149 protein-coding genes and 1 pseudogene are annotated in these 95,985 nt (G+C 57.6%); 132 read left to right on the forward strand and 18 right to left on the reverse strand.

The annotated features are described in order from the left end of the window. Positions 1-452 precede the first annotated feature (452 nt). The 3 genes from EKA13_RS03060 to EKA13_RS03070 are packed head-to-tail and all read left to right on the forward strand — an operon-like array spanning position 453 to position 2,029. Positions 453-1,379: an LAPAL motif-containing putative phage structural protein gene (locus tag EKA13_RS03060; RefSeq protein WP_065285140.1), complete on the forward strand. Its 927-nt coding sequence runs from the start codon at positions 453-455 to the stop codon at positions 1,377-1,379. Between the two features lie 10 nt (positions 1,380-1,389). Continuing rightward, on the forward strand, positions 1,390-1,644 hold the full coding sequence (locus EKA13_RS03065; RefSeq protein ID WP_065758073.1) for a hypothetical protein: 255 nt from the start codon (positions 1,390-1,392) through the stop codon (positions 1,642-1,644). Then, positions 1,610-2,029: a hypothetical protein gene (locus tag EKA13_RS03070; RefSeq protein WP_125862910.1), complete on the forward strand. Its 420-nt coding sequence runs from the start codon at positions 1,610-1,612 to the stop codon at positions 2,027-2,029. Before EKA13_RS03065 ends, EKA13_RS03070 begins: the two co-directional genes overlap by 35 nt. Before the next feature lie 98 nt (positions 2,030-2,127). Here EKA13_RS03070 and EKA13_RS03075 read toward each other — a convergent pair. Next, positions 2,128-2,346, reverse strand: a pseudogene (locus EKA13_RS03075) (IS3 family transposase); the annotation flags it as partial. 191 nt (positions 2,347-2,537) lie between these two features. Here EKA13_RS03075 and EKA13_RS03080 point away from each other — a divergent pair. From EKA13_RS03080 to EKA13_RS03090, 3 genes are read left to right on the forward strand one after another with little or no spacing between them, the layout of a single operon-like run. Continuing rightward, positions 2,538-3,476, forward strand: a complete 939-nt coding sequence (locus tag EKA13_RS03080; RefSeq protein WP_023111072.1) for a hypothetical protein — start codon at positions 2,538-2,540, stop codon at positions 3,474-3,476. Then, entirely contained in the window at positions 3,473-4,021 is a 549-nt protein-coding gene (locus EKA13_RS03085; protein WP_019486165.1) for a hypothetical protein, read from the forward strand. Before EKA13_RS03080 ends, EKA13_RS03085 begins: the two co-directional genes overlap by 4 nt. 57 nt (positions 4,022-4,078) lie before the next feature. Next, positions 4,079-4,516 (forward strand): hypothetical protein, encoded by a 438-nt coding sequence (locus EKA13_RS03090; protein WP_010794286.1) that lies wholly within the window; start codon positions 4,079-4,081, stop codon positions 4,514-4,516. Between the two features lie 57 nt (positions 4,517-4,573). Here EKA13_RS03090 and EKA13_RS03095 read toward each other — a convergent pair whose 3' ends face one another. From EKA13_RS03095 to EKA13_RS03115, 4 genes are all read right to left on the reverse strand, one after another. After that, positions 4,574-5,149 (reverse strand): hypothetical protein, encoded by a 576-nt coding sequence (locus tag EKA13_RS03095; protein WP_019486166.1) that lies wholly within the window; start codon positions 5,147-5,149, stop codon positions 4,574-4,576. A gap of 7 nt (positions 5,150-5,156) precedes the next feature. Continuing rightward, positions 5,157-6,209, reverse strand: coding sequence for a ParM/StbA family protein (locus tag EKA13_RS03100; protein ID WP_010794287.1), 1,053 nt, complete (start codon positions 6,207-6,209; stop codon positions 5,157-5,159). A gap of 15 nt (positions 6,210-6,224) precedes the next feature. Next, positions 6,225-7,238: a hypothetical protein gene (locus EKA13_RS03105; protein ID WP_010794288.1), complete on the reverse strand. Its 1,014-nt coding sequence runs from the start codon at positions 7,236-7,238 to the stop codon at positions 6,225-6,227. Positions 7,239-8,422: 1,184 nt separating this feature from the next. Beyond that, positions 8,423-8,749: a hypothetical protein gene (locus tag EKA13_RS03115; protein ID WP_065285128.1), complete on the reverse strand. Its 327-nt coding sequence runs from the start codon at positions 8,747-8,749 to the stop codon at positions 8,423-8,425. A gap of 448 nt (positions 8,750-9,197) precedes the next feature. On the opposite strand from EKA13_RS03115, the gene EKA13_RS03120 reads away from it, so the two are divergent. From EKA13_RS03120 to EKA13_RS03140, 5 genes are read left to right on the forward strand one after another with little or no spacing between them, the layout of a single operon-like run. Continuing rightward, on the forward strand, positions 9,198-9,929 hold the full coding sequence (locus tag EKA13_RS03120) for a helix-turn-helix domain-containing protein (protein WP_010792884.1): 732 nt from the start codon (positions 9,198-9,200) through the stop codon (positions 9,927-9,929). After that, entirely contained in the window at positions 9,911-11,281 is a 1,371-nt protein-coding gene (locus EKA13_RS03125) for a hypothetical protein (RefSeq protein WP_019486168.1), read from the forward strand. The genes EKA13_RS03120 and EKA13_RS03125 overlap by 19 nt, the downstream gene beginning before the upstream one ends. Then, a complete protein-coding gene (locus EKA13_RS03130) occupies positions 11,274-11,591 on the forward strand; it encodes a hypothetical protein (protein WP_019486169.1) in 318 nt (105 codons plus the stop codon). The genes EKA13_RS03125 and EKA13_RS03130 overlap by 8 nt, the downstream gene beginning before the upstream one ends. Continuing rightward, the gene (locus tag EKA13_RS03135; RefSeq protein ID WP_065758074.1) at positions 11,584-12,159 is read left to right on the forward strand and encodes a hypothetical protein; all 576 of its coding nucleotides are present in this window, start codon (positions 11,584-11,586) and stop codon (positions 12,157-12,159) included. The genes EKA13_RS03130 and EKA13_RS03135 overlap by 8 nt, the downstream gene beginning before the upstream one ends. Positions 12,160-12,172: 13 nt before the next feature. Beyond that, a complete protein-coding gene (locus EKA13_RS03140; RefSeq protein WP_019486171.1) occupies positions 12,173-13,405 on the forward strand; it encodes a hypothetical protein in 1,233 nt (410 codons plus the stop codon). Positions 13,406-13,458: 53 nt separating this feature from the next. Here the strand turns inward: EKA13_RS03140 and EKA13_RS03145 are convergent, their stop codons facing one another. From EKA13_RS03145 to EKA13_RS03155, 3 genes are all read right to left on the reverse strand, one after another. After that, positions 13,459-14,988, reverse strand: coding sequence for a GGDEF domain-containing protein (locus EKA13_RS03145; protein WP_065285126.1), 1,530 nt, complete (start codon positions 14,986-14,988; stop codon positions 13,459-13,461). A 624-nt stretch (positions 14,989-15,612) separates the two neighbouring features. Further along, positions 15,613-15,888, reverse strand: a complete 276-nt coding sequence (locus EKA13_RS27770; RefSeq protein ID WP_176717391.1) for a hypothetical protein — start codon at positions 15,886-15,888, stop codon at positions 15,613-15,615. 398 nt (positions 15,889-16,286) lie between these two features. After that, entirely contained in the window at positions 16,287-17,096 is an 810-nt protein-coding gene (locus EKA13_RS03155) for a hypothetical protein (protein WP_019486174.1), read from the reverse strand. 111 nt (positions 17,097-17,207) lie between these two features. Here EKA13_RS03155 and EKA13_RS03160 point away from each other — a divergent pair, with 111 nt between their 5' ends. The 14 genes from EKA13_RS03160 (at position 17,208) to EKA13_RS03225 (ending at position 24,808) form a co-directional block, all read left to right on the forward strand. Further along, on the forward strand, positions 17,208-17,720 hold the full coding sequence (locus EKA13_RS03160; protein WP_019486175.1) for a hypothetical protein: 513 nt from the start codon (positions 17,208-17,210) through the stop codon (positions 17,718-17,720). A 149-nt stretch (positions 17,721-17,869) separates the two neighbouring features. Then, entirely contained in the window at positions 17,870-18,595 is a 726-nt protein-coding gene (locus tag EKA13_RS03165) for a hypothetical protein (protein ID WP_172832413.1), read from the forward strand. 101 nt (positions 18,596-18,696) lie between these two features. Beyond that, entirely contained in the window at positions 18,697-18,999 is a 303-nt protein-coding gene (locus tag EKA13_RS03170; RefSeq protein WP_010792875.1) for a DUF7740 domain-containing protein, read from the forward strand. Positions 19,000-19,030: 31 nt separating this feature from the next. Continuing rightward, the gene (locus EKA13_RS03175) at positions 19,031-19,498 is read left to right on the forward strand and encodes a Lar family restriction alleviation protein (protein WP_065285124.1); all 468 of its coding nucleotides are present in this window, start codon (positions 19,031-19,033) and stop codon (positions 19,496-19,498) included. After that, positions 19,488-20,069, forward strand: a complete 582-nt coding sequence (locus tag EKA13_RS03180) for a hypothetical protein (protein ID WP_019486179.1) — start codon at positions 19,488-19,490, stop codon at positions 20,067-20,069. Before EKA13_RS03175 ends, EKA13_RS03180 begins: the two co-directional genes overlap by 11 nt. 225 nt (positions 20,070-20,294) lie before the next feature. Beyond that, on the forward strand, positions 20,295-20,543 hold the full coding sequence (locus EKA13_RS27775; protein ID WP_023111067.1) for a hypothetical protein: 249 nt from the start codon (positions 20,295-20,297) through the stop codon (positions 20,541-20,543). A 117-nt stretch (positions 20,544-20,660) separates the two neighbouring features. After that, positions 20,661-21,023, forward strand: a complete 363-nt coding sequence (locus tag EKA13_RS03190) for a hypothetical protein (RefSeq protein ID WP_065285123.1) — start codon at positions 20,661-20,663, stop codon at positions 21,021-21,023. A gap of 156 nt (positions 21,024-21,179) precedes the next feature. Then, complete coding sequence (locus EKA13_RS03195; protein ID WP_021018567.1) at positions 21,180-21,554, forward strand: hypothetical protein; 375 nt, start codon at positions 21,180-21,182, stop codon at positions 21,552-21,554. A gap of 290 nt (positions 21,555-21,844) precedes the next feature. Further along, a complete protein-coding gene (locus EKA13_RS03200) occupies positions 21,845-22,489 on the forward strand; it encodes a hypothetical protein (RefSeq protein ID WP_021018566.1) in 645 nt (214 codons plus the stop codon). Between the two features lie 50 nt (positions 22,490-22,539). Next, positions 22,540-22,932, forward strand: coding sequence for a hypothetical protein (locus EKA13_RS03205; protein ID WP_010792869.1), 393 nt, complete (start codon positions 22,540-22,542; stop codon positions 22,930-22,932). Between the two features lie 90 nt (positions 22,933-23,022). Further along, a complete protein-coding gene (locus tag EKA13_RS03210) occupies positions 23,023-23,472 on the forward strand; it encodes a hypothetical protein (protein ID WP_010792868.1) in 450 nt (149 codons plus the stop codon). 221 nt (positions 23,473-23,693) lie between these two features. Then, positions 23,694-24,158 (forward strand): hypothetical protein, encoded by a 465-nt coding sequence (locus EKA13_RS03215; RefSeq protein ID WP_065285180.1) that lies wholly within the window; start codon positions 23,694-23,696, stop codon positions 24,156-24,158. 27 nt (positions 24,159-24,185) lie between these two features. Then, complete coding sequence (locus EKA13_RS03220) at positions 24,186-24,545, forward strand: hypothetical protein (RefSeq protein ID WP_010792866.1); 360 nt, start codon at positions 24,186-24,188, stop codon at positions 24,543-24,545. Then, positions 24,542-24,808, forward strand: a complete 267-nt coding sequence (locus EKA13_RS03225; protein WP_065758075.1) for a hypothetical protein — start codon at positions 24,542-24,544, stop codon at positions 24,806-24,808. The genes EKA13_RS03220 and EKA13_RS03225 overlap by 4 nt, the downstream gene beginning before the upstream one ends. Here EKA13_RS03225 and EKA13_RS03230 read toward each other — a convergent pair. Next, positions 24,805-25,239, reverse strand: coding sequence for a hypothetical protein (locus tag EKA13_RS03230; RefSeq protein ID WP_021018564.1), 435 nt, complete (start codon positions 25,237-25,239; stop codon positions 24,805-24,807). The genes EKA13_RS03225 and EKA13_RS03230 overlap by 4 nt on opposite strands. 308 nt (positions 25,240-25,547) lie before the next feature. On the opposite strand from EKA13_RS03230, the gene EKA13_RS03235 reads away from it, so the two are divergent. From EKA13_RS03235 to EKA13_RS03310, 16 genes are all read left to right on the forward strand, one after another. After that, positions 25,548-25,952, forward strand: coding sequence for a hypothetical protein (locus tag EKA13_RS03235; protein WP_019438435.1), 405 nt, complete (start codon positions 25,548-25,550; stop codon positions 25,950-25,952). A gap of 80 nt (positions 25,953-26,032) precedes the next feature. Continuing rightward, the gene (orn, locus tag EKA13_RS03240) at positions 26,033-26,602 is read left to right on the forward strand and encodes an oligoribonuclease (RefSeq protein ID WP_010792863.1); all 570 of its coding nucleotides are present in this window, start codon (positions 26,033-26,035) and stop codon (positions 26,600-26,602) included. Between the two features lie 64 nt (positions 26,603-26,666). Further along, positions 26,667-27,113, forward strand: a complete 447-nt coding sequence (locus EKA13_RS03245; protein WP_021018563.1) for a hypothetical protein — start codon at positions 26,667-26,669, stop codon at positions 27,111-27,113. 111 nt (positions 27,114-27,224) lie between these two features. After that, complete coding sequence (locus EKA13_RS03250; protein WP_019438434.1) at positions 27,225-27,728, forward strand: hypothetical protein; 504 nt, start codon at positions 27,225-27,227, stop codon at positions 27,726-27,728. Positions 27,729-27,939: 211 nt separating this feature from the next. Next, the gene (locus EKA13_RS03255) at positions 27,940-28,362 is read left to right on the forward strand and encodes a hypothetical protein (protein WP_021018561.1); all 423 of its coding nucleotides are present in this window, start codon (positions 27,940-27,942) and stop codon (positions 28,360-28,362) included. Positions 28,363-28,398: 36 nt separating this feature from the next. Next, positions 28,399-28,836, forward strand: coding sequence for a hypothetical protein (locus tag EKA13_RS03260; protein ID WP_065285179.1), 438 nt, complete (start codon positions 28,399-28,401; stop codon positions 28,834-28,836). Positions 28,837-28,981: 145 nt separating this feature from the next. Further along, a complete protein-coding gene (locus EKA13_RS03265) occupies positions 28,982-29,362 on the forward strand; it encodes a hypothetical protein (RefSeq protein WP_010792858.1) in 381 nt (126 codons plus the stop codon). A 189-nt stretch (positions 29,363-29,551) separates the two neighbouring features. After that, the gene (locus tag EKA13_RS03270) at positions 29,552-30,547 is read left to right on the forward strand and encodes a ParB/RepB/Spo0J family partition protein (RefSeq protein WP_065285178.1); all 996 of its coding nucleotides are present in this window, start codon (positions 29,552-29,554) and stop codon (positions 30,545-30,547) included. Positions 30,548-30,623: 76 nt separating this feature from the next. Further along, positions 30,624-30,833: a hypothetical protein gene (locus tag EKA13_RS03275; RefSeq protein ID WP_019438430.1), complete on the forward strand. Its 210-nt coding sequence runs from the start codon at positions 30,624-30,626 to the stop codon at positions 30,831-30,833. 12 nt (positions 30,834-30,845) lie between these two features. Then, positions 30,846-31,103 carry a hypothetical protein gene (locus EKA13_RS03280; protein WP_010794346.1) on the forward strand — a complete coding sequence of 86 codons (258 nt, stop codon included), beginning with the start codon at positions 30,846-30,848 and terminating at the stop codon, positions 31,101-31,103. A 51-nt stretch (positions 31,104-31,154) separates the two neighbouring features. Then, a complete protein-coding gene (locus EKA13_RS03285) occupies positions 31,155-31,340 on the forward strand; it encodes a hypothetical protein (RefSeq protein WP_019438429.1) in 186 nt (61 codons plus the stop codon). A 40-nt stretch (positions 31,341-31,380) separates the two neighbouring features. After that, positions 31,381-31,737 carry a hypothetical protein gene (locus tag EKA13_RS03290; RefSeq protein ID WP_010792854.1) on the forward strand — a complete coding sequence of 119 codons (357 nt, stop codon included), beginning with the start codon at positions 31,381-31,383 and terminating at the stop codon, positions 31,735-31,737. A gap of 37 nt (positions 31,738-31,774) precedes the next feature. Continuing rightward, complete coding sequence (locus tag EKA13_RS03295) at positions 31,775-32,062, forward strand: hypothetical protein (protein WP_019438427.1); 288 nt, start codon at positions 31,775-31,777, stop codon at positions 32,060-32,062. A 143-nt stretch (positions 32,063-32,205) separates the two neighbouring features. Then, positions 32,206-32,682 carry a hypothetical protein gene (locus EKA13_RS03300; protein ID WP_019438426.1) on the forward strand — a complete coding sequence of 159 codons (477 nt, stop codon included), beginning with the start codon at positions 32,206-32,208 and terminating at the stop codon, positions 32,680-32,682. After that, positions 32,679-32,945, forward strand: coding sequence for a hypothetical protein (locus EKA13_RS03305; protein WP_010792853.1), 267 nt, complete (start codon positions 32,679-32,681; stop codon positions 32,943-32,945). Before EKA13_RS03300 ends, EKA13_RS03305 begins: the two co-directional genes overlap by 4 nt. Positions 32,946-32,958: 13 nt before the next feature. Then, the gene (locus tag EKA13_RS03310; protein ID WP_019438425.1) at positions 32,959-33,336 is read left to right on the forward strand and encodes a hypothetical protein; all 378 of its coding nucleotides are present in this window, start codon (positions 32,959-32,961) and stop codon (positions 33,334-33,336) included. A gap of 91 nt (positions 33,337-33,427) precedes the next feature. On the opposite strand, the gene EKA13_RS03315 is transcribed toward EKA13_RS03310, so the two are convergent. Then, positions 33,428-34,252 (reverse strand): hypothetical protein, encoded by an 825-nt coding sequence (locus tag EKA13_RS03315; protein ID WP_065285177.1) that lies wholly within the window; start codon positions 34,250-34,252, stop codon positions 33,428-33,430. Between the two features lie 116 nt (positions 34,253-34,368). Between EKA13_RS03315 and EKA13_RS03320 the strand changes: the two genes are divergently transcribed. The 31 genes from EKA13_RS03320 (at position 34,369) to EKA13_RS03450 (ending at position 50,842) form a co-directional block, all read left to right on the forward strand. After that, positions 34,369-35,226: a class I SAM-dependent methyltransferase gene (locus tag EKA13_RS03320; protein WP_223218635.1), complete on the forward strand. Its 858-nt coding sequence runs from the start codon at positions 34,369-34,371 to the stop codon at positions 35,224-35,226. Positions 35,227-35,253: 27 nt separating this feature from the next. Continuing rightward, positions 35,254-35,685 carry a hypothetical protein gene (locus tag EKA13_RS03325; protein WP_019438422.1) on the forward strand — a complete coding sequence of 144 codons (432 nt, stop codon included), beginning with the start codon at positions 35,254-35,256 and terminating at the stop codon, positions 35,683-35,685. 56 nt (positions 35,686-35,741) lie between these two features. After that, a complete protein-coding gene (locus EKA13_RS03330) occupies positions 35,742-36,218 on the forward strand; it encodes a hypothetical protein (protein ID WP_019438421.1) in 477 nt (158 codons plus the stop codon). 52 nt (positions 36,219-36,270) lie between these two features. Beyond that, positions 36,271-36,498 carry a hypothetical protein gene (locus tag EKA13_RS03335; protein ID WP_019438420.1) on the forward strand — a complete coding sequence of 76 codons (228 nt, stop codon included), beginning with the start codon at positions 36,271-36,273 and terminating at the stop codon, positions 36,496-36,498. Between the two features lie 84 nt (positions 36,499-36,582). After that, positions 36,583-36,999 (forward strand): hypothetical protein, encoded by a 417-nt coding sequence (locus tag EKA13_RS03340; RefSeq protein WP_065285176.1) that lies wholly within the window; start codon positions 36,583-36,585, stop codon positions 36,997-36,999. Further along, positions 36,996-37,250, forward strand: a complete 255-nt coding sequence (locus EKA13_RS03345; protein WP_172690208.1) for a hypothetical protein — start codon at positions 36,996-36,998, stop codon at positions 37,248-37,250. The genes EKA13_RS03340 and EKA13_RS03345 overlap by 4 nt, the downstream gene beginning before the upstream one ends. A gap of 245 nt (positions 37,251-37,495) precedes the next feature. Further along, a complete protein-coding gene (locus EKA13_RS03350; RefSeq protein ID WP_223218634.1) occupies positions 37,496-38,413 on the forward strand; it encodes a head GIN domain-containing protein in 918 nt (305 codons plus the stop codon). A gap of 23 nt (positions 38,414-38,436) precedes the next feature. After that, positions 38,437-39,534 (forward strand): hypothetical protein, encoded by a 1,098-nt coding sequence (locus EKA13_RS03355; RefSeq protein ID WP_019438416.1) that lies wholly within the window; start codon positions 38,437-38,439, stop codon positions 39,532-39,534. A gap of 88 nt (positions 39,535-39,622) precedes the next feature. Next, positions 39,623-40,333, forward strand: a complete 711-nt coding sequence (locus EKA13_RS03360; RefSeq protein ID WP_065285175.1) for a hypothetical protein — start codon at positions 39,623-39,625, stop codon at positions 40,331-40,333. After that, positions 40,326-40,931: a hypothetical protein gene (locus EKA13_RS03365; protein WP_010792845.1), complete on the forward strand. Its 606-nt coding sequence runs from the start codon at positions 40,326-40,328 to the stop codon at positions 40,929-40,931. Before EKA13_RS03360 ends, EKA13_RS03365 begins: the two co-directional genes overlap by 8 nt. A gap of 3 nt (positions 40,932-40,934) precedes the next feature. Then, positions 40,935-41,192 carry a hypothetical protein gene (locus EKA13_RS03370; RefSeq protein ID WP_010792844.1) on the forward strand — a complete coding sequence of 86 codons (258 nt, stop codon included), beginning with the start codon at positions 40,935-40,937 and terminating at the stop codon, positions 41,190-41,192. A 44-nt stretch (positions 41,193-41,236) separates the two neighbouring features. After that, positions 41,237-43,483 carry a hypothetical protein gene (locus EKA13_RS03375; protein ID WP_171902179.1) on the forward strand — a complete coding sequence of 749 codons (2,247 nt, stop codon included), beginning with the start codon at positions 41,237-41,239 and terminating at the stop codon, positions 43,481-43,483. Beyond that, a complete protein-coding gene (locus EKA13_RS03380) occupies positions 43,480-43,695 on the forward strand; it encodes a hypothetical protein (protein ID WP_010792842.1) in 216 nt (71 codons plus the stop codon). Before EKA13_RS03375 ends, EKA13_RS03380 begins: the two co-directional genes overlap by 4 nt. Then, complete coding sequence (locus tag EKA13_RS03385; protein ID WP_010792841.1) at positions 43,688-44,272, forward strand: hypothetical protein; 585 nt, start codon at positions 43,688-43,690, stop codon at positions 44,270-44,272. Before EKA13_RS03380 ends, EKA13_RS03385 begins: the two co-directional genes overlap by 8 nt. Then, positions 44,265-44,555 carry a hypothetical protein gene (locus tag EKA13_RS03390; RefSeq protein WP_019438414.1) on the forward strand — a complete coding sequence of 97 codons (291 nt, stop codon included), beginning with the start codon at positions 44,265-44,267 and terminating at the stop codon, positions 44,553-44,555. Before EKA13_RS03385 ends, EKA13_RS03390 begins: the two co-directional genes overlap by 8 nt. Before the next feature lie 84 nt (positions 44,556-44,639). Further along, positions 44,640-44,774, forward strand: coding sequence for a hypothetical protein (locus EKA13_RS28585; RefSeq protein WP_010792839.1), 135 nt, complete (start codon positions 44,640-44,642; stop codon positions 44,772-44,774). An 84-nt stretch (positions 44,775-44,858) separates the two neighbouring features. Next, on the forward strand, positions 44,859-45,083 hold the full coding sequence (locus tag EKA13_RS03395; protein WP_010792838.1) for a hypothetical protein: 225 nt from the start codon (positions 44,859-44,861) through the stop codon (positions 45,081-45,083). Between the two features lie 165 nt (positions 45,084-45,248). Then, positions 45,249-45,626, forward strand: coding sequence for a hypothetical protein (locus EKA13_RS03400; RefSeq protein ID WP_065285173.1), 378 nt, complete (start codon positions 45,249-45,251; stop codon positions 45,624-45,626). A 2-nt stretch (positions 45,627-45,628) separates the two neighbouring features. Beyond that, positions 45,629-45,892 carry a hypothetical protein gene (locus EKA13_RS27780; RefSeq protein ID WP_060476988.1) on the forward strand — a complete coding sequence of 88 codons (264 nt, stop codon included), beginning with the start codon at positions 45,629-45,631 and terminating at the stop codon, positions 45,890-45,892. Between the two features lie 207 nt (positions 45,893-46,099). After that, positions 46,100-46,390, forward strand: coding sequence for a hypothetical protein (locus EKA13_RS03405; RefSeq protein WP_065285172.1), 291 nt, complete (start codon positions 46,100-46,102; stop codon positions 46,388-46,390). Between the two features lie 10 nt (positions 46,391-46,400). Further along, a complete protein-coding gene (locus tag EKA13_RS03410; protein WP_010792835.1) occupies positions 46,401-46,586 on the forward strand; it encodes a hypothetical protein in 186 nt (61 codons plus the stop codon). Between the two features lie 287 nt (positions 46,587-46,873). Then, positions 46,874-47,086 carry a hypothetical protein gene (locus tag EKA13_RS03415; protein WP_065285171.1) on the forward strand — a complete coding sequence of 71 codons (213 nt, stop codon included), beginning with the start codon at positions 46,874-46,876 and terminating at the stop codon, positions 47,084-47,086. Positions 47,087-47,142: 56 nt separating this feature from the next. Then, positions 47,143-47,373: a hypothetical protein gene (locus tag EKA13_RS03420; RefSeq protein ID WP_010792832.1), complete on the forward strand. Its 231-nt coding sequence runs from the start codon at positions 47,143-47,145 to the stop codon at positions 47,371-47,373. 26 nt (positions 47,374-47,399) lie between these two features. Beyond that, positions 47,400-47,696 carry a hypothetical protein gene (locus EKA13_RS03425; RefSeq protein WP_010792831.1) on the forward strand — a complete coding sequence of 99 codons (297 nt, stop codon included), beginning with the start codon at positions 47,400-47,402 and terminating at the stop codon, positions 47,694-47,696. Between the two features lie 145 nt (positions 47,697-47,841). Then, positions 47,842-48,264, forward strand: coding sequence for a hypothetical protein (locus EKA13_RS03430; protein WP_010792830.1), 423 nt, complete (start codon positions 47,842-47,844; stop codon positions 48,262-48,264). A 37-nt stretch (positions 48,265-48,301) separates the two neighbouring features. Then, on the forward strand, positions 48,302-48,679 hold the full coding sequence (locus tag EKA13_RS03435) for a hypothetical protein (RefSeq protein WP_010792829.1): 378 nt from the start codon (positions 48,302-48,304) through the stop codon (positions 48,677-48,679). Between the two features lie 5 nt (positions 48,680-48,684). Further along, positions 48,685-49,077, forward strand: coding sequence for a hypothetical protein (locus EKA13_RS03440; protein ID WP_010792828.1), 393 nt, complete (start codon positions 48,685-48,687; stop codon positions 49,075-49,077). A gap of 245 nt (positions 49,078-49,322) precedes the next feature. Next, the gene (locus EKA13_RS03445; protein ID WP_010792827.1) at positions 49,323-49,502 is read left to right on the forward strand and encodes a hypothetical protein; all 180 of its coding nucleotides are present in this window, start codon (positions 49,323-49,325) and stop codon (positions 49,500-49,502) included. A gap of 81 nt (positions 49,503-49,583) precedes the next feature. Next, a complete protein-coding gene (locus EKA13_RS27785) occupies positions 49,584-49,730 on the forward strand; it encodes a hypothetical protein (protein ID WP_010792826.1) in 147 nt (48 codons plus the stop codon). Between the two features lie 3 nt (positions 49,731-49,733). Further along, a complete protein-coding gene (locus tag EKA13_RS27790; protein ID WP_010792825.1) occupies positions 49,734-49,910 on the forward strand; it encodes a hypothetical protein in 177 nt (58 codons plus the stop codon). 203 nt (positions 49,911-50,113) lie between these two features. Next, complete coding sequence (locus EKA13_RS03450) at positions 50,114-50,842, forward strand: hypothetical protein (protein WP_065285170.1); 729 nt, start codon at positions 50,114-50,116, stop codon at positions 50,840-50,842. Positions 50,843-50,921: 79 nt separating this feature from the next. On the opposite strand, the gene EKA13_RS03455 is transcribed toward EKA13_RS03450, so the two are convergent. After that, entirely contained in the window at positions 50,922-51,623 is a 702-nt protein-coding gene (locus EKA13_RS03455) for an ERCC4 domain-containing protein (protein ID WP_065285169.1), read from the reverse strand. A 209-nt stretch (positions 51,624-51,832) separates the two neighbouring features. Here EKA13_RS03455 and EKA13_RS03460 point away from each other — a divergent pair, with 209 nt between their 5' ends. From EKA13_RS03460 to EKA13_RS03500, 11 genes are all read left to right on the forward strand, one after another. After that, positions 51,833-52,171, forward strand: a complete 339-nt coding sequence (locus EKA13_RS03460; RefSeq protein ID WP_065285168.1) for a hypothetical protein — start codon at positions 51,833-51,835, stop codon at positions 52,169-52,171. Positions 52,172-52,218: 47 nt separating this feature from the next. Then, a complete protein-coding gene (locus tag EKA13_RS03465; protein WP_065285167.1) occupies positions 52,219-52,710 on the forward strand; it encodes a hypothetical protein in 492 nt (163 codons plus the stop codon). A 16-nt stretch (positions 52,711-52,726) separates the two neighbouring features. Then, positions 52,727-52,855, forward strand: a complete 129-nt coding sequence (locus EKA13_RS28590; protein ID WP_255752582.1) for a hypothetical protein — start codon at positions 52,727-52,729, stop codon at positions 52,853-52,855. A gap of 3 nt (positions 52,856-52,858) precedes the next feature. Then, the gene (locus EKA13_RS03470) at positions 52,859-53,353 is read left to right on the forward strand and encodes a hypothetical protein (RefSeq protein ID WP_065285166.1); all 495 of its coding nucleotides are present in this window, start codon (positions 52,859-52,861) and stop codon (positions 53,351-53,353) included. Positions 53,354-53,375: 22 nt separating this feature from the next. Beyond that, positions 53,376-53,744, forward strand: a complete 369-nt coding sequence (locus tag EKA13_RS03475) for a hypothetical protein (RefSeq protein WP_065285165.1) — start codon at positions 53,376-53,378, stop codon at positions 53,742-53,744. 89 nt (positions 53,745-53,833) lie between these two features. Further along, positions 53,834-53,995 (forward strand): hypothetical protein, encoded by a 162-nt coding sequence (locus tag EKA13_RS27795; RefSeq protein WP_166729443.1) that lies wholly within the window; start codon positions 53,834-53,836, stop codon positions 53,993-53,995. A 19-nt stretch (positions 53,996-54,014) separates the two neighbouring features. After that, positions 54,015-54,356: a hypothetical protein gene (locus EKA13_RS03480; RefSeq protein ID WP_010792816.1), complete on the forward strand. Its 342-nt coding sequence runs from the start codon at positions 54,015-54,017 to the stop codon at positions 54,354-54,356. A gap of 90 nt (positions 54,357-54,446) precedes the next feature. Then, positions 54,447-54,668 carry a hypothetical protein gene (locus EKA13_RS03485; RefSeq protein ID WP_043313031.1) on the forward strand — a complete coding sequence of 74 codons (222 nt, stop codon included), beginning with the start codon at positions 54,447-54,449 and terminating at the stop codon, positions 54,666-54,668. 26 nt (positions 54,669-54,694) lie between these two features. Continuing rightward, positions 54,695-54,943 (forward strand): hypothetical protein, encoded by a 249-nt coding sequence (locus EKA13_RS03490; RefSeq protein WP_043313032.1) that lies wholly within the window; start codon positions 54,695-54,697, stop codon positions 54,941-54,943. A gap of 89 nt (positions 54,944-55,032) precedes the next feature. After that, positions 55,033-55,980, forward strand: coding sequence for a hypothetical protein (locus tag EKA13_RS03495; RefSeq protein ID WP_044060659.1), 948 nt, complete (start codon positions 55,033-55,035; stop codon positions 55,978-55,980). Positions 55,981-56,019: 39 nt separating this feature from the next. After that, a complete protein-coding gene (locus EKA13_RS03500; RefSeq protein WP_044060658.1) occupies positions 56,020-56,568 on the forward strand; it encodes a hypothetical protein in 549 nt (182 codons plus the stop codon). 2 nt (positions 56,569-56,570) lie between these two features. Here EKA13_RS03500 and EKA13_RS03505 read toward each other — a convergent pair whose 3' ends face one another. Next, positions 56,571-58,076, reverse strand: coding sequence for a Fic family protein (locus tag EKA13_RS03505; protein WP_043313036.1), 1,506 nt, complete (start codon positions 58,074-58,076; stop codon positions 56,571-56,573). Positions 58,077-58,285: 209 nt separating this feature from the next. Here EKA13_RS03505 and EKA13_RS03510 point away from each other — a divergent pair, with 209 nt between their 5' ends. The 4 genes from EKA13_RS03510 to EKA13_RS03525 all read left to right on the forward strand — a co-directional run bounded on the left by EKA13_RS03510 (position 58,286) and on the right by EKA13_RS03525 (position 63,304). Then, on the forward strand, positions 58,286-58,915 hold the full coding sequence (locus tag EKA13_RS03510) for a hypothetical protein (protein ID WP_065285164.1): 630 nt from the start codon (positions 58,286-58,288) through the stop codon (positions 58,913-58,915). A gap of 85 nt (positions 58,916-59,000) precedes the next feature. Then, positions 59,001-59,450: a hypothetical protein gene (locus EKA13_RS03515; RefSeq protein WP_043313118.1), complete on the forward strand. Its 450-nt coding sequence runs from the start codon at positions 59,001-59,003 to the stop codon at positions 59,448-59,450. After that, complete coding sequence (locus EKA13_RS03520) at positions 59,447-60,484, forward strand: hypothetical protein (RefSeq protein ID WP_223218633.1); 1,038 nt, start codon at positions 59,447-59,449, stop codon at positions 60,482-60,484. The genes EKA13_RS03515 and EKA13_RS03520 overlap by 4 nt, the downstream gene beginning before the upstream one ends. A 162-nt stretch (positions 60,485-60,646) precedes the next feature. Then, a complete protein-coding gene (locus tag EKA13_RS03525; protein ID WP_065285163.1) occupies positions 60,647-63,304 on the forward strand; it encodes a DEAD/DEAH box helicase in 2,658 nt (885 codons plus the stop codon). Between the two features lies 1 nt (position 63,305). On the opposite strand, the gene EKA13_RS03530 is transcribed toward EKA13_RS03525, so the two are convergent. Next, on the reverse strand, positions 63,306-63,530 hold the full coding sequence (locus EKA13_RS03530) for a hypothetical protein (protein WP_052267637.1): 225 nt from the start codon (positions 63,528-63,530) through the stop codon (positions 63,306-63,308). Between the two features lie 421 nt (positions 63,531-63,951). Between EKA13_RS03530 and EKA13_RS03535 the strand changes: the two genes are divergently transcribed. The 8 genes from EKA13_RS03535 (at position 63,952) to EKA13_RS03575 (ending at position 68,170) form a co-directional block, all read left to right on the forward strand. Further along, entirely contained in the window at positions 63,952-64,176 is a 225-nt protein-coding gene (locus tag EKA13_RS03535; protein ID WP_019484798.1) for a hypothetical protein, read from the forward strand. Positions 64,177-64,490: 314 nt separating this feature from the next. Beyond that, entirely contained in the window at positions 64,491-64,907 is a 417-nt protein-coding gene (locus tag EKA13_RS03540; protein ID WP_023111049.1) for a hypothetical protein, read from the forward strand. Further along, positions 64,907-65,230: a hypothetical protein gene (locus tag EKA13_RS03545; RefSeq protein WP_010792803.1), complete on the forward strand. Its 324-nt coding sequence runs from the start codon at positions 64,907-64,909 to the stop codon at positions 65,228-65,230. The genes EKA13_RS03540 and EKA13_RS03545 overlap by 1 nt, the downstream gene beginning before the upstream one ends. 122 nt (positions 65,231-65,352) lie before the next feature. Next, on the forward strand, positions 65,353-65,565 hold the full coding sequence (locus tag EKA13_RS03550) for a hypothetical protein (protein WP_019484800.1): 213 nt from the start codon (positions 65,353-65,355) through the stop codon (positions 65,563-65,565). Positions 65,566-65,631: 66 nt separating this feature from the next. Then, positions 65,632-66,252, forward strand: a complete 621-nt coding sequence (locus tag EKA13_RS03555; protein ID WP_023111048.1) for a YkgJ family cysteine cluster protein — start codon at positions 65,632-65,634, stop codon at positions 66,250-66,252. An 8-nt stretch (positions 66,253-66,260) separates the two neighbouring features. Then, positions 66,261-66,584, forward strand: a complete 324-nt coding sequence (locus tag EKA13_RS03560; RefSeq protein WP_042853080.1) for a hypothetical protein — start codon at positions 66,261-66,263, stop codon at positions 66,582-66,584. 96 nt (positions 66,585-66,680) lie between these two features. Then, positions 66,681-67,385, forward strand: a complete 705-nt coding sequence (locus EKA13_RS03565) for a hypothetical protein (protein WP_023111046.1) — start codon at positions 66,681-66,683, stop codon at positions 67,383-67,385. A gap of 407 nt (positions 67,386-67,792) precedes the next feature. Continuing rightward, the gene (locus tag EKA13_RS03575; RefSeq protein ID WP_010792798.1) at positions 67,793-68,170 is read left to right on the forward strand and encodes a hypothetical protein; all 378 of its coding nucleotides are present in this window, start codon (positions 67,793-67,795) and stop codon (positions 68,168-68,170) included. A 255-nt stretch (positions 68,171-68,425) separates the two neighbouring features. Here EKA13_RS03575 and EKA13_RS03580 read toward each other — a convergent pair whose 3' ends face one another. Beyond that, the gene (locus tag EKA13_RS03580; RefSeq protein ID WP_010792797.1) at positions 68,426-68,977 is read right to left on the reverse strand and encodes a hypothetical protein; all 552 of its coding nucleotides are present in this window, start codon (positions 68,975-68,977) and stop codon (positions 68,426-68,428) included. A 174-nt stretch (positions 68,978-69,151) separates the two neighbouring features. Between EKA13_RS03580 and EKA13_RS03585 the strand changes: the two genes are divergently transcribed. From EKA13_RS03585 to EKA13_RS03660, 16 genes are all read left to right on the forward strand, one after another. Next, a complete protein-coding gene (locus EKA13_RS03585; RefSeq protein WP_010792796.1) occupies positions 69,152-69,811 on the forward strand; it encodes a hypothetical protein in 660 nt (219 codons plus the stop codon). Between the two features lie 48 nt (positions 69,812-69,859). After that, entirely contained in the window at positions 69,860-70,351 is a 492-nt protein-coding gene (locus tag EKA13_RS03590) for a hypothetical protein (RefSeq protein WP_010792795.1), read from the forward strand. A gap of 93 nt (positions 70,352-70,444) precedes the next feature. Beyond that, positions 70,445-70,678, forward strand: coding sequence for a hypothetical protein (locus EKA13_RS03595; RefSeq protein WP_010792794.1), 234 nt, complete (start codon positions 70,445-70,447; stop codon positions 70,676-70,678). Positions 70,679-70,720: 42 nt separating this feature from the next. Next, complete coding sequence (locus EKA13_RS03600; RefSeq protein WP_010792793.1) at positions 70,721-71,146, forward strand: phage protein NinX family protein; 426 nt, start codon at positions 70,721-70,723, stop codon at positions 71,144-71,146. Between the two features lie 232 nt (positions 71,147-71,378). Further along, positions 71,379-73,193 (forward strand): phosphoadenosine phosphosulfate reductase domain-containing protein, encoded by a 1,815-nt coding sequence (locus tag EKA13_RS03605; RefSeq protein ID WP_010792792.1) that lies wholly within the window; start codon positions 71,379-71,381, stop codon positions 73,191-73,193. Between the two features lie 23 nt (positions 73,194-73,216). Continuing rightward, entirely contained in the window at positions 73,217-73,606 is a 390-nt protein-coding gene (locus tag EKA13_RS03610) for a hypothetical protein (protein ID WP_010792791.1), read from the forward strand. Positions 73,607-73,764: 158 nt separating this feature from the next. Then, positions 73,765-74,097: an Arc family DNA-binding protein gene (locus tag EKA13_RS03615; protein WP_019437739.1), complete on the forward strand. Its 333-nt coding sequence runs from the start codon at positions 73,765-73,767 to the stop codon at positions 74,095-74,097. A 102-nt stretch (positions 74,098-74,199) separates the two neighbouring features. Next, positions 74,200-74,649 (forward strand): hypothetical protein, encoded by a 450-nt coding sequence (locus tag EKA13_RS03620; protein ID WP_021018526.1) that lies wholly within the window; start codon positions 74,200-74,202, stop codon positions 74,647-74,649. Positions 74,650-74,736: 87 nt separating this feature from the next. Then, on the forward strand, positions 74,737-74,994 hold the full coding sequence (locus EKA13_RS03625) for a hypothetical protein (RefSeq protein WP_010792789.1): 258 nt from the start codon (positions 74,737-74,739) through the stop codon (positions 74,992-74,994). Between the two features lie 95 nt (positions 74,995-75,089). Further along, the gene (locus tag EKA13_RS03630; protein ID WP_010792788.1) at positions 75,090-75,746 is read left to right on the forward strand and encodes a Bax inhibitor-1 family protein; all 657 of its coding nucleotides are present in this window, start codon (positions 75,090-75,092) and stop codon (positions 75,744-75,746) included. A 104-nt stretch (positions 75,747-75,850) separates the two neighbouring features. Continuing rightward, positions 75,851-76,180 (forward strand): hypothetical protein, encoded by a 330-nt coding sequence (locus tag EKA13_RS03635; RefSeq protein WP_010792787.1) that lies wholly within the window; start codon positions 75,851-75,853, stop codon positions 76,178-76,180. A 9-nt stretch (positions 76,181-76,189) separates the two neighbouring features. Then, the gene (locus EKA13_RS03640; RefSeq protein ID WP_010792786.1) at positions 76,190-76,417 is read left to right on the forward strand and encodes a hypothetical protein; all 228 of its coding nucleotides are present in this window, start codon (positions 76,190-76,192) and stop codon (positions 76,415-76,417) included. A 102-nt stretch (positions 76,418-76,519) separates the two neighbouring features. Continuing rightward, a complete protein-coding gene (locus EKA13_RS03645) occupies positions 76,520-77,062 on the forward strand; it encodes a hypothetical protein (protein WP_010792785.1) in 543 nt (180 codons plus the stop codon). A 161-nt stretch (positions 77,063-77,223) separates the two neighbouring features. Continuing rightward, positions 77,224-77,844: a hypothetical protein gene (locus EKA13_RS03650; protein ID WP_010792784.1), complete on the forward strand. Its 621-nt coding sequence runs from the start codon at positions 77,224-77,226 to the stop codon at positions 77,842-77,844. Between the two features lie 190 nt (positions 77,845-78,034). Beyond that, the gene (locus EKA13_RS03655) at positions 78,035-79,840 is read left to right on the forward strand and encodes an AAA family ATPase (RefSeq protein ID WP_245704299.1); all 1,806 of its coding nucleotides are present in this window, start codon (positions 78,035-78,037) and stop codon (positions 79,838-79,840) included. A 95-nt stretch (positions 79,841-79,935) separates the two neighbouring features. Further along, on the forward strand, positions 79,936-80,274 hold the full coding sequence (locus EKA13_RS03660) for a hypothetical protein (RefSeq protein ID WP_010792782.1): 339 nt from the start codon (positions 79,936-79,938) through the stop codon (positions 80,272-80,274). On the opposite strand, the gene EKA13_RS03665 is transcribed toward EKA13_RS03660, so the two are convergent. Further along, positions 80,271-81,119 carry an HNH endonuclease gene (locus tag EKA13_RS03665; RefSeq protein WP_010792781.1) on the reverse strand — a complete coding sequence of 283 codons (849 nt, stop codon included), beginning with the start codon at positions 81,117-81,119 and terminating at the stop codon, positions 80,271-80,273. The genes EKA13_RS03660 and EKA13_RS03665 overlap by 4 nt on opposite strands. A gap of 155 nt (positions 81,120-81,274) precedes the next feature. On the opposite strand from EKA13_RS03665, the gene EKA13_RS03670 reads away from it, so the two are divergent. From EKA13_RS03670 to EKA13_RS03685, 4 genes are all read left to right on the forward strand, one after another. After that, entirely contained in the window at positions 81,275-82,150 is an 876-nt protein-coding gene (locus tag EKA13_RS03670) for a hypothetical protein (RefSeq protein WP_010792780.1), read from the forward strand. A 3-nt stretch (positions 82,151-82,153) separates the two neighbouring features. Next, positions 82,154-82,414, forward strand: a complete 261-nt coding sequence (locus tag EKA13_RS03675) for a hypothetical protein (RefSeq protein WP_010792779.1) — start codon at positions 82,154-82,156, stop codon at positions 82,412-82,414. A gap of 92 nt (positions 82,415-82,506) precedes the next feature. Beyond that, complete coding sequence (locus tag EKA13_RS03680) at positions 82,507-83,139, forward strand: hypothetical protein (RefSeq protein WP_010792778.1); 633 nt, start codon at positions 82,507-82,509, stop codon at positions 83,137-83,139. Positions 83,140-83,282: 143 nt separating this feature from the next. After that, positions 83,283-83,873 carry a hypothetical protein gene (locus EKA13_RS03685; protein ID WP_010792777.1) on the forward strand — a complete coding sequence of 197 codons (591 nt, stop codon included), beginning with the start codon at positions 83,283-83,285 and terminating at the stop codon, positions 83,871-83,873. A gap of 53 nt (positions 83,874-83,926) precedes the next feature. On the opposite strand, the gene EKA13_RS03690 is transcribed toward EKA13_RS03685, so the two are convergent. Next, positions 83,927-84,229 carry a hypothetical protein gene (locus EKA13_RS03690; protein WP_010792776.1) on the reverse strand — a complete coding sequence of 101 codons (303 nt, stop codon included), beginning with the start codon at positions 84,227-84,229 and terminating at the stop codon, positions 83,927-83,929. A 168-nt stretch (positions 84,230-84,397) separates the two neighbouring features. On the opposite strand from EKA13_RS03690, the gene EKA13_RS03695 reads away from it, so the two are divergent. The 8 genes from EKA13_RS03695 (at position 84,398) to EKA13_RS03735 (ending at position 91,447) form a co-directional block, all read left to right on the forward strand. Further along, on the forward strand, positions 84,398-84,847 hold the full coding sequence (locus tag EKA13_RS03695; protein WP_010792775.1) for an ADP-ribosyltransferase-containing protein: 450 nt from the start codon (positions 84,398-84,400) through the stop codon (positions 84,845-84,847). 174 nt (positions 84,848-85,021) lie between these two features. Next, entirely contained in the window at positions 85,022-85,753 is a 732-nt protein-coding gene (locus EKA13_RS03700) for a hypothetical protein (protein ID WP_010792774.1), read from the forward strand. Positions 85,754-85,840: 87 nt separating this feature from the next. Continuing rightward, complete coding sequence (gene yejK / locus EKA13_RS03705) at positions 85,841-86,857, forward strand: nucleoid-associated protein YejK (protein WP_021018462.1); 1,017 nt, start codon at positions 85,841-85,843, stop codon at positions 86,855-86,857. Positions 86,858-86,907: 50 nt separating this feature from the next. After that, complete coding sequence (locus tag EKA13_RS03710; protein ID WP_010792757.1) at positions 86,908-87,336, forward strand: hypothetical protein; 429 nt, start codon at positions 86,908-86,910, stop codon at positions 87,334-87,336. Positions 87,337-87,610: 274 nt separating this feature from the next. Further along, the gene (locus tag EKA13_RS03720) at positions 87,611-88,051 is read left to right on the forward strand and encodes a DUF6283 family protein (protein WP_010792756.1); all 441 of its coding nucleotides are present in this window, start codon (positions 87,611-87,613) and stop codon (positions 88,049-88,051) included. Between the two features lie 67 nt (positions 88,052-88,118). Next, positions 88,119-88,832: a hypothetical protein gene (locus EKA13_RS03725; RefSeq protein WP_010792755.1), complete on the forward strand. Its 714-nt coding sequence runs from the start codon at positions 88,119-88,121 to the stop codon at positions 88,830-88,832. A gap of 160 nt (positions 88,833-88,992) precedes the next feature. Next, positions 88,993-89,961, forward strand: a complete 969-nt coding sequence (locus EKA13_RS03730) for a class I SAM-dependent methyltransferase (RefSeq protein ID WP_021018460.1) — start codon at positions 88,993-88,995, stop codon at positions 89,959-89,961. A 130-nt stretch (positions 89,962-90,091) separates the two neighbouring features. After that, on the forward strand, positions 90,092-91,447 hold the full coding sequence (locus EKA13_RS03735; RefSeq protein ID WP_019484834.1) for an ATP-dependent DNA ligase: 1,356 nt from the start codon (positions 90,092-90,094) through the stop codon (positions 91,445-91,447). 50 nt (positions 91,448-91,497) lie between these two features. Here EKA13_RS03735 and EKA13_RS03740 read toward each other — a convergent pair whose 3' ends face one another. Next, complete coding sequence (locus tag EKA13_RS03740) at positions 91,498-91,896, reverse strand: hypothetical protein (RefSeq protein ID WP_021018458.1); 399 nt, start codon at positions 91,894-91,896, stop codon at positions 91,498-91,500. A gap of 197 nt (positions 91,897-92,093) precedes the next feature. Here EKA13_RS03740 and EKA13_RS03745 point away from each other — a divergent pair, with 197 nt between their 5' ends. The 3 genes from EKA13_RS03745 to EKA13_RS03755 are packed head-to-tail and all read left to right on the forward strand — an operon-like array spanning position 92,094 to position 93,302. Further along, the gene (locus EKA13_RS03745; RefSeq protein ID WP_065285161.1) at positions 92,094-92,735 is read left to right on the forward strand and encodes an HD domain-containing protein; all 642 of its coding nucleotides are present in this window, start codon (positions 92,094-92,096) and stop codon (positions 92,733-92,735) included. A gap of 19 nt (positions 92,736-92,754) precedes the next feature. Next, positions 92,755-92,946: a hypothetical protein gene (locus tag EKA13_RS03750; protein WP_010792751.1), complete on the forward strand. Its 192-nt coding sequence runs from the start codon at positions 92,755-92,757 to the stop codon at positions 92,944-92,946. Between the two features lie 5 nt (positions 92,947-92,951). After that, the gene (locus EKA13_RS03755; protein ID WP_010794421.1) at positions 92,952-93,302 is read left to right on the forward strand and encodes a hypothetical protein; all 351 of its coding nucleotides are present in this window, start codon (positions 92,952-92,954) and stop codon (positions 93,300-93,302) included. 5 nt (positions 93,303-93,307) lie between these two features. Here the strand turns inward: EKA13_RS03755 and EKA13_RS03760 are convergent, their stop codons facing one another. Further along, positions 93,308-93,511: a hypothetical protein gene (locus EKA13_RS03760; protein WP_125862911.1), complete on the reverse strand. Its 204-nt coding sequence runs from the start codon at positions 93,509-93,511 to the stop codon at positions 93,308-93,310. On the opposite strand from EKA13_RS03760, the gene EKA13_RS03765 reads away from it, so the two are divergent. The 6 genes from EKA13_RS03765 (at position 93,510) to EKA13_RS03790 (ending at position 95,929) form a co-directional block, all read left to right on the forward strand. After that, positions 93,510-93,743, forward strand: coding sequence for a hypothetical protein (locus EKA13_RS03765; RefSeq protein WP_065285182.1), 234 nt, complete (start codon positions 93,510-93,512; stop codon positions 93,741-93,743). The genes EKA13_RS03760 and EKA13_RS03765 overlap by 2 nt on opposite strands. Before the next feature lie 78 nt (positions 93,744-93,821). After that, positions 93,822-94,418, forward strand: a complete 597-nt coding sequence (locus tag EKA13_RS03770) for a hypothetical protein (RefSeq protein WP_010794418.1) — start codon at positions 93,822-93,824, stop codon at positions 94,416-94,418. Beyond that, positions 94,415-94,654 carry a hypothetical protein gene (locus EKA13_RS03775; RefSeq protein ID WP_010792746.1) on the forward strand — a complete coding sequence of 80 codons (240 nt, stop codon included), beginning with the start codon at positions 94,415-94,417 and terminating at the stop codon, positions 94,652-94,654. The genes EKA13_RS03770 and EKA13_RS03775 overlap by 4 nt, the downstream gene beginning before the upstream one ends. Positions 94,655-94,719: 65 nt before the next feature. Beyond that, the gene (locus EKA13_RS03780; RefSeq protein WP_019484842.1) at positions 94,720-95,010 is read left to right on the forward strand and encodes a hypothetical protein; all 291 of its coding nucleotides are present in this window, start codon (positions 94,720-94,722) and stop codon (positions 95,008-95,010) included. A gap of 15 nt (positions 95,011-95,025) precedes the next feature. Continuing rightward, positions 95,026-95,427 (forward strand): hypothetical protein, encoded by a 402-nt coding sequence (locus EKA13_RS03785; RefSeq protein WP_010792744.1) that lies wholly within the window; start codon positions 95,026-95,028, stop codon positions 95,425-95,427. 94 nt (positions 95,428-95,521) lie between these two features. Beyond that, entirely contained in the window at positions 95,522-95,929 is a 408-nt protein-coding gene (locus EKA13_RS03790) for a hypothetical protein (RefSeq protein WP_223218649.1), read from the forward strand. The last annotated feature ends 56 nt before the right edge of the window (positions 95,930-95,985 follow it).

Here is a 95,985-nt window from a genome sequence, read left to right on the forward strand (position 1 = left end):
TATTGAACTGTCAGGAGCTGGCTGCACAACAGCCATTACGCCCAATCAACTGGTGCAGTCGTCTTCTGAAAATGACAGGTTTTGAGGTGGTGCCGAGAGCGTAAAGAAAACGGTCGTTTTCTTGCTTACAGGCCACGACTGCCCGTCCATCACAGACCTCATACCACCAGCAGTAGATATGGGCATCGCGATCCATCGCTGCTGGTGGGTTCTCTCGCCCCTTCCTCAGCAGGGCAATAGCTCACCTATCCCGTTCGTTCGTACCTTCGGTTCGCTTCAGCGTGTGAGGTATGGGGCGGGGGCGTTAGCCGTTAGCAACTGCTAGCCGAATTGTGGCTGTCAAACACGGAGAGTTGTGGGAAAATTCGCCAGACGTGGTAGGCGGATTCCGCCTACATTGAGATGGCCGGGGCCTTGACCCTGGCCATGATTTTTTCTGGCTCGGGCGTGCTATGGAAGAGAAAGTATACAAGGAAGCATTTTCCATTTCTTATGACGACAAAGAGGGCGATCTGAGCCGTCATGTGATGGACGCCAAGACCCTCGGCCAGGCGATTCTCGCCGTGCATGACCTGCTGAACGCTGCAAACAGCCAACTCGGCAAGGGCTCGAAGATCGAGGTTTCGGTAGCTGCAGCGCCGAAGGAAGGGTCGCTGGTCGTTGAGTTCATCCTGATGGCTGCCAGCCTGGAGCCACTGACGCTTCTGAAAACGCTCGGTTTCGTTGCGGGTGGCGCTACAGCCGGTGGCGGCCTGATGGAAGTAGTGCGTCAGATGAAGTCGCGGAAGGTGACTCAGGTTGACATCGATGAGACGACAGGAACCGCAAAGATCTCGGTACAGTCTGAGCAAGGGCAGCAGGTCGAAGTTATCGAGTGCTCCAAGGCTGTTGCTCGGCTGGCCACTGACAAGAAAGCCCGGGATGCACTGCATGCCGTCATTCAGGTGCCGATCAGCGGTGCTGAGGGTGGGGTGTTCAAGGTTCTGAAGACTGACCCAGTGGATGAGACGAAGGCCGAGGTTTTGGTTATGGTCAAGGAAGAGGATGCTCATCAGTACAGCACTGTACCTGTTGCAAGTCTGAAGGAAGTGGAGAGCAAGACCGAGAAAGCGACTGTGTGTTTCACCCAGGTGAACTTCGATAGCCACAAAGGGTGGCGCGCGGTCATTGGAGCTGGGGACGATGATTACGCTGTCGAGATGGCAGATGACGCCTTTCTCAAGAAGGTACAGGGTAAGCAGCAGGCGTTTTTGAAAGGTGACCTGTTTGAGGTGACGCTTGAAGAGATCAAGAGCTCCAGTGCGAGCCGCTCTGACTACAAGCGTGTAATCAAGTCCGTTGATCGCCACTTTGCCGGCAAGGATCGCCGCCTGACTTGAGGTGATGGTTATGCTGCAGACGGAACAGATTCTGAACCTGCTGATCATCGGGTCATTCCTGTTTCTGCTGCCTGGCTTCTGGAAGCTGGGTAGCCTAATCGTGCGCTGGCTGATGGCCCGCTACGTTCGCACAGGAACGATTGTCATCCGAGTCAAGGGTACTGATGGGCAGGTGCGTGAGACCACCGTCACGGCTACGGACTCACTCATTGAGAAGCTGATGGCGATTGATGATCGCCGTGCTGGAAAGGGAAGTCATGGCTGAGAAAGGGAAGTCGGCTGCTCAGATCGGTACGATGGCGTTTTGGTATGGTGGTTTGGGCACCTTCAGTAATGCCTGCATCGCGAAGCTGGTGGACGGTGAGTGGCAGAGCATTTGGTTCTCAGCAAGCAGCGTGGTTGTGGCACTGGTTGCAAGTGGGATCGTATGGCTGTTCTCCCGGTATGGCCACTCGCTGGAGTACGTCAAGTATGACGCCATGCTTGGGCGGGAGATCGCGCACATCACTAAGGCGATGAGCCATAATGGCATCTCCGATGAGGCCAGAAAGCGCTGGCAGAACCAACTGGAGGCGGCCCTTGAAAAGCGTGCGAGCGCCGAGCGGGACATTGCGAATGGAACGGTGGATCTGAATAAGTTGGGCGGTTGACCCAGAAAAGCTCGGCTATGAACTAGGTTTACCGGAAAGTGGGTCTTTGAGATCTTCGCTGCGGCGTTTTTCAAGATAGCTGTTGCGCAGACCGTGTTTCAGGCAGCCCCTTTCAGCGACTGTGGTTCCTGCACCCGCTCGGGATTGAGTGTCACTGCTCCAGCGAGCGTCCAGTTGCATGTGTTGCCTGACCAGCGCGTCGGTATCCGGTTACGGGCCTCCTGGTACAGCGCCTGGCGGCGAGCCAATACGCGCTGATCCTCGCCCCGATGGCGTTCTGCAGGGGGCACAAAACCGATGCGGCTGTGCCGGTGCTGGTCGGCCGCATGCAGGGCACGATAGAACGTCGACTCCAAAGCCAGGTCACGCCCGGCCTCAGCCACCATCGCATGCAAAAGCACTCGCAATAGTTCACCCTTCCCCAAGCGATAGTTCACCTATCCGGTTTTGCTTGAAATCCGAACACCGGGCGGTATAACGATCGCCATCCGAAGATGGAGAATGAACGATGAAGGGAAAAATGATGTTGCTGGCATGCCTTCTGGTAAGCGCATGCGGGAATGGGGAAGTCGAGAACAATGCGGCCGGGGTTGCCTCCACAGGCCAGGTGGATGGGCACCCAGACTGGAAAATGCCTAACTCAACCGTCTACGAGATAGTGAACAGTCCAAACAAAAAGGCTACGTATGGCTATGAATTCCGCGCCAAACGAACCAAGGACTGGGAATCGGAAGGGTGGACAGTTTGGGTTGCTTCCAACACCTACTCCGATGCAAAGGCACAGCTTAATAATGCCGGCCAAGCCGAGCAAAGCCATGTACGAGCTCGCCGTGAAGGACGGGCTATGTGGGATCTGAAGCTGCTCCTAAAAAATGCAGGGCTTCCGGTGTCCATCAATTATCTGTCGTATGGCCAGATGCCTATGTCCACTGTACGAACAGCTCAACGTGACCATGGCGTTGGGATGACATTCTTCGGAGACGAATGTGGTACTGGATTCCGGGAGTGTGTCGACCACTACTACTACTCGCCGGCCCTACGGCTGAAAGAGCGCGGTAAGGTATCGTTCAAAGAGTGGCTCGCTCCTTACAGCTACTTCCCTGACAACGAGTGGGGCCAGATGAATCAACGTACGATGCTGGCACAGGGATTTGGTGCAGACGAATCGTCGGCGTTCTACGACTGGTGGCCAACGATGGTCTTTCTGGTCAACCCCGACAATGAAGTCGTACGCGCTTGGCTTCCTCAAACCGGTAACGCCGCAACCCCACATACCATTCTTCGCGCTGTAGTGGAGGAAATGGACGTGGACCCGAAGACAGTCTCATTGACCGGGGCTCGCCCAGCCCAGTACACCACCTTCCCCAACCATGCATACTTTGGCACCAGCATGGAAGACAAGGCGATCCAGGATATCGCCAAGATCCTTGAGGACATTTCGGGATGATTGGATCGCTTCACTTTCAAATCAACGAAGAGTCGGTTCCCTGCTATGTCCTTGACATGGCTGGGAACCTGATTCGCCGCGCGGCCGTAGGTTCTCCACTTACGCTGATCCCCTACGCCGTTGAGTTGGTGACTCCGGCGGCTGAAGTGATTGCCCCACGCCCCTGGTCGATCACGCCTGAAACGGTAATGTCCCGTGTCACGAAGGTTGCTCCTCTGCTGCCAGAGGTCGGCCGTGCGTACCCACGAAATTCGATTGAACAGATCCTCATGCCGTTCGCACCTCAGGTAGAAACGGACGAGTCTGATGAATCGATAATTCAGGCTATCGACATGCTGCCTGGGTTGGATGAAGAGTCGGCCAAGGCGGTAAGAGAGACTCTTGCGATCCACGGTATCCACCCAATCCCTGTGAGTGGTAACTACAACGAGAATCTTCATCAGGCCCGCGCCGGCGAGATTTGCGTTGGGGAGGTCGTGAAGGTCGCAGATGGCTGGTTTTCAAACATGAAGGTGTACCGGAAAGCACTGGTTCGTTCTGCTTAGGTTACGGGTCCGAACGTGTGCCACCAGCCCAACACCTGAATTTTTTTGGTGAATCCAATGCGCAGCATTCAGATGAACAACGACTTCGATTTCGATACGGACACCAGCTACCTTCAGCAAGACGATGCATTTTCGGTGAACGAAATGCTCTCGGAATGGCCTACGACCAAGAATGCGTTTGTTAAACGCCTGGCCAACACTTTGGGCCAGGGTGCGTATTTCGAAGCTCTACGCCTGCAGGACTTCATGGACCTGGTTGGCTCTACGGCCGTCGCTCGACCGCGTGAGACTGTCACATACGAGGTTCACCTTCGCGATAGGGACACCCTGCTCGTCGACGTTGCCATCACCTCGATCGCCGGCACGAATCCCCCGATCTCCGCGGACAACGCTGGCTTCTTTAAGTACGCCCTTCGCTGGTTTGCAAAAGAGCGTCCGAAGATCAAGCTCTCTGCTCGAGCTGACGGCCTTTTCTGGGTTCACCTGCCCGAGTAATTTCAGATCAAAAAAAGGCTATCGGGAGCTCCAGATAGCCTTTTTTATTGCCCATTCTCAGAGGCCTATGTCCACTGATGCCATGGGGTCAGGGACGAATAAAGGAGCCGGAGGTTCAGGCGTCACGTCTTGTGGAGCAGCCGAGATCGCGCTGGCGACCGAGTTCGCATGCCCCACTGGCTCATCAGGCCTGGGATTTCCGGACGGCTCAGCCACCCCAGCGGCAGCATCTTGACTCAGCACCGTCCGTGTAGATTCGGGGCACGATCTGGCAAGAGCATAATCTGTCATTGCCTGCATCACCGCTTCTGGAGCACCAAAGCTCAACGACACGTGGCGGTTAAGCATGTTGAGGAAGACAGTTTGTCGATTGCCATGCCCCAAGCCTTTGTAGAGGCGGAAGAGTTCGGGGTAGTAATCCTCTCTCAGAGTCATCTTCACCTCGACTGCGCGCTCGTCAGAATGCGCCGGCGGGGTGAAGTCACTCAACGTGACAGGCCACTGTTTCTGGCAGGCCGCTGAAATGCTGAACACCATCTGATTTCCGGCTCTGGGCCCATGTTGGCCCAGGGCTTCGATCAACGCATCGTGGTGGCCTGGGATGAGCTCCGCTCGGATCACGACTTTGCTCATCTGTGCGTTACCCCTGGCGGATCAAAGCATGCTCTTTGAAATACTGACTGACCATGAAGCGGTAGTACCCGCGGACAATCGACTTGTCAGGGTCTTTTGCGCTGTAGATCGGGCAGGTGATGTGGCGCTTCAAGAGAGGGCGGCCAAGAACGGTAGTTCCACCGCCGGCGGCTACCATCCCTTTCAGGAAATCAGTTGAGCCCCACAACTGCTTGATGAAGCGAGGAATGGTCTGATCGGTGAAAGCCTGGCGCGCGGGAAAGCTGATCGGTTCCATATCGATCTTGGTTCCACGCCAGATGAAGTGGCCTTCCCTCAGCCAGACATCCATCGTGTACTCGTTGATCTGGTTGTCTAATGCGAAGTTTTTCGGAAGCTTCGCTCCCTTCTTCGTGATGAGCTCGTTCAACTGCTCAGGGTTACTCAGAGAGGTGTAGATCGCTTTGTGGATGTCAGAGACGCCACTGGATTCGCCGTATCGGATATCACTGACACGACCATTATTGAACTGCCCACCGTCGATCGTGCCGTAGCCGATATCGATGATGCCGTACTTACCTTTGACCATTTCGTTGGGATCAAGCGGGTTACCCTCTTCGTCCTCGAGCTCTGGATCGAACCATGGGCCAGCGAACTGGGGAAGGATCTTGACCAGCTCTGGATGGTAGCCGTCTTCTCGTGCCCACTTTTTCAGATCGGCCTCGAACTCAGCCGCGTGGGTGGCGAAGAATTCGGTCGGCAATCCTGTAGCGATGACCGGGTTCTTGATATTCGCATCCTTCAGCACCTTCAGAAAGAGCACTCGAATCTCGTCGGATTTGTAGAAGCTCGAGTCTGTGCTACGAGAGCGCGCACCCTCTTCCCTGCAATCATCACCCACCAGGTAGCGACGACCGTTCTTCGTGGTGAAGACTTCCCGACTGAGGGCTCCACCAAGACTGCTGCCGGCATAGGGTGCAACCAAGGATGGATATTCCCCGCTGGCACCGTTACCGGCCTTGTAGCTCGTCGAGCCGTTGCCCAGATCTATGGCAACCAATTGCTCAAGCTTCATAGACATTAAATCCCCTCATGGTCAAAGCAACGCTTGGAAAAGGCCGCGTAGTGCGAGCCATTCATCCATAGACGCTGCGATAGTTTTTTGTTGCCTAAGGATGCTGCCTGAATGCTTACCCAGGTAGCAGTGAGAGATGACATCACTCGTGATCCACTGCGTCGGCGGCCTCCTCTTCTGACGCCCTATTGCTTCAGCTACCTCACCAGGTGTCGGGTTTCGACCCAACTCTTTAGCCAAGCTCGCTTTCATCTCCGCGCGGAGCATGCTCCGCTTGAACTCTTCGATCGGCTCAGTTTTCCGGGCCCCAGTGACCCGATTAAAAATTCTGACCACCCTGAAGATCGGCTGCGATGGGCCCAGCGGATCACTTTGATCGACATCCTGGCGGCAGATGATCGACCTATATCGTACAGGCTGCCTAGCCTGGTTGAACTCGATTAAGGCCTCCTGAAGTTCTGAGTCGACCAACTCGAAACGGCCAATCAAGGTTTCAAGCTTCATTGGAGCGCTGCCCCCCAGCCGTTCAATCGCACCAACCCAAGCGCTGATCACCGAGCCAAAGCGAACGACGTCGATGTCTAGAGGCATTCCCAACGTATGCGCCCATCGACTCACACGTTCTGAAAAGTGGAGAAGGTCACCCAGGTCGTTGAGAAATTCAGTGGTAAGCCGTTTCCCCAGGAGCGAAGTTAGCAGATCGATTACGTCAGGCTCGGCATCAGGAAGGATGGCCTTTCGGTAGCTCTGCAGTCGCCCCTCAATCCGCTCGTTGCACTTAAGGTAGAGCCGGAGAGAGCCAGACGATTTTCGGGAGGCTCTCCATTTCCAGAATGTGGAGATGGTTCTCCCGTCTTGCTCAATTGGAAAACGTGAAAGAGCGATTTCAAGCTGCATGAGCTTTTCGGTAGCAGACCGGGCTGCGGTACGCAGGGAATTGAGGAGCGCCAGAAATGTCTCTGACCGGCGCCTTACCGAGTGCTCGTACTCATCAACATACCCTTTAGCCAGGGCATCACGGATTTCCTTCTTCAAAAGTCACCCTACTGAATGTTTTCTGTAATTTTCGGAAATTCTGGGCATTTTCTTCTCCCCTTATTCGCCTCTAATCGGCCTTAACCGGCGCAACCATCCTTTTCCCGCCCTAGAACTCCCCCATATCGCCCCGTAAGGCCCATTTCACGCCCTTTTACGCCCGGAATCCGATCTAAATTCCGTTGCCGCAATGAGTCTGAAAATCACCCATAAATGCCCTTAGCCGTCCTTTCTAGGCATCTCCAGGCAAACACCGGCCCTTAAATCCCTTATCCCGCCCCATTACGACATTTATTGCCCCACACGAACGCCTTCGAGAGCCAGAATTTCGCAAAATGACCTCTTCAGTAGGTTTTTTGGGTAAATTAGGCAAGCAATTCACCATTGAAACGGCAGGACGCGGGCCGACTGCGTTCCCCTATTTTTGGTTAAAACCCCGTCTAATGTAATAGTACGGATTTCTTAGGATTTTGCTTCTTCAAGGCACTTGCCCAATTTCCCCAATATGGAACGACTCTCCACCGTCCAGGCTGCTAACCACCTCCACATTTCTCGGCCCACCATGCGGAAACTGCGCAACACCGTTCTCCCTCCTGACGAGGTGTCAGGCAGTGGCAGGCCCTATTGGTACCGAAGCACGCTCGATAACTACCGAGCTGGCTTAGATACGCAGAAAGCCATTGCCCTATACATCACGTGCGTTGTTGACGGGATTGGACTTGGCGGTGACGTGACAACCATGCCGCTATTGAAAGACGTCCACTTAAGGGAGTACCGGCCAGCATCTGGAACCAGGACAGAGCAGTTGATCGAGGTCCTCAATGAGATCCAGAGGGTTAAACCAGCCGCGGTGGTCCTCCCATTTCAGCGGGTGCTGACTCCCGCCGCCGCGGTGGTCACTGATCTGTGTTACGACCTCGGGATTGCCGTCGTACTGCAAGGGAAGGCCTGATGCCGCTTACGGGCGCACGCAGTGGGCTACTTCGTGTAGCCCATTGAGGATGGCCAAGGTCTTGATGCCAAGGCGAGCGCTGGCACGATGGCTTGTTCGGTTAACCGGCGCAGAAGGATTGCTGCCTGCCCTGCTGAGCAGCCTGGTAAGGGGGACGTTCTTGTGGACTTGGCGCTGTCATCAGGGTAGCGCCCAAGCTCCCCTCTATATAGGAAGCAGACCAAGGGCTCACTCAGTGCTTAGTGCTGCCGTTAAAACCCAGTTTCGTACCAGCATCAATTGGCCGCGCACCGCAGTAGATGTTGCGAAGGGCACCAACCAGGTGCTCTCCCCCGCCAGCTCTTTCATTCAGATAAGCAACAATGAGGTCGAGATCTGCTGCATGGGAGTGGTCCATCCAGACCACCTCTGCGCACACGTCGCCATTGTCCTGATAGACCAGAGCGATTATTGACGGGACACCGTCCACGCTTTCCACCAACCAACCCCTCACTCTCTGCGCGCCGAAGGCGTGATGCCCCGCTACAGCCTTCATTGCATCGCTGTGTACACCGATCATCAGTTTTGTACTCCCATTTACACATTCCCGACCTTAACGACGATCGGTGCAATTTCCAGCCAGCAGCTAAAACCAACGTGTCACGCGCTGACGGTTTTCAGGCGCCAAAACCCTGATGAATACTGGCGTTGCGCCATACCATGGCTTTGACCCAGCCCACACAAACTAGGCGCGCATGTCACCAAATCGGCCTCGGACCCGCCTATTTCGCGGGATTTCAGCCACCTTTTTTGGGTTGCCTGTCCTTTTCTTGCCCCATAAAATCGCCGCGAACTACCAGCGGACAATCTGCGGATGGCCACTGGAGTTGGTGCAGTGACAGCTGAAAAAGCTGCACTCACTGTTTGAGGGGGGGGCCAATTGGCAATCAGCCGATTGGAGATTGTTGCGGTGTCGGCTTCCGACACCGCGACGCTTAGGACCGGCTGTTCTTGCCGGAGGAGGGGCCATGCGCTCACAGCGCAATAATTGGCTGACGGGATTGTCACGCGAGGAGTTCGCGCAGCTCGATCCGTGGGAAGTCGTCTGCCATCCCGAGTCAAGACCACAGTGGATCGCTGAGGTTCGTTCAAAGCTGCGCGTCAGCCTGACGGACGACGAGATCCTGTCCATCCTTCAGATCGGGCTCTACAAGGCCGTCGCTTCCGCGATCGAGCTTTATCAAGATGTCGAGCCTCATCAACGTGCTGCCCATATCATCGGCGCGGCTCTCAACTACATACGTTGGGACGGACGCGGGGATGTGCTTGCTGAAGTTCCTGGCAGCTCGGCTATCAATATGGGTGACCTGGTAACCGAACTTGGTCCTCGCTCCCATTCTCTTCAGTCCGACTACATGCTCGCGTCTGCACAGTTTTCTGAGGCGTTGGAATACGCACCTCAGTTCCTGGCTGATGGGGTCCTTCTACCGGACGAGACCGGCCAAACCTGCCACCAATACATCGAACAGATCCGCCACCTTCTTTCTGCCCGTGAGCACCACATCCTGAGGCTGGCTGTTATTGAGAATCAGGAGTCCGGCGCGATTGCTGAGATACTGAAGATCTCAAGAAAGCAGACATGGAAGGTACGTCGCGGCCTGAAGCGGAAGCTAGCTGAGATCGCCAGTGAGGCCGGCGCCTCGAAGGAATTCATCCGAGCGGTTTCGACAGGAGCAGCCGAATGCAGCGCCAGTCAATAACCGAATTCCTCCATGAAAAGGTGTATCCCGAAATAGATGCAGTCTCGTCAGGCTTGCTCGACCACCTGAAGCCGACGAAGCTTCAGACCTCAGGGACATACCGGATGCTCTGCCCGGCCTGCGGAATGCATGAGGCCTTCCATCATCCTGGAACCCACTTGATCCATTGTCCGCGCAAGAAGAACTGTGGCGAATCGACGTCGCTGTGGGACGTGATGGAGAAATCGGGCTACTCGAGGAAGGAGATCGTAGAGCGCCTATGCGAGCTTGCCCGAGTTGACCCCCCTTCGAACAAAAATCCTGAAGGTCGTATCAATGGCTCCCCTGCCCCCCTCTCCCCAGGGCGCGCCATTATCCAAGCGACCCAAATCCTGGCCCGCAAGTACCCGGACCTTCTTCAGCAGCTGCAGACGGATCGTGGTTACAACGATGAGCAGATGGCGACGATGCGACTTGGCGTCTATTCGTCCCCCGAAGAGGTTCTGGCTTTACTCGAGGAGCGCGGTATCTCCCGGGAAGTAGCCATCGCCAAGGGATACATCTTGGTCGAGGAGAACAACCCTTCGAAGTACCGGCGGACGATGAACAATCGTGTCATCGGTTACTGGCCGCATCCTGATGGGGACGTTCGTCTCTGGGGACGCCTGCCTTCCGGCAAAGGCGATCGATGGAACAAGAAGTATATGTTCGCCGACTCGCTCAAGAAGGACACCCCGTATCTGTTCAGCATGAGGAAGCCCGGCCCCCTAATTGCTGTTGAGGGTACTTTCGATGGCTGGTCGATCCAGTTCATGGGGTTCTGGGGTACCGCTATTGGGCAGGCTTCCATCAATGCTGGTCAGGCGGCCTTCCTCGCAGGTGAAGGTGTCACCGAGGTGGCACATATGGTGGACGGCGACATCGCGGGGTATGAAGGCGGGATCGTCTCGATCAGAAACTGCGAACCTGCAGGCATCGTCACGGCCATTGTCCCGCTGGGCCAAGGCATGGATGACCCTGATGCACTCCGAAAAGCTGGACGCACCGCCGAGTTCGAGAAGCTCATTGCGGCCAGGATGAACGCAGGCGAGTTCCTGGCTCGCATGTGCCACACCTATGCATCGGAATCTCCCCCGAACATTTCCGGCATTCGAAAGATCCACGCGATCGTTCCCATGCTTACCCCAGTTTCAACAAAGCACTGGAAGGACTGGAGCCAAACCTTAGGAGTCAGTGAACCTAAGGACGTCGCCTCGGTGCGCCTCCTCTCCTCACTGGTCGATGGTGGCTTTGATCTCGACGAGGCTCTTGCCTTGGTCCTCAAGCGCACAGGCTTCCGCATCACGCTCACACAGGAAACCGTCAATGGCTGAAGGAAAAGCAAGCAGCCCTGTTCGTCAGATCCTCACGTTGATCCTCTCGGTCACGCTGATCCTTTACATCGGCAAGATCTACCTCCGTACGCCGGAGTATCGACACATCGAGGTCTGCTACCTGCCCCACAAGGCTGCCCATCTCTTCTGGGTTGATGTGTGGGGCGCCTTGGTGCCTGACGACACCGCCTCATATCTCAAGCACTCACGCGACCTTGAGGAATTCTTCAACTCCTGCGTCCAGCGCACAGCGCACTGGACCTGGCTCCGGTCTTTTGGCCCAAGCAACCAAGGTGACAACAATGGCTGATGAACGCAGCAATGAAGCTCTACACCCGACTAAAGAGGTTCGGATCACTGGCGAACGATCTGCAACCCTGGTGGGTATGGCAATCCAAGCCTCCCGCGTTGATACCACGATCCTCCAGATGAAAATGGCCGGCTCACCTGAGACTCGGCGCCGTGCAAATGAGGCTGCCGACCGATTCGAGCGCGCCTTGAACGCATTCGATGCCGAAATGCGAGAGGTGAACAAGGACCTGAACCTCAACCGGAACGGCGGCGGGCAGTCCGCTCGATCCGCGCAACAGTCTGGCCAATCGAAGCAAGCCCCTAAACCTGTCCTGCAGAAAGCGAAAAAGGGCGGAGAGCAACAAACTCAAGCCCAGGGCAACGCTAAGGCAACTCAGACCGGTCAGCAGAGGCAAGGCAGCAACGCCAAACCTCAGGGCCAGCAACAGAAGAACGCCGCCGGCCAAAAAACCAATGGCAAAGCTCAACAGCCAGCGGGCGCGGCTTCCAAGCCACAGAAACCTACTGCGCCAGCGGTAAAGGAAGCTACTCCAGCTCCGGAAGCAGCCGCTGAAGCCCAGGCATAAGAAAGGAGGGATGATGAGCAGTCTCAGCAATTTAAAGGAGGCAACCCGGCTTCTGCCGGGTTGGGTACCTCCGTTCTTTTTGTCGTGCCTGGTAGTTGGTCTGTATGTACTGGCCGTGTTCACTTATAAGGACAGACCGAGTGATCTCGTAGAGACGGCAACGACGGCTGCCATCGTCCTCTCCATCGTGATTGCTTTCGCTTTCCTGGTGTCGGCGATTGTTAAAGCCGATCCCGGGAAGCTGGGGAAGTCTATGAGCGATGGTTTCGCTCGCGGCCTTCACTTCGTTTGGGCAACAGCATCCGCAGGACTGGCAACCTACGTAGGCGCAGCTGGCATTTACAGAGCGGTGACAGACAACCTGGGTTACAGCATCTCTGCCCTCCTGGTTGCTGCTCTGCTGGGTGGCGCCTATTGGGCTACGTCCTCCAAGAAGGAGGTCAAGCCTGAAACCACCGACCCGATTTCCGGGATGTCTAAAGCACTTGCTCTCCCTGAAACGTTCGCGCAGACGCCAGCCCAACGGCCGGCCTTTCAGGTGACAATGGCTGATACAACACGCTTGGCCATACACCAAGCCGCACGGATCATCGCTTACAAAGGCAGCAACTGCCTGATCGATGGCAGTTTCTACGCAGACCTGGATCTCAATGCCCGTACCGCCAAGATCTTTTCGGACATGAACCTGATTGCTACTGGCCAATTCATCAATTGGCGCATGCACATGCTTCTGATTGGTAGCGCAGCAGAGCAGGTCATCCGCGGCACCGCAAGCGAAGCAGCATTCGATGACCTGCAGTCGTTCGACGACCTTGCTTCGAAGTTCTTGATGTTGGGCGATGGCCGCCATGCGTTCTACAGGCCAGCAAATGATGCCGAAGCAACGCTGAAGGCTTCACGCCTGGCGATGATCCGCAAGAACGTATGGTCGCGGTGCATGGCTGCCGTTGAGATGAACAAAGAGGCGATTATCCAACTCGTACGCTTGATGCGTATTCAGCCTTGCCTTACCCATGGCGACATCAAACACCTGCTCGAGAAGGTCGAGATGCCGCTTGATTTCCCCATAGCGGAGTTCGATACCGACGAGATGATGGAGCGCGCGCTGCTCGGGCTCGTTCATGAGGCCGAACCTGTGGAAGAGGATGATCACTCCCAAACATCGTCCCTGGACGAACAACCGCCAAGCACCCGACCGGACAATGTGCGGGAGTTTCAGCCGCGCAACACCACACTCCAGGCCTGAAGACTGGAAACCAAAAGCCCCGCAGAGTGCGGGGCTTTCATTTTGCGGATAAGTTATCCAAGCAAGGCGATCTCAACACGATCTCGCCCACTCCGTTTCGCACTGTAGAGCGCTTCATCGGCGGCACGGTGCGCTTCCTTCACGCTTACATTCAGAATCGCAACACCGGCACTGAACGAGCAACTGAACGAGGTCCCATCTTCGGACTGGAACTGAATCGCGGTAAAGATGGACCGCAGCCGATCCACAACCATTTTCGCCTGGCTTGGATTGGCACCTACCATGACAATGCCGAATTCCTCTCCCCCAAGCCGCCCGACATAGTCATCAGTCCGCAGCGAATCGGTGAGCACCTCGGCCAGGCCAACCAGCACCCTATCCCCCACTGGATGGCCAAAGGTATCGTTGACCGACTTGAAATGATCGATGTCGATCAGAACCAACGAACTTGGCGGGCCTTCGGCAAGAACAGTCGCGGCGGACGCCATAAATTGGCCGTGATTCAGGAGGTTCGTCAGGGGGTCTCTTCTCATCCTGGACTCCAATCCCTTGGACCTGCTGATTATCGACTTCAACGCCTTGATGAAGGCTCCTCGCTTCAGAGGTTTCTGGACGAAGCCGTCCGCCCCTCGGGACAAGGCGAGCAGTTGCTTCTCGGCGTTGGACTCCCGGCTCAGGAAAATAATGGGAATGGTGGCGTCCCTGTCCTGCCTGATGATCGAGGCAACGACGTCCCCGTTTGCCTCCGGCATGTGGAAGTCAGTCACCAAAACATCAGGTCGGAATCGGGATAGAGCTTCCAGCACTTGGCTTGGATGCTGGATGTGCTCAACGATCAGGCCTTCCTCGGTGAGGAATTTCCGGGCGAGGTAGGCATCGGTCCTGGAGTCATCCAGAAGCAGCACCCGATACCCTTCGATCTCGATGTCACGATTTCGGCTCCGGAATAGGGAGCGCAAGTTGCGGATGTCATCATCGAGTCCCAGGATACGAACTTGTCCGAGCTCCGTGGCTGTCCGACGCTGCTCGAATGTCAGAGGGCAGGACTCCACGACAAGCACGACCAGGGCATCAGACTCAGAGGTCATCACGATCTTGGAGATGAAGGGGATGGCCTCTGGATCGTTGAGCACTCCGTCACCGACGATGAGCATACTGGAGCGGCGAATTCCGGCCTCATCTTCGGGGTTGAAAGGGATCTGGTGGCAGAGCGTGATGACCTTCGCCCCCATACCTTGGAGGCCACGAGCTAACTCTTGCGCCCTGACCCCAAAGCCAGGGACGAATAGCGCCACCGGCCCTGACGTTTCAGCGGCTGCGTCATTCACTCGCCGGCTTGCGGATTGAAGCTCTTCCATCATGCGATCGACCTCAGAAAATACGGCCTCAGTCAACGAGGGCGCCTTACGGATTGCGGTGAGGACGTCTTGTACTTCAGTGACATAGCTGCCATCGACGTCTCTCAGAATGTGGGTTGCGGAAGCTAGGAGTTGGATAAACGCATCGCGGTGACGAAGGCTTGGCCTCGGCCGCACTTGTAGCCACCAGGTTGTTTGCAAAGCGTGGTTTACAGAACTGATCATTGGGGAGGATCTCCTCACCCTAATAGTGTCCTTTGGGTGCCCCTTTTCCGCTGCCCGCGAATTCGCGTGGGAAGGAATTTCCTCTGCTGACGAATCCCTACACCATCCCGGCGGTGCAGGTCGGAATCCGTCCTGAGGGCTGTTCAAGGTCAGAGACAGGTTCTGGCACAGCGCCCGTCCCTGGAATATGGAGGCTACATAGGAGACAACAGCATGTACCCAATCAACCGTGATGCACTGGTCTGCCCGATGCACCTTCGTACCGCCCGGCTGCGCCTCAAAGGGATGTGGAAGGATTCTGACGAAGCAACCAATGACGTAGTACGTGCCCTAGAGGCTGGCTGGTTTCTGATCCCAGCTGGACGTGAGGGTAACTACACCAAACGGCAGTTTGAGGCCTTTGATAAGTGCTTCGCCGCGGCCCCCTGGGTGAAGCAGATCCAACATGAGGCTGGAGATTTTGACAAGAGGTTGCGGGCCCGCCTCGGTGCCAGATTTGAACGTCTGTTTTCAGGTGGACGGAAGCTGACTTCTCCCCTCACCCAGGCACTTGCCCTCCCCCATCGGGTCGCGCGACTACCGCTGAGCTTCGAGGCCGGCGCATTCGGCCCCGAGCTTCTGGTTTCATGCCTTGAGGATACCCAGAAGGTGTGCCTGCGGATTCAAGACGAAATGCAAGGTCTTGAGCCGGATTGGGTCCTGGCTGAATCCGTAGACGTGGGCGCCCTTGTTGAACACCTGAACCGGGCTAGGTGCGTCCACCTCCTGATACCGATTCTGGTGGCTACCAGCCCCAGCTACCTCCCCAGGGAGCAACAAGGATGGCTTTGGCAGGTCCAGGTCGGGAATCTTACCGTTACCGAATATCTGGACAGGATCGCGAGACGAGACCAGGAACATACCGACCACGTTTGTGAGTCGTGGAGGAGGCGATTCGCACAAATTCGCACCCTAGCTTCGGTTCTGGAGAGCCTTCCGTCTTACCACCAGGCGACTATTACCCGGCGTCTCCAGTCGGCTGATTGGAGATTCAGGGCGAAACGTTGGCAGGGAAGCTTGGTAATTGATCTCGGTGACCTTCATGAGGTCGGTGCGAGGCACCAGCTGCGCGATGGTTTCGAGTTGGTGAACTTCGTTTTGGCCCTGGACCAGGCCCTCGAACGGGCGGAACCGTGCTGGGACTCGTATCACCGAGGCGAACACAGCGCATTTGCCCAAGTCGAGCGAATGAGGGAGGAGATGGCCCAGGAAGGCCCGCCGCGGGGCCTAGGAGACGTTTTCAGGTCGAACCAACCGACTCAGCTGGATTCGCCGTTAAGGGCCCTATAGGCGGCCAACGCCGCCATCATGACAAGGACCGCCGGCCCTATGATGTGGAGATGCTTAGCGATTAAGGTGGCAACTCCCCACCGGATGGGACGTCGACGCGCATCATCAAGAGCGTTTTGAAGGCTACTGCAGCGATTCTCCAGCGTGCTGATCTCGTGGCACAGACCACGTACGTGGCTGTCTTGGTGCTTGAGATAGTCGCCCATTCCCAGTTCTTGAATGTTCCGTTTCCAGGTCTCAACAAGGATTAGGTCACCGGCGCGCACCGGTCGCGATCTACCGTTCTCATGCTTCCCATCGTAATAATCGAACTGGAGACCGATCTGCTCGTAGAACCGGTTTCTGCGCACGTGATTGGACTCGTATGCTTGGGCATCGCTCAACCTGATGGAGTTAACCTGTGCATCTGGAAATTGGCGCAGGAACTGCACCACCCGCCACATGAGATAGGTCCCCAAACGGTGCCCTTGGAGGGCATCAGGGGTTACCGTGATGAACCCACGGTTGAAGCCATCGCTGGCTCCGATCGACACCGTGTTCATGCTCCTGTTCACACCGGCAGCCAGGCTCCCCTTACCAGTCAAGGCATGGCTGCAGCCTGAGACTGTGTACTCGATTCTGAAACCTGCCTCGTGCGGGGTGATCACTTCGGTACAGGTCACGAAGACCTTTGCGACCTCACACTCCGGCGCATCTCTGCTGCCGATGACCAAGACAGTGGAACTGACACGCGGGTGACGGCTGACTGCCGGCCATGAGTTGATTGCTTGCTCCAGCACGGGTGCATGGTTCCCTAGGTTGTGGGGGGGACGGATCTACACAGAGGGTGATTCTGGCACGCAGAGACGCCATTGAGGATGGAGATGCCATAAACCACAAAGGCATCTCACATGGAAACGACCATCAACAACCTCAAGGCCATCTCTACCGCCCGCATACGGCTGAAGGACCTGCACACTCACGAAGACGGTGACGGCGAAAATCTGGCCTGGTCCTGCATCGTATTCCTCAAGGGTAAGCGGCTGGGGAGCGTTCAGGACCCGGGCGAAGAAAAGCCCCTGTCGATCGAGATCGACTCCATCCAGCAAGTAGCAATGGTAAAGGCGCTGAAGGAGCACGGGTATCAGCTCAACCTCGAGGCTGCTTCTCAGATCGACGCCAGCGATACCCACGAATACCTGGAGCAGGCTCTACCGCAAATGGCTGACGAGGTGGAGTGGTTCAACAAGGCGAAGCCGCTCTTGAAGTCCAACACCTTGTTCCGCATTCGAGGTGACGAGGAAGGTACGTTCCGTCTGATCCTCGCGTTGTACAACGAGAAGACGGAGCACGCCCTCCAATCGAGGTTTGGCGATCAGCTTGAGGCTGTCCTGAACAATCAGTTGAAGGGGATCACTCTGTAGTGAGGGCTGGGCGGGCCTCCAATACGATTGTTGGTCACCGAAGACCAGTATTGGCGACCCGCCTGGCCCAGATACTCGCAATGCCCGGCTTCTGGCACCCTCCGCCAGACATGAACATGGACTCCATCGACACAGACGCGGAGTACACCATGACGCAACAGCCCCACATCACGCATCCGATACCCGAACAGTGGTGCTTGGTGTTTGCAGACTATCCACTGGGTGAGCCCGCCATGGACGCAATCCAGGGGCCGCGCTTCTTCAGCAGCAAACGAGAAGCGCTGATCGAATACCTGAAGTACCTATCCCCACGACTGGAGCAGGAAGGTGGCCTAGGAGAGTTCCTGGATGCCTTGAGCGATCTGGGCATGGTGCCCAAAACCCTGGTCGCCGACACCAGCGGGGAGTTGCTCCGTCTTGCAGAGACGGCCGAACTGGAGATCCTGGAGGGAATTTGCGCCGGCTACGGCCAGGACAGGACGTCTGAAGGTCGAGAGGTAATTTTCCTGCTCGAGGCTGTTCCACCCGCAAGGCAACCCTCATTCCCACCGGTAACTGCTCCGCCCCCACAATACCTGGCCAACGATGACACCTCGGAAGATGGGCCCCGGGTTTACGCAACTTTTCATCCTCAAGCCTGGCAGAACGACAACGCGGTAGGCGTAGACCCTGGCCCTACGCAGATTGACGTGACGCCTGAGGTCCTTGCGATGGACCGGCCCTATGTGTTGGCGATCATGGACAACACCCACGAGTCTGACGGTTTCATTCACGCTCGGCTCGCACCTGAGTGGGTACGCGACTGGCAAGGCCCCTTCTACATCGAGTGCAAGGAATCTATCGAGAAGTTCTTTGCCGGCACCGTGACTGGCTAACCCCGCGCCAGCTGTGGATTACAGCCCACCACTTTGGCTCTGAATGACACCGGTCCCCCGGTAGTATCCGGGGCTCCGGCCTTCCTATCGTGAGGAACCCTATGCGCCCATTAGACGTAATTCTCTGCCTCGCGTTGGCAGCCACTTACCATCGGACCGACGCTGCCGTCGTGGCAACGGCGAAGCGTTTACTCAAGCGAGTAGAGCGCCGGGACAGGCAATCGCTCTTTGATGTGATCAACCACAAGACGCCGTGCCGTTACATCATCCACCACTTGGTGAACCTTCCCGATGAGGTCATCTGTATGGATCTGCCGGCTGAGCGCGTAGCACCACACATCAAGCTGTCGATGGCCAAGGCTCAAGCAGCCAGTGCCATCCAGAAACCTTCACCTGCCGCCTAACAGCGGAATCAACTCGCAAAAGGAGCGACGGATGAGCCAACAGAACGCTCGTTGCCCGTACTGCAAGACCATCAAATTGCTCGCCGAACAGAGTCTGGCGGGCCATTTCATCCAGTGCCAGTGCTGTGGAGCGCGCGGCCCAATCAAGGACTCCGAGGCAGAAGCCTTTGCCGCCTGGAATGGGGTAGACGAATCGCGCTCGAACTCAACCGGTGACCTGCAGGTGCTCGGCTTCCTCAGCACCGAGGCAGTAGAGGCACTCCTAACCGATGCCGATGTAGCTGTCACCTGTTTCAACAAAGCCAGGATGATCCCTACCGGCGCGATCGCCGTTGTCCGCTATGACCATGCTCAAGCGCAGGTTGAACTCGCAGAGGCTGGGCAGTCACTGCTGACGCTTCCACTTGAGGGAGAGCCTCAGTCTCCATCCAATTCCTGGGCCTCGCCCTTGAGATCGACTAGCGTTGAGCATGAGGAAGCCCCCGCTTATGAGCCATGATGTGATTGATTGTGAGGATATTGTGATGCCACCGCGCTTTGTGGATGCGTGGGGCAAGCCCAGAAGGAGCGGGAACAAAGACGATAAATTGATGGTGACGTTCCAGATGACGACTATCGAGGAGCGTCAGACGCTGTTCCCATCACCGCGCCTGGTCGACGAGCCCATGTCGATAAAAGACTTCTCGGACGTCCCCTGCTACGAGCTCCACGTAAACGGTGTTTTGAAGGGGTTAGCGACAATCGACCACTCGGTATCAATCGTGGAGCGCGAGTTGATCATCCAGGTCGAGTTAGTTGCTATTCATCTTGATCGCGAACTCCGAAAGCAAGGTTTTGGACGGGCTTTTCTGGAGTGCATAGGTCGCGAGGCCGGCATCGAGGCCATGACTCACATTTTGCGCGAAAGGTCCGCCGCCACAGCAGATAGGTTTACTGTGAATTTATCGTCTGACCCTATTACTGAGGAGGGAGCGATCGCCACCGAAATACTCTTGGGGATTGTGGAGGATTTAATTCTTAATATCTGCGCCAATTGGACGATCCGTCCCCAGGTCCGAGATGACAGCTAGCCGAACATAAGAGGCCATATGGAATTTTTCGACGGGAAAGGAGATGGCGATTTCATTACGCTTCGGCTGATCGTTGATGGCCGTCCTTTCCAAGACACCTGTGGTATTCGCATCCTCGGTCTTCCAGAGGTTGACGCAGCGATACGGGAGCTTTGCGCCCATCTTCGCGTGCACCCCGAAGCGGTGCAAACCCGGAGCCAGTTCATACTTGCAATGGAGCATTTCATGGCTTCGGATCTGCCAGAAGCCCAGAAGGTCGTCCTGGTGCAGCGTCTGACCCAAGCGATTTTCAAGCGCTCCGCCGAGCAACTGGCGGATTCAACCGACCTGGCTGGCATGGTTGGCCATCGCGTGATGGCAAGAGCTGCTGCCGGCGGGCGCGTCACCCTGGCTGAGTTCGAGCAGGTGGCGAGGTTGGAGAATCATCGCGATCAGGTAGCGGGCACTCCCTTGGCATCCCAGGCGCCAGCCTGACAACAGCTGGTGGCACAGGGCGGGGTTGGGAGAATGCGAGGCTCAAGAGCAAAAGCAGGCCTTTCAAGAACGAGGTGATTGGCTTGCTGCAACCCCCCAAACTCCGGAGCAGCCTTCATGTTCGATCTCAACACCGCCGGTGCACGTCAGGCTCTGCGCATGCAGCAACCTGATGAGGAAATGGAAGTTCGGGTGCGATATCAAGGCCGAATCTTCGACATCACGTTCCTCCCTGACGAGGATGGCACCCAACCCACCGACCCCAACGATCACCCGGTAACCGACGAGCAGGCGAAAGGATGGCTGCGCGGAGAGTGGTGGTATCACCACATCATGGTTCACATCCGCAACCATGACGGCTCGGAGATCGACGATGTGAAGGCCACCTGTGACAGCTACAGCCTCCTGCCCAGCTTCGCCGAACCCTACGACATCATCGTTCGCCTCTGTGATGAGCTCCTGAAAGAACACCCCTTCTGATCTACCACAGCCTCCACAATCGTCCCCGAGATTCGGGGGTGGACACTTCGCTGTAACCCCTCCTGCCCCCTGATACCCTGCAGCAATTGAACCTCCTTCCTCGGCGCTGAATGGCGCCGGGGCTCCTGCAATCTGACCAGAAGGAGATTCCGAACGATGCTGAACCTCTACGACCCGGCCGCCCGCCAGGCGCTGCGCATGCCGCGTCAGGACCAGGAACATACTGTCGAACTCCGACATCGCGGCGAAGGCTGGTGGGTGGACTTCAAAGTCACCTTCATCCCCGAAGACCCGAAGCAATGCGTTCAGCCCGAAACATCGGGAACCAATACGTTGGTACAGCCCGCCGCGGGGGAAAACGTAGAGTGGTGGTACCACCGCATGGTCGTAACCTTCCTGAACCTAACGGAGGAGCCGAACGAGAGAGATCCACTCTCGATTATTCGACATGAACGACTGATTTCTTCCAATGATCACTACGACCTGGTGCTCGAGGACTGCCGGCAGCTGATGAAGGAAAACCCGTTCTAGGTTCCGCCGGCGGCCGTAATGTGCGGAGGTGGTCCGCATACATTCGAAGGTGCTCCGAATATTTCGCCCGGTCCTGCGCATATTTGCGGTGCAGCTCCGCATATTGCTCCTCAGCCACGGCGCAAATCGCGCCTGCTTGGTATGCCGATTGGCTACCAATCTTCGGTTCTGACTGATTTCCGGGGTGATCGCCTTGCCCGGCATTGGCCGACTTACGTTGGAGGTTCTGGCACAGCCAGGCACGTCCGATGATGGCTCCATCAGACCTAACCCAGTCACGGAGCCGCCTCATGAACCCCGCATTCGAAAAAGCACTCGCCGCACGCTCCCTGTGGATCAACGTAGCTGTCTTCTCCAGCATCGAAGGGTGTGATTCCCAGGCCGAGGAGGCGTTGCAGGAGGCATATGACGCCGTCCACCAGCTGGCGAGCGATGACGTACTGATTCACCGCCACTACGGACCCCGGGCCCCGCTGCTCCTTCTGGACGTGCCTGAGTTGGCTGAGCAGTACAACCTGGCACACGAGCTGTACACGGAGCTGTACTACGAGAACTACCGCAACGGCTCGATTGGTCAGATCTCGGCTGGGTGGCTGAAACCGGCCTCGCCCCTAGATCAGCCGTACACGAAATGGCTGGTGGCGGTGGACAAGCAGGTAGCGGCCTTGATGGAAATTTCCTACTCGCAAGTAGCTGAGGCTACCCAGGGGCAAGCCAAGACCTTATTGCTGGCCTGGAGCCGGGGGATGGATGCAGACGAGGCTGCGGAGGCCGTAGTTCAGGCGCACATCGAACGTGAGTACGAGAGGGAGTTAGCGGAGGAGGAAGAGCGCCAGGCGCACTGGGAAGACATCCAGGATACATACGCCTCCATAGAGGCAGACCTCTGGGCTGGCTGGCGCGAAGAGTGCGTGGAATTGGGCCTGGTGGACTAGCGCCAACACTGCTACCGCAAAAGCAGGCTGTTCAATGAAAGGGGGTGACCATGATTCAGCTGACAACCGACGCCGCGGCCCGGGCGCTGCAAATGAAACGGCCAGACGAGCCGCATACCGTCCGAGTTGCCTACAAGGGGCACACCTTCGAAGTGACGCTGGCCACGGGGGCACCTTCCATTGCACCTCTCGACAGCACGCCCTGGTTGTTCGAGCACGATGACCCAGCCTTCTACATCGACGGCGAATGGTGGGAACACCACGTTGAAGTCCGATTATTGGTTCCCGATGCTGGCGCTTGCCAGACCCGAATGCCGGACTCCAAGGTCAGCGCCAGCATACCCAGCTTCATCAACCCCACCTTCGATGTAATTGTCCTGTGCGAGGACCTTATCGCGGAGTGGGTTCGCATGGGTTCTGGCACGCATGCTTCGCGCCGATGATTTGCTGGTCACATCGAAGCGAAAGATGTTCCGCCCGACGCACCGGCCGAACAACTGGGGCTTTTCAATTCCAACGTGTGGGGTTCTACAATGAAGTTCAAACCGTTTCCTCATCGCTTGCGCCGACTCGATTTCAACCAGCGCAAGGCTTCCTTGTTCGAGCGAAAGCAGCAACGTGAGGCGAACGCTTTGCCGCTCTTTGCTGAAATGATCCGAGCGGAACAGCACGACTGGGAAACCGAGAAGGAGATTCGCCAGCGAAGGGATGATGCAACCTTGATCAACTGGCGAGCTCGGGAAGCGCGAGTCTGGCGCAAAGCCAGGAGCATGTTTTTCGCCCTACCGAGCGACGACAGGGCTTCGGTCATCCGCGATTGGAACACCATTTGGCGCAACGCATGGACTCCCACCAACCTGATTTACCTGGTGGAGAAGTACAACGGCGTCGGGGCCCAGCGTGAAGCCGCAATGCGAGAGGAGCGCCAGCAGATGGATGTCCGGATCATGGCCAGGCTCTCACACCAACAAGGCCTCTTTTGATCAACAGGATGGCGGGAGCACCAGTTTGGAACCTTACTCTTGGTTCCCAAGGGGGCTTCCCGCCACGCCACAATACCGATTTCCAATACCTGTTCAGGCATGGCCCCGAATCATCGTTCAAACAATCGACGTGACCATCCTGTGCGCGAAGTGTGCGCTCAGCGGTTCTGGCACAGTGAGCCTGCCCTGAAGATAGCCTCATTACTTCAGGAGGCTATCCCATGCAACGCACCCACGCTCCCACTCAGTCCAGCTTGACCTTCTCGGCGCAAACGCCCCCAGCAAGCTCTGCTCTAGCCCTCTGCCCGGCGCACCTCCTACCGGACGCAGTAGTTGCCCTGGATGATCCCATGCTCCAGATCAGCGACATGGACATTCGCGAACACATGCGCGCTCGCTTCAGCTTCGACGAGATGCTCGCAGAGATGAGAGCTATGAGCCATCTGGCAGAGCAGCGCCAGCAATTCGGCTCCCGGGCTGAGATGGGCTTGGGCGGCCCGCGCAGCTACCAGGACGTGGGGACCGCGGAATCGGTTATGGACTGGATGCACGAACACGAACTGCGCAGGGTGAACCAGATCAAGCTGTCGCTCCCCAGCTCCGGCGAAGAAGCATTGGCCGCGCGCGAGCGCATCCAGAAGCGCATTGCGGCGCGCCGGGCAGCCCGCACCCCAGCAGCCGCCTAGTCGAAGTCCGAGAACAGGAACCAAACGATGACCATGAACACTCCCAGCGCCAGCAAAGTCCAGCCACATCTGAATCTCGGACCTCACTTCTTCAACGCCCTATCTTGGGTTCGGCAGACCACGTTCCCGGAGGATCTGGAGCGTGATCTGGTTGCCCTCGGCACCGCACCTGCCCTCGCCCAGGAGATTGCCGAGACCTATCGCCACTCGATGAGCAGGGATATCGTGCGCTTCTACGAGGAGTACGCTTACTCGGTTAGCAGTGCGGAGTGGCAGCAGCCGCTGGCGGCCTATATCTCGGCCCGCCTGGCCGACTACGACCGGTATGGCAAGCACGAATTACCGATGGCCAAGTACCTGCTGGCGCAACTGGACACCCCGCAATGAACGAACTGACGCAAGAACAAATCAAGGCCGTGTATCGGTCGGCAATCGATCCCAACGCCCGTGATTCCGAGGGCATGGACTGGTGGGAGGCTGTAGGCGCTGAAATTCGAGCCGTAATATCGGCGCCGACGGCGAAGGAAGCCAGCATGGTCATTGCCTGGTGGCATCATGACTGGAGCACTGTTGCAGATACCCCGCTCAAGGCAGCGCAACGCATCCGATCCTCGGCTCGAAAATCTGGGTTGTACGATGCAAAAACTTAGAAGTAAACGCCGGTTAGATGGCGGGGAATTGTGATTCGTTTGATGAATTCCGACCAAGGCAGCTTCACGTCAGGAGTTTCATCAAAGCACCAGGTACGATTTCGAAAGCCATTTTCGTCGACCTGCTCAAGGCACTCGGGGTAGTAGGTGTGGTCAGGAAAACTGGCATGCAGGATCGCCAGGGCCTGGGCAGCGGAACGGGCCGCAACCAGATCGCTTATCTCGTTGTCGTTGTACGTCCAACCGACAAGCGGTTGATCGGCCAACTCTACTTCCATCTGCAGGACATCCTCAGCGCCTTCAAGGGCTATCTCCAGGAGAACCGGATCGATATCAGGATTTGCGTTATTAACTGCCGATCGCAGCACAGCTGCGCGTTCAGCCCAATAGTTGGGGCTGAACGCAGAGGGTTCTCTTAAAGGATTCATCATGATGCTTCCTCAAAAAGGGCTGTAGTGATTATGCGGAACGCCCTGACGGCGTCACCAGATAAACGGTTGATGTGGGGCTCGGATGACTCTGCAGCGGTCCAACACCCACAATTAACGCCAACAAGCCCCCTGAGGATATCCAGCTGACGAATGGCCCTGCCACCAGATCGCTAGATGCCTTGGCTGGGAGCCTCATTCGCCGAAAGGCTGAATTTCAGGGCCTAAGTTTGGATGGCAATGCGCCAGCCTGTTGGATACCCTGCCTTCGCCTCGTATTTTAGGAGTTCAATCCTTTGTTCAGATTACTCATGGCCTTCGTCTGGCCAATGCTGGTCATCTGGGCCGCTCTGCAGGTCGGCCACTCTCTTCAGGTAATCGATCCTGCCAAGGTAATCGTGCGCGACAAGGCGGCCTGCGAAGCCTTGCAGATCCCCTACGACACCTCATGCCGTGTGGTTGGTCGGGTGGAGGCAAATCTCGACGGGACCTGGTGGCTTCAACCGAGGGATGCGGGTGACATATACATTCGCCTGCCGGAGGGCTCCTTCCCCTATCTCTACAGCCCCGATGATTACCACATCCGCGGCGGCAAGCCGGCCACCATAGCCTTGGTGGTGGTGACCGCTCTGCTCACGCTCCTCGGCCCGCTGATCAGCTGGCGCATTCAAGCACGCAGGGCAAAACGTGCACCGGGGCGCGGGGAGACGATCTGATAGGTCACCCTGGCCTGGCTGGTGGCACATCCCCTGGCATGGAGAATATCCATGTACTGCCACCACAGGAGCCCTCCCCCATGATGAATAATGATCGCCGGCTGGCCTGGCTTGATCTTGAGTCAACCGGATTCACTGAGCTGCATAAGCAGATGGTGTACCGGCACCGAATTTTGGAAGTCGGGGTTCTGGTAACCGACGGCCAGTTCAACGTCCTTGCCCAACACGTCGTGGTTGTTCATCACGACCCGGCTGACGTCCTTCCCTTGTGCGACGACATTGTACGGAGCATGCACACTCGCAATGGCCTCTTCGACGATGTGTCGGCTTCCTCAACCGACTTGGCCAGTGCTGAACAGCAAATCATCGAGTTCCTGGTAGAGCACGGCGTGCAAGCCAAGGCCTCACCGTTGTGCGGCAGTGGTATCCACTTCGACCGAATGTTCCTTGAGGCCCAAATGCCGGCGCTCAATGCGCACCTTCACTACCGCAATCTGGATATCAGCGCGGTGAAGGAATTCCTCAAGACGATCAGCCCAGCATTCGAACCAGCCAAACGCCAGAGCCACCGCGCGCTCGACGACATTCTGGAATCTGTCGAAGAGGCCCGCCTGTACCGGGATCTACTCGCGCCTATCCTCGCAGCCTGAGCTGGTGGCACACCCCGCCAGCGTAGACCATGTGCTCATCAAGACATTCACCAGAGGACGAGGCATGGTCATCCCAGAGCTGGAGGCGCTCAATGCAGCCGAACAGGAAGAAGAGTCAGCACTCCAGGCCTGCCTGGCTTTCGCCCGTGCCGTTCTGCCGGTAAGTCTCCTCGTACGTTTCCAGTGTCCGGAGGGTGAGAAGGCCCTCCAGCAGGTTGCGCGGTCCATTGATCTGCCAACTCTCCCCGCAGAACAAAGTCATCTTGCCCCTATGGCATCTGAGGCGCATGCGCTGCTGAGCAAAGAACCGGGTTTCACTGCGATTGCCGGCCGCTGGCAACGTGCGTACGACCTTTACGACCTCGCCTTGATTGACTTCATCGTGGCCGAGGAAGAGCGCGCCGCGAACGAGCGCCAGCACGCCCAGGAGCTTGCAGATACCTACGCTTTGATCGAGCAGGAGCTATGGCATGATGTTCAGGTTGAGAACCTGGAGTTGGGGTTGATGTAAGTTCATTGCATGGCAGTGGAACCAAATCCCAACACCATCCCTCATGACTATGTCGCCTTTTATCCACTTGGTGCTGAGTGGCAGGCCCAATTACCTCATCAAGGAACGCTTATGACTAAAAAATGGATTGAACTGGAACTTCTCGCAGACTCGGACGCCCGGCTGCCGGTTGTCGAAGGCGGCAGGATTACCGTCGCCGAGGCCAGCATTCGCACCATCACCGGCTACTCCGACCAGATGCTGGGGGACGGGTGCATCCTCGTCCTGGACACCATTGCGAAGAACGGTGGAAGCCGCCTGATTCGCGTCCGTGACGCCTATAGCGAAATCGAAACCCAACTGTCGGACCTGACCGAGTGGATTGAGGTGGACATCGTCAACGACTCTCTGGCGAAGCTCAGCAGTCTCCAAACCGTAGGACTGCTGCGACGGGAGGGGATCAAAGCTCTGAACGAGGTCAAGGACTCGTTCACCGGAGCGCGCAGCCAACTCACTCTGGATACCGTTGGTGATCACGGTGTTGCCCGTGCTCTCCTCCTCAAGCAGTCGTACGAGGATCTCAAACCGGCGCTGCCCGAGCGTAGCGCCGTGGTCAAACATCACCAGGACGCCTAGGAGATACCAGTGGCACGTGCCCGACTCCACCTGATCTGCGGCAATTGCGGGTGCGCCGATATGTGGACCCACTGCATTGAGCCGAAGGGTACTGACATCGACGGTGAGCTGTTCCCGGCGGTTTACCTCTCCTGCGGCAACTGCGCAACGCTACATGATCTTGCAGATAAGGCCCCCAACTCGAAACCAAACCAGCGTCTTGAAGAGATCCATGAGCCACGCTAGCCCAACCGAAAAGAGACCGCGCTACACGCCCGTGTTCGCAGTCCTCATCTACGCATTCATCCTCTGCACCACAGTGCTGGTGGCCGGGATGACCATCCCATGGGACATCGGCACCTACATCACGCACTGCCACGCTGTTGTCTGGTGCTTGCTGGCATTACCCGTCATCGCCAAAGGCAGGCAGTTCAAGGAAATCGGGCGGGGAGTTGGCGCATTGCTGGTCGCCAGCCTGGTGATCGGCTTCACCCTTCTCCGGAGTGTGTTCGGGGTGCAGCCGTTGCCCGAGGACGTCGACTTCCTCGATCTACGCCCTTTCGCCGCGGCGTTGATCGTCATCTCTCTCGGCATCTTGGCCGAGTTACTGGTGCGACGGAGCTTTTGGCCAGGTTTCAGGGCACTTGGGCGGTAAGCTAGGCCTTTCCCTGACAGACATAGGATTTGAAGGATGACCATTACTGAAGCTGGCAGCGCTCCGGCCCGATCTTTGGCCGTGATTGGCGTATTGACCTACTCCGCGATTCTGGTGGGGCTGTCTCTACTAGCCGCCTGGCTGATCTCGGGCCCGGTGGGTAGCACTATCTCGAATTGCTTCGCGCTGGTCCTGGTAATGCTGGTCGGTACTGGACGAAAAACCCTGAAAGCTGCATACGGCACCCCCTTGATGTCCTTCATGGCCATCGTCTCCGGCATTGTCTTTTCTGCGGTGTTTATCGTGGTCGCCGCTGGCCTCAAGGCGGATGTAGCGCTAGCGTTCGACGTTACCTCGCTCAGTGACTTCGATGTCAGCCTCATCGGCGCTGTGTTGGTCGTTTTCACCGCCCACTTTGTGGCGCATTTCCTGGTCAGGGCATTCTTCTGGCGGGAGTTGGCCAGCTGGGCTTGATCAGGAGGCAGCAGTTACACCAGAGCCCGCCACAGTGCGGGCTTCGTGCTTTCTGGCATCGACGAAATGCCCGGTTCTGGCACACATGAGCTCGGGGGAAGATAGCCACATCGAATCCAAGCCACCGAGCCAAGAGACTTCCGCCATGAAACACACTCCAGCACACATCGCCATCCAGGCCCCCGAGTACAAGGCAGTCAAGCAAGTAATCGCCGTCAACCTGGTGGCGCATGGCTGGACCGCCGCCAGCCAGCTCGATATGGACATCTGCTGCCTGGTGGCCTCCCAGGACTACGAGACCGCCGTTGGCATCAAGACCGCCACGCTCAGCCTCGAGCCGCGATCGGAAGGCTTCCAGCTGGTAGGCAACTACCAGAGTGAGGGCAACAACGTTCTGAGCACCACCTGGCTGAACATCCCCAGCGGCATGACCTCGGAACAGATCGCCGAGAAAGTGCCGGAATTCCTGGAGAAGGTCGACCGCGAGGTCAACCGCAGCTACGCCCGCCGCTTGTTCCTGCTCTGATAGCAGTAGTAGCCACTCCCCCAGGGCCCGCCTTAGAGCGGGCTCTGCGCATTTTTAGGGTCCGAATATCGGGAATTGATGTCAGGCGATAGGGGTTCGAAAAATACTTCGAAATTTTCTCGGCGCCGGTTCTGGCACACACGACCTCCCCTGAAGATGGCTCCATCGACCACACAGGAGCACTACCCCATGACCACCAAGACCATCGCCGCCAACCTGATCACCGAAACCGCCCAAGCTGCTCTGGCTGGCTGCAACTCCCTGCGCAGCATCCACGACACCGCCAAGAAGCTGATCACCGGCAAACAGTTGGGCTTAGACTTCGATCCGAAGCGCCAGAACGCCTTCGAAATGCCCACCGCCCTCCTCGTCTGCAATGTCGAAGAGGCAATCCGCAGCGAATTCGACCAGGATGCCATCCGCGGCTTCGCCGATTCCTACAAGGCCGGCGAGCCCGTCGAACCGCTGGGCGTTGCCGCCGAAAACGGCAAACTGCGCGTAGTGACCGGTTTCACCCGCCACGCCGGCCTGATGCTGGCCATCGCCGAAGGCGCCGACATCAAGCGCGTGTGGGTGAGCCAGGTGGAAGGTGGCCGCGCCGTTGAGATCGTGCGTCAGTGCGTGAGCAACCAGCAGGTGCCGGTTTCCCCTCTTGATCTGGCCGAGGCCTACCGCGAGCTGATCGACGACCACAAGTTCACTGTCGCCGGTGTCGCGGCCGCGGTGCACCGCAAGGTCAGCCACGTTCGCAAGATGCTGGCGCTGGTGAACGTGGCCCCTGAGGTCAAGGAGATGGTCGAGAAGGGCCAAGCTTCCGTCTCTACTGCCCTGGCCGCAGACAAGCAGTGCAAGGCCAACGGCGAAGACACTGTGGTGCATATGCAGGAGCAGCTCGCCAAGGCCCAGCGCAACGGCTCCGCGAAGATCACCGCGAAGTCCGTTGGTGCGCCGTCCGCCCTGTACGGTCGCAAGGACCTGGACGTAGCAGCCCCGGTGCTGGTCCAGCTGGCCGACCAGCTGGAGAAAGCTCTGCCCTTCATGGCCACCCCGGAGAGTGTGAAGGTCGAACTGACCCTCAGCGGTGCCGACCTGAACCTGCAGGACCTGGCCAAGGCGCTGGCCAACATCCGCGCGGCCGTAAAATCTGCCCAGAGCGGCACCGAGCCGGCGGCGAACGTCGGCTAATCCAAGCCCCCTGACAACTATCGCCCCCACCCACTGGGGGCTATGGGCGGCCGGGACTTACGGAGAGACAAACGGAATGGCCACATTTGCTTTCTGTGACTTCGATGACGCGCTAGATGTTTTGAGGTCAGCCATTACGGAAGCATCCATCACCACCCTGATCGACCAGATCGATCAGCAATTTAATGCTGGATATCTGGATGTGAGTCCAGCGCAGTGGGGGCATCTGGCCTCTGAGGTGATGGTCAGGCTAGACCATGTCCGGCAATCAGCTCCGTCAGTTTGAGAGAGATACACGATGAGCATTCGCCTGGAACTGCAGTGCATCAACCAGGAAGACCCGAGCACCGACGACTGCTACAGCATGAACGAGCAGGGTGTGTTCGAAACTGCTGACGATACTCAGGCCGATCTGATCCGGGCCTACAAGTACCTTCAGGACCTGGCCACCCGTAAGGGCTGGAAGGCAGCCAAGCTTGCCCAGGGCAAGAAAGGCATGCTGTGTCCGAACTGTGTGAAGCTGTATGAGGCACAGACTGGCCACATTCTGAGTTGAACGCTCCACGGAAGTCGCTGGGCAACCACAATGCCCGAGGAGGGCAAGACAATGGCTGTTGTCAATGTTCACGAAGACCTGATTCGCCGCATGCGCGAACGTAAGTATTACGACCTGAGCCAATGGTGCGCCGAAGAGCTCGAGGAGACCGAGCACGAAGCGGAGCAACAGGGTGAATGGCGGATTGCCAAGGAGATCCGCGAAGAAATTGAACGCCAGAAGGCGTACTACCCCTGAACAAGCTTCCGGCTCGCCGGCGCATGACCGAGGAATGGACATGGCAGACAAACTCTACAAATGCAGCCGCTGTGATGGCGCTGGGAAAATCTGGCTGTTCACTGCCGTTCTCGGTGGTGTCTGCTTTCAATGCGGCGGCAGCGGAAAGCAGAAAACTAAGCCCAAGCCCAGGGCTGTCAAATGGGCCGTCTTCGGGCACAGCCGCGAGACAGGAAAAATCGGGCGCCTCTACAACGTGAGCGCACGCACTCAGGCTGAAGCGATCAACAAGGCCCGTGACACCTACGATCGCGCAAGTAGTGCTTGGCGTGACGAGTGGAGCATGCAACAGGCTTTTGCTCAAACCTGGGCCGAGCTGCAAGAGGCCGGAACGCTGGAAACCGCAGGCATCAGCTGATCCACCTCTTCCACCCAGCACCACGAAGGAAAGTACGATGAAACGCTTTGACGATCGAGCAACCTGTTTTCACTCTGGCAAGAAGATCAGCCCGCCCATGAATGAGCGCCGCCTTTGCGCCTGCTGCGGCTTGCGAATCGTAAAAGGCTTCATCGTTGAGATTGGACATGTCGGCGAGGACTGCGCAGGAATCATCGAGCGTCGAAGTCGCGACAGGGACTTCCATGGTGCAACGGTCAAAGACTTCGCCGAGCGGTATAAGCGAGCGACGGGCTGGACAATCAAGCCAGCAGTTCTCAGAACTCTGGAAGATCACTACCCCTGAGAATCGAGGCAACTGCCTCGTTAAGCTAGACAGAGAACTGATGGTTGGGATTACACCCGTTAGTCATAGTAAAATGAACCAAGCCATAACGTACTATTTCATTGCGCTCACGCAATAAAGCGATATTAAATACAAGGTTAGCTATGCAACAAGACAAACAAAGTTCAAAAAACAAAAGCTTTGCATCCAACGCTTTAGCAGTTGCTCTATTAATTATATGTGCCGTAATTGGCATGTTGTTTTATGGCCAAAATATCATGGCCACTGCTACTCAAGGCATGGGTAAACTGGCTGCGAAGCATCTGACTTATGAAATTCCCAATGCCTTGATTTTGCTTGAGGCCCGTCGCGGCCCCTGTGCCACTATCCCAATCACTTCTGAAGAGCTAATGAAGAGGGGAGCGCCTAAGCAAACAGCGAACGGCTCCCCCTGGACTGCAAGCTTCACCGGAGAGTCTGTCGAGGTCATATACCCCTACAGTGACGAGGACGACTATCGAATGACGAAACATGATTTGTTGAAGGTCATTCAAGAGAGTTCAAATGTTCAAAAGGCTGAGATAGCTGTTGAAGGCGTCAAGGTCACTTACTCCTGCCAGCAGCCGGTAACTAAATCATGACCGATTCCCTAGGCCCTTTGAGCCCCGAAGAAGAAGAAATGATCCGTCGGCATCGCGACGAGAAGGCCCAGCGTGCCGCGGCATTGGCATTCCGTTTGAAAGCCCTCAAGGTGGCCGCTGAGTACGAAGCCTGGCTGCAACAGGATGAAGAGTGTGGGGATTCGTTCTCGACGTTCGTGAACCGATTCGGCTACCAGGACAGCGATTGCCAACCCATGCACGAATACGTCAAGCGAATCCATAAGGCAGCAACTCCTGACTGAAGGTAGGGTTTTGATGGAAGGAAGACAGTTCATCAAGAGCGTGACCGGGAATTACCCCGTTTACCCCGGCCATCCCCTGGTACTGGCAACTGCGATCATGGAGTTCTACTCCGACTTTCCGACGGCAAATGCGCCTACAGAACATGGCTGGTGCGCCGCCCTGAGCGATAGCCGCATCCCTGGAGCCGGGGACCACGTCGGTGCCGCAGTGCGCTGCTTGAATATTGGAGCTGAAGGCGGTTCAGTAGATGAGATGGTGGCCGCCGCGTGCAGTTACTGGGAGCGAGGGCAGGCCGGCGGGCACCATGGATATGTCTGTGCCGGCATCGAGCAGGCCAAGGCCGTTGAGCCGAAGTTCCGCGAGCTGGCCGAGCGTTGGTTCCCGAACTGACCCACCCTCCCCGATCAAGGCCCGCCGATTTGGCGGGCTTCTCGTTCCTGCAGGGAAGGTCGGGCCCTACGGTTGGGCCTGAAGCTACGCACTAGCCGTAGTGAGGCTCGGATTCATGCCCGAGGTTCCGAAATTTCCGGCCCGGGAGCAGTTGGAGCTTGAGGTTCGGTTTCGAGTCCCGAGATCGGTCTCGAAGCTTCCGAAAGTGGGGTATCCGAGTATTCAGGGTCATCCATTTTTCAAGCTCGGGCATGAAGCCTTCGCCAAGCACATCGCGTATGCACTTGTAGATTGCAGACCTGAATTGCAGATCAGAGAGTAACTTGATCTCCTTCCGCCGGCGGTCCCACTCGGTTTTCAGTTTCCAACTCCGGGCGCCTTTCCCGTTCTCCTCCAGCTCACGGTTCAGTTCGACCAGGGCGTCATAGGCCCTGAGTTTCGATACCTGGATGGCTTGCAGGAGTTGTGTATCGGTGAAACCGTTCTGCTGGGCCCAGAGCGGAAAATCTTGACCATATACACCCGCTTCCCAGAACTTTGCTCGGATCACTCCCACAGCGCCCACGATCTCCGGGTACAGCTTCGAGAACTCGGAGAGGTATCGCTCTCGTTGGTAGTCGTGCACGCGCGCCAGGGCGGCCTCGCCGGCGAGATGTAGAACGCCACGGGCAAGCGCCTGGTCGGTTCGGATTTCCAGCCGTACATGCATCTCGCTTCGCAACACTTCGATCTGCGTATAGAGGTAACGCTGACCGTCACGGTCTTTGCGAGCCACCGCGGCTTCCAACCTGCGGTTCAGGATTCCAATCGCGCCAGCGCACAGGGCCACGACGGTGCCGTGCCTATAGCTGCTCCTGATGAACTCCAGGAATCCGGCCTCGCTTTTCAGTGCTGATTTCAGATCAATCCACGGCATAGGAAATCTCCCCTATTGATTCCCCGAGGCTACTGCAATCCTGAGGAGGTACATGCTCAAAGGCTACCGCTGATTTCCGGATCGCAGATGGTGGCACGGGAGGACCAGCCCGATTCTTGCCTCAATTGATCAACGAACAGGCACTTGAGGCGATGAGCACACAAAACACACAGATCGAACTCGGCCAGTACCCAACCCCGGCCTGGGCTGCAGCCGCGATCGTACGAAAGAACTTCAGCCACCTCAGCGCCAAGGATTTCGTCCTTGAGCCAACGTGCGGCCCAGGGCGCTTTCTGCAAGCGGTTCCCCAATATGTGCCGGCGCTGGGGATAGAGATCGATCCGCATCTCGCTCAGCAAGCACGTGACCTGACCGGCAGGCCGGTCATTACCGGCGACTTCTTCCAGGTGGAGTTCGAAGAGCGTCCAACTCTGGTCCTCGGTAATCCGCCTTTCGAAACCAAATTCATCGAGCGATTGCTGGATCGTGTACACGGCCTGCTGGTCGACAATGGCCAGGTGGCATTCGTCCTACCCTGCTACTTCCTCCAGACAGCGGCGAGAGTGTGTCGGTACAACGAACGCTGGGCCATCCAGCAGGAGATGCTGCCCAGAAACCTCTACGCCGGGCTGAAGCATCCCCTGACTTTCGTGACGTTCACCAAAGACCAAGAGCGCCTGATGATCGGCCTCAGCCTATACCACGAACTGGCGTACCTGCAGGGCTTGCCGAAAGATGTGCAGGAGGCCATGAGTCAGGGCCCAGCCACCTGGCGCGAGGTCGTCGGGCAGGCCCTCGATCTGTTCGAGGGTGAGGCCCACCTGAGCCAAATCTACGAATACGTTGCTGATCGCCGGCCGACGGCAAACCCGAACTGGAAGGAGCAGGTCCGTAAGGTCTGCCAGCAGACTGCGCGCCGAGTGGGCCCCGGGCGATATGCGAAGCCGGAGCAGCTGGACATGCTGGCCGCATAGCTGATCGAACATCTGGAGAGACACCGCATGACCACAACCAATCAACAGCAGGCGGTTCAAGGGAAGCAACCTGAGAAGATCAGCCCCGAAGAACTGCAAGCCATGATCGCCCAGTACCAGGCCGGAGAAGTGATTGCGTCCCGGCTACCCTTCACATTCCCCTCGGGCTTTAAGCTCACTGAGGTGGTCCCGCAATGCAAACTGTGCGGGAGTGAAATCCGAAAGCAGGACTTTAGGGGGAGCTGGAACCAGGTACTGCCGGATGTCGTGGTGATCGATGGCCACGGAGTGTGCCGGTCCTGCCGTTGCATCACAGCATTTCTCTTCCGAGTCCGAGGGGAAAGCCCTGTGGTCCTGGAATCGATCAGCGATGAAGGCGTTTGGCAGCAATACACCCAGGACCAGACGATGTGGGCGCGGATCAAGCGCCAGCTCCGATTGCTGACCTCCCGCTTCTGACACACTCCGATTGACCTCAGACTGGTCTCATCGCTAACACGCCATGGAGCCCCATCATGAGCCTCAATCCAATGATCATGGACGAAGCCAAAACCGAAGTTCTCAGCTGCCTCGACAACGCGAGCCGGTCAATCCACGAGTTTCACGACGCACCAGCGTTCATGACCTGGTGGGAACAGTACGATTCTGGTGATCTCGGCCTGACTCACGACCAGAAAATCGACCTCTACTGCCAGCTTCGGGTTGAGGTCTACACCTTCCAGGGCTGCCTCGATGAGTACCGCCGCCTACTGGCGGGGAAATCCGGCATGGCACTGCAAATCGGCGACTCCCAGTATGCCTACCTCTGCGCCGGCGGGGAGCTGATCGGCTTGACTGTGCACCGGAATAGCACCATCGACGAGGCTGAGCCTTACGACTTCGACAGCAGCGCGTTCAATACCTGCATTGGGGGCTGGATGGATGAGGATTTCCGCCAGACGCGCAAATGGATTGCCGAGCCTTATTTCGTATCGGTGTCGACTCAATTCTGAGATAGCCAGGGCCTCTTATTGCGAGGCCCGCTTGACCTGCAGGAGGTGGGAAATGGGGCATTCTGAGCACTTCGAGTTCGTAGACTACCGGGTAGGAGCGTGCGGTGTTGCTTACGTTGCGGCGACCCAACCGGAAATCAGCGCGCTGGCCGTGAAGGTCGGCTACTCGGGAGGTTTTAAGCAGGTGGTAAAGGCCTACCCACCCTGCCCATCGACAGAGACGCTGAAGAATCGAGCGCTTCGGGAAGCCCTCGAGGATGACGACACTATCCCGTGGTGAGGGGTGCGACCGAAGACCCTTTAGCCCCCAAACGTTATCTTATATCATCCAAGGGCAATCACCCTTGCCCTGAGGTACCCGTCTATGATCCTGGTCGTTAAATCGCAGCTCCAGAATCCGGTGAGCCAGGTAGTTTGCGCAACCCTGTTGTTCTTAGCTGCATGGTTCCTCTGGCATACGGACTACATGACCGAGCGGAGCGTAATCGCGGTGGTAGACTCGAAATACTCCAAGGAGGACAGTGACCACGCCTCCATTCGATACAGGATTCAAGCCGAAAACCTGTTTGTCTCTCGCCCCGCCAGCGATGCTGTGATGCAACAGAGCAAGGTGGGCGACAAGCAGGTGCTGATAATGCGCCCATTCGACATGCGTCCCACACCCTGGGAGACAGGCTTGTTCTTCATCCTCCCGACTATCTGTTTGTCGGCCGGGATCAGCCTGCTGCTTTCCATTGCGTGCATTCGCTTTTTCCCACTGTGCCCTAATACCCCCCGATGACAGAACTTGGATTGGCGACGTTGGTCGCGTTTCTGATATGCGTGCCCTGGTGGTTCTTCGAGAACTACAAGCAGCGCCCTCTTAGTGAGTTTCCCGACCTGGAGAAACTGATGGGCACCGTATTCCCGGATGACCTTGCAGCCATCCGGGCGAAAGGTTCCCTTAGCCGTGCAGAACATCTCCGATACCTCAAGACCCAGCACAAGGCGCTCAAGGCCGAGATCAAGCGCAGGAGTGGCTTTATCGAGTGATTGCTGGCTAGATCGAAATGGCGCTTGCTACAGGTAACGCCAGGTAAGCAATACGTCGGCAGGTGCTACAGCCGCCCCATCCGCTATTCCCTCTTCATCTTCCGCTTCACCTCATCTCCAGCCGGTGGCACTTCCCGCCCCGGCTGCTCGCTCCGCTACCTGTCTGTGAATTTCAGCGGGTGGCTTTCGTTGGTACCCAAATTTCGGTCGCGGGACAATCCGGGGGCAATCCATGGAGAAAACCCGTGCTCAGACGACACCGAAAGCATCTCGGCGTGTTCGTGATCCTGGCAACGATGGCAGGAGTGATCAGCTTCTGCTGGGGTAGTGGCACACCTCAACCCAGCCGATCATCTCTCACACCAAACACCGCCACCGCGCAGAGCGAAACCGAGAAGGACCGAGCGATGACCACTTCCCTTACCGACTTCTTCCCTGAAAACTCGAAATGGAGCCCGCCCGAGAGCTTCATCAAGGAATCCCGACCCATCCACCAGGTGAAAAAACTCATCATCAAAGGTGCAGTTGATGTCGTGTTCTTTCGCGATCAAACCCCGCGCCTGGTAGTGGCTGGGGAAACAAAAGAAGCCGTCGAGCGCGTTCATACCACCCTGTCGGGCGACAAGCTGGTCATCGAGCAGGAAGGTAACGTGATCATCGCCGGAGGTGGAAGCATCAACGTTTCCGGCAACGGAAACATCGTGGTCGGCCGCGACATCCGTATCAACGGCGTGCAAATGCAGTTCAACGGCCCGGTGGGCTCCATCGACATCAAAGGTGCCTCGATTGGTACCGGCCGCGTTCTGGTTGCCATCAGCCTGCCGATCGCCCCTCGTGTCCGGGTAAAAGGCAGCGGAGACATCACTCTCTACGGCCTGCAGCAAGATGAGTTCGAAGCGAGTGTCCAGGGCTCGGGCGATGTGACTGTGCAAGGCACGGTACAGAGCCTTGAAGTCGAGGTTGCAGGTTCCGGCGACGTCGACGCCCGTGAACTTACTGCGGCAACGGTGGACCTGAGTGTTGCCGGATCGGGTGACATCAGCGCCTATGCCAGTCAGTCGGCCCGCGCCCGGGTGGCGGGCTCCGGCGACATCGTGGTGTACGGGAACCCTGCCCAACGCGATCACCGTGTCGCCGGCTCCGGCAAGATCAAGTTCAAGTAAACCCGGCCCAGAGGAACAGAACCATGAACAATACCCTGACTTTGGCCCGGGACCGAGCCAATGACTTCGCCCGACTCCACCTGCAGGAGTGTGCAGTTGAGTTGCTGCGCTGGAAAAAGACCTCACTCCTCCCCACCGATGGCCGCGTTCGGGAATTGGCGAAACTCTGCTCCGAGATCGCTGGCCCCGCTGCATCGCTGAGTCTTGCCGAAGCTACTGTTTACGACCTCGCCCTTCAGGCGCTTAGTACGCCAGATTTCCCAACCAACGCGCCCCCGATCTCGTCTCTAGATCTGCAGTCGAAGGAGTCCGTTACTTCGCCTCTCCTACCAAAGTCCGACCTACGCCAGATAGAACTTGAATCACTGGATGACCCAGGTCGTGTGCTTTTCTTGAACTTCGACATGCCAGGGCTCTCCGTTCGTTACGCCGGTCAAGGCGAGGTGAAGGTGAGCATGCTGGCAGGGAATGCGCTCCTCCCGATCAGCAAGCAGGACTTCTGGACCAATGTTTCCCACCATTCCTTGGCCGCAGCGCTCATCGTCCTCAAACTCCACCGGCCACAGTCAAGCAATGTCCAACTGAAGGACATCCTGACAATCCTTAGCGATCTGGAAAAGATGCTGGCGCTGGTCAACTCTGCTCCTCAGATGCACGCCGACGTTGCCAGATGGACAGACTGGCTCCACTCCTATCTTTGGTACTGGAAAGGGGAAGAGCAGGGAGAGTGGGCTACCCGCCGCTACAAAGCATTGCATCAAGGTCTGGTAACCAAGTTGACCGAGGTCCTCGATTCAATTGCTCAAGAACCAAATGTCTGTCGCTACGCGATCGATACCGATGGTGACGGGGCCGTCGTATCCCAGAGCCAAGTCGAAGTTCAGGCCTCACCTTCGGTCGTGAGCAGAGAGAACATCGACCGCGCGCCAGCGGATCAGTCTCAAAGACCGAGGTTGGAGTCAGTCGAGGAAGGTCCAATTCAGCGGGCGCTGGAGATCATCAACTGGATTTCTTGCCGGTCGGACATCGCGCCAAAAGACATGACTCGGCTTGAACGCTCAAGCGAAGAACTGACTGCATTGCTTGCCACGATTTCGCAGGCCGAAGCCCAGCCTACCTGAGCAGGGGCCTGGTTCTGGCACACCCCGAGGACGCCGATGATTGCTTCCGTGACATCCCATTCCTCCACCTCTTCAGGAACTGCAAGCGATGAGTAACGAAACGGAAAGCCCGATACCGGCGACCCTCCCCCAGCAGCCGGAGGTTCTCGCGTACCTCAACTACCACAAGCAGGACGTCGCCGGCCTTTCCTTCTCGCCACTTTCAGGGCGGTGCAAGCAGCTGATGGCCGTTGAGCAGTACCACCAGAGTGTGGATGCCCTGACGTCCCAGCTGGACATCGCTTTGCAGGACCTGGCTACGGCTCAAGCCGAGCTGCAGCGTAACAAGGTCACCATTGCTGGGATGAATGAGGCCCATGCCAAGCTCGCAGGGTTGTATGAGGGGGCTCTCTCGCAGATCAAGACGCTTACTGCCACGCCCACCTTCAACCTGTGCCGCTGCGGCGATCAACGTCTTCCGGCCGTGACCCTGGAACGCAACTCCCTGGGACCTTTCTGGAAAGCTGCATGCCCCGCCTGCAAGCATTCGGTATCGACCTTCACCGAGCCCGGCCTCGTCCAGCTGTGGAACGCACTGTCCAAGGTGCCCAGGCCCATACCTGCACCCACCGACGTAGAAGGGCATGTCGGTTTGGTCACCTACACCGCCTTCTGGAACACCTACGTGTCCGGCTACGAGGATGGGAAGCAGGACTCAAGGGCCAGCAACTGCGCGAAGTACAACCCAAGCGGGGCAGCTCACAAGTCCATGGCCCTGCTCGCCAGCCTGGCCCAAGCGGAGCAGAACGCCCATGAGTGAGACCCAGCACAACCTGAGCACATCGGCCGGCGGCCGCGGCTACCTGGTGGATTACTTCCAGACCAAACTCGGGCGCTACGACTTCACCCGATACATCCGCGATCGCCTGGCTGCTGATTTCGCCTGCATTTTGTCCCAGCACCTGACAAAAGAGCAGGCCGAAACCGACACCATGCGCGCGGAGCTGCAGGCGCTGCGCGCGGATCGGACGGCAGGTTGGCGTTGCTTCCATTGTGGCGAGCACTTCCTCGACGAGGCCGCTGCCGCCCTTCACTTCGGCACTCATGAGATGCAATCGCCGGCCTGCCTTATCGACGTGGCGGAGTACCGCGAGATGGAAGCACGTATGCGCAGCTACAACGACGAGGATGCCGAAATCCACCGAGCAATGGCGCGCCAGCGAACCCAACATCAGCTCGAACTTCGCCGGGCTGAAGAGCAGGGCTATTCCCGGGGCCTTAAGGACGCCGCGGATGCCATGGAGCGCCAGCAAAGCTTGCATCAACTTGAGCTAAGCCGCGCTGAAGGGCTGGGTTATTCCCGGGGCCTCAAGGAGGCTACGGAGCAGATCCTCGACAAGCAAATGCAGGAGGACTAGCAAATGAGCCGGAAACAAACCGCCGAAGACAAAATCGCCAAGGTACTGGACTCGTATCACGCCTACCTGAAGGAATGGAAGTACGACGAAAAAAAGTCCCTCTTTTCTTCTGGCGGGTGGGTTTTCAAGGGCAAGAACCACACCGCCCACGAAATGAACAGCAAGATCCTCGCCCGCCGAAATCAGGACGTGCAGAAGATCCTCAAGATCACTTCCGAATCGAACGCCGGCACGGGTGACACCTCGCTCTCTGCACAGTGACAGGCGCGCCAGCATCTCTTCATTCCCAATCTCGTGGAGCCAACATGTCTTTCATCCCATCCCCCTCGAAATCCGGTGGCCGAACCGAAGCCCACGCAACACCGCAAGCCATGGGCCTTGCCATGAACGGCTATGAGATCCGAAATGCTCTGGAGTTCCTGGCCCCTGAGCGCACCCCTGAGCAGATGAGCCACCGACTGGTTATCGAACTGCACTCCGAAGCTCAGGAGATCCGCTGTCCAGAGTCCGGCCTTTACGCGCGCCACGAGAGATTCCCAGAGGACATCGCCATCTACCTGGTTGACCATGAGCCCGCCCAGGTGCTGCCCACCCAGGGTATGGCGCCGTACGACAAGGACGATCCCGATGCTGACGATCAACCTCGAAATGTGCCCAGCCTCGTGCTGAACGGCTATCAGTTGCTGAACGCCATCGAGTTCCTGGCCCCGGACAACACTCCTGAGCAGTTCGAGCAGACGCTGGTGATCGAGCTGCATGAGCAGGACGAGGACTTCCCTATGGCAGGCTTGTACGCCTACCACGAGGAGTGCCCTGAGGAAGGGGCAATACTGCTGCTCGACCACCAGGAAGGAGTGCCGGCTGGAGGTGGTAAAGAGGACACCTACGAGACCAAGATTGCGAAAACCCTCGAGCTAGTGAAACAGGCTGCAGATGCCATCCAGGTTTTCACCGGGCACGACAGCGGCGCGAATCTGCGGCACCACTATGGCGAGAAATGGTGGGAGAAGTTGGACGACTTGCGCGACAAACTGCGCGCAATCGGGAAGAGCCTCCCGCTCGCCCACTCCGACCAGTTGCTGGCGCTCGACAAGCAGTGCCGGGATGATGTCGGTCGCGCCTTGGGGCTCATCCCTTCGGAAGATCGTGGTTTTGCTTGGTCCTATCTGCTTGCCGCAATCAAAAAAGTAGTGGGCTCACACGTCCTGTCCTCAATCAAAACGGCAGTTGAGCAAGCTGGCGCGCATGAGGCAGTTCAGGATCAACGCCCTTCTGATTGGTCGCGCTTCGATCCAACCTTCGTCATCGAGTATCTGCGCGAGAGCAGCACCTTCGATGCTGACCTCATCGGGAAAATGTTGGAGTACGCCACTCGCCCTGTCGAAGCCGGGCAAACCTCCCCTACCCCTGTGCTTGGGTGTGATTACCGAGGCAAACATTTCGGAGCCCCGTATCTGGATGCCCAGTGCCAGAACGGCTACCTCTGGGACGAGGATAGCTGCGATGAGCCTGGTGGTCCGCTGCTCAACGGCGGTGATATTCCGTGCCCCAAATGCAATGCCGCGGAGCACGCGGAATACCTGCGCCTGGACGAGGACGAAAATACCAGCCCGGTGCCTGTTGGCGATATCGAGCTGGCACGCAAGCTGTTCGAAGAAATGGCACTCATTGCGGATGACGAGAAATGCATCCACATGCTAGCCGGCGCACTTTCCAAAGCACAGCCCCTGGCACCTCGCGACGACATTCTCTCCCGAATGAGCGAACTGGAGTCCGTCGCCAAAGAAGGCAGGCCGAAGAAGATCGTTGTCCGACTGAAGCATCCCGACAGCGAACCCACCGGCTGCAGCAGCCTGCTCAACTACCACGAACCGACGCGCCAGCAGTTGATTACTGCCGGCATCCCGCTGAGTCGGCACACTCGGAATCCTATCGTTAGTTTCGGGATGATCGGGTGCAAGACGACGGTCGATGGTGCTATCGAATACACCTGGGGGGAATCCCAGGAGGTCCTGCTCGACAAATCCATCCCGGCTGTAGACATGACACGCCCGGCCTGGCTGATTCCGGAACTCAAACCTGACGTTGTGGGTGCTCTGCTGCTGGGAGGCATCAGCGGCTCGGAGTACGGCGACAACGACATTCAGGTTGACTCCAAGGTCGTCGAGCGGCTCCAGGCCGAACGTGTAACCACCGAAGACGATGTAGTGGTCGAGCTGGTAACTGCCGACCAGTACATTCGCGACGTCGCTGGTCTGCAAGCACGTGTGGATCTCTTCGACCGCCTGGCGGTCGCCAACAAGGCCCTGGCCGACTCGTTCCAAGCTGAACGGGACACTGCCCTGGCCAGCCAGGCGGCTCAAGACCGCGTGATCCCGGCGAACTGGAAGATCGAACGTACCGGCGAGCGCATCATCGTCCAGCACCAGCACAACGGTGCCGGCTATGCCGCTTCCCGTGAGGGTAAATCCGGTATTGCCGAGTCGGTACTGTTCCTCCTCGCTTCCGACCTGGTTGGTGATGGCGTTGTCGCCCAGGAGGACGAGGCATGAAGCGCCGTCCAACTGGGTTCGTTGCGACCTGCCAGTGCGGCGTTGTCGTTGGTGCGATGGACATCAATCGCACTGAGCGAGCGGATGCGGGCAGGCTGCTCGGCAAATGGCTGTACGACGGTTGCACCGTCGAACCGCGCTTCGCCGGCACCTGGTCCGCGGAAATCGGTCCGTGTAAGTGCCCCAAGGCAGAAGGAGAGCAGCATGAATAAGGTGCAACGCTACAGCGTGGATGCCAGGCATCTGCACCCAAAAGGCTTCCTGACCGGCCAGGGTATTGGTGAGGTCGTCTACGTCGAAGAGTTCGATAAGGTAGCCGGCGAATCCCAGGCAAACGCCAATGCGCTCGCAGCGGCACAGAAAGAGATTGCCACTCTCCGCGCCATGCTGGGGATGACACCGGAGTGGATGGCCCTCAATGGCCCGGGGCAGGTCAAACAAGGGGACACGCTTCGCTTTAAGGTCGGTGACAGCGAGATCGAAGCGCAAGCGCAACTGGTACTTCACGAGGGAACCGGCCGCGAGGAAATCGTCTACAACCGTGGGAAAAACCACTATTTCATCACCGGCATGGCCGTCGATGGCACCAGCTCTCACAAGAGCGTCATGGTGAAGTGCGGCCAGGCCCGAACGGGTAATGAACAGCTTCTGCGTCGACTTGGACAGGTCATCGCCTGGCAATGCTTCGGCGACTGCAGGATGTTCAGCGAAGAAGCAGTGCCGACCCCTGCGGAGGTCATTGCAGAGCTGGACGCTGTACTGAAGGGCGCGGAGTCCGGCCATGCCTGAGAAGCTGAAGCCGGTTTGTCATCGTGCGTTCTTCCAGAGCGCTCCCCAGCACTGGGGACCATGCAGCAAGGAGCACCATGACATGGTCAAGGCCAACCCGAAGGAATGGCCCGACTACGAGACTCAGGAGCTCTACGTCATCCCCGCCGACCAGATGCTGGTGCCTAGGGACCTGTTGGAGCGTGTGACGAAGGATTATTCGGGGAAACCGAACTGGGACGCCCTGGAGCCTGATCGCCTGGCAGCAGTGGAAGAGCTCAAGGCCTGGCTTAAGCCATCTTAACCACCCTTTCACCTCACCATCATGCGCCCTTCACTTCCCAATGTCGGGCGTTATTGTCTAACCCTATCCAACAGGAGAAGCACGATGGATCTTGACCAACTGCTTGATGCAATCCGCGCTTACTACGGCGATACCAGCCGCAGTCGCAAGGCCACCCGCGAAGGTCTTGAAGAAGCCCAGAGCGAAATCGAAACCCTGATCGACAGCTTGGCTGACTAGACAAAGGCCTACCGGCGGCTTCTGGCACGCACTGATCAAATTGAAGATGGGCTGAAGTCAAATCACTCCAGGAGAACCCCGACAGTGCATCACGCCCCTGAAACCGCCTCCCTCACGGCCATGACGGAGTCCCAAGTGCTGGCATGGATCGACGAGCAGACCTGCTATTCGGACCTGCACAAGCCAACCCCGTCGAACTTGCTGTATTTCGCACGCACCAGGGGGAATGCCAACCTGACGGACATCGATGAACGCCGGTGGGTGCTGTCCCATACCCCGGCCGGATACGAGTTGAAGTGCCTGGACTAACGGCTTCCCCGCCTGAGCCTGCCAGGTAAAACAGGCCCGATACCCTTGGCAGTTCGTCACGGCTCTGCCAGGGGGCATCGGAGAGAGAGTTGAATCGCGGTACCAGCTCGTTCTCCCATGCAGCCCGGAAAATTAGTTCGCCCTGCAGGGCGTAATGGAGCCCCTATGGCATTCGAATATGTGCGCCAGCACTACCAAGTCCCAGCATGCGTTGGCCGGCGCGTTACCGCTTACGGTGAACCAGGCACGATCATGGCGGACCGCGGCCATTACATCGGCGTGGTTTTGGATAGCGACCCGAAGAAGCGGATTCGGAATTACCACCCCACGGACGAGATGGTGTACGGGGAAGTTACGAATGACCTCCCCCTCCGCCAGTTTGAAGTCCTGATCTGGGGGAGCAATTGGTGGGATTCTGCACGGCAAACCATGCAAGTTTGGGCTGCCAACCATGCCCAGGCCAAATACAAGGCGTACCAGGAACTGGATGACTGTTTCGAGGACGCAACTGCGATGTTCGGCTTCAAAGCCCGGCTGGCCTGATCATGCAAGTCAACGCGCGCGAATGCGAGGCCGCAGGGCTTGATCCGAAGGAGGTCCGCAGGATAGCTGCCGGTCTGAGCCGTTATGCCCGCGAGGCTGCAGCTCTGGGGTTGGAGATCTTCGGCGGTTCAGGAACAGGTGACCTTCGTACCGAAGCAGACGCCCGACGCGCAGGACTGATTCTGGCACGCCTGGATGGATCGTTTAATGGTGGTGACGGTGCATCGGATTACGACGAGGACGGACTTCTCCGGGGCGAAAGCTGAGTACCGCGCGCCAATCAGAGGACATGTGCATGAGTGATGCAGCAAAGACCTTACTCCACCACGTGACTGGCTGGCGCTTTAGCGGATGCGCCGATGAGGCGACCCGAGGCTACGCATTCCACGCAGCACGTGCTTGGGCACAGGCGATCATCGCCGGAACCGAATAACGAACCGCTCTGTTCAGGAGCAACCAGAGAGAGAACCGATATGGAACAGCTGACTATCGATGGGAAGCCGGTCGAGAAGACCATCAGCCTTCGTTGCTTCCAGGTTGACGACCATGACTACTACGCCGCAGCTGATGAGGCCGAAGCCCGCAGCCTGCACTGCGACCTCAACGAGATCGAATCTTCGGATGTCGACAGCTGCGCCGAGGTTGTCGGCGAGCTGCTCGACAAACCCTGGCAGGAAGAAGACCAGCCGGGCGTCGTTGTAGGTACGCTACGTCAATGGCTTGCCGAGGCCAAGGAACCTGGCTGGCTGGCCGGTACCGAGTAAGGCGCCGGTCATGACCACCGAAACCCATCGGGACTATCCCCCACTGGAATGCCCTCTGTGCGAGCGACTGACGAAGCCGCGCAGCCTGAACAAGGATGGCAGCGTCACCTACAGCTGCCCGCCTGACCATGTGAACCACGGCCAGCGATACACCTGGCGAATCGCAGAAGGCGGTGAACTGGTCGAGAAGCGGTAACGCCCTCCTCTGCCGTGGGCAGAGGAGATTCACCCCGGATGTTTCGGAAAGCACATTGACCTCCATAGCGAGGCGCGGCGCAAGACCGCCAAACAGCGCGCTCCCCCATACACCCAGAACCTTGAGGCACAGAATGAAGATCGATGATTTCCATTGCAAAGGCTGCAACCAGTGGAAAGACGTATTCCAGAAAGGCTCCCAGAAGGGTTACTGCCTGGTTTGCAAGCCGCGCAAAGAAAACAAGGCAAACGGTCGGTAGGCCATCCTTTCAGTCAGGAGATAGAGACATGACGGCATGGCCCGATCCTGCGAGAGCAGTTACAGCCTGGAATCAGCACCATGAGGTCGGCGTTCAAGTGGAGTTCCGTTCCCGGAAAGACGCGGAGCCGGTGGGCACGGTAACCACCGCCCAGGCCGAGGTCCTCCAGGGCCACACTGCCGTGGTATGGCTGGAAGGTGTTTCCGGCTGCGTATCGATCGGCCACTGCACGCCGGTGTAACCCAACCCAGCCGCTGGATAGCTCTCCGCCGCGGCCACTGTCAGAGGTAAAGAGTCGTGGTCAATATCCCGAACGCCGAATACGCCAACCTCGTCGCTCAACGCGATGCTGCTACCAGCGCATTGGAAGCCCTGCAGAAGAGTTTCTGCCTGGAGGAGGTTGGTGATGACACCTCCGAGCAAGCTGCTGCGAAGCGGCAGGCCCGGGCGGTACTGAAAGAGTACAGCACCGCGCCGGAAGAGCCGCACCCGGCTGCCCTGGCTCTGGTCGAGCAAGCTCGCACCTGATCCCACGAACCCGAGGTTAGGAATCCATGAGCAAGCTGTTCAATGCCGAAAAGGTCTTGTGGCTCGCAGCCCAAGAGAAGCCCCTGCATGTATCCCCTAAGGAAGCCGCATGCTTCAGTGACCTGGACGGAATCGTCGAGGAGCGACTCGCCGCCGGCCATTTGGAAAAATGCGGCTCGGACGACTCGGGGGACTACTACCGCTGCACCAGGGCCGGCCTGATCGACCTCTACAAAATGAAGATCGCTTGGCGGAAGAAGAACGGCAAGTCGATCGAAAAGGAAATGGCCAAACTCAACGAACTGCTGGCCAGCGCCAGCTGATCCAACCTGTTCCATCGCCCGCGCCTGCCGGGTCCCCGCCGCAGGCCCGCTACCCCCTCGGGGGTATCGGAGAGTGCGATAACCAGCGTAAGCCGGCCACTCTCCAATACCCCTCACCTCAACCAGGCTGTTCAGGAGCAGATCCATGGCTGTGCCGATTGATTCTATTCAGGTTGGCCGCGTCTTCGAATTCCCAGGCGGCGCACGCCGTGTCGTGAAGCTTTCCCCGCCGCTCGGTACCGGGTTCAACGTGGAGTGGGAGTACGCCGATGGTCAGAAGCGCCAGGGCAAGCACGGCGGTACCCAGTGGGTGCATTACTTCCGGAGGTCTGCGAAACGGGAACTGGTGGTAGACGGCCCCGGCGGTCAAACCCGTGCACTGCGAACTTCCGAAGTTGTTCCTGTCCTGGACGCACCGATCGACGTCTCCATCCATACGACCTGCCCTAGAAAATGGGCCTTCGTGGACCTGGAGACGGGTGAGGTCTGGAAGCACGACGGACAGACGTTCATCCGCGCTTCCACTGATGAGGTAAAATCGGTGACCCGTGCGCTTGGAAGCTGCTGAAAGCTGCCACGTCAGTTCAAATAATTAGAGACGAATCATGCGCAGCATATTCTCAAACCCAATCTTCGAGCTTGTCATTGCCGGCATCGTCATTGCTGCGCTTGCCTCAGGCAGCATGTACATCTGCGCCAACCTGTTCGAAGAGTTCTATCTCCTCGCCCTCAAAAAGGGAGATACGGCATTGGTTGAACGAATCCAGCTCCAGATGGTGTTCGGTGCAGTTTTCAATCTGGTCGTTGTCTATTTTCTGCACAAACTCTACTCGGCCCTATTCCTTAGTGGGGCCAGGCTCAACGGGATGTCTGCCAACAGGGAGCCGATCATCCGATCAGCTCTCAACAAGGTGATGTTTGGCTCCTGCATCTTCGGCATGGCCTCTGTTCTGTCGGTCTTTACTCTGAAGTTCTGGAGGTAATCGCCTTGCGCTGGCAGCTGATTGAAGCAGTAGTTTTGGACAAGCCAGCAGAGGGCGATTCGTGCAACGGGTGCGGTCTCTGCTGTATCGCTCAGGTATGTGACCTCGGTGTCGCGCTTGGTGACGATCGGAACTGCCGTGCATTGATCCAGAATGCGGACAACACCTTTTCCTGCGGCCTGGTGCTCGACCCTTACCGCTACTTGGACGCTGATGCCGTTAAGCCCTGGCGGATCATCGATGAGATGAGCGGGAGCAATGCTGGCGAGGAGGCGCTGAAGAAGATGAACGCCGAGGGCCTCGGCGCGGGGCGAGGCTGCGATACCGATGATGAAGAGGCATCGAAGATCATCGAGGAGGCTCATGCAAACTGGCAGTTGAACCTTCCTTTGCATTGATGCCCTTGTGGCACCCGCCCTCCCCGGTATGGTTGGAATAGGGAGGATCGGAGAGCGGCCTGACCGGAACCCAGTAGCACCGTCCGCGGACACGGCCCCAGGGATGAGGCTGGGATAGCGCAAGATGCGCCCTCGCAGCGGCGGCAGAGAGCGCTGGCAGGTGTCAGCAGGCTGCTCTCCAATCCTCCCCCGATAGCCAGCCCCATACTGGTGACAGTTCATTTCATGCAATCAGGGCCCAATATATGGCACAGAGCCTCGACGAATTCATCGAAGAGATGAAGAAGGACCTGGAGTCCTTCGCCTCGGAATACCGCAAGTCCCACGCGGAAAACCCGGAGCACTTCCCGCTTGTTCTCGACGACAACAACGACGGGCTATGGCTGGAGTTTCTGGTGGACCATGCCACCAAGGATCGTGGTTAGACACATTCCGGCAGCTACTGGTGGCACGCGACAGCTCCAGTAGGATAGACCCATCAACTCAACCATTGGATGGAATAGAAAATGATCGTGAAGGTATCCCTCACCGCCGACGAACTCGCTGACATGGACATGACTGAGCAACAGTTTCATGACCACGTAGTGGCAGCCTTGGATGACGCGCAACCCGATCTGCCCGGGTTCAATGTCGAAGTAGAAATCCAGGACTGACCTATGGCCGCCAAGCAGGAGAAGTCGATCGCTTTCGAAGCAGGCCGCCAGGCCTACCACTGCGGAGTTCCGCTTGAGCAGAGCGCACTCCGCAAACTGCGCATCGGCAGTTCCCAGTACGAAGATTATGTTGACGGCTACGATAGCGCGAAGGCAGCGACCTCAAAGCGCCAGCAGTAATTCTCGGCGACCGCTTAGTAAAAGGCCCCTCAAAATTGAGGGGCCTTTGCGTTATGAAGCCATGCTCCCCTTCCAATTTCGCATGCGAAACTGCCAACAGGGCTCCGGGGCCTCATTTTCACCCAAAATATCCAAGCGGCGGGATAGTGGCACTCCCTCTGGGTCGGGACTATGGCAGCATCTTCTGCCATGGAACACACCACATGAAAACGCTGGATCTTCAAGGCAATCTGCTCAACCTGTACGTGGCCCTGGCAATGGGCGGCTTCGATGAGGCCTCCGGCAGCTGGGCACCATTCGACTATTGGGAAGGCACGATTCGATATCGAGATCAGGAGTTCAGTCCCCTCACTGACATCGCCACTATTTGGCCTGAGGTACTGCGTCTTCGACTTTCGACTCACTACGACGATGATGGGCTCTGGTCAATTTCGTTACCTGGGCAGTCCCCCTCTGCTATCAGGGCAGTTGATCAACCGGCAGGTGAATCCCAAGCTTTCCGCGTCGCAGACCCTATTCACGGTTACTGCCTGGCCATCGTTTGGAATCAGTTCGGTCCCGAGGTTCCAGACGTATTTGAGTCGTCATGGGCAGGCTGTGTCCCTCTGGAGCACTACAATGTTCCGCTCGACACCTCGGTGGACTTTGACGGAGTTGTGCAGCCTCTGCAGGTGCAGAAAGCAGCGGAGATGCTGCGCACATCGCCCCCAGAAGCCAGCCAGGCCGGCCCGCTGATGCAAGCCGCTCAAGTCCTGGGAGTCCAAGTTGTCCAGATCAAACCCCAGGAGCCAGGGCGTCGCTGGTCGATCCAGGTGGGGACCAGGGCTGATAGTCAGATCCTGGCTTCAGCTCTCACCGCTGCTGGTATTGCTGCAGAAGCTGCCTCTCACCACGCCTTCCATGCGGTGTACTTCGAGTACGGGCAGGCCTAGGACACCGGTCTCAACTGCAAAGACCTACTCCAGCAAAAAGCCCCTGCTATGCAGGGGCTTTCTTCGCCGAAACTAGGATTCAAACCAACGGATCTGATGCCGGCGGATCAGCAAACAGAGTGGGCTGCTCTTCTACAGACATGCCTTCCGAAACTTGGAAGTGAATCCCGTCGTAGATAGCCTGAGCCTTCTTCGGACCTATCCCCTTCACCGCACACAACTGCTCCACCGAGGCATTGATCACCGCATGTACGGAACGGAAGTGTTCGAGGAGTTTGCGCGCGGCAACTGGGCCACAGCCATTCAAACCCTCCAGGGTGAATAGAGACTGGCCAACGCCGGCGGGCACCTTACCTTTGCGAGTGGCAGGCACGTAGTCGAGTCCTTCCTGCTCGTGCTTGGCTAGCCGGTAGATTATTCCGGCCGCACGCCTGGGGGCCTTGTACCAGAGCACCGTCTGTTGGAGCACGACTGCCAGGTAACTCAGTGCTCCATCCAGTGCATCAGGATGAATCTGGGCCCTGGTGGAATAGACGTCGCCTTCAATCAGCCAGATTCGGCGCTTGAAGTTCATCATCATCTTGCTGGATTGGTTGATGAATCTGCCATCGGTAACGCTCATGCAGAAGTCGATGGCGGTTTTCCGCTCCAGCACTAGATCGGCGCTCAGGACGTAGTCCCCAACCTCCAGGTTCACGATTTCAACCTCTGCGCCCATCTCGCGCAGGGCATCGGGAATACGTGAAGGGACTTCCCGGGCGTCCACAAAAATCTTGACCATTGCCTTTCCTGACCGAATGTGGGGATCGACCTCAATATAACGGGTGACTCAGCTCTGACCACGTCGAAACGCTGCCCTGGAGAGCAGGCCATTCAAGGCGATAAGCAGTTGCCTGGCAGGCTCGATATTTCTCAGGATAAGGGGTGGCGGCACACTCTCATCACTGTGAAGATCGCTTCATCAACCAAATACGCGCTTAGGAGAGCCCCATGAACACCCTGCCTTCCCCTGTCGAACAACTGGCCAATCTCGGCTACGACCTGGTCAATGGTGCCATGCGCTTTGAGGCCGCGATGTCGATGGGCACCTCGATCATTGTCCGTGACGAAAATGGCAATGACCTGCAGATCAGCAGCAACGAAGGCAAGCTGGTTGTGAGCGCTGCCGCCGGAAAACAAGGGCTGACCGTACCCGCCATGATTGTACGCCGCAACGATCGGCAACCCTGCGACAGCGAAGGTGCGATGAGCGTGCCTCCGGCTCATGTCGCCAAGAAGTCGAATGTGCCGGCGGTCATGCTGCGCCTGCTGGCGCGCAGCCAAAAGTAAACCGGTCTAGAACCGGCCTGGGCCAAGCCAGCATTCGGAGACAAAGCATGCACATCAGCATTTTCCATTCGGTAAAGGCACCCCTGGATGGCCACCGATTCGCCTATGGAACCCTGGCAGAGGACTACCAGGGCGACGACGTGATCGCCAAGGTCGTGTTCTTCAACGGTACCGCCCAGATTGCTGGCCGGTGCAACGTGAACATCAACAAGGGCCAGATGCCCAGTTCCGAGGACATCGTCAAGGCATACGTTGGCCGGCAATTCACCTTGCTGGACAACCAAGCGATCGTCGACGAGTTGCAGACAGCCTTGAAAGCTGAGTCGAAGAAGCGCGCACAGGGTGTAGCGCACATCAATCTCGCAGTTCTCGCAGGCGAGGTGCTGCACTGGCGACAGCTTGGCTGCCTCCCTGAGAGCGGCAAGTTCAGAGATTTGGCCCGCATCTGCGCGGAATATACCAGTAGTGGCTCTGAGTACCAGGAAGCCGAGCGCCTCGTTGAAATCGAAGCGTTGAAGTTTGCCCGGTCGGCTCGGTAAATCGTAGAGGCCCTCAATGCACGTTGACGATGATCTGGCGCTTGACCGGATGGACGACAACCCTCTGGAAATCGACGCTGACGAAGAAGCACTTGATGCCCAGGATGATGAACTGGCATCCACATGGACGGACACCGAGGAGTAATTGATGGCTCGGAAGATAGAGAAAGCGCGCCGGATCGAGGTGTGTGCAGGCTCGGCAGAAATGGTTTGTGTTCCCGCCGACAATTTCGATTTCAACGTGAAGGCCTGCGCAGAAACCCTCGCGGCATTCAAGAGAATTGATCCCACCCTGGCATTCAAGGATTGGGAGGAAGGCACCACCGGATACAGCATTGAGCGGGCGCTCGCTGATGCTGCTCGACGCTGCCGTGTAGTCACGGAGCGTGAAGGAGAAACCAGCTCTCGGCGTGCTGCGCGTCTGAAAGTGTTCCGTCCTGGACAAGACGACCTGGAGTGTGTGAAAGCCTCGGACTACGACAAGGTGGTAAAGGCTTGTGCCGCGGCGGCAAAGATCCTGGCTCGTCTCGACCCAGACCTGAATTTCAGGGACTGGCAGGACGGTTCTGGCCGCATCATAGAGAAGGTCCTCGCCCCTGCCGCACGTAAGTGCAAAGCAGTGGCAGACGCAGAAGCCCTCTGATCTCATTTTGGAAACTGAACTCATGGATGCGAACCTCAATCTCAAAGCGGCCCTGGCGGTCGCCCTCAAGACGGCCGAGACCCAGCGCGCCACAGTACCCGCCTTGCCTGAAGGCTGGATTCAGGCTGCAAGCCAAGCGTTCGCGGCTGATGACAGCCAGGCAATCGAAGCTGCAGCCTTGACCATGATCGATGCGCATTCTGGATACGCTGCCAGCTGGGACAAGCGCCCCTGGCTTGCTGACCTGCGCACCGCGGCGACAGAGCCGCTCGCGCGGCGGCTTGCGAAACGACTGGTTGAAGAGGAAGGCCATGAGCGCGCGCTGCATGCCTACATGCGCCGCACAGGTGCTGATGAGCCTCGAGCTCGCAGCGTACTGGCGAGCTTCTGATCCTCGCACCTGGTGGCACAGTCTGGCCGGCAGTACAAATTCGACAACACTACCGCGGCATAGCTACCTTCCAGAACAGAGGTCTAACGATGATCAACGAAACCACCTATGCAGGGATCACCGTTCCCAAAAGCCTGATGGAACAGTGCAAGGCGCTTATTGCCAACGGAAAGGCGATTGACGCTATCAAGGCTTTCCGTGCTGAGACGGGGTGCAGCCTTCAGAATGCGCGCCGCGCCCTCGAGCTTTGACCAAAGGATCAGCTGCATCATGCGTCCTCAACAGAAAACTGTCCTGGGAAGCCACCCGACCAGCCTGCCGCCACCCAGTGATGACGAACTGGCCGACATGAAGGCCAGCGGCTACTTCCTGGACACCAAGAGATTCCCTTGCGGGCGCGTCGCCGGCGTCATCAAATTCATGTTCACCTACGCCATCGTGGCCGACGTCACCGTAACGAGCTATTCAAGGCGTTGGTGCTATTCCGACCTGATGGCTACCCTCTGCGCCCTAGAGGACTGGGATGACTACGAGACCAGGCCCGAAGGTTGGCATCGAGAGACTCATTCTGGAGAGCGCCGGAGCGCTGACGGGAAGGTCGAGTTCTACTAAGAACGATGGTTGTGGCACCGTTCGACCAGCAAGATCATGGGCGCAGCGTTCCAATCCGCTGTCAAAACAAAAAATCACAAGGAGACTCACATGGAAACCAGGCTCTGGACTGTTGCCCGCTTCCCTGTTGGTAGTTGGACCACAGGTGGAAGGCCAGAGGATTCTGACTACGAATTCAGCGAGGTGTACCAGATCCCGGCGGAGAGCCGGGAGAAGGCCACCAAGAAGGCTCAGGCAGTTCGCTCCCGGCTTAAGAAGAAGGGCCTTCCCTTCCCGACCCAAAAACAACCTTACCGCGAAGATTTCAAGTAGCGGCAGACTGCAGGAAGGAGTTGAGCATGATGGAAGAGTTCAACGGTCGGCCATTGACCGACGAGCTACGCCGGTTGGCCAGGAAAAGCATCGGCGACTGTCAGACCGTCATGGTCCTGGCCGCCGACGCAATCCAGAATCGCACGCCGGCAGACTTCAAAGGCAGACCTCTCCACCTGGCCCTCGGCAGCTTGGCCCATCGGAATATGGGGGATGCCAAGACGGCGATGTTGGTCGCGGCCGATGTACTTGAAGCCAGGCTTACCCAGCCATGACATCTTTCATTGCCGCCGGCGTACGTTAGCCACTCGCAGTTAGGTAGTGGTGGTCGTATCCTCGATGGCTCCATCCCTCAGGAGCCATCATGGAAAGGGAACACTTCCTCGCCCAGCCAGATGTCGAACAATTTGTCCGCTGGCTGACCAACCACCTACCCACTCTCCAAGTACACCTCAAGTGCCTTCCCAGTCAGTTCGTTCCCAGGGGGCTAGATGTGCAAGTTCAAGGCATCGAAGCCGTACAGGGCCAATACCAATGGAAGGGCAAATGGGCAACAGTCAAAGTCCGGCTGGATGCTCTTCGGGAAGACCTCAGATCGGCAGTACAGGCCGAAGACCAGGACGATACGTTCAGCGCCTGTGCCGCCATTCTCGATTGGGGGAATGTGCCGTCTTCGAAGGGCTTTCTCCTGGAACTCAGCCAGAATGGCCAATTGGTCAAGTACCTGACCGACCGGCAACCCCTTTTGAGCCCTGCAGGCACTCAGAAGCTTTCAGATCTCACCAAACAACGGTTCAGCAGATTCAACTCGGGCCTGACTAAAGTCCATGCGCTTTTGGATACGGATGGTTCCCCCATCTATGACGGAAGAGTCGGGGCGGCGATCGCTATGCTCTACCACCTGTATAGGGGTTCGTCAGAGGCTCGGGCCGCCGGCCAGGCTTCGCACCGGATGTTCGGCTGGGGACCGGGGCTCGACGATCCAGAATCTGACAGGATTCGACAGATCCGCAATCCCGCAATGCTCGGGCGCGGTTACAACGGGACTCCCCAGCTCCTCTACCAAAGCCCTCACATTTGGGCGCAGCGCCAGCTGATCCTGGGCTGGATCATGCGAGCCGTGCTCGAGCGGACTACCTTGTTCAAAGGTGAGGACAGTTCCCTGGCTCACCGGTGCCATGCCTTCGAAGCAGGGCTCTTCATGATGGGCTATGACCTTCGCGCGCTGATCCCTGGGGGGTGGTCGATACCTGACCCGAAAAAGAAGGTCTATCGTCGCCGCAGGGATGCTGGCACACCTCTGGTAGCCTGACGATATGACTTGTCCGAACTACTAGATCAGGATCATCAAATGGAATTCCACGAAGTTGTCCGTCTCGTCAGCACCGTTTCCACGCATGCAGCCAAGGTGCTGTCGGAGGCACTGGCCAAACCCCGTGCCGGCGATTGGCTGGCGCTGGTCGACGATGAGGCCCTGCAAGCGCACTCCGCGATGGAGCAAGCCTTGCGGGAGGTGCGCGAATTGAAGCGCAAAGTGAGTGAAGACGCTCCGGAAGAGGCTTACGACTTCCTGAGCCGCTGCGACAACACCTTCGAATACTCGCTGGCCACCATCACTCCTCGCCGTGGAGATGAACCGGCGGAGGCTCATGCTGGCCGTGCAGGATCAGCTAACCGGCAGTTGACCTACCTGGTGAAGCTGGCTGGCGTTTACATCACGGCATGGGATGAGAATGACGCACAGATGCGCGACTACTTCGAAAGTGGTTGCCTCTGCATCCTGAAGGACAAGACCCTGCAGAAAGCGCCAGCCGAAATGTCCAACGAAGACGCAGTGAAGCTCTACATGGACAATTGCAAATGCAGCCGGCACCCGGAGCATGGTCTCCGGAAGGGTTAACCCTACTCGCCTTCCCCAACGTTGCCCTCGTTGCGTTGGTCGCCCAGTACCTGCTGGGCGACCTGCTCGATGAACTCGAACACCTCCTCAGGCACCGTGTACTGGAACTGCTTTCGCCGGTTTTTCGAAACGATCCCCTGGTTGGTCAGGCACATCATTACCAGCTGTGCCAACTCACTGCCGCGAACATCAAATCGCTCGTCTACGGCCCTATAGACAGCGTCAAAGCACTCCAAGAACGCAGTTTCCTCCCTTAGCTCAACCTCCAATGCATGTCTGGCCATTACCATAGTGAAGGTCACGCAAGGCGTAGCATCCCAGAAGCGGTATACCGCCGGGTGCCCGCGGAACTGGAAGGCTAGTTGGCCATAGTCGATCCACTGCACATCCCAGAAGTCTCGTACCGGGCGCGAGAACGTCTGTAGCGCTTCCAGGTACATGCGCTCTTCTCGCTTCATGGCCACGGACACAGGCAGCAGTAGACCATTCTCCAGCGCGCCGGCACGGCAAAGCGCTTGGTGGATGAGGAAACGAGAAAGCCGGCCATTGCCGTCCATGAATGGATGCAGGAATACGAAACCGAAGGAGATGATTCCCGCGGCAACAAGTGGATCGATCTGCATGGGGGCCTCGTTGGCAAACCCCATCAGGCTCTCCATCAGTTCCCTGCAGAGCTCAGGTGGCGGCGGCACATATGTCACCCCTGCAGCACCTTGAAGAGCGCCAGCGAGGTGGTTCTGTTCATGCCGGAAGGCAGCGGCAAGATCGTAAGGATTTGCGACTGTCGCGTTTTGGAGCCCAACCAGGTATTCCTCAGTCAGCGGTTGGCGCTCATGGGCCTGGCGCAGCAGTTGGATAAAGCGCCGTGACTTGTCTTCCGTTGGAGCCTCACGCTCGATCGCGAAACTGTCCTTCGTCTCGCTCAGGTAGGCCCAGTTGATGGCGCGATCCATCATTCCCGGCGGAAGAGACTCCATGAAAGCTTTCGCGCGGCCAAGAATATCGTGCTCGAGCAGCTCGGTTATGGCAGGCGTCCGCTCCACGGTGGCGCAGTAGGTGAGATCGCCAAGGCCATTGAATTCAACTCGCCACTTCGAGTTCCGATTGCCCGGCCTTGTGATGTAGCGCTCCGGATCGAACAAGTGGACGAAGGGCCCGCGGACGGGGGAATGCTGGGCCAGTTGCTCGCCGGTGAAGGCTTCTCTCAAGAAGCTGGCCTTTCTGATATAGATCCCGTTGGGTGCGGCCTGTAGCGCCCGCTCAAACTCTTCAACCGGAATCCGCGGGAGCGTTTGTGCGAGAATCGAAAGGTTGATGCCCTCATGCTTTAGGGCAAACAGCACATTCCCCAGTATGTCCTCCGGGGCTGGTGCGATGGCAGGCGGTACGGCCAGGGTTTGGCCGATGCGCTCAAGACGAGTCACAGGCTGTACAATGGCTGGAAGACTTAGTGGTACAGCCGAGAGCGCCAGCCGCTCGTGAAGAAGTGCGTATCCTGCTGCCTGCATCCTGGAATTCCTTACATTTCCACCCTGGTTCCCAAGTTTTTCTTCACTCGGCCAAGAAAATCTTTAGTTCTGGGGAGTATGCCGATTTTTTCTTTACCTGCCAGCTTCAATCCGAAACAGGGGTAACGAAAATCTTACCCTCCGTCGCTTCTGCCACATCCCTCACCCGCTGACGATATGCCTCATCAACCACGAATGAGGTTTTCATCATGCAACTGCGCAACACCACCGACCAAGACATCCACCTGTCCGCCGATCAGCTCGAGCAGAAATACAGCCCCGCCGGCGGCGGCCAACACCCGACGTTCACCCGTGAAGACTGGCGCAACGCCGTCGTAGCAGACGACACCACCAGCGGCTACTGGTCCTGGGTAAATGGCCAGATCCAGTCGCTCCTTGATGACTCCCTTCTCGAGCCCAGCGCCAGCAAGGTGGTTGAACCCTCCATGGACCTGGTGGCTGACGAGAAAGGCGTCCGCCAACTGCACTTCGTAGCAACCATCCATGGCAGCGTGGACGTGAACGATGGCAAACCAGGTAGCCCGAGCGTCACCGAGAGCGAACTCGGTCGCCAGATCAGCGATTCCATCAACACCATGATCGGCAATGGTGGCCTGACCGGGGACACTCCGGCCGTCGTCGACAGCAAATCGGTCAGCATCTGCGTCGCCGAGGTGCTCCATACCTCCCAGCAGACCATCTCCATGCTTCGTGAACAGGGCTACGCCGTTGTGCTGTTCAACAAAGACGAACTGGGCAATGCCAGTGCATCTGGACTTCAAAACCGCCTCATCGAATTGGCCTCCGACGAGATCCAGTACCTGCAACCTGCAGAGTGATTTTCAGCGCCCTGACTTGGAGTGAGCCCTGGCAGCCCGGATGGTTTACTCGCTCGACCTTGTGAATTTGCGGAGTTGAATGGATATGACCGAACAAGCCCTCATGGCAACCGAAGCCCTTCCGACCCAGACCTACCGCGATCCCCGCGATGGGAAAGTCATCTGGAGCAACAATGGAGAGGCCTGGCACAACGAAACCCTGGCCGAAGTCCTCAAGCGCAACGACCACCTGCTGGTGGGTTCCACCGTCTTCCGCGGCGAAATGCAGTATCCCGATCCTGCAGACTACGTCCCCGACGTCGATGACGTCCTCATTCACATGCAAGAAGAGGCAGAGGGAAGTGACTGCGGCGAATGGGTGGAGGACTACCCGGAGCCTTCTGATGAAGCGAAAGCCGAGCTGAAGGCTCTGCTTGAACCGATCAAAGCTTGGGCGCGCCTGCATTGCCGTCCCGACTTCGGTCTTGTCGAGAACGTCCAGGAGCACGTTCTTACCCAGGAAGACATCGATCAGGCCATGGAGACCGAGGCGTGAACACCTACATTCCCTCCCAGACTACTCCCAACCGGCTTGGTGCTGATTCCCGCGCTTGGTCTGCTCGGGTTCGAGCAGAGATGCAGGAAATGCTCCAGGAATGGTTCAACTCTGCCACTCAGTGCGAGGAAGCCGACGTCGACCACGAGTTCAATCGTGCCCTGGAGCACCTGATGATTTTCGCGGAGCGCCCCCAGGACCTGGTTGCTGAAGACGCCTCCTACGATCTGGCCACACTCCCACGCTTCGACCAGTTTTGCGAAGAAAGTGAAACTGCTCGCTTGTCTGGTGAAGGCGCCTTCATCCGCTATGAACATGCGGCACAACTCGTTCGCGCATTGGAACTCAAGGTCTCCCAGGCTGACTTTAACTACGACAGCGATCGGGCTGCCTGGCAACGTCGGGAAGCCGAACTGCTGGCGCTCCTGGGCTCCCCGACCACTACCCCAATTCACCAGTGTCGAGAGATGCACAACCCGCTTTGGGAAGATTGCACTACTGAAGACGCTGAGAAGGCGCGCGCAGAGGGCCTGGAGGTTCGTACCATGTACTGCCTCCCTGAAGACGCTGTACGGGTGGGGTTGGAGCAGGAGAACCAAGATCTACGCTTGCAGTGTGGCGGCATGGAAATGACCATCGATGAGCTCCGCGGCTCGCTCCGTCAGCTCCAGCACCAGCTGGCCGAGATCTCGACGGACGCAGTTCAAGGCGTTGAACCGGTTGCGAAGTGCGGCCGCGGCCCGGTGGCCTCTTTCTGCCACCTGACGGACTATGGTCGCCAAGTGCTGCCCGAGGGGCGGCATTCTCTCTACCTGGCGGCCCAAGTAAAGAACGGTGTCCTGCTGATCCCCGACAATCTGCTCAGTCACCGACAAAGCTGGCGTGCAGCGTTCGAGCGCCTGATTGAGCTGGAACCAGAAAGCCATCAACCTGATTGTGATGAACGTGGATTCTGGAAGCATGAGTTGAGGGCATTCGACCATATGTACGCCGATCTGGACCGCCTTAAGGCAGCGCACCGCGACAAGGTGTGATGCCTTCTGCTGAATAGCATCGGGCAAGCCTGAACGCCTCACACCGCGCAAACCCAGTGGGGCGCTACCGGCCCCACTCCCCTTCAACCGGCTCAAAGCCCCCGAGTACCTCTCCGTTTCGTATAATCGGAAGTTTGTTGGCCACGTAACCGACACTCTCCCATGCATTTCGATCTCAATTCCCTTGCTGAGCATCAGCACGAAGGCCTCAACGGCACCTTGCAGGTATTCCAACGGGGGAACCGTGCCCAGGTTCACATGGCATGCGGCACGGGCAAGACCCGCTTGGGCCAAGCAGTGGCGTTCGCGACTGCTGCTGATTGTGTCCTGGTACTCCTGCCTTCGCTTTCGCTGATCAGCCAGACACTGGCCGCCTGGATCAGCCTTGGTCAACTCCCTTTGGATCGCATCCTATGCGTCTGCAGCGACCCATCCGTTGCGGAGAGTGAGGATGAGGATGTGGGCATCGTGGACCTGCCGGTAGAGGTCACGACAGATCCATTGGCTATTGGGACGTTTATCGAGCGGCGGTCGACCGGCCCGCTTTATGTCTTCTGCACCTATCACTCAGTTCCCACCCTCGCCGCAGGCCTACCGGTCGGGTTTCTCTTCGACCTGGGAATTTTCGATGAGGCGCATAGGACCGCCGGCTACGTCGACGCTGGCTTCACCTTCGCGCTCCATGACCATTCGACCCTGAAAATTGGAAAACGACTGTTCCTCACCGCGACGCCAAAGCATCTGCCGGAAACCGCGCGAGCAGGCTTCGAGGTCTACTCGATGTGCAACGAAGAGGTGTACGGCCCGGTGGCCTACCACCTTTCGATGCATGAAGCGATCGCCCGCGGGATCATTTGCGATTTCCAGGTGATCATCACCGTTGTGGGGGACTCAGGGCCCGAGCTACGCGATGCGTACGAAGTTGTGGAGGAAGACTGGGCAGGGGCCAACGCTACAATCCATGCCGTAGAACTGGTCAGGGCGATGCAGCAAGTCGGAGCCCGCAAGGCCTTCACGTTCCACAATTTCATTTCACAGTCGCGCCTGTTCAGTGACACCTTGAACAAGGTGGGAGATCGACTCGCCCCCGGTATTCAGGGTTGGCACGTCGACGGCAGGATGGCCGGTAGCGAACGTCACCTGATCTTGAGGCAGTTCATAGAATGCGACATGGGCGTCGTCTCGAATGCCCGTTGCCTTTCCGAAGGGACCGATGCACCGGTCGTTGATATGGTCGGCTTCCTCGATCCGAAGGAGTCTTCAACCGATATCGTCCAGGCCCTCGGCCGGGCCTTGCGTCGTGCCCCTGGAAAACTGAAAGGGTATGTTCTGCTCCCTGTCCGCTTGAAGCTTGGGCACGGAGAAACCGTCCAACAGGCCCTTGCGCGATCTTCGATGAAGCACATCTGGAGAGTGCTCTCGACGGTGGCCGAGCTGGATGACCGGATCAAGGACGAACTGGTGCAGATCCGCCGGCGGGTTGATCCCGATTCGTGGGGAATTACTCCAGTCAGCTCCCTGCTGGACAAGCTAGAGGTGCACGCCCCGGCTGAACTGCTCGAGGCGGTGAAGGAGTTCATCCAGCACCAACTGGTGGACCGCCTCACAGTGTCTTGGGAAACCTCATTCGGTCATCTGCAACGGTATCTGGAGGAGTTTGGTCATTGCGCCGTGCCTAAGCGGTACGTGACAGCCAACGGTTCCCGTCTTGGACTCTGGTGCGCCCAGCAACGCACCCTACACGCTCAAGGAGTTCTGGCCGATGACCGGCGCGTTCAACTCGAAGCGATCGGATTCGATTTCGATCCACACGCCACGTCTTGGGCCGAAGCATTCCAGGAACTGAGGCAGTACAAGAGGAATCAGGGCCATGCAAACGTCCCAGCCGGCCACGTCACTGGGACCGGGCGCAACCTCGGGACCTGGTGCAGCGAACAGCGAAAGGCCTACCGCGCTGGCAGGCTCTCCGATAGTCGCGAGGAGCAGCTCCGGTCTGAAGGATTCGCTTTTGATGTCAACGAAGACCTCTGGGAAGAGAACTTCAAGGCCCTGCAGGCCTTCATCGAGCAGAATGGACACAGCAACGTCCCGGAAACCGTAGAGGGATCTCGGGGCATCAAGCTAGCCGACTGGTTGAGGAACCAGAGAACGCGCCGAATCACTTTGGCAAGAAAGCGGCGGCTCGAAGGGGTGGGAGTCAGCCTGCAGGCTGTAGCTGAATCATCCTGGGAGGATGGTTTTGAAGCCCTCCTTGAATACTTTGAGGACACGTTGAGTCCCAGCCCGCCTCTGGAATACGAGAGCCCCGGTGGGTTTGCGCTAGGCACCTGGGTGAGTTACCAGCGCCAGCGCTATCAAGCCGGAAAGCTGGAGTTGAACCGCGTATCCAGGCTTGAGCGCCTCGGGTTCGTGTTCAACATGGAGTCAGCCGCGTTCGAAGACGGCCTGATGCAACTCCGTCTGTTCCAGTCCACTCATGGCCATTGCGACGTTCCGACCACTTATGTGACCGCGGCCGGCTACAAACTCGGCTCGTGGTGTTCGAACCAACGCACCAGGTTGAAATCCCGGCCCGAAGATCCGCGGGCAAAGGCATTGATTGATCTGGGCTTTAAGATGGACCCGATTGCAGCAGCCTGGGAAAAGCATTTCACCCTAGCCACGGCGTACCTGGCCGAACATGGCTCAATGCCCTCTACCTACCAAGCCTCTTCCGGTGAGAAGGTGGGAGCCTGGCTCTACCGGCAACAGCAAAAGCTGAAGAAGGGCACGTTGCCAGAGGAGCAGGCCAGGCTGCTTGCAGATTCAGGCTTGGCCTGACTCAGTCCTTCTTGGGAGCGGTGCGTCGCCACTTCTTAACCTGGCCCTCGCGGTACTTTCGCTCCGCGTTTCCGTTCCAGCGGGCCATGACATAGGAATGATCTTCAGCCACCTCGGTAACGAGAACCCTGTAGACCGCCTGCCGGCGGAGAGTGGTATTGCCGGCCTTCTGCGAGACGACATCGTAAAGGACATCGTCCTTCTTCAGCGCGGTGATGGCGACCATGTTCTGAACTCCTTGTTGGTGGCTTGATTGCCTAGAGTGGGCATCATTCCTCGGTGCAGATTGTGCCAGAAGCCTCGGCTGATTCGGAAAGGTGGCCGTGTAGTGGCCTTTTGCAAGCAAATCACGTTGATCTGTTCGCCGACCCTTGATAAATTCGCCTCGTTTACTGCCTGAAATTGCTTTTAGGCACCGCTCCTACGCCCTTGCATTCAAGGGGGTTTGAGCGGATCACTCGGTTGGCAGAATTCTGCAAATCTGGTGATAGATCCACCCAGGCACCACAACCACGCGCAGTCATGCAACCTGCTGACTGCCAGTCCCCTCGCGGCTGATTCTTTGGCCGCGCGCCAGGAATCTGCCTTAGATCCCTGGCAACCGAGCCCTGGGATTCATCGTCCTTTGCTCGGAATGGAGACTCCTCATGAAAAACCTTTTCCTGATCGCCCTCATCGGCCTCGTGATCTATGCAGTTCACTCCCAAAAAGTGGAGAAGGCTGCAGAAGAAGCTGCACTCGCTCAGGCTTGCAACGCTGAACGACTCGCTGCACTGAACCACAAGCCGGGTGATTCGATCCCTAAGCGGAACCTCGCCTGCATCTCTTTTGAATCCAATAAAGAGAAAACGGTGTTTGCTCCTCAGGGCTGACCTTAAGCTGCTCGCCCATGGCTGATGCGCTAGGTTTCCTGGATGCAGTTCCCTCGGGACCGGCACCATCAGGGTGAAGTTGTGATGCCTCTAAACCTACCCCGCCAGGGGTAGGTTTTCCTTTTTCTGCGGCCCTCTCTATCTTTCTCGCCTTTGTCGATCGCCTTCATCCCTGGTGATGAACTCCAGCCCTTCCACTTCACTTGAACCCGCTGGCAAGAGGCATAGCCTATCCGCCACTGGATGCTGTTGGCACACCAAGTCCTGCGAGAGGATGTCGGCTCCAGCTGCCCTATCCCCAAGGAGGAAACTAGGTGAGCAAGCAAGAACGTCTGGAGCACGCCAACCAGCTAATCCAAGTCATCGCCCGGCACGGCCGGCGCTTTTTCTTCGATGATACGACCAACACCACTGCCCGACTTGAACTCGACCAGCGCGGCAAGGTGTGGTTTCACGACCACTACTCCAAAGCCCGGGTTTACACCCACCCTGCAACATTTGGGAACGGCTGGCATGGTTTTACCCACGGCGGAACCATGCGGAGCCTGGTTGAAGCGATGCGTGACTACATCCAACACGGCCGCCAGATCCCCGTGTTCTGGCTCGGTTTTCAGCGACAGTCCGACAAGTCCAATATCTGGGGCTATGAGGACGAGGCGATGTCCGCCGTCAGGATGGAAGGCAGCGCCCTTCCCATCATCCACGGGAAACCTGAAGAGGTGTTCGACTGATGGAAGCGTTCACCTTCACCGCGCACCTCTACAAGAATTTCGGTATCGCACTCCAGGTCTGGGATGAGGAAAGCCTTCCCTACTGCACACTCTCTGTGAACATTCCGGATGCCCTGTTGAAAACGGATGAGTTCTGCGTCAACTGGGATGTCGACGAAGACTTGGCCCAGCAGCTTCTGGCCACCGGCCGATTCAAGGACACCGGACTAACCTGTACTGCCGGTCATGCCGTTGCATCGATCTGGCGTTTGGTCTGCCCGGAGTTGCTCGAGCACGTACGGCAGCAGCGAGATCTCGCGCGGCACCACGTTCAGCAATCCTGACTGGCATCCCCTCAATGGTCCATGCCACCGGGCCTCAAGTACGGAACGAACTTTTGGCCCGTTTCATGCCTACCTCATCTCCATCAAATGGAGTTTCCACCACGAAGGAACGCACTACCCTCATGCAAGACCCTGTTCAAATCGAAAAACTTCTTCGCGCCAGAGATCGCATCCTCGCTTTCATCGACCTCGACCAAAGAGCACTAGAGCGCACTCCCGGAATTCAAGCGCTGGAGCTATCCCTGACGAGCTGGCGTCGCCAACTCGTGAGCATCGACTCCAAATTCACCGCGCTGACAGGGCTCTCACCGCAGCAGTACCAAGCGGAAAGCTGATCAGCCCCTCGGATTGCGGGGCTTTGGCGTTATGATGTCGGCCATCTAACTCCCCGATCCGAACCTATGAATGAACTGATCTCGACCATCGACGTTTCCAGCTTGCCGAAGCGAGAGGCACTGGAGGCGGCAGCCCAGGAAAATGCCTTCCGCATCGCGCGGGACGCTCCCTGGATAGTAAATGCAGGCGAAATGGCGGCCGAAATCGGTGACCAGAAGGGTAGCCTCAAGGCGAAATACATGCGCCTTCGGAAGCTTGGCGATCGGATTGCAGAGGCCATCGGCCCTCATTCGGCCTGCCAGAAGACCTGCAGTCACTGCTGCCATATCGCGGTGGCCATCCATGAAGTTGAGGCCGACATCATCGCCGAGGCGACTGGCAGGAAGCGCACCCAGTCTCCCTCCGGGGAGCCGGTAGGCGAACTCGCCAACCGTTACTTCCGGCAACCCTGTCCCTTTCTGAAGCAGAATGCCTGCTCTATCTACAACTCCAGGCCCATGGCGTGCAGGCTTCACTTCTCCATTTCGGGCACCAATGCCATGTGCGATACGCGCATCGCCCCTATCGACTCGACGGCGATCAATCTGAACCTCAATGACTTTTGGTTCGGATACATGTCCGTGATGCACGTGTCGCCGATGGAAGATGTTCGGCACTACTTCCCCAATCCCCAAACCAGGAAATGAACCACCGTATGGATACTGTTGGCCGTGCCCGCCCCCAAACATGCACCCGGAGTCTGGATGAACTGATCGCACGTCGCACCAAAATCGACAAGTATGCCTTTGCGCTGGCCGCAACTGCGATCGCGCTGGGGTTCATCGGATACCAGGCTCCCTCCGCTGTTGCTCGCCACCTGGGCTTGGTTGGGATGATCGTGAGTGTCTTCTCGACGACTTACCTGATCGACATGGCCGACGGAATGACGAACACCATCCGTGCGCTGACGCCGAAAAAGGGCCAGAGCCTCAAGACTGTACCCACCCCGCCCAAACACCAGCCGACCCAAGCTGCGTGAATTCCACAGCCGGTGACTGCAGCGCCGGCTACGGCTTCTGGCACGCGAGCCCGCCTCCGAGACTGGGCGAAACTCAAACAGGCCATGAGGTTCACCATGCACAAGTTTCGACGCTCTCTGATGACGGACGAGATATTCGAAGGTACTGATCTTCGCACCCAATGGGAGCTCCACGCCCCTATCGACAAACGCACATTCTTCGCCCTGGGCGATATCCTGATCTGCTTAGGCTGGATGACCTGGTGCGTTATCGGTGATGGTCGTCAACTGCTGGAAGCAAGCCTATCCACAGCAGTCGTTTTTTGGATATCGAACACCATTGCAGCGATATGCCTCTTGCTTGCCTTCAACCGGATCGGCAAGGCCATGGAGATAACAAGGGAATATAAGCGCCAGGCCGCCCTACTCAACAACTGGCTCGCCCAAGGTTCGTATGACCACATCAGCGTCGACCATGGCGTACTGCAGCTGGAAATGCAGACATTCCCGCTCGACCGGCTTCAGATCACGGCTGTTCATGGAGAGCTTGACCCAGACTCCATTCCCTCCCTGACTGTCTATGGTGTGGCCAGGGATAGCCACCAGACGGAGGACCGCCGCGGCAATAGACATTCGCATCACGTTGTAGCGGTGGACTTCCTCATCGGCTGTCAGGAAGCTGGCTGGGGCGTGGCAGAGGCTATGGCATTTGTTGGGAACGAAGCTGTTGGTACCAGGTTACAGCGGGGTTTCGGTGACGCTGCCGGCGGGCAATTGCTACGGGCCTTGAACGAGAAAGCCAGAGACTTCAGCCCAGTCTAGGAATTTCCGCCCCCCATTTTCGCTTTTCATGGCCCAGTTCAGGGAATGAAATAGAGGCTAGGGCACCTGGCCCTATAAACGTCCGTTTCCTACCGTGCTCCCGAGAGGCAAGCCATGGAAAGCGAGAATCACCGTCAGACGCCAGCACTCCCCGCCGTGACCTTGGACCATGTTCAAGGCTTTGGGGAGCAACTCTGTAGAGCCATTCGTGAGCTACGGTGTGACCCGGAGTTCAGTGCAAAGAATCTTCGCACCGCATATCAGCAGGGCCACAAGGATGCTCTGGAGCAAGCTGAAGACGCCACCCGTGAGGCGCTTGAGCGACTAATGCTAGGGCTCGCCGGCGGGGATAGTGGCACCGCGCAGAGTGGGTGAGCATGGCTCAAATTCACCGTTGAGCTACTGTCATGTCGAACCTTATCCCCGCAGAAATCCTGGCCCCTGAAGTAGGGGCTCTTGTCAATTACGGCACCGACAGTTTCGGCAAGGAACCAGGTCGGTACCGGGTAACCGGCTACATGTGCCGCGTGGAATCGAAACCTCATTTCGGTGACGACTTCCTTGGCGAGATCCTCTTCGACTCTTGCAGGGACTTCCAGGGCAGCAAGATGCGTTACTGCCTTCGCGAGCAGGCAACGCATGTGACCTTGACCGGTATCGCCGGCGCAATCGCCCCCATAGAAGAATGCACCGTCACGGGCATGGTTCCGTGGCCCGACGAATTGCTGGAAGAGGCTCGAGAGAAAGCCCGAAGAAAAGGTGAGCGCGGTGAAATGCTGTTCTGATCATTCGCTGGGCGTCGAACGGTCAGAGACTGAACGTCTGGATTGGGTTCTGAAGTATCGACCTGAGTTCTCTGACGGTTTCCTTCGTGTTCGACTGGAGGCTGCAGCGGCACCTGATGGGCTCTCCGGCATGTTCATGGCTGTCGGCCTAGATGCCAGGAGCTGCATCGATAACGCCCTCGCAGGCTTCCTGGTGCGACTCAGATAGACCCATCAAAAAGGCCGGCAAAGCCGGCCTTCGTGTCTTTGCCTTGATCATCCTTGCGCCGGTGGTTGCACCTCGCCTTTCTTGCACAGCGGTTTGAGTGCTGCACGGAGAATCTGCCACCAACTCATCACGGGCGGTTGTGGATGGCGGTGAATCCCTTCTATTTGCACCTCACCGTCCGCTGGTACCGCTAGGAATCTCCTGGTAGAGCGCACGACGCGGGCCGTAAACTGGTTTTGGAAGCCAAACCGGCACCCCATAGCCAGCATGACCAGCGTGGTGCCGCCGGCGATCAGGTACCCGAACGCAGCATATGCCAGAACCAGCTCGTGCGGAGACCGCAGCTGGAAGTCACGATCGAATTCAACTGGCGAGCTAAGAGCGTCGAACACCAGTAGAAGCAACGCAACCGCCGGGGCACACATCACTGCGAGTTTCAGCATCCGAAGCGCCGTTTTCAGGACTTCCACACCCTGGGAGACATACACCACCCAGTCGCGCTTCACCGTCGCGGTGATCCGCTCCATTTCCTCGTGGGGGACCTGCCCTACCTCCACGCCATTCACATAAACCAACCAGTCGATTTCCGGCTTTGCCATTCAGGCCTCCTATTAGGGATTGGCAAGGCGCGACGACCTTGCATCCATGAGGCTATTCCGCCTGTATAGCTGGCACCAACCAAAGTACCCGTCTCCAATTCACGAACCGCTTCTGGCACACCCCTGACCACCGTGTAATGACCTCATCAACACAACGGCCACAGGTGTCCACATATGAAGATTACGAACGCATTCACCCGCCAGGTTGGCCAGCTGGAGAACACTGATGATCCAGCCACCCCGATCCTGTTCAGGTCGATCCATCCTGCCCAGGACCAAGATCTGCTGAGCAGCATTCGACACGACGTGGGCCTGGCGCCTGGGCTTGCACTGCTCTATGACGACGAGCATGTCCTCATCTATGACCAGGAAGAGGTCAACCTCCTTCCTGGTGAGCTCCAGAATTTCTATCGCGCTGCCAGTAGCGTCAGCACCTGGCTTGGGGTTGCGTGGGAGCTCTGCGTAAACACCGACAACCCGGACTCTCCGATCGAGGTACTTTCAAGCGGCTGCCAAGAGCACATCGAGCGTCTGGCAACTGCCCTCAATGATTCGATTCAGCCCTCCACTTCGGTACTCGTCCCTCTGCGCAGTGTCGTTCATGAGGTGGACCCGAATGGCAGCCTGTATGCCGTGACCTGCAGGCTCGCAGATGATGACGATGACTCTGTCTATCACGTGCGCTGTGCGGATGAGGGAACCGCCCAGGAAGTGGCAATCCGCAACCTCTACGAAGAGGCGGGCTCTAGCCCGGACCCCACTGCTGAAGATCATCGTCAGCACTACATCATCACCTCCCAACTGGTCGCCACCCCGGTCGCGAGCACCATCTAACCCCTTCGCCCCGGGCTGACCGGGGCTCATCGTCCTGGAGTCTTCCACGTGTCCTACCGCGTAATCCCCAATGAACATGCTGTACAGCATTTGGAACTGAAGATCGGTCGCCAAAGCTCGAACTTCGCAAACAACCTGTATTCGGTCATGAATTCGCTGATGGAGGGCAAGTTTTCTGGCGGTCTCTGGGAGCTCCGCGAGTACAACAACGGTGCAGTTGCCATGGTTCTGCCGCAAGCAGACCGTGTGGTGGTCGCATCGCAGGCTTGCCAGCGAAATCTGGAGATGTCCCTGGAGGCCCTGTCCCTCATCGCGAATTCCATGCTTCTCGTAGGCCTTTGCGAACAAGCGGCCTTTCATGGTGATGAGGAAGAAGCACTGCACCTGCGAAATCTCAACGACGTACTGCGCGATGCGGTCGATGGTCTCATGACTTGCGTGCTGAGGGACGGAGAGCTGCAGGAACCCACAGAAGCGGATCGTCTTCAGCCGATGGCAAAACACCCGGAAAGCGCTCAGTTCCGTCGGTTCATCGACTGAGTAAGACGCCTGAAAGAAAATTCAGCCCCTGGTGGTGGCACAGGCTGAGCCGCTCGAACATGGCTACATCAACGAACAAGCGAGTAATGAGCCATGAGCCAGCAGCAATCCCCACTCCAGCAACTCACCGCCCTCGGCTACACCGTGGCATCTGGAGCCATGCGCTTCGACGTCGCAATGTCGATGGGCGTGTCCATCCTAGCGCGTGACAATCAGGGTGCCATTCTGCAGATCAGCTGCAGCAAGGGCATCCTGGCTATCACAGCCGCCAAGCAAACTCCCCAGCTCACCGCCCCGGCGATCCTCTTGAATCGCGTCATCGCATAACCAACCCCCCAAGAGCGCGTCTCTAGAAGAAGGACCACAACGATGAACATGGTTGAAGTACAAACTGAGGAGCTGATCGGCGCGGCACTGGACTGGGCCATCGCAACGATTGAAGGCCTGCCGATAAAGTACGACCCGATGGCTTTCGGAAATACAGCGAATGGAGGCTACTGGATCTGGGATAAAGCGCCTGGCGGCATGATGGCCAAGATCGGCGACAAATACAGCCCCTCGAGCAACTGGAGCCAACTTGGCCCGTTGATCGAGAAGCGCGCCATCGTCCTGGGCAACCACGAATCGGGAGACCCGAGCCGCCAAGGTGAATTTTGGGGGAGCGCTCATTGCTTCGACTCGGGCACCAGCTTTGAAACCTACAAGGGCGTCAAGGTGGCCGCCTGCCGCGCTATCGTCGCCAAAGAGATGGGCCCCGTAGTGCGAGTCCCGATAGTGCTGGTCCAGCCGGGCTGAACCGCAATCTCGGCTCCTGATCATCCCGTCCGTTAACTGAGGGGGCGCCTGCCCCCTAACCCTGGTTCAACTCCAGCTATTGGCACTGAACTTAGCCCCTGAGTTGCGCCCAGCGGCTCCCATACCTCCCCTGAGCAGCAACTCGAAACTTTTCCTTTACCCCGGTTCTGGCACAACCAAGTGCCCCTGAAACTGGGCTCATTCCGATATTCATCGCAGTGAGCCCAGCACCATGACCTCCGCGCAAACCAAACTGAACCAGTCGATACAAGCCGGCCTATTCGACGCCGCAGAGCCTGCCCCGGTTCTTCTGCAGGTGGTAGACCTGACCTTCGACGAGAAGGTGAAAGCCGCGGTTGAGGCCATCAAGCAGCAGGTGCGCGAAGGTCGTCGCCTAGTGGTGGCCTGGTCGGGAGGCAAGGACAGCAGCGTGACACTGAATTTGGCGTTTACCGCCCTGCGCGATCTGATCGCTGAAGGCCACAGTGTTCCGGCACTGCACGTAATCCATTCGAACACTGGTCTCGAAAATCCAGTGATCGAGATCTACAACAAAGGCCAGATCAGGGCGATCAAGGCTTACGCCAAAACTGCCGGTATCGAGACTCGTGTTTGGGTGGCCTCCCCAAATCTGTCCAACGACTATCTCGTTGGCCTGCTGTCCGGCCGCACGATCATGTCGGTGGGCAACAACACCAAGTGCCAACAGATGATGAAGAAGTCAGCATTGGACCGAATCAAGCGCCAAGTGCGTGCCTGGATAGCCGAAAAGGATGGAGTCAAAGCGAAAGACGCAAATCTGGTAAGCCTGATCGGCACACGCTTCGAGGAAAGCGCGCAGCGCGCTGCACGGATGAAGGCTCGAGGTGAGAGTTCTACGGAAGCTGTCGATGCGATGGAAGATGGTCAACTCGTGTTGAGCCCGATCGCCGAATGGGATGCGTTCGACATCTTCACCTACATCGGGCACGTCCGCTCCGAGAAGATTGAGGCCTACTCCGACTTCGAAGAGTTGGTTGATATCTACCGGGACGCCAACGGCGGGGACTGCATGGTCAACCAGTACATCTCGGGCCGGGAGCAGAACCGCCCACCCTGCTCCGCCAGGACAGGTTGCTGGGCCTGCGGACGTATCTCGAAGGACACCAGCGCCGAAAACATGATTTCGGCTGAGGGCGGAAAGCACGCTTGGATGAAGCCCCTGCTCGACCTGCGGAACTACATGCTGGCGCGACACTTCGATCCGTCTGCGCGCTGCTGGCTGGCGCGTACGATCAACGAAGAAACCGGGACAATTAAGGTCGTACCCAACGCTTACGCTCCGGGATATACCCTGGAGCTGCTGCGCCTGATTCTGACGATACAAGTCCGGGAGCAGATCGCTGCACGCAAGCTGGGCATTGCTCCCCGCTTCCATCTTCTTGACCACCGCCAGCTAATCGCTCTGGACTGCCTCTGGGGCCGGTACCAGTACCAACGCAGCTTCATGGCCCTGCGCACCTGGAAAGAGATCTACGAGCAAGGCAAGCGTTATGACATTCCCGATCTTGCCTCGATTCCTAAGTACACCGAGAAGGACGTTTCCTTCCGTGCAGAGGTTCCCTTCGCGGATGAGGAATATTTCGCCGCGTGGCGCGGATTCCGCAATGTGGAAGCTGCTGCCGTGGATTGGGAAGACACCACCGTTCTTCCGAACGGCAAGATCGTTCAGAACGCGAACGTAGGTGACGAGTTCGAGATCGACGAAGAAGGTGCGGCATTGTTCTGGGAGTTCGACCTCGACTATGCCCTGAACCGAATCTCGGTGCTGGATAACCCCTCAGGCGTTGTCCATTACCTGGTCGGTCTCGGAACTGTAACCCTCTACAAGGGCAGCCTGGGAGAGTGGGATCGGATGATGCGCGTGGGCAACCAGGCCTGGTTCCACGGGCTGATGCCGATCATCAATGACCCGCATGCGCTGGTCGAAACCCTGCAAGCAAAGTTCCAGAAAAAGGAAGAAGACAAGCGAAATGCCCTGATCGGGCAGCTGGCGCTATTTCTCTAAACCCGAACTACGAGGATGAAACTATGGTCCTGATCACCAGCCTGGCAATCGAAGAGGCAGCAGAAACGCTGACCGAGGACGGAGGTCGCTTCGGCGACACACTCTTTGGCGGCCAGGTCATTGAGGCTGCCCGCGCACTGCTCAAGCAGCAGACCGAGGATCAGGGGCCGCCGCTTCCCCTGGGTGAGTTCTTCGAACGCAGGGAGGATATGGGCCAAGGACGCTTGCGGTTGATCCTGGACGGGGACTCTGACGTTTGCGTAGCAGTGATCAGCGACGAGGGTGAAATGGCAGACGTCGAGTTCTGTGTGCCCTTCTCCGGCGGCGGCCGCTCCCCGAAGGTCCGTGAAGCGCTGTTGAACCTGTGCCGCGCTATCCGCGACGAGAACGAAACCAACCCGATCCCAGACTAGCACCGGCCGACAATGACCAAGCGCTTCAGTAGTACAGCCTGAAAACCTGGGCCTCGGTTTGGCTCGAATAACGCCAGCGGGCCGATAGACTAACAACCCCATGGACTGCCCTGAGAGGTCCTCAGTCGCATGAACGTGGACAGAATGAAGGAAAGAAAGTGAGCAACAGTCAATTCCCACTATATGCCTCACGAATCGCAGACAAATTCGTGGTTCGCTTCCCGGACGGAATGCGCAACAAAATCGCGGACGTTGCCCGGGGGAACTTCCGCAGCATGAACTCAGAAATCCTTGCTCGGCTCGAAGCGAGCCTTGAGGCCGAATCTCAGGATGGGAATGAGAACCTTCCTGCAGCGAACGGCGAAGGTCTGTCCGCGGATGAACTTCGCCTAATTGCCCGTTTCAGGAAGCTCGACGTGAAACAGCAGTCCGCGCTGGTCGAACTCCTCACACCAGTGGCCCAGGCTCCTCACCTCGCCAAAGCATCCTGATCGGTTAAGCCCGTCTGTTGAATCCCAAGCCCCATCAAGTGTGGGGCTTGGGCCGTAAAAGAGGCGTGTTATTCGCGCCCGCGATAATGTAGGGAATGACAAATGACTGATACGCCCACAGGAAAATGCACTCTCAGCGATCCGATACCATTCAGTGGAAAAGGGAAAACTCCCATTGCTGACGCATATGCGGAAGCAGAAAGGATGTTGGCCGAGTATCGTCACGCCCTCAACGATGGTGTCGGCGCGGACATTGATCGATATGAGTTGATCTGTTATCCCGACTTCATGGGCAAAAAGAATGTAGGGGTTGCTTACAGCACCGAGCTTCAGCGGGTGTATCTGCTATTCATCGGCGCAGATCGCCCTGAGCCAGATTATGAACCAGTGTGGCTGCTCGACCAGGCAAAGGAACTCACACTGCTTTCGCGCACATTGGTGGTGCCGGATCAGACCTCAAATGCGTCCACGTTCTGGGGAGGAATCAAGCGCGGACCTATCATTTCGTACCGTTTCAAGCTGGCCGATGCGCCAACATTCATCAACTTCTAGGGATTTCGGATGAGCCAACACATTGTTTGCGTGCCGTGCGCGAAGTCCAATGGCTTGGTCCGGGTTCAACTTGGGTGGGACAAGCCAATGGCAGAGTTCTACCTAGTCGTTTTCGCGGAGCCGCCTGCGGGCCAGCAATACAGCGATGAACGGATCATTTACTCCAACCTCGACGACCCACGTTCTCATGCCCAGGAGCTTGGCTATTTCAAGGGGGTGGTCCGTGAACTGGGCTGCGACGTCCCGGAGTCTATGTGGCGAGCTGCATACCAAGATAGAGAGTTCAACGTCGTCAACAAAACCGTCTTTTACTCTCAGAGCGGGGATGTAGTTGAGCATCTCTAAGTTGCTATGAACCAGCTGGTGGCACACGCGACCAGGTAATTGAATGTAGGACCTGACGATGTCCATGGGGGGCTCGTCGAGCGAAAGGAACCATCATGTTCAAGAACGATACCTTCAGCCGCATCGGCAGCTATCACCAGATATCCGCGTCGGTTTACAACCTGATCCTCGGAGCGGTACTTCTCTGGGGCTTCGCCCTGAACTGGTGGATGGTAGCAACCATCCCGACCGAAACCATCAAAGCGATCAACCCGTTGGTGTTCATCATCGGATACTTCGCCAGTGCGATCGTCGGCTGCATCATTATCTTCAGCTCGAAGAACCCGATCATTAGCTTCTTCGGCTACAACATGATCGTGGTTCCGATCGGCCTGGTATTGGTCATGTTCATTCCCGGCCACTCGCAGGAAAACATCATCGCGGCAGTCCGTGTCACCACCCTCCTCACGGTATCCATGATGGTTCTGGGAACGCTGTTCCCGGCCTTCTTCAAACGGATCGAGGCTGCGCTTTTCTGGGCGTTGTGCATCACGATCGTGGTTGAGCTGCTGCAGATCTTCGTGTTCGACGTAAAACTGGGCGTAATGGACTGGATCGTCGCAGCCATTTTTTGTGGATACGTAGGTGTGGATTGGGGGCGGGCCAACCAGATCGAGCGGACCGTCGACAACGCGGTGGACAGCGCGGCATCGCTCTACCTGGACATCATCAACCTGTTCGTGCGGGTACTGGAGATCATCTCGAAGAAGTGAGTCCGCCGTCCCGGTCCATAACGGATTTCAGCCCCTCAACTTGGCTCGTACGGGTCGCCACCACTTCATAGGATAGGAGTCTCCACCATTGGACTCCTATCCATATGAACCAGAACACTGACGCTACCAAGCCCCAGGACACCGAGGTTTCGTCTCAGACGCAACTGGCAATCCTCCTGTCTATCCGCGGTGGACTCACCAGCGGGTTCACCGCCCAACGATGCATTTCGCAAATCGCTAAGGTCGGTCCAGTTGGTAACTGGGAGGCTGCAGCTTCCAAATACGAAGTTGGCAGCTCGCTGGCGCAGGCCCTGTTGACTTCGGGAGCCTTCAGTTCCGATGTCCAGTTGCTGATCGGCTTCATGGATGACCACCAGGTCAATCCCGTCCAGCAACTTGACCCCGCAATCGACTATCTCAAAGCAGTCCTGTAGGAGCTCATGATGCTTCGTTTGATCATTTTTGCGGTGTTCGCTCTGACCTACTATCTCGGCCGCTTCAAGAGTGACTGGCTGTACGCCTTGTTCGACCAGGACATGACCGCTGACCCGGATCGAATCTTCGGTCTGCTGACGACCATGGGGGCCGGTGCCCTTTGCCTTCTCATCCTTATGTTCGTTGCCGGCTGCATGGCTGTCGGTCAGCGGAGCGCCGTCGACCAAGAACAGTAGGCTCTCTCAAGCTGCCAAGGCAATGATCCGCCTCATTGAACGAAGCACCTGAAAAGGTGCTTCACCCCTCAATCCAGGGTTTAAATACCCTTTGGAGAACGAATGCCAAAACTCCCCATGCTTGCTCTTGCCGCAGTCGCGGCCGCTGTAATTTCGGTGCCTGCATCCGCCGGCGATCGCATCACGATCCAGACCGAAGTCACCAAGGGCGGCGTTGTGCTCAGCAGCGGTACCCAGGAAATCTCGAAAGGGGCTACCGCCCATTTCAACGATGGGCGTTTCAAGGAAATCGATACCAACGTGACGGTGACGTGCCGGGAAGGCATCAGCCGCTGGTTGAATCCCTTCAAACCCGCCTGTGACAAACCGACTCGAGAGAAGGAAAAGGTGCCCGTTGGGTTCATGGCCGATATTACGGCTCGAGAAGCGTCCGACGACAAATTTGCCGTCTCTGTCGACGGTAGCTACGTTCAGGTCCTCGAAGAGCAAAAACTCAAACTCGGAGACACCGAACTCGAATCTGCATCCTTCCGTATCCAAAGTCTAAACAGCAGCATGGTCGTCATGGCTAATTCCGAGGTGGAAATTGCTAACGGAATAGGTGCTGATGAGATCAAGCTGAAGGTAAAGGTTCAGCGCCTGTAAGGCCTTCTACCAGGGCCGCAGGGCAATTCACTGCGGTTCTGGCACGCATCGTCTGCCCTGAAACTGTGTCCATTCTGAACACAGCCAGGGGATACACGATGACTGCAGTACGCAAACTCCAACCGTCACCTGAGACCCATACGGTCGAAGGGATAGCAGCCATGTACGCTCACGAGCTGGGCGGGCGCGCCGGTCGAGAAATCCAGGTGCGGGACTATCACCTGCATTTCGCCGAAGCTCTCCTGGCACGCGATGCGTATGCGCTCAATTTCCTGGCAAACGGATTGAACAATGTCGGCAAGGCAGTGTTCACCGCGGTTACCGGAGTCCAGCTGCCGCGCACTCAATCCGGCACCTGGGCCACTATCCTCGAATGGGCCGGCGTAGATCCGAAGCAAGACGACCTCAAGAAAGCCGAGCATCACCTGCAGGTTCTGCACACAAGCCTGTGCTCACGTTTCTCTGAAGTAGACCGCCTCACCCGCTTCGCGGAGAGCGGATACGCACAGGGCTTCGTTCAGGTGATCAAGGATGGCCGTCGCTACCTCATGGCTGATGCAAGTGGAAAGGTAGGGCTCAACCTGAGCACTCGTGGGCTTCACGGTGAACACACCCGTCCCTACATCGAGGCCTACCTTGCTGTCCAAAAGATCAAAGTTGAACTGGGCCTGCAGAAGGAGCCGGTGTACGTGCCTGCAGACGCGCCTGCAGGCAACCATTCGCCAGCGCCCAAGCCTGCTCCGGCCACCCAGCTGACAGAGCAGCTCGGCATGGGCTTTTAACCAAGCGCCAGCTTTTCAGAAGGTGGAGATGGCTTGAACACTCCACCTGCTCATGATCTTTTCATCACCAGCGGGCCAGCCTTGGGCCCGGCCTAAAGGGAACTCCATGAAAGACTCGCTCCTCACGCGCATCCGCCGGTCCCTGCGCAACAAGTATGTGCAGTCAATGATCGGGTGCGCACTCACCTTGGTGCTGTTCGGCGGATACTGGGCGTACAACCAATTCCTGCAACCCCAGGGGCCTGATACGTCTGCTGGTCAGCACCAGGCAACGATCATGGATCAGATCAGCAAGAACCCCTCCCGGTGGACCGATAACAGGAAAACGCTGGACAACCTCATGGAAGACGTCCGTCTAGGGAACGTCATCGAAGCTGACATCGGGAAGGAAGACATCTACATCACGACCAAGGACGAACGGGCCTATGTCGTGAGCGACCAGTTCGGCCAAGTAGCCCGGCAGTTGCTCAACTTGATCTACAACGAAAAGACTCCGTTGTTCACCATTCAGGAACTGAAGATCGGCCCTCAGATCAGCGCAGCCCGTTCGCTGGACGTAGCGGTTCAACTGATGATGGTCCTCTTCTTCGGGTGCATGCTCTGGCCCATGTTGAGCCCCTACCTCACGATCCGTAGGAAAAAAGCGACATCCAAGGTCACCTTCAAGGACGTGATCGGGTGCGATGAGGCAAAGCGAACCCTGATGGACATGACCGCATGGCTGCGGACCCCAGAGAATTTCGCCCTGCTGAACGCGCGACCACCGAGAGGGGTTCTGTTTACCGGCGACCCAGGCGTAGGCAAAACGCTCTTGGCCAAGGCGCTGGCAAATGAGTGTGGCGTGAACTTCATCGAAGCGAATGGCAGCAGCTTCAGCAGCATGTTCTATGGCGTTGGCATCCAGAAGGTAAAGGGCCTGTTCCGAGAGGCACGCCGCAAAGCGCCGTGCATCCTGTTCATCGACGAAATAGACGGGATTGGCCGGCGCGTCGACCAAGGGCGCCTTGCCGATGGTGAAGGGAACCGCATCGTCAATCAGTTCCTCACCGAGCTGGATGGGTTTAGCGAAAATGCTGGGGTGATGCTGATCGCCGCAACCAACCATGTCGATGCCCTGGACAAAGCTCTTCGCCGGGAAGGTCGATTCGACCGGACCGTTCATGTCCCCCTACCGACGCTCGAGGACCGGGTACGCTTACTGCAGCTGTACCTAGGCAAGACCAAGCCGGCAGAAGACCTGAACTATGACCGCCTTGCCAAGAACTGCATGGGGCTGACGCCAGCAGCTATCGCCTTCGTTGCGAACAACGCAGCGCTTCTTGCCGCTCGCAGCAGCGATACCGAAGTTGGAATGCACCACATCCTGGAAGCAATCGAGATCCAGCGCATGGGTGAAGCGGATGAGAACCAGAAACTGGCAAGCCCTGAGGACCGTCGTAGAGTGGCAGTTCATGAAGCTGGTCATGCACTGGTTGGCGCGCTTCTCAACACCGGACGGGTGGAAAAAGTCACCATTCTCCCCCGCGGGCCTGCGCAAGGCGTCACCCTGATTCTTCCGCTCGAGGACAAGCGACTGCATTTGCAGTCCGAGATTCAGGCGCAGCTCGCTATGGTTCTGGCCGGTCGCGCTGCGGAAGCTAACGTCTTTCAGGAAGTATCCACTGGCGCTGCCGGGGACCTGCAAGAAGCCACTAGGATAGCCCTTTCAATGGTGACCAGTTACGGGATGTCCAATGACGAAAGCCTCACCAGCCTGGCGACCATGCGAGAGCTCGGCATAGCGATCGATGCCCGGATCATCATGGAAAAGGTGGATACGCTGCTGAACGCTGGGTATGAAAAGGCGTTGGCACTGATCGAGAACTGCCGCCCAGAGCTGGATTTCATCGTCGAGCAACTGCTGGCGCACGAGACCATTGGCGGCGAAGTCGTATATCAGGCCCTGGAGCCAATCGGGTTCCCGGTACAGATTGTGGAGTCCGCGGCGGTCGCTTGAAGGCGCCGGTGGGGCCGGGATTACTCCGGCCCAGCTGCTTCTGGCACAAGAGCATGCGGCCGATCCTGACTGCAAACCACAACAGGAGCACGGCCATGAAACTCCAGCACGCCCACCTGCTTTATGGATCGACCACCATTCCGGTGCTGCCCACCACCTCGACTCCTATCCCCGAGGAGTTCGATTTCGCATCTCCCGAAGGCTGTGCGAAGAGCATCTTCGCCATCATGGGCCGTGCAGCCGGCGGACACTCGATAGATGCCTGCCAACTGCGCATCAATCGCGAGCGGGGAACTGCCAATCTCATCGGGCGCGGAGTGCATGTCTTCTACCGAGACGACTCCCTTCCCCCGCTGACCGTCGATGAAGCACTCGAACTGGTGAGCAGGAAGGTCCAAGAGACCTTCCACCTCGGTACAGTCGCACCCTGCTAGAAGCCATAGGGTGAGGAGCCATAGGGGCTCTGTTGTGGCCCCTTGTAATCCGTCAGGAACTCGTCGAAGCGCTCCAGCATCTGCACAAAGATGTGCAGGGACCTCGTTGATTCGTCGCGGAACACCAAATTCCCCTCCTCGTCCACCTGGTGGTAGAAATCGAACATTCCCTCACCCATCAATGCCAGGGCAGGCATTTCGGCCAGGCGTCCAGCCATCCGAACGATCTCACTTTCCCAAACCTGAATTTCCGGAGTGAATGTCCAGTGCGGATGGTAGGCGTTCCAGGGCTTGGCCATGTACAGGCCGGCCCGGTTCCGAATCAGTCGAGCAAACTCAGTGTCGAACTTTACAGTGGAGTTGAACCGATCCCCGGGCGATACGTTGAACTTCGCCTCCCGGAACTTCACTCTGACCTGCCATACGTCGTTGAGAAATTGCGCCGCGTTTTGATGATCGCGGGTGAGATCACTGCCAACCATCAGAGCTTGAAGGCGGCGTCCTCCGGCTTGGTGAGCGTCTATTGCCAGGCGCTTCCAATGGAGCAGCATGTCAACCGGGTAAAGGCACGCACTGTGATCGATCATGCGATGGCACACCGCGCACAGCCAAATCCCATTTTCATAGCCGTGACGATCCACATCCATCGGCAGATCGTAATATCGGGCCGCGTGTGGGCGCGCTCCGCAGATATGCGCAGCATCGCCCGTCAGCTTGTCTTTGCGCCGGGCCCGGTCGTAGACAAAGGTCTGAATCCCACAAAATGGGGCTGAACAGTAACCCCCAACATCCCGCCGTAGATCTTCTTTTACCCGCGGAGGAAATCCATCATCTGTCGTGCTCATGCTATTTCTCCTGAGCCTCTAAGTAATGAGCAGCCGCCAATTAAACCGGCACCGGTGGACGAGGATAACCGGGAAATTCACCGTTGCGTTTTGGCATAGCCAAGCTAGAGTCGGCCGTTACCATCATGAGCCTCAGCAACTCCTGGAGGAGCTCAATGATCACGCCATCGGAAAGCTGCCCGGTGTGGCAGCGCTATCTCGAAATCGTTGCCGCAGCTGGAGCAATGCCCAACCACCTCCCGGACAAGAGTTCGCTCTATCATCGGCTCCTCGCCGGCAAGCAACCACTGGTGCTGCCTCCTCCCCTGTCCCATTCTTACCCCTGGTACGACGTTGTGGAGTCCGAAAAGGTCTTCGCCCCATTAGACGGGCCAGTCGCTTACGAGCCGCTGACTGAGGACGAACCGCCCGTCGATGCGGTATGGATCGATCAGACCCCCTGGCTTGTTGTCGAACGGATTAGCAATTCGGAAATGATCGTCTCGCAGCCTGGCTGGCTGGATCTCGGGTTCCGATGGCGCTACTGGCATAAACCAATCCGCGCAGATCAATCCGAGGCATGCATGATCGCCCACTATGATCGAGCTGTTGGCCGCATCACCACCAGTGCTCAGCTCGACCTAGAGTGCCGGCACCAAGCCGAGCATTGGAAGGCGCACCTTGAAATTGCCGTATCCGCCTTCAGCAATGAGGTCAAGCTGATGGGGATCGACCCCGATCTTGAGGATGCAGAAGATACCCTAAGAGGGCGAATGAACAGGGCTGCGGCTCAGATGCGTCTTGACCGGGCAGTAAGGGATGCGCGGACCCGAGTGGAGAAAGGCCTGCCTGCGGTGCCGTCTGATGCGGAGGTCGAAGCCTACGCGCATCGCTACCGGACAAACCTCCTTGAGGGTTCATTCCAGGAGCAAGATGGCTGGCTATATGTTGACGGCTGGGCGTTGCAGCGAATCTCGCCAGAGAAACTCGGGCCTGAACACTATTTGCCTGGCGCACCGGCTGCCCAACCGCAAGAGAGCCTGGAGGACTGAACTGTGCTCCAACCCTGCAATGAAACTGCGAGAAATCTGCTACTTCGCCTCGAAGCAGCTGGCCTGCGGGAGAGAGCTACCCCCGGCCTCGACGGTATCGGCAGTTACTGCATCGGCGTTCGGGCCACCAACGCCATCGAGGTGTTCGAGCTTGGGAGGACTCTGGGAGCTGATTTCGGCAAGATCCGCGTCGAAAGCTATGCGGAGGGCCACATCATCGCGTTCCCGGAAGCGCTGGTAAAACTGGATCATGGTTCTGCCTGAGCATTTCCAGTTCGGTCTGCTGCACCGGTTCTGGCACAACCGGCGCAGCCTCACCATAGGTCCATCGAATTCATCAACGAAGGATCTACTCCATGAGCACCAATAACCCCAACGCTCTCGACCTCAATCGCGCCATCAACACCTATTCCAGTGACGAGGCGGAGCGCCTGGCCTATCAGCGCATGCAGGAGGTCGGCTTCAAGATTGCTGACATCCTTATAGAGATGCCTCTCGGGACCATGGCTGATCTGGGCCAAGGCGAGTGCCTGTTCGTAGCCCCGTATGCCGGCCGAATCGAGGTTTTCTCTACCCCGGACTGGCATGACAACTGCCGCTGGGGTGATGTCAACTGGTTCTTCCTGAATGACTATCAGGGCCTTTCCGCCGAGGATCTGGACGAACACCGGGTCACGATGGAAAACTGGCTGAAGAACCCGGTATTCCGGCAATGCGTGCCTGCGGACAACGCATTCAAGGTCGTAGCTGCTCAGGAAGACTGGGCGCAGAGTCAAACCGGGGCTGCTCCCTCCCCGCTGAATCGCTATGAACATGACAACGTCAAAAGCCTCATCGGCGGCTACATGGTCACTTCCAAATCCAAACCGCAGGAAACGCGAGTGGAGCAATTCAGCCGGGCGAAAGCTGAGTTGATCGGTCACCTGGAGCGCCAGCTCCAGCAGGTTAAAGGCTTCACCTTCGCGGATCTGTCCAAGAAAGTGAGTTGAGCTCAATCCCAACTCCATGAACCCCGCTTCGGCGGGGTTTCCTGTTCCTGGGTGAGGCCTAGGCCGAATTTCAGCCCTGCCATTTCGCTTGTGCGCGCGCCCACGGCCAGGACACTAGGGCCTTTCTCACCCAGGGAGCCAACATGATCAGCATTCGAGACAAGAAGGTTTTCGAATCCGCGGACGAAGTCCAAATCGAAGTCCACCAGGACGACATCCATCTCGCTGCCCTGGGGCAGTTCACAGCTGTACGTTGCGGCTACGGCGGCCACACTTCCTTCACGGTCATTCAAGAGGACAATCCCTTCGATTCCAAAAAGCCCCTGTTGCAGGTGAAGGAGGGCTACAACACACTCGCGTGGTTCACCAGCGAGGTAGAAGCCAACAAGCTCCTAGCCCGCCTTCGTGAGGTGTTTCTGGAGATAAGGGCAAAGCAGGAAGAGAATTACCGGCATGAGCCGGACTCGATCACCGTCAAAGTGATCAAGCGCTCAATCGAGTGGATCGGAATCGTGCTGACAGCGCTGGTAATCGCCTTTGTCGGCGGCATGACTGCATATCCCGGTTGGAAGATGGGCGAGGGGCTGTACCACTCTGTGATCAACAGCTCTGAGACGTCGGATGGACTGAGCTTCGACTCGGCCGGGGAGCTGCTCCCGCCGGCAGAATCACCCGAAGCCGATTCTGGGTTGGAGCCCAATCAGCCCAGCGAACCGCTACCGGCCAAAGACTGATAATCAAAAACCCGACACACACTCAAAGAGGCGTGTCGGGTTTTTCCCGAATGTCAGGCCTCGCCTGCGCGTATGGCTTCGTAGATGACTGCCAAGAGAGGCTTATGGTCCTCGAGCGAACCATCCTCATCCATCTGGTCGTATGCCGTCAGCGTGTCGAGCCAGGTGAAGAACGCCTCGAAGTCGTCATATCCGCTGATCACATCAAGAGAATGACCGTCTTCTGCCAGCAAGCCTGATACCTGGGCCATCAGCTCACGATAGGAAGGCAGGGCCCCATCCAGCTCGGTTGCGAGCTCATCGAGCTTTTCGTTGTAGCGCTGTTCGAATGCGGAAATGTTGTTGGCGTTCTGCATGATGCTGGCTCCTGTAGCTGGGGCCCCTTGCCCCGCGATGGAGTCACTATCAAGCCGTCCTTCTTGTGCCAGAAGCATTCTGCCAAATCTTTTGATGATCGGCATTTTCCCCTCGGTTCTGGCACCTCCCCTCTTCATGGAACATGAGCACTCGATCAGGAGAGAACCATGTTCCCGAAGCAAAAAAACTTCTACCGAGGGACCAAAGCCCGAACCACTAACTTCCAGCCCGCAAGTCGCGGAACTTTTGGTTCCGGCCTGTATTTCGGGGATCAAGCCTGTGCCGATGAATACGCAGGACCTGGCGGCTCTGTCTGGGAGGTCAAGCTCAACATGAGCAACCCTCTCCACTGCCTGGCCAGCCTTGAGCATGACTACGACCTGGACAGTCCGGCCGTTCCCCTCATCGAGCAGATTTTCTCGATCGAGACTGCAATTGAGCTGATAACCAGGGCTATTGAAACCGACGGCTATTTTGGAGTTGAGATTCAGCAGCGACTTGAGCAGCTCGGTCATGACGGACTTGTGGCCACCTACCCGGACGGCAGTTACGAGGTAGTGGTCTTTTCCCCTGCACAGGTCCTGGATGTTCGTCGACTGGATAGCCGCGCAGCTTGACGTCTCCTACAAGGAAGCGTGGAGTTCACACTCTGAATTCAGGGGGTTCAGGCACGCCAGCAGGTGGCAGATTATCGGCTTGGCGAGTCGGGATTTCAGCGTGCCATTTTGGCTTTGTGCCACCCGTCAAATCGCGCAACCTCTTCCCACCCCCAGCCAAAAGGAATCAGGCAAATGGTCAAATTCACCCCCGAACTTCTCGACGGTTACACCTACATGCTGGATGGCGATCGTACGGTGGACACTGCCGTTCAGGAGTTGAAGGAGGCATTTTCTCCGCAGGCAATCTTCGATTCCGCGGAACGCAGGCTGATCAAGCTGAATCCTGGTACCACCCAGGACCTGCATGCCTACATCAGTGTCGGATACAACCAGTTCGGCGCAGACGCCCGAGCAGTAGCATTCAAAATTCTGGTAACCGATACCGAACAGACTGCTGGCAATGCTCTCCTCTGCGCAGAGGGCTATTTCATCGCCACGACCTGCAAAGGGTTGGATCTGGTCATCGCGATGGACAATATCAGCCAGGACGTTTACCTAGCCGGGGAACTCTTCAGTCAAGGATGGCCACGCCGTAATGGCACCTTCACGCTTTTCACCCAGCTGATCGTTCACCCCGATCTGCGGTCCCCTGTACTCCATGACCTGATGCTGGAGCTCGAGGGGGGTATCTGCTCACTATCGCCGGACATCCCAACTCTCTCCTCGGGGCTCATGCTGGTTTTCAACCGGGATTCTGAGCCGACCAACGTGCTGCTGGAGCAGTGCAGTATCTGCACCGTTCACGAACAACGGGACCAACTCCGCCTGTTCAGCATCCCAACGGAATCTTTCGTCACCGATCGACCCAGCGCACGCACCACTCGCAAGCGAGTTTGCGAGTTCCGGTTCGACGCTTGCGCTTAATCGCCCTCCTCCGTTGCCGGCAGGATCTCACCCGTTAGGATCTCGCCGGCAACCGCTTTCTGCTTATCAGTCTGACCTGAGGTCCCCATGCCCATTCGCCATTGCATTGTCCATTTCATCGACAAGAAACCCGACGGGAACCCGGCGGCACTCCACTCCCGGGATGCCGAACTGGAACACAACGAGGCCGCAGATAACCTGCTTGCCGATCTCAACGATGCCTACAACGCCAAGGCAACTAAAGGTTGGGGGCTTTTCCATGGTCAATCGGGGGCCTATCCACTGAGTGGGTGGCTGAGCGAGTACCTGGATGGCGGACAGGATTTCGTGAGCTTCAGCCGCCAGGCAGCCGAGCACTTGGTGAGGCTGATGGAAGAATCGAGCCTGACTGTCGGGGGCCATTTCCTGCTGGCGCATTACCAGCAAGGCATGACTGACTACCTCATGCTCGCAATGCTCCATCACCGCGACGGCGTCGCGCTGACCGAAGGCCTCGAGGTAGCCGCCATCAAGCATCTCGATGTGGGGCAACTCCACCTTGCCGCAAGGATCAATCTGTCTGAGTGGCGTAACAACCCCAAGTCGCGCCAGTACATTTCCTTCCTCAAGAAAGGTGGCCGCAAGGCTTTCGACTACTTCCGCGACTTCATCGGTTGCGAGGAAGGCCACGATGCTCCAAGCGAGACGCGAACTCTGCTGAAAGCATTCTCCGACTTCGTTGAAAGCGAAGACCTGCCAGAAGCAGCTGCCAGGGAGAAAACCGACACGCTGGTTGATTACGCCAACGCCCAAGCGCGACTCGGGCAACCGGTAACCCTGGACGAACTTTCGAGCCTGATCGACGAAGACCGACCGAAAGCCTTCTACGACTACATCCGGAACAAGGACTATGGTCTGGCTCCGGAAATTCCTGCGGACAAGCGGACTTTGAAGGAGTTCCAGCGCTTCACAGGACGTGCTGAAGGCTTGGCCATCACCTTCGAAGCCCATCATTTGGGATCGACGGTTGAGTACGATGAAGAGCAGGATATGCTGATCATCCGCAACATTCCGCGCCAGCTCAAAGACCAACTCGCGAAGCGGAAGGACTCTCAAGGGGCCTAAGCGGCCCCGACCACTCTTACCACGTGAATACAGCATTACAGGAGAAGTGGGTGACCAGTCTGCAACCGGACCAGATCCTCAAAGGCGTCAGAGCAACGTACGAGTCGATGCTGCACTCCTCACTCGGGCATGGGCGTACGAACGGTACCTGCCTCTACGCCGCCATCCTCTGTGAGGCCCTGCTACGAAAATTCGCCGCTCTGGACCCAATTATTCGAGGTGGTGACGGTAAGAGGGATGGTGGCCTGGTTATTGATGGGGTTCCGCACGGCCACTACTGGGTTGAAGTCGAATATCAGGGCGGAATCCACGTCGTAGACATCACTGCAGACCAGTTCGGCCTCGACGCCATGGTGTTTGCCCCGAAAGACAGCATTTCTGCTGCATACGTGGCAGGTGACCAGGCGACTGTTGACGCTCACGTCCGGGACATGAGGAACAAGATCAAAGAAGAATATGCTGATCGGGAGCTCCCTTAGCAAAGCCAGGCAGAGATGACTGCATGACCTTTGTCCGGGAGGATTCTGGCACACAGCCGGCCCCCTGAGACTGGCGACTTTCAAACAGGGAGTCGCCCATGCTTCTACCAATCGCTCTCTTCGCATCCCTCATCTGCGCAGCGCTGGCCATGACTTGGCTGGCCCACACTCTTCCAGTAGCCTTTGCCACTGAAATTCAAGGTGTGGCAGCTATCCTGGCACTGCTCGCGCTTGCCCTCCTGATCACTGCATGCCGTCCGAACCGGTACCTTCAATGACTACCAAGAACAACAAACCAGAAGTCCTCGATGCTCGCTGGGCTGACTGGAACCACCAGGTGGTCACCATCAAGAGCGGGCGCAAACATGCCTGCAAGGTCCCTTGCAAAGATTGCCCATGGAGGCGTGATTCCGTCGGAGTCTTCCCGGCCGAGGCATTCCGACTTTCCGCGGCAACCGCCTATGACATGAGCGACCGAACCTTTGGCTGCCATACCACCGGGAAGGAGAAGCCAACTACCTGCGCGGGCTTCCTCCTCAGGGGGGCCGATCACAATCTCTCGGTTCGGTTAAATCTCATCAATGGTGAACTGGACATGAACCAGGTTTCGGACGGCGGAGTCGATCTGTTCGACAGCTATGCAGAGATGGCCATCGCCAACGGCGTCGACCCCGAAGATCCGATTTTGAAGCCCTGCAGGAACAACTATTCCTGACCGGGACCTGGCTTCTGGCACACCAGCCCAGCCCTGATCATGGCTCCATCTCATAAGGAGCCATGCGATGAACGTAACCTTCACCTACAGCTACAACCACAGCATCGTGCCCCCTCGCTGCCGCCTGCCTCGTACAGTCCGCGAGCACGACGGACTGATCACCGTAGAAATTCGGGAAATCCCGCCGGAGCAAGCCCCGGTGGCGATCATCAGCCGAAACAACAGCGACCAGGGGCACGATCCAGTGGAATACCGCACTTTCGAGGGCTGCCTCTGGACGAACTGCAAGCTCTTCGCCGGCGCGCGGGACAACAAAGCGGAAGGAGGCCCGAACGCGACCCATCGCATGCCAGAGCCTGAGATCTCTCTGGTGACGGAAAGCGTCACGCTGAGCCATTGGGAACAGGGAATCTACATCGGCGCCTATCAGGGAAAGGCCGGGATTGACGAATATCTGGAGAGGTGGGCACGCGATCGGATCATCATCGATGGCCAACTGTTTTTGCCGGTCGGAGAACCCATGTATGTGGTGATGACCTTCGGCCTGTCAAACAACCACGGCGGTACGTCCCTCCATTGCACAGACTTCTTGAACGCCAACATTAAGGATTCCTCCTACTTCTCCATTTTGGAGTTCGATCGAGCTCTGGAGTACGCCCGTCAGGTGGCAGCAAACCGCGGCGACACTATCAAATTCTCCGTCGATCCTGGCTTCGAGTTTCAGGTCCTGATCCCCAAGGCCGTTCAGTGGAAGAACCCTGGCTTGTCAGTGGCTACATGACCGCGCCCTGACTCCTCACCCGCCATCACCCGAGCTTCTAGCGTGCTCAATAGAGACCTTGTGCTGGGTGATGGTGGCACGACCTACCTGGTCAGAAAATTCCCTCATCAAATACACACCCGAATCAGACACATACCGTCTGAGCCGATGAGGAGATGAAATGGCTAAGTTATCCAAAGAAGCGGCGAAGCGTCACAAGCAGGCGCTCGACCTGGTTTACTCGGACAAGAGCCTGCGTCTCGAGGACCGCTATTTCATCTTGGAACATTTCCATGAGTCCGCGACCAACATGAATGGTCTAGCCGGCGCATTCTTCACGCCAGAGGGACTGGCCAACGATTTCTCCATCGAAGTCCCGGAGTGTGAGTCCTTGATTGACCTTTGCGCAGGCATCGGGAGGCTGGCTTTCGCCTGCCGCGAGCGTGCAAAGCGTATCGTGTGTGTCGAGATTAACCCTGAGTACGCTGAAGTTGGGAAGCGAGTGCTCCCAGAAGCGGAGTGGATCGTTAGCGATGTGTTTTCAATCCCGGATATGGGGCGTTTCAGTACTGCGATTTCGAATCCACCCTTTGGATCTGTGAAGACTGGCCAGGCGTTCGACGGTCGCTACACAGGGGCAAGTTTTGAGTACAAGCTCATCGAAGCCGCATCCAAGATCGCTGATCACGGCGTGTTCATCATCCCGCAGACATCCGCCCCATTCCGGTACTCGGGCCAACGCTCCTATAGCGTCGAGATTACGCGGGAGTGTGAGAAGTTCATGAGTCAGACCGGTATCGTGCTCGACCATAATTGCGGCCTGGACACATCCGCCTACAAGAACGAATGGCACGGCGTCAGTCCGATCTGCGAGATCGTCTTGTGCGACTTCACCCAAGACCCTGCCGAAATCCCAGCCGCTCCGGCAGAGGCAGAGCAGAATTCCGTGTCCAAGGCTGTAGTCGCGCCTCCTGCACTAATCCCGCCACCGGCTCCAGCGCAGAGCGAACCCACGCTGGCGACCGTGCCCGATCGTGCTGTAGCGCCAGCACCAACTGCACCGGCCCGAATGAAAGCCTCCAGGAAGCCAGACACAGGTTCTGCCAACCCGCAGTCCTTTGCCCAGCTCTCCCTTTTTGATGCAGCGTAGAGGGCTTTTTCCGGGCGCTTCTGGCACACCCCCTGCGCCTTAAGAATGGTCATCAGTCCCCGGACTTCGCTGGAATGAAACCCAAGCATCCGGACAATTAAGGCAGACCACTCTGGAGAATCAGCCCGTGATGAGCACCACCGTCTACCATGCCCTCGAGCAGATCGCGAATACCCCTGGCACCAACGACAAGCTGGCGCTACTGAAGACCCACGTCGACAGCGAAGCCTTCCAGCGCGTCCTGATCTACATGCTCAACCCATTCATCACTTTTGGCATCCGCCCGGCCCGGGCTAGCCAGTTCGGGGCCGAGGAGTTCAGCCAGGAAACCTGGTCGATGCTCGACCAATTGGCCGCCCGAGGCCTCACCGGACACCGCGCTGAGGAGGCGGTTACTCGGGCATTGACGTCCTTGAACCCAGAGTCCTCTGAATTGCTCTGGCGCATCCTTTCCAAGGACCCGCGCGCCGGCTTCAGCGAAACCAGCGTCAACAAAGTCTGTTCCGGGCTTATTCCTGAGTTCAGCTACATGCGCTGCAGCCTCCCTCACCACACCAATCTTTCGGAGTGGAACTGGGCTGCTGGTATCTACTCGCAGGTCAAAGCCGACGGCATGTTCGTCAACGTGACGATCGAAGCCAATGAGGTCAGCCTCACCTCGCGCGCTGGCACCCTTCTCCCTGGAGCACCGTTCCAAGAACTGCTCGACGGGCTTCGTCAGCTTCCGACCGGGCAAGCGCATGGTGAGCTGCTCGTCGAATGCGACGGCAAGATTCTCCCCCGTGAGGTCGGCAACGGCATGCTGAACTCGGTAGTCCAGGGCGGCCAGTTCGACCTTGGCTGCCGGCCGATCATCAAATTGTGGGATCAGATCCCGCTGGCCTCGGTCAAGAAGGGTGGGCGCTGCGACACCCCATACAAGGACCGCTTCGGTCAGCTGACCGATCTCGTAACGGCGCTCGCCCACTCGGCGATCTCGATGATCGAGACGCGCATCGTGTACTCCTTTAAGGAGGCCATTGACCACTATGTGGAGCAGCTTGAACTCGGACTGGAAGGCACGATTATCAAGAAGCCCGAGGCTATCTGGTTTGACGGTACCAGCAAGGATCAGGTCAAGCTGAAGCTCGAAGCCCCCTGCGAGCTTGAAGTGGTTGATTTCCTTCCTGGTAAAGGAGCAAACGCAAAGACCTTCGGGTCACTGCTCTGCAAGAGCTCCTGTGGCCAGCTGGTTGTAGGAGTAAGCGGCTTCAAGAAGAAGAAACGAGAAGAGATCCATCTCAATCGGGATACGTGGCGCGGGATGATCATCACTGTACGATCCAACCAGATCATGCGTCCGAAGAAGCCAGGCAAACCATACAGCCTCTTCCTCCCCCGCTTCGTCGAAGAGCGCTTGGACAAGTCGGTTGCGGATGATCTGGTGCGGATCGAGGAGCAGTTCGAAAACGCTATCCGCATGGCTGCCTTGGGATTGGCTGCCTAATCTCAGACACGAAAGGGGCCGCCTAATGGCGGCCCGATCTTATTGGCCTCTTAAAACTCAAAGCATCCGCAGGGGCACGTCAGCCAGGTAAGTCCGTGCGAGCAAATGCCCTCCTCTCGATCCCCTGCCTGATCCTCAGCCTCTTCTTGAGGACTACGGTATCCGTACTTCTCCCGGGCATATTGAAAAGCTTCGATCGCCTCTTGGCTCGCGGTTTCTTCATCTCCAAACTCGCTGCGCATGGCAGCGCAAAAGCAGGTGAGCACCACCATTTCGTACGTCGGATATCGCTCTACCGCCTGGCGGTACAACTCGCCAACTCGGTTTTGAGTTCTGCTCGGCAACATCTGCACTACACAGTCATCAGCTCCTCGAACCCACGGCCGGATCTGCTGCTTGACGACATCGCTCCAATCTTGGGAGCTCACCCCCATGAATTCGGTTTTCATCGATTTCTCCCAGAATCTGGGCAACCGTAACAACACCGCTCCCGCGGCTCACGCCAAAGTAGGTTTGTGAAATTCGTTCGTGGCTGGTGTCACTAGCCATGGCGTGGAGAATTCACGGTGTGCGGTACGGCAAGCTCCCTACCATGCCCAAGGTTATGATCCGTCAATGTCAACACAACGCCTGGAGTAGCAGGGAAATGCCTTTGAATCACACCGAGCTTGAAGATCGTTGGCATCGGCTCTGGCGCGCGCTTGGCGCAGCACCTGCTGCAGGTGCCTTCGACTACCTCTGTATGCAATACAGCGAGCCCGGACGGCACTACCACACCCTTGAACACATAGCCGCGTGCCTTGAACACTTCGACTCTTGGCGTCATCTGGCCGACAAACCTCACCTGGTTGAACTGGCGCTGTGGCTTCACGACGTGATCTACGACACTCACCGAGTGGACAATGAAGCTTGCAGCGCTCAGTACGCCATCACCCTGCTCACAGCTGCCGGCGTTCCCGAGTACATCCCAGCTGTGGAAGCGATGATCATGGCGACCAACCACCAGACGGGCTCCCAGGCCGATGATTGCGGCCTGGTGCTCGACATTGATTTGGCGGTTCTGGCACAGCCACCACAGGCGTACAAATCCTACCAACAGGCAGTTCAACAGGAATTTGCCTGGGTACCGGATGACCTTTTCCGTGCCGGACGTGCAGACGTCCTACGGGGACTGCTGAGCTGTCACCCGCTGTACGGCCACCCTGAAATCTCGGCCGCATGGGAAGCGATTGCAAGGTCGAACATCGAATCTGAACTGTTGGAGCTGGAAGGCCCGCAGTCCAACTAGCTCATTCAAGAGGTGAACTATGTGCAAGCTGAACGCCCAGGACCGGGCGACCCTAGAGAAAGCCAAGGCCCAGGCTGCAGAGCTGGTTGAGGCCCTGACCAAGCTCGGCTCAGCGAAGAACGGACTGCTCGGCCTCGAGGGCCTGGATCTCCAGCAGCAAGCAATTTCCATTGAAAAGCGACTGGGCGCGATCCAGTCCGTAACGGAGTAACCACAATGCCGACCAAAACGACTGGCTCGGAACTCAAGGCCTTCTACAACGACGACGGGTTCTGGAAGCCGAATGGTGAAGATGATGTCTGGCATGAAGAGCTTGAGCTTGAAGTTAACGGCCAGGTCATGGATGACTCCTTCTCCATCGGCGAAGACCTCAAGCCAGAGGACCAGGTTCGAATCATGGGTGGGTGGGTGCAGTCCAATGACGGCTCTGTCGATGTTTCCTTCGAAACCTACTTCAAGCGCTGGAAGAAGAAACAAGACACGGCTTTCCTGTCGGTCCAGGCACCGAAGGACAAGCTGGATGCGATCAAGGAGGCGATCATCGCCGCCGGCGGAAAAGTAGCATGAGCCTCTCAATAGAGGGGTTCGCCAAGGTCCAGCAGTGGCTTCTGGATGAGGGATTCTGCAGGGATGAGGTGGCCACCGCTGAGCAGGTCCAGGCAGTAGCCCAGAAACTTGAGGGTGAAGGGAACCGTCTCATCAGCCTTGCAGATGACATCCGTATCCAGTTGTCCGCGGCAAGCCCAGCGGACAAAACGGCATTGTGAGGTGAGCATGTCCTGGGCAGATCGAGCGGCACCGATAGTCGCAGAAGTCATCAACCGCGTTGGCCGGAAAGACATGACTGCATTGCGCAAGGCTATCACCGAGGCATACCCCTGGGGAAACCGCGCAAACAGGCCTTACAAAGCATGGCTCTCTGAGGTCAAGCGCCAGCTCGGGCACCCGCTTAACACCCCCAAGACTGACCTCAACACCCGGCAAATCGATTTCTTGCAGGATCAGTGATCAATCTCTCTCGCGCCGGTTCTGGCACACCGTCAGCCCCCTGAAGATTTCCTCAGTCCACTCAACTGAGGAAGTCACATGAACAACACACCCGTCAGCGCCGGCCTCGGCTTTATGCGTGCTGCTTTCAACGGTATAGGCAAATCGGTCGGAGATCGGGAGCGCTCCAAACTTCTCCATGAAGCGATGGAAATCGCGATCAAGGGCAAGATGGCCTTTGATCTGGATGACGTTGAGCCGATGAATCGTCTGCAGATGACCACTTCGGTCGGCGTTTTCCGCCCCTTCTCGGACCACAACTACTTCACCGCATGCCTGGCAGGGGGAACGTTTTGCCGGCTGTGGGAAAAGGCCTTCGACTTCAAACCCTTCAAAGCCCCGCTGGTTGCGATATCGACCTCCGAAGTCCTGAAAGATAATCGGGTTGCACCGGGTGTCGCACTGCTGGTGCCCGGCGATGACACCGACCTGATGATGCCTCGATTCCAGGACCTGCAGGTGTGGTGGTGCACCAGTCTCAGTACCAGTAAAGACACGATTACCCTCAGTCGTTATCGCCTGACAGAGGATCGTCGTTACCCTTTCTCCCGTGAGGGGCATCCGGCAAACCTCAAGCGCCTGACCCGGGCAACCTGGAAGGACTTCATCTGCGGCGCAAATGGTGCTGAGCAATGATCCCGCTCTACCCAGCGCTCGACCTCCCCGCTCTTGATGTAGCTCGTTTGCGCCGGGGGCTAGCCGTGCAAACCCGGATTTTCTTCGCCGACAGCATTCCTGGGAACAAGGCAAAGGTCATTCGCTTTTGGGATACCCCAAAGGGCGTCTTTGTCCGCTGTAACTACGGCAAGAACCAGGGTGGGCAGTCGTTGCTCAAGACCATGCCAGCCAACGTGCTGGCCCTGGCCGATTAGCTCACGGCTTCCGGCACGCGCTCGGTCTCCCGAGCATAGACCTGATCAAATACGAGTACGTTCGAATGATTTCTACGATTCCGCCCAAATCCCAGCTCGAAGAGCTGATCGGCGATTCCCAGAACCTCACTGTTGGCCGGCGTGAATTTGCTGTTTCAAACATCCGCCGCGAGGGCGATCTTGGTCTGTTTGCCACGTTCAAAACCAAACGCGCGGAGTTCATTGCGATGAACATTCCCGCCCGTGTCATCGGGCGTCCCAACGCCGAAGCCTGGAGTGTGCTGTCCCTTCGTAACCGAGGGAGCAAGATTGTTGACTTCGCGATCGATCAGGGCCGCGTCCTGGTACTGGTGTGACAAGAGGAAATGCTCATGCTGACCATCTTCATGGCGTCTGCATCGCTGGCTTGTTGGGTATGCACCGAACGAACGGCTCAGCGAGGATTCGGATTCACCCCTGCGAAAGGTCTGGCAAAGCTGATCGACAACGTGCCTCATCTACTTGCGTTCGTCGCCTCGGCCGGCCTGGCAGCTCAAAGCCCCATCCTCGGTGTTGTGTTGTTGGCCATGCACAACGTGGTTTTGCTACTGCTGGCTCTGATGGTGAGAGCCGACACCTTGGATGCTCGATCCCCACGGCTTCGAAAGCGCAGTGATGCGTTGGCAACAATGGACGGCCGCCGTATCTGGAGGCTTACCTCCATGTACACCACGATCCTCATGATTGTTCTTGGAGTGCCGGCGTTCTCGCTGCTGCTGCACCTGCTGAACTGAGCCGACGATGGCCCACGAAATATAGGCCACCCACTTGGCTGGTGACACACACCGTCCAGCCTCACCATGGGACATCGATTGAAGGAGTCACCTCATGAGTACCAAGATCAATCACGGCCGGATCAAACGCCGCGCAACCCTGGAGCAGGCACTTGCCGAGCTTGTACGGATACGCCCTGCTTTCATCCAGGAAGCTCGCAAGGCGGTGGCTACCGTCATTGCTCGAAAGCTCGCCTTCGGCCGGGACCTGGCGGAGAACTACTGCCTTGTCGATGAGGACCGCAATCGCTGGTCCCGAAACCATGTGTTAGGCCAGATCGAGGACGCCTACCGTAATCAGGACAATACGATCAAAACCATGAATTGGGACTTCATAGGTTCGGTATCAGTTTTGCCGTTCCGCGGTGATGTTCTGATGCTGACGTATTGGCGCAACCATGCGCCGTTCGCTCGCCTGATTGAAGACGCGGGATTCACTGACTATAGTGGATCCACCTTTTGAGACAGTGACTACGGGGTAGTTTAAGCTGTCGTCCTCGAAAGGATGACAGCAAATGG

It is taken from the genome of Pseudomonas defluvii (assembly GCF_001695625.1).
GTDB lineage: Bacteria > Pseudomonadota > Gammaproteobacteria > Pseudomonadales > Pseudomonadaceae > Aquipseudomonas > Aquipseudomonas defluvii.

Coding starts and splice junctions, on each gene's coding strand:
- EKA13_RS03080 (WP_023111072.1), top strand. CDS start 2,538: ATGAAGGGAAAAATGATGTTGCTGGCATGCCTTCTGGTAAGCGCATGC.
- EKA13_RS03365 (WP_010792845.1), top strand. CDS start 40,326: ATGAGTGAGACCCAGCACAACCTGAGCACATCGGCCGGCGGCCGCGGC.
- EKA13_RS03765 (WP_065285182.1), top strand. CDS start 93,510: ATGTCCTGGGCAGATCGAGCGGCACCGATAGTCGCAGAAGTCATCAAC.
- EKA13_RS03740 (WP_021018458.1), bottom strand. CDS start 91,896: ATGAAAACCGAATTCATGGGGGTGAGCTCCCAAGATTGGAGCGATGTC.
- EKA13_RS03390 (WP_019438414.1), top strand. CDS start 44,265: ATGCCTGAGAAGCTGAAGCCGGTTTGTCATCGTGCGTTCTTCCAGAGC.
- EKA13_RS03690 (WP_010792776.1), bottom strand. CDS start 84,229: ATGCAGAACGCCAACAACATTTCCGCATTCGAACAGCGCTACAACGAA.
- EKA13_RS03205 (WP_010792869.1), top strand. CDS start 22,540: ATGATTCAGCTGACAACCGACGCCGCGGCCCGGGCGCTGCAAATGAAA.
- EKA13_RS03465 (WP_065285167.1), top strand. CDS start 52,219: ATGCACATCAGCATTTTCCATTCGGTAAAGGCACCCCTGGATGGCCAC.
- EKA13_RS27790 (WP_010792825.1), top strand. CDS start 49,734: ATGGCCGCCAAGCAGGAGAAGTCGATCGCTTTCGAAGCAGGCCGCCAG.
- EKA13_RS03400 (WP_065285173.1), top strand. CDS start 45,249: ATGGCATTCGAATATGTGCGCCAGCACTACCAAGTCCCAGCATGCGTT.
- EKA13_RS03510 (WP_065285164.1), top strand. CDS start 58,286: ATGCAACTGCGCAACACCACCGACCAAGACATCCACCTGTCCGCCGAT.
- EKA13_RS03620 (WP_021018526.1), top strand. CDS start 74,200: ATGACTGATACGCCCACAGGAAAATGCACTCTCAGCGATCCGATACCA.
- orn (WP_010792863.1), top strand. CDS start 26,033: ATGATGAATAATGATCGCCGGCTGGCCTGGCTTGATCTTGAGTCAACC.
- EKA13_RS03445 (WP_010792827.1), top strand. CDS start 49,323: ATGGCACAGAGCCTCGACGAATTCATCGAAGAGATGAAGAAGGACCTG.
- EKA13_RS03130 (WP_019486169.1), top strand. CDS start 11,274: ATGGCTGAAGGAAAAGCAAGCAGCCCTGTTCGTCAGATCCTCACGTTG.
- EKA13_RS03495 (WP_044060659.1), top strand. CDS start 55,033: ATGGAAAGGGAACACTTCCTCGCCCAGCCAGATGTCGAACAATTTGTC.
- EKA13_RS03285 (WP_019438429.1), top strand. CDS start 31,155: ATGGCTGTTGTCAATGTTCACGAAGACCTGATTCGCCGCATGCGCGAA.
- EKA13_RS03335 (WP_019438420.1), top strand. CDS start 36,271: ATGGGGCATTCTGAGCACTTCGAGTTCGTAGACTACCGGGTAGGAGCG.
- EKA13_RS03640 (WP_010792786.1), top strand. CDS start 76,190: ATGCTTCGTTTGATCATTTTTGCGGTGTTCGCTCTGACCTACTATCTC.
- EKA13_RS03645 (WP_010792785.1), top strand. CDS start 76,520: ATGCCAAAACTCCCCATGCTTGCTCTTGCCGCAGTCGCGGCCGCTGTA.
- EKA13_RS03170 (WP_010792875.1), top strand. CDS start 18,697: ATGCGCCCATTAGACGTAATTCTCTGCCTCGCGTTGGCAGCCACTTAC.
- EKA13_RS03090 (WP_010794286.1), top strand. CDS start 4,079: ATGCGCAGCATTCAGATGAACAACGACTTCGATTTCGATACGGACACC.
- EKA13_RS03775 (WP_010792746.1), top strand. CDS start 94,415: ATGATCCCGCTCTACCCAGCGCTCGACCTCCCCGCTCTTGATGTAGCT.
- EKA13_RS03200 (WP_021018566.1), top strand. CDS start 21,845: ATGAACCCCGCATTCGAAAAAGCACTCGCCGCACGCTCCCTGTGGATC.
- EKA13_RS03650 (WP_010792784.1), top strand. CDS start 77,224: ATGTACGCTCACGAGCTGGGCGGGCGCGCCGGTCGAGAAATCCAGGTG.
- EKA13_RS03330 (WP_019438421.1), top strand. CDS start 35,742: ATGAGCCTCAATCCAATGATCATGGACGAAGCCAAAACCGAAGTTCTC.
- EKA13_RS27775 (WP_023111067.1), top strand. CDS start 20,295: ATGGCTTCGGATCTGCCAGAAGCCCAGAAGGTCGTCCTGGTGCAGCGT.
- EKA13_RS03370 (WP_010792844.1), top strand. CDS start 40,935: ATGAGCCGGAAACAAACCGCCGAAGACAAAATCGCCAAGGTACTGGAC.
- EKA13_RS03195 (WP_021018567.1), top strand. CDS start 21,180: ATGCTGAACCTCTACGACCCGGCCGCCCGCCAGGCGCTGCGCATGCCG.
- EKA13_RS03310 (WP_019438425.1), top strand. CDS start 32,959: ATGGAAGGAAGACAGTTCATCAAGAGCGTGACCGGGAATTACCCCGTT.
- EKA13_RS03360 (WP_065285175.1), top strand. CDS start 39,623: ATGAGTAACGAAACGGAAAGCCCGATACCGGCGACCCTCCCCCAGCAG.
- EKA13_RS27795 (WP_166729443.1), top strand. CDS start 53,834: ATGATCAACGAAACCACCTATGCAGGGATCACCGTTCCCAAAAGCCTG.
- EKA13_RS03565 (WP_023111046.1), top strand. CDS start 66,681: ATGCACAAGTTTCGACGCTCTCTGATGACGGACGAGATATTCGAAGGT.
- EKA13_RS03635 (WP_010792787.1), top strand. CDS start 75,851: ATGAACCAGAACACTGACGCTACCAAGCCCCAGGACACCGAGGTTTCG.
- EKA13_RS03550 (WP_019484800.1), top strand. CDS start 65,353: ATGCAAGACCCTGTTCAAATCGAAAAACTTCTTCGCGCCAGAGATCGC.
- EKA13_RS03235 (WP_019438435.1), top strand. CDS start 25,548: ATGGCCTTCGTCTGGCCAATGCTGGTCATCTGGGCCGCTCTGCAGGTC.
- EKA13_RS03230 (WP_021018564.1), bottom strand. CDS start 25,239: ATGATGAATCCTTTAAGAGAACCCTCTGCGTTCAGCCCCAACTATTGG.
- EKA13_RS03755 (WP_010794421.1), top strand. CDS start 92,952: ATGCCGACCAAAACGACTGGCTCGGAACTCAAGGCCTTCTACAACGAC.
- EKA13_RS03165 (WP_172832413.1), top strand. CDS start 17,870: ATGACGCAACAGCCCCACATCACGCATCCGATACCCGAACAGTGGTGC.
- EKA13_RS03290 (WP_010792854.1), top strand. CDS start 31,381: ATGGCAGACAAACTCTACAAATGCAGCCGCTGTGATGGCGCTGGGAAA.
- EKA13_RS03600 (WP_010792793.1), top strand. CDS start 70,721: ATGAACATGGTTGAAGTACAAACTGAGGAGCTGATCGGCGCGGCACTG.
- EKA13_RS03450 (WP_065285170.1), top strand. CDS start 50,114: ATGAAAACGCTGGATCTTCAAGGCAATCTGCTCAACCTGTACGTGGCC.
- EKA13_RS03500 (WP_044060658.1), top strand. CDS start 56,020: ATGGAATTCCACGAAGTTGTCCGTCTCGTCAGCACCGTTTCCACGCAT.
- EKA13_RS03780 (WP_019484842.1), top strand. CDS start 94,720: ATGATTTCTACGATTCCGCCCAAATCCCAGCTCGAAGAGCTGATCGGC.
- EKA13_RS03745 (WP_065285161.1), top strand. CDS start 92,094: ATGCCTTTGAATCACACCGAGCTTGAAGATCGTTGGCATCGGCTCTGG.
- EKA13_RS03250 (WP_019438434.1), top strand. CDS start 27,225: ATGACTAAAAAATGGATTGAACTGGAACTTCTCGCAGACTCGGACGCC.
- EKA13_RS03125 (WP_019486168.1), top strand. CDS start 9,911: ATGCAGCGCCAGTCAATAACCGAATTCCTCCATGAAAAGGTGTATCCC.
- EKA13_RS03175 (WP_065285124.1), top strand. CDS start 19,031: ATGAGCCAACAGAACGCTCGTTGCCCGTACTGCAAGACCATCAAATTG.
- EKA13_RS03060 (WP_065285140.1), top strand. CDS start 453: ATGGAAGAGAAAGTATACAAGGAAGCATTTTCCATTTCTTATGACGAC.
- EKA13_RS03460 (WP_065285168.1), top strand. CDS start 51,833: ATGAACACCCTGCCTTCCCCTGTCGAACAACTGGCCAATCTCGGCTAC.
- EKA13_RS03255 (WP_021018561.1), top strand. CDS start 27,940: ATGAGCCACGCTAGCCCAACCGAAAAGAGACCGCGCTACACGCCCGTG.
- EKA13_RS03750 (WP_010792751.1), top strand. CDS start 92,755: ATGTGCAAGCTGAACGCCCAGGACCGGGCGACCCTAGAGAAAGCCAAG.
- EKA13_RS03485 (WP_043313031.1), top strand. CDS start 54,447: ATGGAAACCAGGCTCTGGACTGTTGCCCGCTTCCCTGTTGGTAGTTGG.
- EKA13_RS03680 (WP_010792778.1), top strand. CDS start 82,507: ATGAGCACCAATAACCCCAACGCTCTCGACCTCAATCGCGCCATCAAC.
- EKA13_RS03065 (WP_065758073.1), top strand. CDS start 1,390: ATGCTGCAGACGGAACAGATTCTGAACCTGCTGATCATCGGGTCATTC.
- EKA13_RS27785 (WP_010792826.1), top strand. CDS start 49,584: ATGATCGTGAAGGTATCCCTCACCGCCGACGAACTCGCTGACATGGAC.
- EKA13_RS03725 (WP_010792755.1), top strand. CDS start 88,119: ATGAACGTAACCTTCACCTACAGCTACAACCACAGCATCGTGCCCCCT.
- EKA13_RS03270 (WP_065285178.1), top strand. CDS start 29,552: ATGACCACCAAGACCATCGCCGCCAACCTGATCACCGAAACCGCCCAA.
- EKA13_RS03515 (WP_043313118.1), top strand. CDS start 59,001: ATGACCGAACAAGCCCTCATGGCAACCGAAGCCCTTCCGACCCAGACC.
- EKA13_RS03760 (WP_125862911.1), bottom strand. CDS start 93,511: ATGCTCACCTCACAATGCCGTTTTGTCCGCTGGGCTTGCCGCGGACAA.
- EKA13_RS03610 (WP_010792791.1), top strand. CDS start 73,217: ATGGTCCTGATCACCAGCCTGGCAATCGAAGAGGCAGCAGAAACGCTG.
- EKA13_RS03470 (WP_065285166.1), top strand. CDS start 52,859: ATGGCTCGGAAGATAGAGAAAGCGCGCCGGATCGAGGTGTGTGCAGGC.
- EKA13_RS03300 (WP_019438426.1), top strand. CDS start 32,206: ATGCAACAAGACAAACAAAGTTCAAAAAACAAAAGCTTTGCATCCAAC.
- EKA13_RS03605 (WP_010792792.1), top strand. CDS start 71,379: ATGACCTCCGCGCAAACCAAACTGAACCAGTCGATACAAGCCGGCCTA.
- EKA13_RS03525 (WP_065285163.1), top strand. CDS start 60,647: ATGCATTTCGATCTCAATTCCCTTGCTGAGCATCAGCACGAAGGCCTC.
- EKA13_RS03685 (WP_010792777.1), top strand. CDS start 83,283: ATGATCAGCATTCGAGACAAGAAGGTTTTCGAATCCGCGGACGAAGTC.
- EKA13_RS03535 (WP_019484798.1), top strand. CDS start 63,952: ATGAAAAACCTTTTCCTGATCGCCCTCATCGGCCTCGTGATCTATGCA.
- EKA13_RS03410 (WP_010792835.1), top strand. CDS start 46,401: ATGACCACCGAAACCCATCGGGACTATCCCCCACTGGAATGCCCTCTG.
- EKA13_RS03790 (WP_223218649.1), top strand. CDS start 95,522: ATGAGTACCAAGATCAATCACGGCCGGATCAAACGCCGCGCAACCCTG.
- EKA13_RS03220 (WP_010792866.1), top strand. CDS start 24,186: ATGACCATGAACACTCCCAGCGCCAGCAAAGTCCAGCCACATCTGAAT.
- EKA13_RS03305 (WP_010792853.1), top strand. CDS start 32,679: ATGACCGATTCCCTAGGCCCTTTGAGCCCCGAAGAAGAAGAAATGATC.
- EKA13_RS03145 (WP_065285126.1), bottom strand. CDS start 14,988: ATGATCAGTTCTGTAAACCACGCTTTGCAAACAACCTGGTGGCTACAA.
- EKA13_RS03665 (WP_010792781.1), bottom strand. CDS start 81,119: ATGAGCACGACAGATGATGGATTTCCTCCGCGGGTAAAAGAAGATCTA.
- EKA13_RS03245 (WP_021018563.1), top strand. CDS start 26,667: ATGGTCATCCCAGAGCTGGAGGCGCTCAATGCAGCCGAACAGGAAGAA.
- EKA13_RS03555 (WP_023111048.1), top strand. CDS start 65,632: ATGAATGAACTGATCTCGACCATCGACGTTTCCAGCTTGCCGAAGCGA.
- EKA13_RS03345 (WP_172690208.1), top strand. CDS start 36,996: ATGACAGAACTTGGATTGGCGACGTTGGTCGCGTTTCTGATATGCGTG.
- EKA13_RS03435 (WP_010792829.1), top strand. CDS start 48,302: ATGCGCAGCATATTCTCAAACCCAATCTTCGAGCTTGTCATTGCCGGC.
- EKA13_RS28590 (WP_255752582.1), top strand. CDS start 52,727: ATGCACGTTGACGATGATCTGGCGCTTGACCGGATGGACGACAACCCT.
- EKA13_RS03085 (WP_019486165.1), top strand. CDS start 3,473: ATGATTGGATCGCTTCACTTTCAAATCAACGAAGAGTCGGTTCCCTGC.
- EKA13_RS03785 (WP_010792744.1), top strand. CDS start 95,026: ATGCTGACCATCTTCATGGCGTCTGCATCGCTGGCTTGTTGGGTATGC.
- EKA13_RS03770 (WP_010794418.1), top strand. CDS start 93,822: ATGAACAACACACCCGTCAGCGCCGGCCTCGGCTTTATGCGTGCTGCT.
- EKA13_RS03190 (WP_065285123.1), top strand. CDS start 20,661: ATGTTCGATCTCAACACCGCCGGTGCACGTCAGGCTCTGCGCATGCAG.
- EKA13_RS27780 (WP_060476988.1), top strand. CDS start 45,629: ATGCAAGTCAACGCGCGCGAATGCGAGGCCGCAGGGCTTGATCCGAAG.
- EKA13_RS03580 (WP_010792797.1), bottom strand. CDS start 68,977: ATGGCAAAGCCGGAAATCGACTGGTTGGTTTATGTGAATGGCGTGGAG.
- EKA13_RS03385 (WP_010792841.1), top strand. CDS start 43,688: ATGAATAAGGTGCAACGCTACAGCGTGGATGCCAGGCATCTGCACCCA.
- EKA13_RS27770 (WP_176717391.1), bottom strand. CDS start 15,888: ATGTTCCTGGTCTCGTCTCGCGATCCTGTCCAGATATTCGGTAACGGT.
- EKA13_RS03430 (WP_010792830.1), top strand. CDS start 47,842: ATGGCTGTGCCGATTGATTCTATTCAGGTTGGCCGCGTCTTCGAATTC.
- EKA13_RS03405 (WP_065285172.1), top strand. CDS start 46,100: ATGGAACAGCTGACTATCGATGGGAAGCCGGTCGAGAAGACCATCAGC.
- EKA13_RS03560 (WP_042853080.1), top strand. CDS start 66,261: ATGGATACTGTTGGCCGTGCCCGCCCCCAAACATGCACCCGGAGTCTG.
- EKA13_RS03180 (WP_019486179.1), top strand. CDS start 19,488: ATGAGCCATGATGTGATTGATTGTGAGGATATTGTGATGCCACCGCGC.
- EKA13_RS03630 (WP_010792788.1), top strand. CDS start 75,090: ATGTTCAAGAACGATACCTTCAGCCGCATCGGCAGCTATCACCAGATA.
- EKA13_RS03260 (WP_065285179.1), top strand. CDS start 28,399: ATGACCATTACTGAAGCTGGCAGCGCTCCGGCCCGATCTTTGGCCGTG.
- EKA13_RS03575 (WP_010792798.1), top strand. CDS start 67,793: ATGTCGAACCTTATCCCCGCAGAAATCCTGGCCCCTGAAGTAGGGGCT.
- EKA13_RS03625 (WP_010792789.1), top strand. CDS start 74,737: ATGGCAGAGTTCTACCTAGTCGTTTTCGCGGAGCCGCCTGCGGGCCAG.
- EKA13_RS03425 (WP_010792831.1), top strand. CDS start 47,400: ATGAGCAAGCTGTTCAATGCCGAAAAGGTCTTGTGGCTCGCAGCCCAA.
- EKA13_RS03455 (WP_065285169.1), bottom strand. CDS start 51,623: ATGGTCAAGATTTTTGTGGACGCCCGGGAAGTCCCTTCACGTATTCCC.
- EKA13_RS03225 (WP_065758075.1), top strand. CDS start 24,542: ATGAACGAACTGACGCAAGAACAAATCAAGGCCGTGTATCGGTCGGCA.
- EKA13_RS03380 (WP_010792842.1), top strand. CDS start 43,480: ATGAAGCGCCGTCCAACTGGGTTCGTTGCGACCTGCCAGTGCGGCGTT.
- EKA13_RS03700 (WP_010792774.1), top strand. CDS start 85,022: ATGGTCAAATTCACCCCCGAACTTCTCGACGGTTACACCTACATGCTG.
- EKA13_RS03730 (WP_021018460.1), top strand. CDS start 88,993: ATGGCTAAGTTATCCAAAGAAGCGGCGAAGCGTCACAAGCAGGCGCTC.
- EKA13_RS03505 (WP_043313036.1), bottom strand. CDS start 58,076: ATGCAGGCAGCAGGATACGCACTTCTTCACGAGCGGCTGGCGCTCTCG.
- EKA13_RS03280 (WP_010794346.1), top strand. CDS start 30,846: ATGAGCATTCGCCTGGAACTGCAGTGCATCAACCAGGAAGACCCGAGC.
- EKA13_RS03315 (WP_065285177.1), bottom strand. CDS start 34,252: ATGCCGTGGATTGATCTGAAATCAGCACTGAAAAGCGAGGCCGGATTC.
- EKA13_RS03210 (WP_010792868.1), top strand. CDS start 23,023: ATGAAGTTCAAACCGTTTCCTCATCGCTTGCGCCGACTCGATTTCAAC.
- EKA13_RS03120 (WP_010792884.1), top strand. CDS start 9,198: ATGCGCTCACAGCGCAATAATTGGCTGACGGGATTGTCACGCGAGGAG.
- EKA13_RS03115 (WP_065285128.1), bottom strand. CDS start 8,749: ATGATCGGTGTACACAGCGATGCAATGAAGGCTGTAGCGGGGCATCAC.
- EKA13_RS03530 (WP_052267637.1), bottom strand. CDS start 63,530: ATGGTCGCCATCACCGCGCTGAAGAAGGACGATGTCCTTTACGATGTC.
- yejK (WP_021018462.1), top strand. CDS start 85,841: ATGCCCATTCGCCATTGCATTGTCCATTTCATCGACAAGAAACCCGAC.
- EKA13_RS03720 (WP_010792756.1), top strand. CDS start 87,611: ATGACTACCAAGAACAACAAACCAGAAGTCCTCGATGCTCGCTGGGCT.
- EKA13_RS03480 (WP_010792816.1), top strand. CDS start 54,015: ATGCGTCCTCAACAGAAAACTGTCCTGGGAAGCCACCCGACCAGCCTG.
- EKA13_RS03735 (WP_019484834.1), top strand. CDS start 90,092: ATGAGCACCACCGTCTACCATGCCCTCGAGCAGATCGCGAATACCCCT.
- EKA13_RS03355 (WP_019438416.1), top strand. CDS start 38,437: ATGAACAATACCCTGACTTTGGCCCGGGACCGAGCCAATGACTTCGCC.
- EKA13_RS28585 (WP_010792839.1), top strand. CDS start 44,640: ATGGATCTTGACCAACTGCTTGATGCAATCCGCGCTTACTACGGCGAT.
- EKA13_RS03660 (WP_010792782.1), top strand. CDS start 79,936: ATGAAACTCCAGCACGCCCACCTGCTTTATGGATCGACCACCATTCCG.
- EKA13_RS03415 (WP_065285171.1), top strand. CDS start 46,874: ATGACGGCATGGCCCGATCCTGCGAGAGCAGTTACAGCCTGGAATCAG.
- EKA13_RS03095 (WP_019486166.1), bottom strand. CDS start 5,149: ATGAGCAAAGTCGTGATCCGAGCGGAGCTCATCCCAGGCCACCACGAT.
- EKA13_RS03585 (WP_010792796.1), top strand. CDS start 69,152: ATGAAGATTACGAACGCATTCACCCGCCAGGTTGGCCAGCTGGAGAAC.
- EKA13_RS03135 (WP_065758074.1), top strand. CDS start 11,584: ATGGCTGATGAACGCAGCAATGAAGCTCTACACCCGACTAAAGAGGTT.
- EKA13_RS03295 (WP_019438427.1), top strand. CDS start 31,775: ATGAAACGCTTTGACGATCGAGCAACCTGTTTTCACTCTGGCAAGAAG.
- EKA13_RS03100 (WP_010794287.1), bottom strand. CDS start 6,209: ATGTCTATGAAGCTTGAGCAATTGGTTGCCATAGATCTGGGCAACGGC.
- EKA13_RS03545 (WP_010792803.1), top strand. CDS start 64,907: ATGGAAGCGTTCACCTTCACCGCGCACCTCTACAAGAATTTCGGTATC.
- EKA13_RS03595 (WP_010792794.1), top strand. CDS start 70,445: ATGAGCCAGCAGCAATCCCCACTCCAGCAACTCACCGCCCTCGGCTAC.
- EKA13_RS03475 (WP_065285165.1), top strand. CDS start 53,376: ATGGATGCGAACCTCAATCTCAAAGCGGCCCTGGCGGTCGCCCTCAAG.
- EKA13_RS03490 (WP_043313032.1), top strand. CDS start 54,695: ATGATGGAAGAGTTCAACGGTCGGCCATTGACCGACGAGCTACGCCGG.
- EKA13_RS03140 (WP_019486171.1), top strand. CDS start 12,173: ATGAGCAGTCTCAGCAATTTAAAGGAGGCAACCCGGCTTCTGCCGGGT.
- EKA13_RS03670 (WP_010792780.1), top strand. CDS start 81,275: ATGATCACGCCATCGGAAAGCTGCCCGGTGTGGCAGCGCTATCTCGAA.
- EKA13_RS03325 (WP_019438422.1), top strand. CDS start 35,254: ATGACCACAACCAATCAACAGCAGGCGGTTCAAGGGAAGCAACCTGAG.
- EKA13_RS03695 (WP_010792775.1), top strand. CDS start 84,398: ATGTTCCCGAAGCAAAAAAACTTCTACCGAGGGACCAAAGCCCGAACC.
- EKA13_RS03160 (WP_019486175.1), top strand. CDS start 17,208: ATGGAAACGACCATCAACAACCTCAAGGCCATCTCTACCGCCCGCATA.
- EKA13_RS03340 (WP_065285176.1), top strand. CDS start 36,583: ATGATCCTGGTCGTTAAATCGCAGCTCCAGAATCCGGTGAGCCAGGTA.
- EKA13_RS03265 (WP_010792858.1), top strand. CDS start 28,982: ATGAAACACACTCCAGCACACATCGCCATCCAGGCCCCCGAGTACAAG.
- EKA13_RS03375 (WP_171902179.1), top strand. CDS start 41,237: ATGTCTTTCATCCCATCCCCCTCGAAATCCGGTGGCCGAACCGAAGCC.
- EKA13_RS03275 (WP_019438430.1), top strand. CDS start 30,624: ATGGCCACATTTGCTTTCTGTGACTTCGATGACGCGCTAGATGTTTTG.
- EKA13_RS03070 (WP_125862910.1), top strand. CDS start 1,610: ATGATCGCCGTGCTGGAAAGGGAAGTCATGGCTGAGAAAGGGAAGTCG.
- EKA13_RS03215 (WP_065285180.1), top strand. CDS start 23,694: ATGCAACGCACCCACGCTCCCACTCAGTCCAGCTTGACCTTCTCGGCG.